General features: G+C 65.4%; 95 protein-coding genes, 2 rRNA genes and 1 riboswitch (2 of these 98 running past the window's edge). Of the genes, 60 read left to right on the plus strand and 37 right to left on the minus strand.

The genetic code is table 11. From position 1 onward, the window contains the following. Nucleotides 1-2,254 (plus strand): 23S ribosomal RNA (locus CT3_RS02385) (it extends 625 nt beyond the left edge of the window). A gap of 128 nt (nucleotides 2,255-2,382) precedes the next feature. Next, nucleotides 2,383-2,495, plus strand: a 5S ribosomal RNA gene (gene rrf / locus CT3_RS02390). A gap of 285 nt (nucleotides 2,496-2,780) precedes the next feature. Here the strand turns inward: rrf and CT3_RS02395 are convergent. Further along, nucleotides 2,781-3,545: a class II glutamine amidotransferase gene (locus CT3_RS02395; RefSeq protein ID WP_066539881.1), complete on the minus strand. Its 765-nt coding sequence runs from the start codon at nucleotides 3,543-3,545 to the stop codon at nucleotides 2,781-2,783. Between the two features lie 155 nt (nucleotides 3,546-3,700). On the opposite strand from CT3_RS02395, the gene CT3_RS02400 reads away from it, so the two are divergent. From CT3_RS02400 to CT3_RS02445, 10 genes are all read left to right on the plus strand, one after another. Next, nucleotides 3,701-4,126, plus strand: a complete 426-nt coding sequence (locus CT3_RS02400; protein ID WP_066539884.1) for a MerR family transcriptional regulator — start codon at nucleotides 3,701-3,703, stop codon at nucleotides 4,124-4,126. A 45-nt stretch (nucleotides 4,127-4,171) separates the two neighbouring features. Beyond that, nucleotides 4,172-4,618 (plus strand): PaaI family thioesterase, encoded by a 447-nt coding sequence (locus CT3_RS02405; RefSeq protein WP_066539886.1) that lies wholly within the window; start codon nucleotides 4,172-4,174, stop codon nucleotides 4,616-4,618. 55 nt (nucleotides 4,619-4,673) lie between these two features. Then, the gene (locus CT3_RS02410) at nucleotides 4,674-5,855 is read left to right on the plus strand and encodes an isovaleryl-CoA dehydrogenase (RefSeq protein ID WP_066539888.1); all 1,182 of its coding nucleotides are present in this window, start codon (nucleotides 4,674-4,676) and stop codon (nucleotides 5,853-5,855) included. Between the two features lie 46 nt (nucleotides 5,856-5,901). Next, a complete protein-coding gene (gene can / locus CT3_RS02415; protein ID WP_066539892.1) occupies nucleotides 5,902-6,567 on the plus strand; it encodes a carbonate dehydratase in 666 nt (221 codons plus the stop codon). A gap of 86 nt (nucleotides 6,568-6,653) precedes the next feature. Then, complete coding sequence (gene aceK, locus CT3_RS02420) at nucleotides 6,654-8,459, plus strand: bifunctional isocitrate dehydrogenase kinase/phosphatase (protein ID WP_066539894.1); 1,806 nt, start codon at nucleotides 6,654-6,656, stop codon at nucleotides 8,457-8,459. 58 nt (nucleotides 8,460-8,517) lie between these two features. After that, on the plus strand, nucleotides 8,518-9,702 hold the full coding sequence (locus CT3_RS02425) for an acetyl-CoA C-acyltransferase (protein ID WP_066539896.1): 1,185 nt from the start codon (nucleotides 8,518-8,520) through the stop codon (nucleotides 9,700-9,702). A gap of 233 nt (nucleotides 9,703-9,935) precedes the next feature. Next, nucleotides 9,936-11,030: a hypothetical protein gene (locus tag CT3_RS02430; protein WP_066539903.1), complete on the plus strand. Its 1,095-nt coding sequence runs from the start codon at nucleotides 9,936-9,938 to the stop codon at nucleotides 11,028-11,030. 10 nt (nucleotides 11,031-11,040) lie between these two features. Beyond that, complete coding sequence (locus tag CT3_RS02435) at nucleotides 11,041-11,676, plus strand: pyridoxamine 5'-phosphate oxidase family protein (RefSeq protein ID WP_066539916.1); 636 nt, start codon at nucleotides 11,041-11,043, stop codon at nucleotides 11,674-11,676. 69 nt (nucleotides 11,677-11,745) lie between these two features. Then, nucleotides 11,746-12,408, plus strand: coding sequence for an SDR family oxidoreductase (locus CT3_RS02440; RefSeq protein ID WP_066539919.1), 663 nt, complete (start codon nucleotides 11,746-11,748; stop codon nucleotides 12,406-12,408). A gap of 90 nt (nucleotides 12,409-12,498) precedes the next feature. After that, nucleotides 12,499-13,629, plus strand: coding sequence for an acyl-CoA dehydrogenase family protein (locus CT3_RS02445; protein ID WP_066539921.1), 1,131 nt, complete (start codon nucleotides 12,499-12,501; stop codon nucleotides 13,627-13,629). Between the two features lie 52 nt (nucleotides 13,630-13,681). On the opposite strand, the gene CT3_RS02450 is transcribed toward CT3_RS02445, so the two are convergent. Beyond that, a complete protein-coding gene (locus CT3_RS02450) occupies nucleotides 13,682-14,692 on the minus strand; it encodes a DMT family transporter (RefSeq protein ID WP_066540778.1) in 1,011 nt (336 codons plus the stop codon). A gap of 315 nt (nucleotides 14,693-15,007) precedes the next feature. Here CT3_RS02450 and CT3_RS02455 point away from each other — a divergent pair, with 315 nt between their 5' ends. Continuing rightward, nucleotides 15,008-15,808 (plus strand): alpha/beta fold hydrolase, encoded by an 801-nt coding sequence (locus CT3_RS02455; protein WP_066539923.1) that lies wholly within the window; start codon nucleotides 15,008-15,010, stop codon nucleotides 15,806-15,808. A 33-nt stretch (nucleotides 15,809-15,841) separates the two neighbouring features. Here the strand turns inward: CT3_RS02455 and CT3_RS02460 are convergent, their stop codons facing one another. Both CT3_RS02460 and CT3_RS02465 read right to left on the minus strand, forming a co-directional pair. Further along, nucleotides 15,842-16,330 (minus strand): DUF421 domain-containing protein, encoded by a 489-nt coding sequence (locus CT3_RS02460; protein ID WP_066539925.1) that lies wholly within the window; start codon nucleotides 16,328-16,330, stop codon nucleotides 15,842-15,844. Nucleotides 16,331-16,402: 72 nt separating this feature from the next. Further along, nucleotides 16,403-16,924 (minus strand): ImmA/IrrE family metallo-endopeptidase, encoded by a 522-nt coding sequence (locus tag CT3_RS02465; protein WP_066539927.1) that lies wholly within the window; start codon nucleotides 16,922-16,924, stop codon nucleotides 16,403-16,405. Between the two features lie 199 nt (nucleotides 16,925-17,123). Here CT3_RS02465 and CT3_RS02470 point away from each other — a divergent pair, with 199 nt between their 5' ends. The 4 genes from CT3_RS02470 (at nucleotide 17,124) to CT3_RS02485 (ending at nucleotide 20,046) form a co-directional block, all read left to right on the plus strand. Then, entirely contained in the window at nucleotides 17,124-17,936 is an 813-nt protein-coding gene (locus CT3_RS02470) for an alpha/beta fold hydrolase (protein WP_066539929.1), read from the plus strand. Nucleotides 17,937-18,145: 209 nt separating this feature from the next. Beyond that, the gene (locus CT3_RS02475; RefSeq protein WP_066539935.1) at nucleotides 18,146-18,850 is read left to right on the plus strand and encodes a DUF4197 domain-containing protein; all 705 of its coding nucleotides are present in this window, start codon (nucleotides 18,146-18,148) and stop codon (nucleotides 18,848-18,850) included. Beyond that, nucleotides 18,847-19,263 (plus strand): YchJ family protein, encoded by a 417-nt coding sequence (locus CT3_RS02480; RefSeq protein ID WP_172591854.1) that lies wholly within the window; start codon nucleotides 18,847-18,849, stop codon nucleotides 19,261-19,263. Before CT3_RS02475 ends, CT3_RS02480 begins: the two co-directional genes overlap by 4 nt. 114 nt (nucleotides 19,264-19,377) lie before the next feature. Beyond that, complete coding sequence (locus CT3_RS02485; protein ID WP_066539939.1) at nucleotides 19,378-20,046, plus strand: HAD family hydrolase; 669 nt, start codon at nucleotides 19,378-19,380, stop codon at nucleotides 20,044-20,046. A 167-nt stretch (nucleotides 20,047-20,213) separates the two neighbouring features. Here the strand turns inward: CT3_RS02485 and CT3_RS02490 are convergent, their stop codons facing one another. Both CT3_RS02490 and CT3_RS02495 read right to left on the minus strand, forming a co-directional pair. Further along, on the minus strand, nucleotides 20,214-23,159 hold the full coding sequence (locus tag CT3_RS02490) for an autotransporter domain-containing protein (protein ID WP_172591855.1): 2,946 nt from the start codon (nucleotides 23,157-23,159) through the stop codon (nucleotides 20,214-20,216). Nucleotides 23,160-23,568: 409 nt separating this feature from the next. Beyond that, nucleotides 23,569-24,624 (minus strand): AraC family transcriptional regulator, encoded by a 1,056-nt coding sequence (locus CT3_RS02495; RefSeq protein WP_066539944.1) that lies wholly within the window; start codon nucleotides 24,622-24,624, stop codon nucleotides 23,569-23,571. A 119-nt stretch (nucleotides 24,625-24,743) separates the two neighbouring features. Here CT3_RS02495 and CT3_RS02500 point away from each other — a divergent pair, with 119 nt between their 5' ends. Continuing rightward, nucleotides 24,744-26,456 (plus strand): AMP-binding protein, encoded by a 1,713-nt coding sequence (locus CT3_RS02500; RefSeq protein WP_066539952.1) that lies wholly within the window; start codon nucleotides 24,744-24,746, stop codon nucleotides 26,454-26,456. A 44-nt stretch (nucleotides 26,457-26,500) separates the two neighbouring features. Here the strand turns inward: CT3_RS02500 and CT3_RS02505 are convergent, their stop codons facing one another. Then, nucleotides 26,501-28,231: a Na+/H+ antiporter gene (locus CT3_RS02505; protein ID WP_066539953.1), complete on the minus strand. Its 1,731-nt coding sequence runs from the start codon at nucleotides 28,229-28,231 to the stop codon at nucleotides 26,501-26,503. Between the two features lie 92 nt (nucleotides 28,232-28,323). Between CT3_RS02505 and CT3_RS02510 the strand changes: the two genes are divergently transcribed. The 12 genes from CT3_RS02510 to CT3_RS02565 all read left to right on the plus strand — a co-directional run bounded on the left by CT3_RS02510 (nucleotide 28,324) and on the right by CT3_RS02565 (nucleotide 41,504). Then, nucleotides 28,324-29,931 carry a carboxyl transferase domain-containing protein gene (locus CT3_RS02510; RefSeq protein WP_066539954.1) on the plus strand — a complete coding sequence of 536 codons (1,608 nt, stop codon included), beginning with the start codon at nucleotides 28,324-28,326 and terminating at the stop codon, nucleotides 29,929-29,931. 13 nt (nucleotides 29,932-29,944) lie between these two features. Next, a complete protein-coding gene (locus CT3_RS02515; RefSeq protein ID WP_066539957.1) occupies nucleotides 29,945-30,730 on the plus strand; it encodes an enoyl-CoA hydratase/isomerase family protein in 786 nt (261 codons plus the stop codon). 31 nt (nucleotides 30,731-30,761) lie between these two features. After that, complete coding sequence (locus CT3_RS02520) at nucleotides 30,762-31,535, plus strand: DUF4126 domain-containing protein (protein ID WP_066539960.1); 774 nt, start codon at nucleotides 30,762-30,764, stop codon at nucleotides 31,533-31,535. A gap of 77 nt (nucleotides 31,536-31,612) precedes the next feature. Further along, nucleotides 31,613-33,655, plus strand: a complete 2,043-nt coding sequence (locus CT3_RS02525; protein WP_066539963.1) for an acetyl-CoA carboxylase biotin carboxylase subunit — start codon at nucleotides 31,613-31,615, stop codon at nucleotides 33,653-33,655. 252 nt (nucleotides 33,656-33,907) lie between these two features. Further along, the gene (locus CT3_RS02530; protein ID WP_066539965.1) at nucleotides 33,908-34,828 is read left to right on the plus strand and encodes a 2-hydroxyacid dehydrogenase; all 921 of its coding nucleotides are present in this window, start codon (nucleotides 33,908-33,910) and stop codon (nucleotides 34,826-34,828) included. 92 nt (nucleotides 34,829-34,920) lie between these two features. Further along, nucleotides 34,921-36,543 (plus strand): sulfatase-like hydrolase/transferase, encoded by a 1,623-nt coding sequence (locus CT3_RS02535; protein ID WP_066539968.1) that lies wholly within the window; start codon nucleotides 34,921-34,923, stop codon nucleotides 36,541-36,543. An 82-nt stretch (nucleotides 36,544-36,625) separates the two neighbouring features. Next, nucleotides 36,626-37,558, plus strand: a complete 933-nt coding sequence (locus CT3_RS02540) for a hydroxymethylglutaryl-CoA lyase (RefSeq protein ID WP_066539970.1) — start codon at nucleotides 36,626-36,628, stop codon at nucleotides 37,556-37,558. Then, nucleotides 37,558-38,070 (plus strand): YbaK/EbsC family protein, encoded by a 513-nt coding sequence (locus CT3_RS02545; RefSeq protein WP_066539972.1) that lies wholly within the window; start codon nucleotides 37,558-37,560, stop codon nucleotides 38,068-38,070. The genes CT3_RS02540 and CT3_RS02545 overlap by 1 nt, the downstream gene beginning before the upstream one ends. Next, nucleotides 38,067-38,330, plus strand: a complete 264-nt coding sequence (locus CT3_RS02550; protein ID WP_083520567.1) for a DUF1289 domain-containing protein — start codon at nucleotides 38,067-38,069, stop codon at nucleotides 38,328-38,330. Before CT3_RS02545 ends, CT3_RS02550 begins: the two co-directional genes overlap by 4 nt. 35 nt (nucleotides 38,331-38,365) lie before the next feature. Then, the gene (locus tag CT3_RS02555; RefSeq protein ID WP_066539979.1) at nucleotides 38,366-39,010 is read left to right on the plus strand and encodes a 2-hydroxychromene-2-carboxylate isomerase; all 645 of its coding nucleotides are present in this window, start codon (nucleotides 38,366-38,368) and stop codon (nucleotides 39,008-39,010) included. 11 nt (nucleotides 39,011-39,021) lie between these two features. Continuing rightward, nucleotides 39,022-40,839 carry a DUF294 nucleotidyltransferase-like domain-containing protein gene (locus tag CT3_RS02560; protein ID WP_066539981.1) on the plus strand — a complete coding sequence of 606 codons (1,818 nt, stop codon included), beginning with the start codon at nucleotides 39,022-39,024 and terminating at the stop codon, nucleotides 40,837-40,839. Continuing rightward, on the plus strand, nucleotides 40,836-41,504 hold the full coding sequence (locus CT3_RS02565) for a 3'-5' exonuclease (RefSeq protein WP_370510807.1): 669 nt from the start codon (nucleotides 40,836-40,838) through the stop codon (nucleotides 41,502-41,504). The genes CT3_RS02560 and CT3_RS02565 overlap by 4 nt, the downstream gene beginning before the upstream one ends. A 132-nt stretch (nucleotides 41,505-41,636) precedes the next feature. Here CT3_RS02565 and CT3_RS02570 read toward each other — a convergent pair whose 3' ends face one another. Next, complete coding sequence (locus CT3_RS02570) at nucleotides 41,637-43,379, minus strand: cation acetate symporter (protein WP_066539984.1); 1,743 nt, start codon at nucleotides 43,377-43,379, stop codon at nucleotides 41,637-41,639. Continuing rightward, the gene (locus tag CT3_RS02575) at nucleotides 43,376-43,690 is read right to left on the minus strand and encodes a DUF485 domain-containing protein (protein WP_066539987.1); all 315 of its coding nucleotides are present in this window, start codon (nucleotides 43,688-43,690) and stop codon (nucleotides 43,376-43,378) included. Before CT3_RS02575 ends, CT3_RS02570 begins: the two co-directional genes overlap by 4 nt. A 311-nt stretch (nucleotides 43,691-44,001) precedes the next feature. Here CT3_RS02575 and CT3_RS02580 point away from each other — a divergent pair, with 311 nt between their 5' ends. From CT3_RS02580 to uvrA, 4 genes are all read left to right on the plus strand, one after another. Next, entirely contained in the window at nucleotides 44,002-45,690 is a 1,689-nt protein-coding gene (locus CT3_RS02580; RefSeq protein ID WP_066539990.1) for an MFS transporter, read from the plus strand. A 265-nt stretch (nucleotides 45,691-45,955) separates the two neighbouring features. Continuing rightward, entirely contained in the window at nucleotides 45,956-46,987 is a 1,032-nt protein-coding gene (locus CT3_RS02585; RefSeq protein ID WP_066539993.1) for a porin, read from the plus strand. A gap of 165 nt (nucleotides 46,988-47,152) precedes the next feature. Next, a complete protein-coding gene (locus CT3_RS02590; protein ID WP_066539996.1) occupies nucleotides 47,153-47,380 on the plus strand; it encodes a hypothetical protein in 228 nt (75 codons plus the stop codon). Nucleotides 47,381-47,606: 226 nt separating this feature from the next. Beyond that, nucleotides 47,607-53,546: an excinuclease ABC subunit UvrA gene (gene uvrA / locus CT3_RS02595; protein ID WP_066539998.1), complete on the plus strand. Its 5,940-nt coding sequence runs from the start codon at nucleotides 47,607-47,609 to the stop codon at nucleotides 53,544-53,546. Nucleotides 53,547-53,750: 204 nt separating this feature from the next. Here uvrA and CT3_RS02600 read toward each other — a convergent pair whose 3' ends face one another. Further along, nucleotides 53,751-54,929 (minus strand): MFS transporter, encoded by a 1,179-nt coding sequence (locus CT3_RS02600; protein ID WP_066540000.1) that lies wholly within the window; start codon nucleotides 54,927-54,929, stop codon nucleotides 53,751-53,753. 130 nt (nucleotides 54,930-55,059) lie between these two features. On the opposite strand from CT3_RS02600, the gene CT3_RS02605 reads away from it, so the two are divergent. Beyond that, nucleotides 55,060-56,031 (plus strand): LysR family transcriptional regulator, encoded by a 972-nt coding sequence (locus CT3_RS02605; protein WP_066540784.1) that lies wholly within the window; start codon nucleotides 55,060-55,062, stop codon nucleotides 56,029-56,031. Between the two features lie 61 nt (nucleotides 56,032-56,092). Continuing rightward, on the plus strand, nucleotides 56,093-56,452 hold the full coding sequence (locus CT3_RS02610; RefSeq protein ID WP_066540008.1) for a hypothetical protein: 360 nt from the start codon (nucleotides 56,093-56,095) through the stop codon (nucleotides 56,450-56,452). 5 nt (nucleotides 56,453-56,457) lie between these two features. Here the strand turns inward: CT3_RS02610 and CT3_RS02615 are convergent, their stop codons facing one another. After that, a complete protein-coding gene (locus CT3_RS02615; RefSeq protein WP_066540011.1) occupies nucleotides 56,458-56,895 on the minus strand; it encodes a polyhydroxyalkanoate granule-associated phasin in 438 nt (145 codons plus the stop codon). Nucleotides 56,896-57,202: 307 nt separating this feature from the next. Here CT3_RS02615 and CT3_RS02620 point away from each other — a divergent pair, with 307 nt between their 5' ends. Then, nucleotides 57,203-58,180 (plus strand): Bug family tripartite tricarboxylate transporter substrate binding protein, encoded by a 978-nt coding sequence (locus tag CT3_RS02620; RefSeq protein ID WP_066540013.1) that lies wholly within the window; start codon nucleotides 57,203-57,205, stop codon nucleotides 58,178-58,180. 162 nt (nucleotides 58,181-58,342) lie between these two features. Here CT3_RS02620 and CT3_RS02625 read toward each other — a convergent pair whose 3' ends face one another. Both CT3_RS02625 and CT3_RS02630 read right to left on the minus strand, forming a co-directional pair. After that, complete coding sequence (locus CT3_RS02625) at nucleotides 58,343-59,137, minus strand: HAD-IIB family hydrolase (RefSeq protein WP_066540016.1); 795 nt, start codon at nucleotides 59,135-59,137, stop codon at nucleotides 58,343-58,345. A gap of 70 nt (nucleotides 59,138-59,207) precedes the next feature. After that, entirely contained in the window at nucleotides 59,208-60,836 is a 1,629-nt protein-coding gene (locus CT3_RS02630) for a peptide chain release factor 3 (RefSeq protein ID WP_066540786.1), read from the minus strand. A gap of 213 nt (nucleotides 60,837-61,049) precedes the next feature. Between CT3_RS02630 and CT3_RS02635 the strand changes: the two genes are divergently transcribed. From CT3_RS02635 to CT3_RS02690, 12 genes are all read left to right on the plus strand, one after another. Then, nucleotides 61,050-61,409 carry a DUF1304 domain-containing protein gene (locus CT3_RS02635; protein WP_066540788.1) on the plus strand — a complete coding sequence of 120 codons (360 nt, stop codon included), beginning with the start codon at nucleotides 61,050-61,052 and terminating at the stop codon, nucleotides 61,407-61,409. A 146-nt stretch (nucleotides 61,410-61,555) separates the two neighbouring features. After that, a complete protein-coding gene (kdpF, locus tag CT3_RS02640; protein ID WP_066540019.1) occupies nucleotides 61,556-61,651 on the plus strand; it encodes a K(+)-transporting ATPase subunit F in 96 nt (31 codons plus the stop codon). 114 nt (nucleotides 61,652-61,765) lie between these two features. Continuing rightward, complete coding sequence (gene kdpA, locus CT3_RS02645; RefSeq protein ID WP_066540022.1) at nucleotides 61,766-63,472, plus strand: potassium-transporting ATPase subunit KdpA; 1,707 nt, start codon at nucleotides 61,766-61,768, stop codon at nucleotides 63,470-63,472. A 56-nt stretch (nucleotides 63,473-63,528) separates the two neighbouring features. After that, nucleotides 63,529-64,242, plus strand: a complete 714-nt coding sequence (kdpC, locus tag CT3_RS02650) for a K(+)-transporting ATPase subunit C (protein WP_066540025.1) — start codon at nucleotides 63,529-63,531, stop codon at nucleotides 64,240-64,242. A 3-nt stretch (nucleotides 64,243-64,245) separates the two neighbouring features. Continuing rightward, nucleotides 64,246-66,336: a potassium-transporting ATPase subunit KdpB gene (gene kdpB, locus CT3_RS02655; RefSeq protein WP_066540029.1), complete on the plus strand. Its 2,091-nt coding sequence runs from the start codon at nucleotides 64,246-64,248 to the stop codon at nucleotides 66,334-66,336. A gap of 28 nt (nucleotides 66,337-66,364) precedes the next feature. Next, nucleotides 66,365-69,061 carry a sensor histidine kinase gene (locus CT3_RS02660; RefSeq protein ID WP_066540032.1) on the plus strand — a complete coding sequence of 899 codons (2,697 nt, stop codon included), beginning with the start codon at nucleotides 66,365-66,367 and terminating at the stop codon, nucleotides 69,059-69,061. Between the two features lie 35 nt (nucleotides 69,062-69,096). Continuing rightward, a complete protein-coding gene (locus tag CT3_RS02665) occupies nucleotides 69,097-69,804 on the plus strand; it encodes a response regulator (protein ID WP_066540035.1) in 708 nt (235 codons plus the stop codon). Between the two features lie 26 nt (nucleotides 69,805-69,830). Continuing rightward, nucleotides 69,831-69,929: riboswitch (S-adenosyl-L-homocysteine riboswitch) on the plus strand. Between the two features lie 74 nt (nucleotides 69,930-70,003). After that, nucleotides 70,004-71,434: an adenosylhomocysteinase gene (gene ahcY, locus CT3_RS02670; protein ID WP_066540037.1), complete on the plus strand. Its 1,431-nt coding sequence runs from the start codon at nucleotides 70,004-70,006 to the stop codon at nucleotides 71,432-71,434. Nucleotides 71,435-71,589: 155 nt separating this feature from the next. Beyond that, nucleotides 71,590-73,572 carry a methyl-accepting chemotaxis protein gene (locus CT3_RS21125; RefSeq protein WP_282597779.1) on the plus strand — a complete coding sequence of 661 codons (1,983 nt, stop codon included), beginning with the start codon at nucleotides 71,590-71,592 and terminating at the stop codon, nucleotides 73,570-73,572. A 179-nt stretch (nucleotides 73,573-73,751) separates the two neighbouring features. Continuing rightward, complete coding sequence (locus tag CT3_RS02680; RefSeq protein WP_066540790.1) at nucleotides 73,752-74,747, plus strand: TlyA family RNA methyltransferase; 996 nt, start codon at nucleotides 73,752-73,754, stop codon at nucleotides 74,745-74,747. An 11-nt stretch (nucleotides 74,748-74,758) separates the two neighbouring features. Next, nucleotides 74,759-75,598, plus strand: coding sequence for a methylenetetrahydrofolate reductase [NAD(P)H] (gene metF / locus CT3_RS02685; RefSeq protein WP_066540041.1), 840 nt, complete (start codon nucleotides 74,759-74,761; stop codon nucleotides 75,596-75,598). A gap of 72 nt (nucleotides 75,599-75,670) precedes the next feature. After that, nucleotides 75,671-76,438 carry a septal ring lytic transglycosylase RlpA family protein gene (locus CT3_RS02690; RefSeq protein WP_098066048.1) on the plus strand — a complete coding sequence of 256 codons (768 nt, stop codon included), beginning with the start codon at nucleotides 75,671-75,673 and terminating at the stop codon, nucleotides 76,436-76,438. 119 nt (nucleotides 76,439-76,557) lie between these two features. Here the strand turns inward: CT3_RS02690 and CT3_RS02695 are convergent, their stop codons facing one another. After that, entirely contained in the window at nucleotides 76,558-77,460 is a 903-nt protein-coding gene (locus tag CT3_RS02695; RefSeq protein ID WP_066540047.1) for a 23S rRNA (adenine(2030)-N(6))-methyltransferase RlmJ, read from the minus strand. A 307-nt stretch (nucleotides 77,461-77,767) separates the two neighbouring features. Here CT3_RS02695 and rplM point away from each other — a divergent pair, with 307 nt between their 5' ends. The 4 genes from rplM to mdtD all read left to right on the plus strand — a co-directional run bounded on the left by rplM (nucleotide 77,768) and on the right by mdtD (nucleotide 80,766). Then, nucleotides 77,768-78,196 carry a 50S ribosomal protein L13 gene (gene rplM / locus CT3_RS02700; RefSeq protein WP_066540049.1) on the plus strand — a complete coding sequence of 143 codons (429 nt, stop codon included), beginning with the start codon at nucleotides 77,768-77,770 and terminating at the stop codon, nucleotides 78,194-78,196. Between the two features lie 10 nt (nucleotides 78,197-78,206). Continuing rightward, nucleotides 78,207-78,599 (plus strand): 30S ribosomal protein S9, encoded by a 393-nt coding sequence (gene rpsI / locus CT3_RS02705; protein ID WP_066540051.1) that lies wholly within the window; start codon nucleotides 78,207-78,209, stop codon nucleotides 78,597-78,599. Between the two features lie 265 nt (nucleotides 78,600-78,864). Next, nucleotides 78,865-79,230, plus strand: a complete 366-nt coding sequence (erpA, locus tag CT3_RS02710) for an iron-sulfur cluster insertion protein ErpA (protein WP_066540053.1) — start codon at nucleotides 78,865-78,867, stop codon at nucleotides 79,228-79,230. Between the two features lie 129 nt (nucleotides 79,231-79,359). After that, the gene (mdtD, locus tag CT3_RS02715) at nucleotides 79,360-80,766 is read left to right on the plus strand and encodes a multidrug transporter subunit MdtD (RefSeq protein ID WP_066540056.1); all 1,407 of its coding nucleotides are present in this window, start codon (nucleotides 79,360-79,362) and stop codon (nucleotides 80,764-80,766) included. A 105-nt stretch (nucleotides 80,767-80,871) separates the two neighbouring features. Here the strand turns inward: mdtD and CT3_RS02720 are convergent, their stop codons facing one another. Together CT3_RS02720 and CT3_RS02725 are read right to left on the minus strand one after the other, a co-directional pair. Then, complete coding sequence (locus CT3_RS02720) at nucleotides 80,872-82,008, minus strand: anhydro-N-acetylmuramic acid kinase (RefSeq protein WP_066540058.1); 1,137 nt, start codon at nucleotides 82,006-82,008, stop codon at nucleotides 80,872-80,874. Nucleotides 82,009-82,104: 96 nt separating this feature from the next. Further along, a complete protein-coding gene (locus CT3_RS02725) occupies nucleotides 82,105-83,475 on the minus strand; it encodes a M23 family metallopeptidase (RefSeq protein ID WP_066540060.1) in 1,371 nt (456 codons plus the stop codon). A gap of 185 nt (nucleotides 83,476-83,660) precedes the next feature. Between CT3_RS02725 and tyrS the strand changes: the two genes are divergently transcribed. After that, nucleotides 83,661-84,893, plus strand: coding sequence for a tyrosine--tRNA ligase (tyrS, locus tag CT3_RS02730; RefSeq protein WP_066540065.1), 1,233 nt, complete (start codon nucleotides 83,661-83,663; stop codon nucleotides 84,891-84,893). Between the two features lie 191 nt (nucleotides 84,894-85,084). On the opposite strand, the gene CT3_RS02735 is transcribed toward tyrS, so the two are convergent. Next, complete coding sequence (locus CT3_RS02735) at nucleotides 85,085-86,152, minus strand: GGDEF domain-containing protein (RefSeq protein ID WP_066540068.1); 1,068 nt, start codon at nucleotides 86,150-86,152, stop codon at nucleotides 85,085-85,087. Between the two features lie 111 nt (nucleotides 86,153-86,263). Continuing rightward, a complete protein-coding gene (locus tag CT3_RS02740) occupies nucleotides 86,264-87,250 on the minus strand; it encodes a LysR substrate-binding domain-containing protein (protein ID WP_066540792.1) in 987 nt (328 codons plus the stop codon). A gap of 243 nt (nucleotides 87,251-87,493) precedes the next feature. Here CT3_RS02740 and glmU point away from each other — a divergent pair, with 243 nt between their 5' ends. Together glmU and CT3_RS02750 are read left to right on the plus strand one after the other, a co-directional pair. After that, on the plus strand, nucleotides 87,494-88,924 hold the full coding sequence (gene glmU, locus CT3_RS02745) for a bifunctional UDP-N-acetylglucosamine diphosphorylase/glucosamine-1-phosphate N-acetyltransferase GlmU (protein WP_066540071.1): 1,431 nt from the start codon (nucleotides 87,494-87,496) through the stop codon (nucleotides 88,922-88,924). A 3-nt stretch (nucleotides 88,925-88,927) separates the two neighbouring features. Beyond that, nucleotides 88,928-89,722, plus strand: a complete 795-nt coding sequence (locus CT3_RS02750) for a sensor histidine kinase (protein WP_066540073.1) — start codon at nucleotides 88,928-88,930, stop codon at nucleotides 89,720-89,722. A gap of 100 nt (nucleotides 89,723-89,822) precedes the next feature. On the opposite strand, the gene CT3_RS02755 is transcribed toward CT3_RS02750, so the two are convergent. Continuing rightward, the gene (locus CT3_RS02755) at nucleotides 89,823-90,359 is read right to left on the minus strand and encodes an Lrp/AsnC family transcriptional regulator (protein WP_066540076.1); all 537 of its coding nucleotides are present in this window, start codon (nucleotides 90,357-90,359) and stop codon (nucleotides 89,823-89,825) included. A 137-nt stretch (nucleotides 90,360-90,496) separates the two neighbouring features. Here CT3_RS02755 and glmS point away from each other — a divergent pair, with 137 nt between their 5' ends. Both glmS and CT3_RS02765 read left to right on the plus strand, forming a co-directional pair. Then, nucleotides 90,497-92,395, plus strand: coding sequence for a glutamine--fructose-6-phosphate transaminase (isomerizing) (gene glmS, locus CT3_RS02760; protein ID WP_066540078.1), 1,899 nt, complete (start codon nucleotides 90,497-90,499; stop codon nucleotides 92,393-92,395). A gap of 373 nt (nucleotides 92,396-92,768) precedes the next feature. Beyond that, nucleotides 92,769-92,939 (plus strand): ATP-binding protein, encoded by a 171-nt coding sequence (locus CT3_RS02765; protein WP_428042424.1) that lies wholly within the window; start codon nucleotides 92,769-92,771, stop codon nucleotides 92,937-92,939. 195 nt (nucleotides 92,940-93,134) lie between these two features. Here CT3_RS02765 and CT3_RS02770 read toward each other — a convergent pair whose 3' ends face one another. Next, entirely contained in the window at nucleotides 93,135-94,112 is a 978-nt protein-coding gene (locus CT3_RS02770; RefSeq protein ID WP_066540082.1) for a bile acid:sodium symporter family protein, read from the minus strand. A 112-nt stretch (nucleotides 94,113-94,224) separates the two neighbouring features. Here CT3_RS02770 and CT3_RS02775 point away from each other — a divergent pair, with 112 nt between their 5' ends. Both CT3_RS02775 and CT3_RS02780 read left to right on the plus strand, forming a co-directional pair. Next, nucleotides 94,225-95,034 carry an AraC family transcriptional regulator gene (locus tag CT3_RS02775; protein ID WP_066540085.1) on the plus strand — a complete coding sequence of 270 codons (810 nt, stop codon included), beginning with the start codon at nucleotides 94,225-94,227 and terminating at the stop codon, nucleotides 95,032-95,034. A 283-nt stretch (nucleotides 95,035-95,317) separates the two neighbouring features. Then, entirely contained in the window at nucleotides 95,318-96,316 is a 999-nt protein-coding gene (locus CT3_RS02780) for a Bug family tripartite tricarboxylate transporter substrate binding protein (RefSeq protein WP_127446180.1), read from the plus strand. Nucleotides 96,317-96,534: 218 nt separating this feature from the next. Here the strand turns inward: CT3_RS02780 and CT3_RS02785 are convergent, their stop codons facing one another. From CT3_RS02785 to CT3_RS02865, 17 genes are all read right to left on the minus strand, one after another. Then, nucleotides 96,535-98,163, minus strand: coding sequence for an ABC transporter ATP-binding protein (locus tag CT3_RS02785; protein ID WP_066540090.1), 1,629 nt, complete (start codon nucleotides 98,161-98,163; stop codon nucleotides 96,535-96,537). A 58-nt stretch (nucleotides 98,164-98,221) separates the two neighbouring features. After that, on the minus strand, nucleotides 98,222-98,986 hold the full coding sequence (locus tag CT3_RS02790; RefSeq protein ID WP_066540093.1) for an SDR family oxidoreductase: 765 nt from the start codon (nucleotides 98,984-98,986) through the stop codon (nucleotides 98,222-98,224). Then, nucleotides 98,983-100,521: a class I adenylate-forming enzyme family protein gene (locus tag CT3_RS02795; RefSeq protein WP_066540095.1), complete on the minus strand. Its 1,539-nt coding sequence runs from the start codon at nucleotides 100,519-100,521 to the stop codon at nucleotides 98,983-98,985. Before CT3_RS02795 ends, CT3_RS02790 begins: the two co-directional genes overlap by 4 nt. 29 nt (nucleotides 100,522-100,550) lie before the next feature. Beyond that, nucleotides 100,551-101,456 carry an ABC transporter permease gene (locus CT3_RS02800; RefSeq protein WP_083520570.1) on the minus strand — a complete coding sequence of 302 codons (906 nt, stop codon included), beginning with the start codon at nucleotides 101,454-101,456 and terminating at the stop codon, nucleotides 100,551-100,553. Between the two features lies 1 nt (nucleotide 101,457). After that, nucleotides 101,458-102,429: an ABC transporter permease gene (locus CT3_RS02805; protein WP_066540098.1), complete on the minus strand. Its 972-nt coding sequence runs from the start codon at nucleotides 102,427-102,429 to the stop codon at nucleotides 101,458-101,460. 9 nt (nucleotides 102,430-102,438) lie between these two features. Further along, nucleotides 102,439-104,061: an ABC transporter substrate-binding protein gene (locus tag CT3_RS02810; protein WP_066540101.1), complete on the minus strand. Its 1,623-nt coding sequence runs from the start codon at nucleotides 104,059-104,061 to the stop codon at nucleotides 102,439-102,441. A gap of 23 nt (nucleotides 104,062-104,084) precedes the next feature. Continuing rightward, nucleotides 104,085-104,546, minus strand: coding sequence for a PaaI family thioesterase (locus CT3_RS02815; protein ID WP_066540102.1), 462 nt, complete (start codon nucleotides 104,544-104,546; stop codon nucleotides 104,085-104,087). Beyond that, a complete protein-coding gene (locus CT3_RS02820) occupies nucleotides 104,543-105,556 on the minus strand; it encodes a quinone oxidoreductase family protein (protein ID WP_066540104.1) in 1,014 nt (337 codons plus the stop codon). Before CT3_RS02820 ends, CT3_RS02815 begins: the two co-directional genes overlap by 4 nt. A 26-nt stretch (nucleotides 105,557-105,582) precedes the next feature. Beyond that, nucleotides 105,583-106,692 carry a M14 family metallopeptidase gene (locus CT3_RS02825; protein WP_066540106.1) on the minus strand — a complete coding sequence of 370 codons (1,110 nt, stop codon included), beginning with the start codon at nucleotides 106,690-106,692 and terminating at the stop codon, nucleotides 105,583-105,585. Further along, nucleotides 106,689-107,552 (minus strand): VOC family protein, encoded by an 864-nt coding sequence (locus tag CT3_RS02830; protein WP_066540108.1) that lies wholly within the window; start codon nucleotides 107,550-107,552, stop codon nucleotides 106,689-106,691. Before CT3_RS02830 ends, CT3_RS02825 begins: the two co-directional genes overlap by 4 nt. Nucleotides 107,553-108,099: 547 nt before the next feature. Next, on the minus strand, nucleotides 108,100-109,011 hold the full coding sequence (locus CT3_RS02835; protein WP_066540110.1) for a type II secretion system F family protein: 912 nt from the start codon (nucleotides 109,009-109,011) through the stop codon (nucleotides 108,100-108,102). Between the two features lie 26 nt (nucleotides 109,012-109,037). Then, the gene (locus CT3_RS02840; protein ID WP_066540113.1) at nucleotides 109,038-110,027 is read right to left on the minus strand and encodes a type II secretion system F family protein; all 990 of its coding nucleotides are present in this window, start codon (nucleotides 110,025-110,027) and stop codon (nucleotides 109,038-109,040) included. A gap of 21 nt (nucleotides 110,028-110,048) precedes the next feature. Beyond that, nucleotides 110,049-111,467, minus strand: a complete 1,419-nt coding sequence (locus CT3_RS02845) for a TadA family conjugal transfer-associated ATPase (protein WP_083520593.1) — start codon at nucleotides 111,465-111,467, stop codon at nucleotides 110,049-110,051. A gap of 28 nt (nucleotides 111,468-111,495) precedes the next feature. Beyond that, nucleotides 111,496-112,656 (minus strand): CpaE/TadZ family protein, encoded by a 1,161-nt coding sequence (locus CT3_RS02850; protein WP_066540116.1) that lies wholly within the window; start codon nucleotides 112,654-112,656, stop codon nucleotides 111,496-111,498. Nucleotides 112,657-112,674: 18 nt separating this feature from the next. After that, the gene (locus CT3_RS02855) at nucleotides 112,675-113,124 is read right to left on the minus strand and encodes a TadE/TadG family type IV pilus assembly protein (protein WP_066540119.1); all 450 of its coding nucleotides are present in this window, start codon (nucleotides 113,122-113,124) and stop codon (nucleotides 112,675-112,677) included. Next, on the minus strand, nucleotides 113,121-113,564 hold the full coding sequence (locus tag CT3_RS02860) for a TadE/TadG family type IV pilus assembly protein (RefSeq protein WP_066540121.1): 444 nt from the start codon (nucleotides 113,562-113,564) through the stop codon (nucleotides 113,121-113,123). Before CT3_RS02860 ends, CT3_RS02855 begins: the two co-directional genes overlap by 4 nt. A 4-nt stretch (nucleotides 113,565-113,568) precedes the next feature. Beyond that, a protein-coding gene (locus tag CT3_RS02865) for a pilus assembly protein TadG-related protein (RefSeq protein WP_066540122.1) crosses the window boundary here: on the minus strand, nucleotides 113,569-114,417 show its 3' portion. 408 nt of this gene lie beyond the right edge of the window; the window shows 849 of its 1,257 coding nt (coding positions 409-1,257); its start codon lies beyond the right edge, outside the window; the stop codon is at nucleotides 113,569-113,571.

The raw sequence follows: 114,417 nt of genomic DNA on the forward strand, positions 1-114,417 counted from the left end.
AAATCGAGTCCGAATAGGGCGTCCAGTCGCTGGGTGTAGACCCGAAACCAAGTGATCTATCCATGGCCAGGATGAAGGTGCCGTAACAGGTACTGGAGGTCCGAACCGACTGATGTTGCAAAATCAGCGGATGAGCTGTGGATAGGGGTGAAAGGCTAAACAAACTTGGAAATAGCTGGTTCTCTCCGAAAACTATTTAGGTAGTGCCTCAAGTATTACCTGCGGGGGTAGAGCACTGTTTAGGCTAGGGGGTCATGGCGACTTACCAAACCTATGCAAACTCCGAATACCGCAGAGTACAGCTTGGGAGACAGAGCACCGGGTGCTAACGTCCGGACTCAAGAGGGAAACAACCCAGACCGCCAGCTAAGGTCCCTAAAATTGGCTAAGTGGGAAACGAAGTGGGAAGGCTAAAACAGTCAGGATGTTGGCTTAGAAGCAGCCATCATTTAAAGAAAGCGTAATAGCTCACTGATCGAGTCGTCCTGCGCGGAAGATGTAACGGGGCTAAGCCAGTTACCGAAGCTGCGGATGTGCAATTTATTGCACGTGGTAGGAGAGCGTTCTGTAAGCCTGTGAAGGTGCCTGGTAACGGGTGCTGGAGGTATCAGAAGTGCGAATGCTGACATGAGTAGCGTTAAAGCGGGTGAAAAGCCCGCTCGCCGTAAGCGCAAGGTTTCCTACGCAACGTTCATCGGCGTAGGGTGAGTCGGCCCCTAAGGCGAGGCAGAGATGCGTAGCTGATGGGAAACAGGTCAATATTCCTGTACCGATCAATAGTGCGATGTGGGGACGGAGAAGGTTAGCTCAGCCAACTGTTGGATATGTTGGTTCAAGCCTGTAGTCGTGGTCCTTAGGCAAATCCGGGGATCTTAGATGAGGGGTGATAACGAGTGTGCTTGCACACGAAGTGAGTGATACCCTGCTTCCAGGAAAAGCCACTAAGCTTCAGCTATTGACGACCGTACCGCAAACCGACACTGGTGCGCGAGATGAGTATTCTAAGGCGCTTGAGAGAACTCAGGAGAAGGAACTCGGCAAATTGATACCGTAACTTCGGGAGAAGGTATGCCCCTAGTAAGTGAAGTTGTACAAATGGAGCTAAACGGGGTTGCAAAAATCGGTGGCTGCGACTGTTTAATAAAAACACAGCACTCTGCAAACACGAAAGTGGACGTATAGGGTGTGACGCCTGCCCGGTGCTGGAAGATTAAATGATGGGGTGCAAGCTCTTGATTGAAGTCCCAGTAAACGGCGGCCGTAACTATAACGGTCCTAAGGTAGCGAAATTCCTTGTCGGGTAAGTTCCGACCTGCACGAATGGCGTAACGATGGCCACACTGTCTCCTCCTGAGACTCAGCGAAGTTGAAATGTTTGTGATGATGCAATCTCCCCGCGGAAAGACGGAAAGACCCCATGAACCTTTACTGTAGCTTTGTATTGGACTTTGAACGGATCTGTGTAGGATAGGTGGGAGGCTTTGAAGTGTGGTCGCTAGATCACATGGAGCCAACGTTGAAATACCACCCTGGTGCGTTTGAGGTTCTAACCTAGGTCCATTATCTGGATCGGGGACAGTGCATGGTAGGCAGTTTGACTGGGGCGGTCTCCTCCCAAAGCGTAACGGAGGAGTTCGAAGGTACGCTAGTTACGGTCGGACATCGTGACGATAGTGCAATGGCATAAGCGTGCTTAACTGCGAGACTGACAAGTCGAGCAGATGCGAAAGCAGGACATAGTGATCCGGTGGTTCTGTATGGAAGGGCCATCGCTCAACGGATAAAAGGTACTCTGGGGATAACAGGCTGATACCGCCCAAGAGTTCATATCGACGGCGGTGTTTGGCACCTCGATGTCGGCTCATCTCATCCTGGGGCTGTAGTCGGTCCCAAGGGTATGGCTGTTCGCCATTTAAAGAGGTACGTGAGCTGGGTTTAAAACGTCGTGAGACAGTTTGGTCCCTATCTTCCGTGGGCGTTGCAGATTTGAGGAAGCCTGCTCCTAGTACGAGAGGACCGGAGTGGACACACCTCTGGTGTATCGGTTGTCACGCCAGTGGCATTGCCGAGTAGCTACGTGTGGAAGAGATAACCGCTGAAAGCATCTAAGCGGGAAACTCGTTTCAAGATGAGATCTGCCGGGGCCTTGAGCCCCCTGAAGGGTCGTTGTAGACCACGACGTTGATAGGCTGGGTGTGGAAGCGCAGTAATGCGTTAAGCTAACCAGTACTAATTGCCCGAGCGGCTTGACCCTATAACTTTGACTGCCAATAGGTAGTACAAGACTGTTATGCCAAAGTAGGCGCAATCGAAATACAAGCTGATTTACAGACTCTATGAATTGACTGGGTAGTGCATAGCACTGCCTAGTGACAAGTTATGCCTGATGACCATAGCGATTTGGTACCACTCCTTCCCATCCCGAACAGGACAGTGAAACGAATTTGCGCCGATGATAGTGCGGGTTCCCGTGTGAAAGTAGGTCATCGTCAGGCTCTTACAGCGCAACACCCCCAGCTCTCGCAAGAGGCTGGGGGTTTTGTTTTTAGCGGTGCAGAAATGCATGTGGCCCAGCCAAGGCCTCTCCATTATTCAATCCACCGTCTTTTATCTGCAGACAGACAACCCCATAAAAAAGAGCACGCTGCGCGTGCTCTTTTTTATTGATGGGGCTGAGGAATGGCTGGAGGCTCCGATGGAGAGTGCAGTGGCCACCTCTTGGGCAACGTGGGTGGCCGCAGGCATCCTGGCCCGGGTGCCGGCCAGGGACGGCGCGGGCATCACATGCGGCGCTGGCCGTCCACAAACACCATCAACTCGCCTTTTTCAAAGGTGTTCCACTGCTCGTTCTTGGTGAGCGGGCTGGTGACGATGATGGCCACCCGGTCGCTGGGCGTGGTTTCGCTGGCAAAGTCCACGCTCAGGTCTTCGTCGGCCAGGTGGGCCTGGGCGAAGGGGTGGCGGCGCTCGGTGTAGCACAGGTGGGTGGTGGCATGGGCCCACAGCGCCTCCCCGCTGGAGAGCAGGAAGTTGAAGGTGCCGTGCGGCGCGATGCGGGCGGCCAGTTCACGCAGGGTGAGCGTGAGCTCTTCGATGCTGGGCACGCCGGCGTGCGATTTCCACAGTTCCTGCATGATCCAGCAGAAGGCCAGTTCGCTGTCGGTGCTGCCCACGGGGTGGAAGTGGGCGTGCAGCTTGGGGGCAAAGCCCTTGAGATCGCCGTTGTGGGCAAACACCCAGTTGCGCCCCCACAGCTCCCGCACAAAAGGGTGGCAGTTCTGCAGGCTGACCACGCCCTGGGTGGCCTTGCGGATGTGGGCGATGACGTTCTGGCTTTTGATGGGGTACTGGCGGATGAGCTGGGCCACCGGCGAGTCGATGGCGCGTTCATGGTCCACAAAATGGCGCAGGCCCTTGTCTTCGAAGAAGGCGATGCCCCAGCCGTCGGTGTGATCGCCGGTGTTGCCGGCACGCTGTGCAAAGCCGCTGAAGCTAAAGCGCACGTCCGTCGGGGTGTTGCAATTCATTCCAAGCAGCTGGCACATGGTGCGGTTCCGGCAATCCAAATACAAAGAGGCATAGCCTAACCTGCAAAGCGGCCATTGGCGCGCAATGCTGCAGCAAAGCGGGCGGGTGCTGACCCGCTACCGGCGGGCACGGGTGACAGGCACAATCGGGCGTTTCGCGTACTGTTGAGCCCATGCATACCGAGTCTTCCCCTTCCGCGTCTGTGAGTTACAGCATCAGCGATCTGGCCAAAGAGTTCGATCTGACCACCCGTGCCATGCGCTTCTATGAGGACATGGGGCTGCTGCAGCCCGAGCGCACCGGCCCCGGCGGGCGCAACCGCGTCTACAGCCCGCGGGACCGTACCCGGCTGCGCCTGACGCTGCGGGCCAAGCGGCTGGGGCTGTCGCTGTCGGAAGCCAAGGAAATCATCGACATGTACGACAGCCCGCGGGACACGGGCATGCAGCTGAAAAAATTTCTGCAGGTGCTGGGCGCGCACCGCCTGCAGCTGGAAGAACGCCTGGCCGATCTGCAGGCCAACCTGGAAGAAGTCATGGAGCATGAGGCGGAAGCGCGTCAACTACTTGACAAGCTGGGGGGCAATGAGGTCTCATAACAAACTTGACGTTAACGTCAACGTAAAGAATGAACAGGAGACACCATGGCCGCAGACGAGGCCGCCCTGGACCGGGTGCGCGAGAGCTTTGCGCAGCAAGGGGCCATGGGCACGCTGGGGGCGCAACTCACGCACCTGGCTCCGGGCGAAGTGGACATCAGCTTTGACTGGGCGCCCGGCCTGACGCAGCAGCACGGCTTCATTCATGCCGGCATGCTGTCGGCGGCCCTGGACTCGGCCTGCGGCTATGCCGGTTTCAGCCTGATGCAGGAAGACGCCGGGGTGCTGACTATCGAATTCAAGACCAATCTGCTGGCCCCCGCCAAAGGCCAGCGCTTCCGTTGTGAAGGCCGGGTGCTCAAGCCGGGGCGCACCATCGTGGTGGCCGAAGGCCGGGCCTATGCCATTGACAACGGAGCGGAAAAACTGGCCGCCACCATGCACTGCACCTTGATGGCCGTGCAGGGGCGTTCCGGCATCGCCGGCAAATAAGGCTGCACAGAACAGCCGCCGGCCTCTCGCCATACCTATCACCAGGAGACAAAGAATGAGCAATCTGCCAGGCCTGAACTTCCAGCTGGGCGAAGACATTGATGCGCTGCGCGATGCGGTGCGTGAATTTGCACAGCGCGAAATTGCCCCCCGTGCCGCCGACATCGACCGTACCGACCAGTTCCCCATGGACCTGTGGCGCAAGTTCGGCGATCTCGGTGTGCTGGGCATCACCGTGTCCGAACAGTATGGCGGTGCTGACATGGGCTATCTGGCCCATATGGTGGCCATGGAAGAGATTTCGCGCGCCAGTGCGTCGGTGGGGTTGTCCTATGGCGCCCACAGCAATCTGTGCGTGAACCAGATCAACCGCAACGGCAACGCAGCGCAAAAGGCCAAATACCTGCCCAAGCTGATCAGCGGCGAGCATGTGGGGGCTCTGGCCATGAGCGAGCCCGGCGCCGGCTCCGACGTGATCAGCATGAAGCTCAAGGCCGAGGACAAGGGCGGCTATTACCTGCTCAACGGCAGCAAGATGTGGATCACCAACGGTCCCGATGCCGACACCCTGGTGGTCTACGCCAAGAGCGAGCCCGAGCTGGGCGCGCGCGGCGTGACGGCCTTCCTGATCGAAAAGGGCATGAAAGGCTTTTCGATTGCGCAGAAGCTGGACAAGCTGGGCATGCGCGGCAGCCACACCGGCGAGCTGGTGTTCCAGAACGTGGAAGTGCCCAGCGAGAACGTGCTGGGCCAGGTCAATGGCGGTGCCAAGGTGCTGATGAGCGGCCTGGACTATGAACGTGCCGTGCTGACCGGGGGCCCGCTGGGCATCATGCAGAGCGTGATGGACAACGTGGTGCCCTATATCCACGACCGCAAGCAGTTCGGTCAGAGCATTGGGGAGTTCCAGCTCATCCAGGGCAAGGTGGCCGATATGTACACCGTGCTGCAGGCCGGCCGTTCGTTCGCCTACACCGTGGCCAAGAACCTGGACATGCTCGGCACCGACCATGTGCGCCAGGTACGCAAGGACTGCGCCAGCGTCATCCTGTGGTGTGCGGAAAAAGCCACCTGGATGGCCGGCGAGGGCGTGCAAATCTATGGCGGCAATGGGTATATCAACGAGTACCCGCTCGGTCGTTTGTGGCGAGATGCGAAACTCTATGAGATTGGCGCCGGCACCAGCGAAATTCGTCGCATGCTGATTGGCCGCGAATTGTTTGCCGAAACCTGCTGAGCAGGGGTGGGCGGCGCCGTTTCCCAGAACCACAAAGGAACGCCACATGACGACCAGTACCTCCATCGATGACCTGTTTGTGCACAACAAGGAATGGGCTGCCCAGATGGAGCGCGACCGCCCCGGTTTCTTCACCGGGCTGATGGCGCAGCAAAAACCCAAGTACATGTGGATCGGCTGTTCCGACAGCCGGGTGCCCGCCAACCAGATCACCGGCCTGGAGCCGGGCGAAGTCTTTGTGCACCGCAACGTGGCCAACGTGGTGGTGCCCAGCGACCTGAACGCGCTGACCACCATCCAGTACGCCGTGGACCACCTGAAGGTGGAACACCTGATGGTCGTGGGCCACTATGGCTGCGGCGGTGTGCTGGCGGCGCTGGAAGGCGTGCGCCTGGGCCTGGCCGACAACTGGACCCGCCATGTGCGCGATGTGCGCGACAAACACTACGACCTGATCAAGGCCACGGCCGTGCAGCACCGCCATGATGTGCTGTGCGAGCTCAACGCCATCGAACAGGTGATGAATGTGGCCCAGAGCACGGTGCTGCAGGACGCCTGGGCCCGCGGCCAGAAGGTGGCGCTGCACGGCTGGTGCTACAGCCTGAAGAACGGCCACATCACCAACCTGCACATGACCGTGCCGGGTGAAGGCGGCCTGCACGAAGTGCACCAGAAGGCGGTCGAGATGGTGGCTTCCCGCCAGCGCGACTGATCCCGTGGCGCCCCTTGGCGGGCGCCGGCGCCTGAGGCATGGGCCTGGGCTTTTTGCAGAGCACCCCTGAACCGCGAGCTATCTGTATGTTCCCGCAGCGACTGGATGCCCCCCAGGCCTATGACATCGCCCAGGCGATGATGGACGGTTTCAACCGCCACTACCAGCTGTTCCGCGCGGAATCCGCCCGGGCCAAGCGCCGTTTCGAGCAAGCCGACTGGAACGGCCAGCAATGCGCCCAGCGCGAGCGCATTGCCTTCTATGACCTGCGGGTCACCGAATGCGTGCAGCGCCTGGAGGCGGAGTTCCACGCCGGGCTGCTGCCCATGCCGGTGTGGCAGCAGGTCAAGCTGCATTACATCGGGCTGATGGTGGACCACCTGCAGCCCGAGCTGGCGGAGACCTTCTTCAACTCCGTCACCACCAAGATCCTGCACCGCACGCATTTCCACAACAACTTCATCTTTGTGCGACCGGCCGTCAGCACCGAGTACCTGGAAAGCCGCGACCCCGGAGATGCCCCGGCCTACCGCGCCTACTACCCGGCGTCGCTGCAGGCCCTGCCCGAGACCCTGCAGCAGCTGATTGCCCACCTGGCACTGCAGTGCCCGTATGAAGACCTGGAGCGTGACATCGCCGCGCTGACGGCGCGGGTGCAGCAGCGCCTGGAGGGGCTGATGCTGCGGGCCAACTTCCAGATCCAGGTGCTCTCCAGCCTGTTCTACCGCAACAAGGGCGCCTATCTGGTGGGCAAGATCATCACCGGCTACACCGAGCTGCCGCTGGCCATCCCCATTCTGCACAGCAACGAAGGCAAGCTGGTGCTGCATGCGGCGCTGTTCGGCGAGGACGATCTGCACGGCCTGTTCAGCTTTGCGCGGGCCTATTTCATGGTCGACATGGCCGTGCCCAGCGCCTATGTGGGCTTTCTGCGCAGCCTGATGCCGCGCAAGCCCCGCGCCGAGATCTACAACGCCCTGGGTCTGGCCAAGCAAGGCAAGACGCTGTTCTACCGCGACTTTCTGCACCACCTGCGCCATTCCAGCGACCAGTTCCGCATTGCGCCCGGCATCAAGGGCATGGTGATGCTGGTGTTCGACCTGCCCAGCTTTCCCTATGTGTTCAAGCTGATCAAGGACAAGTTTCCGCCCCCGAAGGAAACCACGCGCGAGCTGGTGCAGAGCAAATACCGCCTGGTCAAGCAGCACGACCGGGTGGGCCGCATGGCCGATACGCTGGAGTACAGCCTGGTGGCCTTTCCGCGCGAGCGCTTTTCCGACGCGCTGATTGCCGAGATCCAGGAATTCGCCCCCAGCCAGCTGGAGATCAGCGACCGCGATGGCGACGGCCAGCAGGAGGTGATCCTCAGCCATGTCTACATCGAGCGGCGCCTGGTGCCGCTGAACATGTACCTGCAGGAATGCTTCGATGCCGGGCTGGACAACCCGCGTGCCAAGGCGAACATGGAGCGCTCGGTCATCGAATACGGCAATGCCATCAAGGAGCTGGTGGCGGCCAACATCTTTCCCGGCGACATGCTGTGGAAGAACTTTGGCGTCACGCGCGGCGGCAAGGTGGTGTTCTACGACTACGACGAGATCGAATACCTGACCGACTGCCAGTTCCGCGCCGTGCCAGCGCCTCGCAACGAAGAGGACGAGATGTCCGGCGAAATCTGGTGGCATGTCGGACCGCGCGATGTGTTTCCCGAGACCTTCGGCCCCTTTCTGCTGGGCCATCCCGCCGTACGCGAGGTCTTCATGCGCCACCACGCCGATCTGCTTGAGCCGTCTTTCTGGCAAGGCCACAAGGAACGCATCCAGCAGGGCCACATGCACGACGTCTTCCCCTACGACAGAACCCGCCGTCTGACCGCCGATGCCGCCGGCTGAGGCCGTCTGCACCGGTTCGGCTTCCCCTGCCTATCCATAACAACCCAAGGAGATCACCATGCACCAAGACCCCGTCGTCATCGTCAGCGCCGCCCGCACCCCCATGGGTGCCTTCCAGGGCGATTTTTCCGATCTGGCCGCCCATGACCTGGGCGGTGCCGCGATTGCAGCGGCCGTGCAGCGCGCCGGCATCCGGCCCGAACAGGTCGAGGAAGTGCTGTTCGGCAACTGCCTGATGGCAGGCCAGGGCCAGGCACCGGCCCGCCAGGCCGGCTTCAAGGGCGGTCTGCCGCAGAGCACCGGCGCGGTGACCCTGTCCAAGATGTGCGGCGCCGGCATGGAGGCCACCATCCTGGCCCACGACCAGCTGATCGCCGGCAGCCGCGAGGTGATGGTGGCAGGCGGCATGGAAAGCATGACCAATGCGCCCTATCTGCTGAAAAAAGGCCGTGGCGGCTACCGCATGGGCCACGACAAGGTCTACGACCACATGATGCTCGACGGCCTGGAAGACGCCTATGAAGCCGGCCGCTCCATGGGGACCTTCGGTGAAGACTGCGCCGCCAAGTACCAGTTCACCCGCGAGGCACAGGACGCCTTCGCCATCGCCAGCGTGCAGCGCGCGCAGCACGCCACCCAGAGCGGGGCGTTTGCCGCCGAAATCACCCCCGTCACCCTCAAGACCCGCAAGGGTGATGTGACCGTGAGCGTGGACGAAGGCCCGGCCAAGGCCAAGCTGGACAAGATCACTGCCCTCAAGCCGGCGTTCAAGAAGGACGGCACCATCACCGCCGCATCCAGCTCCAGCATCAACGACGGCGCCGCCGCCATGGTGCTGATGCGCGAGTCCACGGCCAAGCAGCTGGGCTGCAAGCCGCTGGCACGCATCGTGGCCCACGCCAGCCACGCCCAGGCGCCCGAATGGTTCACCACGGCCCCGGTCGGCGCCACCGAGAAAGCGCTGAAGAAGGCCGGCTGGAAGGTGGACGATGTGGACCTGTGGGAAGTGAACGAGGCTTTTGCCGTGGTGCCCATGGCGCTGATGGCCGAGCTCAAGGTCCCCCACGACAAGGTCAATGTGCACGGCGGCGCCTGCGCCCTGGGCCACCCTATCGGGGCCAGTGGTGCGCGCATTCTGGTCACGCTGATCCACGCGCTGCAAACCCATGGCAAGAAAAAGGGTCTGGCCACGCTGTGTATCGGCGGCGGTGAAGGCACGGCCATGGCCATCGAGCTGGTGTGAGCGCAGCCCCCCGCCACCCCGGGCGCGCATGGCCGCGCCGGGAGGGCGGGGACTGCCGCGCCCATGGGGGCAGAAGGGGTGGACGAGGTGGCGGGTGCTGCGCCCCGGCGTCGCTTCCGACATGGCTTCCTGGCGCGGGGCACAGGGCAGCTTGCTTTACAGTCGTCCCATGTGCCACCGGCCGCATGCGCAGCTTTCCTTGCCTGCGGCCTTTTTCCCCCTTGGATTTCCGTATGCAAGCAGAACTGCCCGAAGACGACCACCATGCTGCCGCGCCCTTGAGCGCTCCACAGATTGCCGCCTTCTGGACTGAATTTTCCGGCCAGCTGGCCGCGTGGGTAGCGCTGGATGGCCGCGCCTTCGTCGAAGAGGCCAATGCGCTGCTGAAGCGCCAGGCGCCCGGCCTGTCGCTGGAGCTGGAAGGGGCACCGGCCCAGGACGGTGCCCGCCTGGTGGTCACGGCCCACGGCAATATCGAACAGTTTGAAAACGCCCAGGCCCTGGTGCGCCAGGCCCCGCGCCTGGAGGGCTACACCGTGCAGGCGTTCCGCAGCCGCACGGCCAGCGGCAACTTTGCCATGGGGATGCAGGACTTCGAGCTGTCCTGCGACGATGTGCTGGTGGCGCCCTATGACGCGGGCGGCATCATCGGCCTGGATCTGGCGTTCGCCAAGGCCGTGCCGGACGCCATGCAGGAGCATGCCCGCCACATGGCCTTCATCCTGCTGGACCATGTGCTGGGCGAGTGGGATTTTTCCGTGCGTGTGGGACCGGTCGACTTTGTGGAAGCCGCCGCCGAGGCCTCGCCGCTGTCGCAGTTTCCCGCCGTGTTCGATGCCTTCCAGCGCGAGGTGCTGGGTCGCACCTACCGCTTCCCGCAGGAGGAGAACGACCGCTGGATCTCTCTGGAAGTGCGCTCCCGCGATGCCGACGAGGACGATGCCCCGGATCTGCTGACCTTCCACGACAGCGCCCATGCGCTGGCCACCCGCGCCGATCTGTCCTATTTCCTGACCTTGCGCTTCCCGATCGACAGCCAGGAAAGCCTGGACAGTGCCCGCGACGCCCAGGATGCGCTGGACGCCGAGCTGCTGCGGCAGCAGCGCGGTATTCTGGCGTTCACCCGCATGGAAGGCATGGACTTCCGGGTGGCGGCTTTCTATGTGGACGACCCGGATGCCGCCGCGCAACTGGCCCGCCAGCTGGCCGCCGAGCATGCGCCCGGTCTGGAAGCGGCGCTGGCGCTGGAATACGACCCGTCCTGGCGCGAATACCTGGGCATGTACGGCGCCATCCACCGCCAGGACCGTCAGGCCGACCAGGCCTAGGAGAAGCACCATGATCACCAGTGAAGAGCAGCTGCGGCAGCTGTACGCCATGCCGGCCGAGCGGGCCCTGCTCAAGCAGCAGGTCGATCTGGACCGGCATTGCCTGCGCTTCATTGCGCTGTCGCCTTTCTGTGTGATCGCCACCGGGGGCAACGCCGGCAGCCTGATGGATGCCTCGCCGCGGGGCGGGGCTCCCGGGTTTGTGAAGGCGCCCGACCCCCGCACGCTGATGATTCCCGACGCCGGCGGCAACAACCGGCTGGACAGCCTGAGCAATCTGCTGCGCGATCCGCGCGTCGGCCTGCTGTTCATGGTGCCCGGCATCAACGAGACGCTGCGCGTCAACGGGACGGCCAAGCTGCGTGACGAAGGGCATTACACGGCGCTGTTTGCCGGCCCGCACTTCCACCCCAAGCTGGTGATCGAGGTGCAGGTGCAGGAGGCCTATCTGCACTGTGCCAAGGCGCTGATGCGTTCCCGGCTGTGGCAGGCCGAGGCCCAGGTGGCGCGCAATGTGCTGCCGACGATGAACCAGATGATCCATGCCCAGATCGGCATGGCCGCCCCCACCGAAACGCAAGAGCAGATGGAGCACCGCTACCGGGTGCAGATCGCTGCCGAGCAACCCGGGGGCAGCATTGGCTGAAGCCCGCCCGCACAGGGCGCCGGCGCCGATGCGCCCACCGCATTTCCTTTCCCGCTTATAGGAGCTTCCATGGCCTTGGTATTGATCATTGGCGCATCGCGCGGCATCGGCTTGGGGCTGGTGCAAGCCTATGTGGCACAAGGCCACCGGGTGATTGCCACCGTGCGCAATCCCGCCGACAAAACCCGCCTGCAGGGCGAAGGCGCCGAAGTGCTGGTGGTGGATGTGGCCGATCCGGCCAGCGTCAGCGGCCTGGCCTGGCAGCTGGACGGTGAGGCAGTGGACCTGGCGTTGTACGTGGCTGGCGTCTGGAGCGATCTGCCCGCCGACGTTCCCCCCAGCCAGCCCGAGTTCGACCGCGTCATGCACACCAATGTGCTGGGCGCCATGCAGGCACTGCCCCAGGTGGCACCGCTGGTCGAGGCCGCGGGTGGCGTGTTCGGCCTGGTCAGCAGCAGCATGTCGCGCCTGACCGAGGCGGAGCCGGATGCCTGGCTGTACCGCGCCAGCAAGGCCGCACTGAACATGGTGGTGGCCAGCAGCCAGCCGCAGTGGCCGCGTGCCCGCATTGTGGCGCTGGACCCCGGCTGGGTGCAGACCGAGATGGGCGGGCCTGGTGCCACCATCACCGTCGAGCAAAGCGTGCAGGCCCTGGTGCAGACGCTGGCGCAGGTCTCGGCAGAGGACGGCGGCCATCTGCTGCACCGCAACGGACACCGGCTGGATGGCTAGCCACTGAAAACCATGGCGGCTTGTGTGCATGGCCGGAGCACAAGCCGCTGGCTCTGACGACCTACTACAACACCGGCTGGAGACAAGAACATGCTGCTGACCCCTGACCAGGAAATGATCCGCGATGCCGTGCGCGACTTTGTGCGCGAGCAAATCACCCCCCATGCGGCGCGCTGGGACAAGGAACACCACTTTCCCAAGGATGTGCACCAGGGCCTGGCGGCCCTGGGCGCCTACGGCATCTGCGTGCCGGAAGAGCTGGGTGGTGCGGGCCTGGACTACATCAGCCTGGCCCTGGTGCTGGAAGAGATTGCGGCCGGCGACGGGGGCACCAGCACCGTCATCAGCGTGACCAACTGCCCGGTCAACGCCATCCTGATGAAGTACGGCAATGCCCAGCAAAAGGAAGAATGGCTGCGTCCGCTGGCGCAGGGCGCCATGCTGGGCGCGTTCTGCCTGACCGAGCCACATGTGGGCTCCGACGCATCGGCGCTGCGCACCACAGCCACCCGGGACGGGGACGACTATGTGATCAACGGCGTCAAGCAGTTCATCACCAGCGGCCAGAACGGCGATGTGGCCATTGTGATTGCCGTCACCGACAAGGCCGCCGGCAAGAAGGGAATGAGCGCCTTTCTGGTTCCCACCCGCAATCCCGGCTACCAGGTGGCGCGGCTGGAAGACAAGCTGGGCCAGCATTCCAGCGACACGGCGCAGATCAATTTCGATCAGTGCCGCATTCCGGCATCGCACCGGGTAGGGGCCGAAGGCGAGGGCTACAAGATCGCCCTGTCCGCCCTGGAAGGCGGGCGCATCGGCATTGCCGCGCAGAGCGTGGGCATGGCGCGTGCGGCATTCGAGGCCGCGCTGGCCTACAGCAAGGAGCGCGAGAGTTTTGGCCAGCCCATTTTCAACCACCAAGCCGTGGGTTTCCGGCTGGCGGACTGTGCGACGCAGATCGAAGCGGCCCGGCAGTTGATCTGGCACGCCGCCAGCCTGCGCGATGCCGGCCTGCCCTGCCTGAAGGAAGCCGCCATGGCCAAGCTGTTCGCCAGCGAAATGGCCGAACGTGTCTGCAGCATGGCCATCCAGACCCTCGGAGGCTATGGCGTGGTCAGCGATTTCCCGGTGGAACGCATTTACCGCGATGTGCGGGTGTGCCAGATCTACGAAGGCACCAGCGACGTGCAGAAAATCATCATCCAGCGGGCGCTGGCCTGAACGGGATAAGCCACCGGCGGTGCTTGCATTGCGGCCGCCGGCGCTGGCCGCTTCAGTGCGGAGGGTGGGTGGCCGTGTGTTGCGGGGTGCGTACTGCTGGCGCTGCGGGCGCTGCCTGGGGGGACTGTGTTCCCCGGCTGTGCAGGGCCCACAGCACGCCGGCGACCAGCAGGGCAATGCCCGCCACGGTTTCGGTCGGAGGGAACTGCTGGCGCAGCGCAAAGCCGTAGGCCAGGGCGGACAGGGTTTCGCAGACGATCAACTGGCCCGACATGGTGGTGGGCAGGTGCTGGCAGGCCGCATTCCAGCACAGCGCGCCCAGCCAGGAGCCCACCAGGCCGGCCGCGAACATGCCGCAGACAAATTCCCAGGGACGGGGCCCCAGTGGGGTGGTGAAGCCCAGCCCGTCCTGCTGCAGCCACAGCCAGGAAATCGCAAAACCCACCAGAGCCATGGGCAGCGTCACCAGTCCCTGGGCCGTCGCCCAGGTGCGGGATGAAACGCCAGGGTGGGCGCGCAGCCAGTCGGCGTTGCGGATGGGGTACCAGGTCCAGCACAGCATGGCGACCAGGGCCAGCCCTATGCCCAGACCATAGTCCTGCAACTGGCTGGCACTGCTGTGCTGCAGGGCCTGCAGTTCATGGTGGTTGACCAGGGCAATGCCGCCCAGGATCAATCCCAGCGATGGAAACAGCTGCCCCCACGGCAGGGCGGCGCGACCTGCGCGCAGGTTGGAGGCCACCGCAATCGCCACCGGCAGCGCGCCACTGGCGATCAGGGTGGGCAGGGGCACCCCTGCCAGCTGGATGGCGCTGGTCAAGAGCAGGTAGAAGGTGATGCTGCCGATGGCGGCCAGGCGCAGGGCCTGCAGCCAGTCGGCACGGTGCAGTTGGGCCAGGGCCGTGCGGTCCCACCAGGCCAGGGGCATGGCGATCAGGCCGAATGCCAGGTAGCGGCCAAATGCCAGCAGCGGCGCGGGATAGTCTGGCAGCAGCAGTGGCACCACAAACACAAGGCCCCACAACGCCCCTGCCGCCACGCCGCACAGGGTGCCCCATCGCATGCCGGCGTTCATGGCGTGGGATGCCGCGCTGCAGTGCAAAGAACGAGATGGGACACTGGGCGCAGCAGCGCCACAGGCAGCGGGCAGGGAAAGGGGCACATGGTCGGCGGGATTGTGCGCCGCAGCATCCAGGGCTGCTGCGCGAAGGCCCCAGGCTGATGCCGGCAGTACGGGATTGGCGGCGCTGCCAGCGCCGCTGCAGCGCGCGTGCTACGCCTGTCCTGCCGGTGACGCGGCCCCGGGGTTGGCACGGTGGCGGCCCGCAGTGGCTTGGGGCCAGCATGCAGCTTTGGACCCATGCCCAGGAGAAGTTGGATGCCTTTTGCCGCCGTCAACGGTCAGCGCCTGTTCTACGAAGATACCGGAGGCAGCGCCCCGGTGCTGGTGTTCTCTCACGGTCTGCTGATGGACCACCGCATGTTTGCCCCGCAGGTGGCCGCGTTCCGCCATGGCTGGCGCTGCATCAGCTGGGACGAGCGCGGCCACGGCGCCACGGCCACGCCGGGGCAGTGTGCGCCGTTCAGCTATTACGATTCGGCGAACGATCTGGTGGCGCTGCTGGACCACCTGGGTGTGGAGCGTGCCGTGCTGGTGGGCATGTCCCAGGGCGGCTATCTGTCGCTGCGCGCGGCGCTGACCCACCCGCAGCGTGTACGGGCCCTGGTACTGATCGACACCCAGGCGCTGAAGGAGGACCCCGCCAAGATGCCGGCCCACCAGGCGGTGGTGGCGCGCTGGTCGCAACAAGGGCTGGATGCGGACATGGCCGCCGGCCTGGAGCGCACCATCCTGGGCGACGGCTGGGAGGGCGCAGCCGCATGGAAGCGCATCTGGCAGGGGGTGGATGCGGTCAATCTGCAGCAATGCTTTGCCACGCTGGATGCGCGCGACGATATCTCGGCCCGCATGGGCGAGATCCGTGCGCCGGCGCTGGTGATCCACGGCGCGCAGGACCGTGCCATCACCCTGGAACGGGCCCGTGCCATGGCCGATGCGCTGCCGCGCGCCCGGTGGGTGGAGATCGAGGGGGCTGGCCACGCCCCCAATCTGACCCACCCGGAGCTGGTCAACGCCGCCATGCAGGCTTTTCTGGGCACGTTGGCGCCGCAGGGGTGAACATGGTGCGGACGGCGTCCTGGGTGCTGCGCTTCAGATCCCGTCCAGGTCCGGGATGCGGCGGCGCAGCACCACGGTGATCTGGCCATTGGTCTCGATGGTGGCACGCTCCACCGCATGGGCGTTCAGGCAGCCGTTGGCGCGCAGTGCGGCGGACAGGTCGTCGGCGGTGATCTGCTCCTGCAGCAGCAGGTCCTGCTGCACCACGCCCTCTCGGATCAGCACCTTGGGACGGCCATCGATGACGTGGCGCAGGCGTGGGTAGCGAAAGCTCAGCCGGGCCAGCAACACATGGCAGCCGATCAAGGTGGCGGCGCTGACAAGGCCGCCCACCAGCGAGTTGTCGCCCGCATTCATGGAGTTCTGCACGGCGTTCGACAGGATCAGCAGCAGCACCAGATCGAATGGTGCGTACTGCCCCGTCTGGCGCCGCCCGGTCAGGCGCAGAAAGACCAGCAAGAACAGGTACACGATCACCCCGCGCACGACCAATTCCCACCAGGGGACTGCCAACTGCCACATCGCATGCTCCTTGAGCCCAGGATGAAGCCACGATAACGCGGAATGCCGGCAGTGCGTGCGGCAGGGCAGCAATCAGTCCCAGGCCACGCTGGGGTCCAGGCGCTGTGCCAGGGTCTTGGGGATGGGCAGGTCCAGATCGGCCAGGCGCTGCTTGACCAGAATCTCCGGCACCTCGAACAGATGCGCCAGCTCCTGCAGCGTGCGGGCATGGCCGCCTTCCACGGTGAAGCGCAGCACGGATTCGGGCATCAGCAGCTGCAGCGCGAAGTCGTTGGCCTCGCTGTCCTGGCGCTGGCTGTGGTCGGCGTGGTAGCTGCCGCTGATGCAGATGGCGCGCTGCATGCCGGGGCGCAGGTGGTGCAGTGCCAGGTGGGCGATGGCATGGGCCACGCCATAGCGCTGCAAGGTGATGGGGTGCTGGCGGCCGATGGTGACGCAGGCCTTGCGCTGCGGCGAGATGTCCAGCACGGCACAGGCTTCGCCCGTGTCGCCCAGGGCCACCACCAGCCGCATGGCCTTGGCCATGCGCGCCAGATTGACCGGAACCGACTGGTCCCAGTGCGTCTTCAGAATACCTTCCGCGAGCAGTGCCATGGGACCATTATCCGATGGTCCGCACGCGGGTGGCGCAGCGCACCATTGCGGTGCCCGGACGGTGTACCGCAATGGGTGTTTGCCCGCTACAGTACGGGCAAGGGTATGACATGCCATCCAGCAAAGGCGGGTGCTGGTTGCTATAAAAATTGGCGTATTGAATGTTGCGCTGCAACACAGACCGTCTGCGGAGAACCGCATGCCCATCACCAACCTGCGCGGACAGCGCATCCATTACGAAGACACCTGCGGCGCCAAGCCGGTCCTGGTGTTTGCCCACAGCTTTCTCATGGACGGCAGCATGTTCCATGGGCTGGCGCAACGCTTCTGTTCGCAGTGGCGCTGCATCAGCTGGGATGCGCGCGGCCATGGCCGCAGCGAAGGCCCGCCGCAGGACTTCAGCTACGACGATCTGGCCGACGACCTGGACGCGCTGCTGGCGCATCTGGACATCCGCAAGGCCGTGGTGGTGGGGGTGTCGCAAGGCGGGCAGGTGGCGCTGCGTTGTGCGCTGCGCCACTCTGCGCGGGTGCGCGCCCTGGTGCTGATGGGCACCCAGGCCAGCACCGAAGATCCGCAGAAGCTGCCCGGCCATACCTCGCTGGTGCAGGAGTGGGCGGCCGGGGGGCTGTCCGACCCCATGGCCAAAGGCGTGGCCCACCGGCTGGTCGATGCCGGCTGGCATGGCATCACCGAATGGCAGGCCAAGTGGGCGCGCTGGCAACCTGCCCAGCTGCTGCGCTGCTTTGCCGCCTTTGCCGGGCGCGATGACCTGACCGGCCGGGTGGCTGCGCTGGAGCAACCGGCGCTGGTGATCCACGGCGGGCGCGATGTCTGTGTCAGCATCCCCCGCGCCCAGGCCATGGCGCAGGAGTTGCCGAATGCCCGCTGGCTGCAGATTCCCGGTGCAGGCCACGCGCCCCATCTGACCCACCCGGCCGAGGTGGAAGCGGCCATGGCCCGTTTTCTGGCCCATGTGGGTGAGTCGGACATGCACCTGGTGGCGGCCTGATCCGCGCCGCACTGCTGAGCCGCTGCATTCCCCGGTGCCGTCCATCGTGGGCAGTTCCAGCGGAGGGCTGGGGAGCGGTGCGGTGGGCATGGTGCAGTGCGCAACGCGGCCATGGCGCCGTGCCCCGGCTGGGGTTGCAGCGGTCTGCAACAATCCCGGGCTGGGCGCGCACCTTCGGCCGCGCCACCGCATTCAGGAGTCCTCCGTCCATGCAGCGACGCGATTTTCACCATGCCGCCACCGGCTTTGCCGGTACCCTGTTGCTGGGCGCATGGTCCCAGGCCCAGGCGCTGGACCTGTCCCAGCTGACCAATGCCGAAGCCAGCAGCGGCGTCAAGGCCGCGCTCACCCAGGGGGCGGAAGCTGCCGTGGCCCTGCTGGGCAAGCCCAATGGCTTTCTGTCGAATCCCCAGGTGCGCATTCCGCTGCCGGGCCAGCTGGCCGATGCCGCCAAGCTGCTCAAGCGCTTTGGCATGGGCCAGCGGGTGGAGGAGCTGGAGACCACGCTCAACCGAGCCGCCGAAGCAGCGGTGCCCGAAGGCAAGGCGGTGCTGCTGCAGGCCGTGCAGAGCATGACGGTGGCGGATGCCAAAAGCATTCTGGGCGGCGGTGACACCTCGGTCACCCAGTTCTTTGCCAGCAAGACGCGTGCGCCGCTGGCCGAACGCTTCCTGCCCATCGTCACCCGCGAAACGGACAAGCTCGGCCTGGTGGCGCAGTACAACCAGCTGGCGGGCAAGGCAGCGGGCTTCGGCCTGCTGAAAGCCGAAGAGGCTAATCTGGCCCAGTATGTGACCGGCAAGACGCTGGACGGCCTGTTCACCACCATTGGCGAGCAGGAGCGTGCCCTGCGTCGCGACCCCGTGGGAGCTGGCAGCGCGCTGCTGCAAAAAGTGTTCGGGGCGCTGAAGTGAGTTCCGCTGGGATCGCCGTTTCAGCCGCCTGCCCTTGCGGGCGTGAAGCCAAGGGGAAACCGGTGGCCTACAGCGCCTGCTGCGGCCGCTTCATCGACCACTGGGAGGCCGCACCGGCACCGGATGCGGAGCACCTGATGCGCTCGCGCTATACCGCCTTTGTGTGCGAGAACGCGCCCTATCTGCTGGCCACCTGGCACCGCAACGAGCGTCCGCCGGAGCTGACGTTCGAGCCCGGGGCCAAATGGCTGGGTCTGCAGGTCAAGGACTTTGTGGCCACCGGCGCGGACACTGCCGAGGTGGAGTTTGTGGCCCGCTTTCGCGTGGCTGGCCGCCCCGTGCGCCTGCATGAGCGCAGCCGCTTTGTGCAGGAAGCGGGGCGCTGGTATTACGTCGACGGTGCGCAGTTCTGAGCCGGCCGTCCTGGTCGGCCATGACCGTTTCACCCCTGTGCGGCATGCAGCGGGAAACGTTTGATTTTTTGATGCAACGGAGTGACAGCGCGCTGGGCGCGCACACAGACAGCTATGCAATTTGAAGCCATTTTGTTCGACTGTGACGGCGTGCTCGTCGACAGCGAAACCATCACCAACCGCGTGCTGCACGGCATGCTCAATGCATCCGGCTGGGCGCTGGGCGAAGACGAGTGCATGCGCATCTTTGTCGGCCACACCGTGCGCAGCAAGGCGCCGCTGATCGAAGCCGAAACCGGCCAACCGCTGACGGATGCCTGGATGGCCGAGTTCTACGAGCGCCGCAACCAGCGCCTGCGCGCCGAGCTGGAGCCGATCGACGGGGCAGTGCCTGCCGTGGCCCAGCTGTTCACCCGCCTGGCCGGCAAGATGGCCGTGGCCAGCGGTGCCGACAAACCCAAGGTGGTGATGCAACTGGAGAAAGTGGGACTGTCCCCCTTCTTTGGCGAACATGTCTTCAGCGGCCACGACCTGCCGCGCACCAAGCCCTGGCCCGATGTGTACCTGGCCGCCGCCGCCGCCGTGCAGGCCGATCCGGCCCGCTGCCTGGTGATCGAAGACTCGGTTCCCGGCCTGACCGCCGGCGTGCGTGCCGGTGCCACCGTCTGGGGCTTCTGCCCCAAGGTGGGCGCGCATTCCACACCCGCGCAGCTGCTGGAAGCTGGTGCCACCCAGGTGTTTGACGATATGGCGGACCTGCCGCGCCTGCTGGGCATCCTGTGATGCGGTGATGCGGCGGGTGCCACCGGAGGGCTGGCGCAGAACGTCCGAATCGCCTGCCGGGGCGAGCCCCTGGCCTCCGGAGAGCTGCTGCCTCTTTTCTGCCCTGTCCATGAAAAAACCCCCGCCGGTTTGCACCGGCAGGGGCTGGTACGCAATGCGCTCCGCGCTTAGAACGCCCAGCGCAGCTTGGCGTTGACAGAGTGGTCGCGCTGGCCGCTGCCCATCTCGCCCTGGTAGCCCAGCACCAGCGCAGCGCTGCGCGACAGGACCACATCGGCTTCCAGGCCCAGCACGGCAGTGTTGCGCGCCAGCGGCGTGCCGGCCACGGTGAAGTTCTGACCGCCTTCAAACGCCATGGTCTTCTTGGCCGTCACATCACCAAAGGCATGGCGCCAGCCCACGGTGGCGCGCAGGCGGCCTTCCTTGCCGGCCAGCTGGAAGTCGCTGTGCACACGCAGACCCAAGGTGGTGCTGGCCAGATCGTCGGTGCTGCTGCGGCCCTGCAGCGCGGCAAAACCGCCGCGTTCCTGGAAGCTGCCGGTGCGCTGCTGGCCCAGGCTTACGCCCGCGAAGGGCTCAAACCCCACCTTGTCGTACTGGCCGATGGCATAACCCACCTCGGCAAACAGCTGCGCCGTGTGGGCGCTGTAGTCGGCCTTCAGGGTCTGGCCCAGGCTGGTCACACGGCGTGTGGTCTCGATGTCGTGCCAGGTATAGGCCAGACCACCCAGCACATTGATGCGCGGGCCCGTGCCGGTGCCAAAGCTCTTGCCGCCGTAGACGGCCGCGCTGTAACTGTTCACGTCCGACTCGGAGGAACGGTCTGCCACCTTGCCGCTGGCATTGGTGTACCCCAGCGAACCGCCCAGGCGCCAGCCGCTGGTGCCCACTTCCTCGTCCATGCCCAGGAACAGGCCGGTGGTGCGCTGCTTCAGTTGCGCGGCATTGCCATCACCGTCATAACGCTGCCAGTGACCCACCACCTCGGCCCAGGCGGGCAGGGCCTTGGAAGACGGCCAGGCCGATACGGGCAGCGGGCCGTCGCTTTGCGCCACCGGGGCGCCGGCACGCAAGCCCGCCGTCATGTTGTTGCGCAGATGCTGGCCGCTGACGCTGGGGGCATAAGCGCCCAGGCCCACCAGGCTGCTGCCCACGCTGGCTTGCACATCACCGGACAGGCTGGCCAGCACCGCAGCAGGGGTGCCTGTTGGCAGCTTCTCCACAAACTGGTAGAGCGCGCTGCTGCTGGACAGGCTGCTGATGGCGTTGGCCACGGAGGACTGGTTGCGCGTTTCGGCCAGCTCCGCGAATTCCATCTGCCCGCCGCCACTGGATTTGCGCTGCAGTTGCAGCGTCACTTCGTGGCTGGTGTAGCCCAGGGTAGCGTCCAGGTAGGCGTAGTTCGAGGTTGCGGAATCAAACGTGCCGACAATATGGCTGGCTTCCAGGATGGTGTAGGTCTTGCCCACCTGGTAGTCGGTGGCGGCATCGGATTGGACGCCCACATGCACCGCACTGCCTGCCAGCGTGGCCTGGCCAGCCACCTTGATCAGGCTGCTGGCGTCGGAGTTGGGGTCGGTCTGGACCAGATAGGTGGAGCCGGACTGCATCACCAGGTCCCCCAGCACGCGCAGCGTGCCGTAAGGCGTGCTGGCTGCCGCCATCAGACCGGTGGTGATGGTGCCGCCGCTTGCGATGGTGGTCACGCTGCCTGTGCCGCCCAGGCTGCCGGTACCGGCCAGGGTGGCGCCGCTGGCCACGGTCAGATTGCCGCCCAGTTTGCCGGTGCTGCCCAGCAGCAAGGTGCCCGCTGCAACCAGGGTGCTGCCGCTGTAGCTGCTGCTGTTGCCGCTCAGGACCAGGATGCCGGCACCATCTTTCTGCAGGGTGCCGGTACCGGAGATTGCGCCGCTGTAGACGGCGGCGTCGCTGCGGTTGAAGACCAGGGCACCGTCGTTGACGACATTGCCTACCAGCGTGCCGCTGGTACCGCCAGTACCAACGGACACGGTGCCCGTGGCATTGTTTTTCAGGGTGCCTGCATTGCTGATCGTGCCTTCCGTGGTCAGCGTGCCGTTGTTGTGCAGCCAGCTGCCGCTGTCGATGTTCAACTGACCACTGGCGCTGTTGAGCAGGGTGCCGCTGTTGACCAGCCCGCTATAGCCTTGCATAGCATTCGACAGGTGCAAGGTGCCGCCGTTGGTGAGCAGGCCGTGGTTGGTCAGTATGTCGTTGATGGTCAGCGTGCCGGTGTTGTCCAGCGCGGCGTAATTGACCAGCGAGCCGTTGTTGGTCAAGGTGCCCTCATTGCGCAGCACGCTGCTGGCATTGCCCGTGGTTCCGTTGTAGAGCACGCCGTTATTGATCAGCGTGCCGGTATTGAACAGTCCGCTGCCAGGGGAGGCTTGCAGATCATTGGCGTTGCTCAGCGAGCCGTTGTTGGTCAGGGTCCCGCTGTTGTTCAGCGTGTGGTAATTGCTCAGCATACCGCCCGTGTTCATCAGCGTGGCACCGGTGTGGTTGTTCAGTGTGCCGTAGTTGTTCAGTTGCTGGCCGGCGTTGTTGTTCAGCGTACCGTTGTTGTCCAGTGTGCTGAACGCGTCATTGACCAGCTGACCATCGCTGTTGGTGAGCGTGCCGTCGTTGGTGAGCGTGCCCTTGTTGCGGAGCTCGTCGCCGCCCTCATTGGTCAGCTGGCTGCCGATGTGGTTGTTGAACGTTCCGTTGTTGGTCAGGGCGCTGGTGTTGCGCAGTACGCCATGGTTGTCCAACGTTCCTGAACTCTGCAGTGTGGCGTTGCTGTCCACCACGAATTCGCCAGTGGCAGCAATGAATCCGCCCAAGAAATCGGTTGAAAAGTAGTCGTTCAGAACGGTTTGCGTTGCTCCTGCAGGAACGTTAATGGTTTCGCTGCTGACCGCACTTGCGTGCATGCTTGCCAGTCCCATCGCCAGCGCGGCAGCCAGGGGTTTCCAGGCCGGCAGGTGGGCCGGTGGCGAAGACAGTGCCAGACGGGTACGGCGGCGGCTGGTACTGCCTGTGCGTGCGGTTTCGGGGGCTGCCACCCAAGTACCCAAGGTGGCGTTCCAGATGCTGTGGTAAATGCGGTTCATGAAGGGGAGTTCCAGTGTTTCCGGGGGGCTGGTCGGTTCGCAGCCCCCGCTGTCGCATGCGCTGCGCAGCGACGAACGGTAGCGCACTGTAAGGCAAAAATTACAAAATTTAACAATTAAGTAAGATTGCCGGGTGGCGTTTCTGGGAGGCCCCGCTTGGCCGAGGCAATGGCACGGTCGCCTTGTGGTGCCACGTTCTCCGATGGCGTGGCAAAGGCACCGCTGCGGGGGCATGGCAGTCCATGGGGGTGGCATGAGCGCCGTTGAAACCCCAAGGAGAGGTGCTGCCATGGGTCTTGCCGGGGCAGAGGAGGCCGCGCGCGATGGAAATCAGCCGGGCGCTGTCCAGGTGCCTTGCGACGGCGTGTCGCCGGTGTGCATGGCCGCAGCGCCGGCCTGCAAGCCGCTGCTAGTCCGCCACCCGGTGCAGCGCCCGGTATTCCGCCGGGCTGTGGCCGGTCCAGGCCTTGAAGGCGCGCAGAAAGCTTTTGTCGCTGGCAAAGCCGCAGGCCTGGGCGATGCGCTTGAGCGGGCGGTCGCTGCGCAGCAGCAAGGTGGTGGCACGGTCGAGGCGCACGCTGTCTTTCAGGGCCTGCAGGGTCTGGCCTTCGGTTTGCAGCTGGCGGTGCAGGCTGCGCGGTGACACCAGCAGGGCGCGGGCCAGGGTGTCGGCGGTGTGCAGCAGCTGGGTGTCGGCCACCAGCAGCTGGCGCACGCGGGCGCTCCACTGCTTTTCACGGCGGTAGGGCAGTACCTGGATGGGCAGGGCGCGTTGCAGCATCTGCTGTAGCGCGGTTTCGTCACGGGCCAGCGGCAGGTCCAGCAGGCGGGCTTCAAAGCGCAGGCTGGCCCAGGGGGCATCGAAAGTGACCGTGCCTGGGAACATCAGCGGGTAGGCATCGGCATGGGGTGGGGCCGCAAATGGGAAGCTGGCTTCCAGCAGCGGCAGGCGCGCGTCGATCAGCCAGCTGGCCACGCCGTGGGCGTTGCGCAGCAGCGAGACGGTGCAGAACTCCCGTACCGGGCCCAGATCGCGCCGCTCCTGCAGGCGCAGCTCGGCCAGTTCGCCGTGGCGCACCAGCTCCAGCGTGACATCGTCATTGAGCAGCCCGTGGTGGCGGCACCAGCGTGCCATGGCCAGGCCCAGCGTGGGGCTGCTGATGCTGGCGCGCGCCAGCATGCCGTAGCTGCCCCAGGGCAGTCGGCGGCCGAACCAGCCCAGGGCTTCGTCGTCCAGCTCGCGCATGGCGTGGGCACAGAGCAGCTCCATCTGCAGTGCGGTGATGCGGGCACGGGTCTTGGCCACCTGTTCTGGCGCAATTTGTGCCGCTTGCAGTGCGGCGATCGGGTCCAGGTCGCGTTTGGCATAGGCCCAGACCACGGCCTGCACAAAGGCCATGGGCGTGAGTGCAGGGGAGGCGTGCAGGGCGGAGGCGGTCTCGGGGACCAGGCTGGGCGTGTACATGGTGTGGCAATTATTGCAACCTTGCTGACGCCATCTGGGCGGGAGAGACCCGTATCCTGAACCCACCTATCGACATGGCAGCGCCACGCAGCGCCGCCGGCAGCAGGAGACACATTCCCATGGACGCCACCCTTTTGTCCACCAGCCATGCACGCGGTGCGACCGACCAGCCGCTGATCGAGCAGACCATTGGCGATTTCTTTGCGCAGATGGCTGCGCGCCAGCCCGGGCGCGAGGCCCTGGTCAGCCGCCACCAGGGCCTGCGCTATACCTATGCCGAGCTGCACCGCAGCGCCCGCCAGCTGGCCAGCGCGCTGCTGGGCCTGGGGCTGGCGCCGGGCGACCGCGTGGGAATCTGGAGCCACAACAACGCCGAATGGGTGCTGATGCAGCTGGCCACGGCGCAGGTAGGCATCATCCTGGTCAACATCAACCCGGCCTACCGCACGGCCGAGGTGGAATACGCGCTGAACAAGGTGGGCTGCAAGGCACTGGTGGCCATGCCGCAGTTCAAGACCAGCAATTACCTGGGCATGCTGCGCGAGCTGGCGCCCGAGCTGTCCGACCACACGCCCGGCCAGCTGGAGGCGGTGCGCCTGCCCACGCTGCGCACCGTGGTGTGGATCGATGTGGCGGACGAGGGCGATGACCAGCCCGGCATGGTGCGTTTTTCGGATCTGCTGGCCGAAGGCCATGCCGAGGATGCGCGCATCGACCAGATCGCGGCCACGCTGCAGAACACCGACCCCATCAACATCCAGTTCACCAGCGGCACCACGGGCTTCCCCAAGGGTGCGACGCTGACGCACCGCAACATCCTGAACAACGGTTTCTTCATAGGCGAATGCATGCGGCTCACGCCCGAAGATCGCCTCTGCATCCCCGTGCCGCTGTACCACTGCTTTGGCATGGTGCTGGGCAACCTGGCCTGCTTCACCCACGGCAGCTGCATCGTCTACCCGAACGACGGTTTTGATGCGCTGAGCGTGCTGGAGGCGGTGCAGGCCGAGCGCTGCACCGGCCTGCACGGCGTGCCCACGATGTTCATTGCCGAGCTGCAGCACCCGCAGTTTCAGACGTTCGACCTGTCCACGCTGCGCACCGGCATCATGGCCGGCTCGCCCTGTCCCATCGAGGTGATGAAGCGTGTGGTGCGCGACATGCATCTGTCCGAAATCACCATCGCCTACGGCATGACGGAAACCAGCCCGGTCAGCTGCCAGAGCGATGCCGGCACGCCGCTGGAAAAGCGCGTGGCCACGGTGGGCAAGGTGCAGCCGCACCTGGAAGTGAAGGTGATCGACCCCGACACCGGTGCCACGGTGGCGCCCGGCACATCGGGCGAGCTGTGCACCAAGGGGTATTCAGTGATGCACGGCTACTGGGGGGACGAGGCCAAGACGCGCGAAGCCATCGATGCCGAGGGCTGGATGCACACCGGCGACCTGGCCACCATGGACGCCGAGGGGTATGTGAACATCGTCGGCCGCATCAAGGACATGGTGATCCGCGGCGGCGAGAACATCTACCCGCGCGAGATCGAGGAATTCCTCTACCGCCATCCGAAAATTCAGGATGTGCAGGTGGTGGGCCTGCCCGACAGCCGCTACGGTGAGGAGCTGTGCGCCTGGATCATCGCCAAGCCCGGTGAAAGCCTGGACGAGGACGGGGTGCGCAGTTTCTGCCAGGGCCAGATCGCCCACTACAAGGTGCCGCGCTACATCCGCTTTGTGGACGCTTTCCCGATGACGGTGACCGGCAAGATCCAGAAGTTCCGCATCCGCGAAGAGATGGTGGAACAGCTGCAGCTGACCACGGATCGCACGGCATGAACTGCATGGCCCGTCGCACTCTTCCCGCCTGCGCGCCGTGGCGCTCAGTGCGCGCCGCCGGCGTGGGGCAGGGGCGGCAGGCCGGCGGCGCGGCGGGCCACCACCAGGCGTTTGCGCAGCGCCACTTCGGACATGTCCAGTTCGCTGACCATGGCACGCAGGGTTTCGTCGTTGATGCGGTGGGCCTGGCGTTCGGCGTACAGGGTGTCGCGCTCCACGTGAATGCAGTGCAGGCGCAGTTCCATCTCGCGCAGATAGCGCAGGCGGCGTTCATGGACCATTTCGGGGGTGTCGCGCTGGGCTTCGGTGGAAGTCGCCACGCCGCTGTCGTCCAGCAGGTGGATGCGGTTGCGGTATTCCTGGGTGATGCGCCCCACCACTTCCTGGTACTGGGCGATCCAGGCCTCGTCGTGCTTTTGCGCTTCTTCCTCGGTCATGGTCAGGCTGGCGATGGCCGCCTTGCAGGCGGCGGCGCGGGCACTGCGCTCCTCGTGCTGGGTCTCGGTGTCTTCGTGCGCGGGCATGCGGCGCAGCAGCAGCGGCAGGGCGATGCTGCCCAGGATCAGCGTGAACAGAATCACCCCGGTGGCCAGAAAGATCAGCAGATCGCGCGAGGGGAAGGGCAGGCCGCTGCGCATGTGGACCGGAATGGACAGGGCGGCTGCCAGCGTGACCGCACCACGGATGCCGGCCATGGTGGTGGCCAGATTCAACAGGTGGGAGGGCTTTTCCAGCATCTTGCCCTCCTGGTGGGCGCGGCGCAGTGCGCCGTGCACGCCCAGCGTGATCCACACCCAGCGCATCAGCAGCAGGGCAAAGGAAATCACCACCACATAGGCAACCAGCTGCCACCAGTCGTCACCGGCGTCCAGCAAGGTCACGCCGATGATGGACGGCAGCTGCAGGCCCAGCAGCAGGAAGATGGCACCGTTGAAGGCCGACTCCACCATGCTCCAGGTGCCCTCGGTCTGCAGGCGCTCGGAGATGAAGTTGCCACGGTCCAGGTCGGCAAAATTGGTGGCAATACCGGCAGCCACGGCAGCCAGAATGCCCGAGACCCCGATCTTTTCGCCCGCGAGGTAGGCCGCAAAGGGCAGCAGCACCAGCAGCAACACCATCTGCGTGGCGGCCAGATCGCCCACGCGGCGGGTGATGGCATCGCGCGCGGTGCTGAAACCCCAGCCCATCAGCGCGCCAATGCCCAGGCCACCAACAGCCATCCAGGTGAAGTCCTTGGCCACGGCGCCCCAGGAGAAGGCGCCGGTCAGCGTGGCGGCCACGGCGAATTTGACGGCCACCAGGCCGGACGCGTCGTTCAGCAGCGATTCGCCTTCGAGCATGTGCATGGTCTTGTGCGGCATGCCCAGGTTGCGCGTGATGGCCGACACGGCCACGGCGTCCGTGGGCGAGACCACGGCCGCCAGGGCAAAGGCCACGGTCAGCGGGATGGACGGAATCATCCAGTGGATGAAGTAGCCCAGGCCCAGCACCGTGAAGCACACCAGACCGAAGGCCAGCAGCAGGATGGGACGGGCCAGGGCAAAGAATTCGCGCTTGGGAATGCGCCAGCCGTCGGCAAACAGCAGCGGCGGAATGAACAGCAGCAGAAACAGTTCAGGATTGAAGCTGATGTGCAGCCCCTTCTGGGGCCAGGCAATCACGGCGCCCAGGGCAATCTGGATCAGAGGCAGCGGAATGGCGCGCATATAGCGTGCGGCAATGCCGGTGACGGCACCGAGCATCAGCACGAGCAAGACGGTTTCAACGGTGTGCATGGGGGCATTTTCTGTGAGAGCACCCGGCGCGCGCGTATCGGACAGAAGCAAAAACCATGGGAAAAGCTAGGGTAAACCCGTAAAGGCAGACGATGAACATTCTGGGGACACAACTTAACCCGCGTTCCGCGGATTTCCTGGCCAATGCCGCTGCGATGCAGACGGTGGTGGATGACCTGCGTGCGCGCTGCGAACAGGTGGCGCTGGGGGGCGGCGAGGCTGCCCGTGCCAAGCATGTGGCGCGCGGCAAGCTGCTGCCGCGCGAACGCGTGCAGCGCCTGCTGGATCCGGGAACGCCGTTTCTGGAGCTGGCGCCGCTGGCCGCCTTGAACATGTATGGCAACGATGCGCCGGGTGCCGGGCTGATTGCCGGCATCGGCCGCGTCAGCGGCGTGGACTGCATGGTGGTGTGCAACGATGCCACGGTCAAAGGCGGCACCTACTACCCCATCACGGTCAAGAAGCACCTGCGCGCCCAGGAAATCGCCGCGCAGAACCATCTGCCGTGCATTTACCTGGTCGACTCCGGTGGTGCCAACCTGCCGAATCAGGACGATGTGTTTCCGGACCGCGAACACTTCGGCCGCATCTTCTTCAACCAGGCCAATATGAGCGCCCAGGGCATTTCCCAGATCGCGGTGGTCATGGGCAGCTGCACGGCCGGCGGCGCCTATGTGCCGGCCATGAGCGATGAGTCCATCATCGTCAAGAACCAGGGCACGATCTTTCTGGGCGGCCCGCCCCTGGTGAAGGCGGCCACCGGCGAGGTGGTCAGCGCCGAAGACCTGGGCGGCGGCGATGTGCATACGCGCCTGTCCGGCGTGGCCGACCATCTGGCGCAGAACGATATGCATGCGCTGGCGCTGGCCCGCCAGGCGGTGGCGAATCTGAACAAGAACAAGGCGCCAGCGCAGGGAGACAGCACGCCGGCGGCGCCGCTGTTTGATGCCCGGGAGCTGTATGGTGTGATTCCGGTGGATACGCGCAAGCCATTCGATGTGCGCGAAATCATTGCCCGCATCGTGGACGGCAGCCAGTTCGACGAGTTCAAGGCCCGCTTCGGCAGCACGCTGGTCTGTGGTTTTGCCCGCATCGAAGGCATGCAGGTGGGCATCATTGCCAACAACGGCATTCTGTTCAGCGAGTCGGCCGTCAAGGGGGCGCACTTCATCGAGCTGTGCTGCCAGCGCAAGATTCCGCTGGTGTTTCTGCAGAACATCACCGGCTTCATGGTGGGCCGCAAGTACGAGAACGAAGGCATTGCCCGCCACGGTGCCAAGCTGGTCACGGCCGTGGCCACGGCCGCGGTGCCCAAGTTCACCATCATCATTGGCGGCAGCTTTGGCGCCGGCAACTACGGCATGTGCGGCCGCGCCTTCAGCCCGCGTTTCCTGTGGATGTGGCCCAACGCCCGCATCTCGGTGATGGGCGGCGAGCAGGCGGCCAGCGTGCTGGCCACCGTCAAGCGCGACGGCATCGAAGCCAAGGGCGGCAGCTGGAGCGCGCAGGAGGAAGAGGCCTTCAAGTCCCCAATCCGCCAGCAGTACGAAGACCAGGGCCACCCCTACTACGCCACGGCCCGCCTGTGGGACGATGGCGTGATCGATCCGGCGGATACCCGGCGCGTGCTGGCGCTGGGCCTGTCGGCCAGCCGCAATGCACCGATCGAGGACACGCAGTTCGGCGTGTTCCGCATGTGAAAGGGAGGATGCCATGACCCACCGTTATCTGACCCTGACCGTCAACGCCGGCGTGGCCACCGTCACGCTGACACAGCCGGAAATCCGCAACGCCTTCAGTGACGAGGTGATTCTGGAAATCACCGAAGCCTTCCGCGTGGCGGGCGAGCGCCCGGATGTGCGCGCCATCGTGCTGGCGGCGGAAGGCACGGCGTTCTGTGCCGGCGCCAACCTGAACTGGATGCGCCGCATGGCTGACTACGACCGTGCCGAGAACCTGCAGGATGCGGGCGCTCTGGCCGAGATGCTGCGCACCATCTACCACTGCCCCAAGCCCACCATTGCCCGCGTGCAGGGCGATGTCTATGCCGGCGGCATGGGCCTGGTGGCGGCCTGCGACATGGCGGTGGCGGCAGAGAACGCCGGCTTCTGCCTGAGCGAGGTGAAGATCGGCCTGGTGCCCGGCACCATCGCCCCCTATGTGCTGCGTGCCATGGGCGCGCGTGCCGGCCACCGCTACTTTCTGACCGGCGAGCGCTTTGATGCGGCCGAAGCCCTGCGCATCGGCTTTGTGCACCAGGTGGTGGCGGCCGAACAGCTGGACGACGCCGTGGACAGCCTGCTCAAGGCGTTGCTGGTGGCCGGGCCGGACGCGGTGCGTACCTGCAAGAAACTGGTGCTGGATGTGGCCGAGCGGGAAATCAACGCCCAACTGATCGCTTCCACCGTCGAGGTGATTGCCGATATCCGCGCCAGCGAGGAAGGCAAGGAAGGCGTGCAGGCCTTCCTCAGCAAGCGCAAGCCGTCCTGGCTATCGTGAGAGGTCTCTGACTTCCTGAAAGCGTACGGCCATGACCGAGTACTGGAACGCCTTCCTCCAATGGCTGCACCGCGTGGGCCTGCACCCCGACCGCGAGGCGGTGGAGCAGGCGGCACGGCAGGCCGGCGATGCCATGGCATCGGCCGGCGGCGCGGTGGCGGACACGGCGGGCAAGGCCTTGAGCGGCATGGACATGGCCAGCCTGCTGGCCCTGGCCGCCGCACTGGGCTGGGCCAGCGGTTTCAGGCTCTACATCGTGGTGTTCCTGGTGGGGCTGCTGGGCGCCACCGGCCTGGTGGTGCTGCCCGGCGGCCTGCATGTGCTGGAACACCCGGCCCTGCTGTTTGCCAGTGGCAGCATGCTGTGTGTGGAGTTTCTGGCCGACAAGATTCCCGGCGTGGATTCGCTGTGGGACTTGCTGCAAAGCGTGCTGCGCGTGCCCGCCGGGGCGGCCCTGGCTGCCGGCGTGTTCGGTGCCGACAACGCCACCATGGCCACGGTGGCCGCACTGATGGGCGGCACGCTGGCGGCCACCAGCCAGGCTGCGAAGACCAGCACCCGTGCGCTGATCAACACCAGCCCGGAGCCGTTTTCGAATGTGGGTGCCAGCCTGGTGGAGGACACCACGGCCGTCGGCGCCATCTGGCTGGCGCTGGCCCATCCGCTGGTGTTCGGCGTGGCGCTGGTGGTGGTGGTGATTGCCATGTGGGTGGTGACCTGGATGCTGTGGCGCTTTGTGCGCGGTGCGGTCCGCCGCCTGCGTGGCTGGTTCGGTGCCGAGGCGGACGCACTGCCAAAGACCTAGAGATCTAAAGACTGGGCGGCTTGTGCACTTGCAACGGACACAAGCGCCTGAGAAGACCCAAAAATCCTGGAGACAATATGTTCACAAAGATCCTGATTGCCAACCGCGGTGAAATTGCCTGCCGCGTGGCGGCCACTGCCCGCCGCATGGGCGTGCGCACCGTGGCCGTGTACTCGGATGCGGACGCGAACGCCAAGCATGTGGCGGCCTGTGACGAGGCCGTGCACATCGGCGGCAGTGCGCCCAAGGACAGCTATCTGCGCTGGGAGCGCATTCTGGAGGCGGCCAGGCAGACAGGGGCTGAGGCCATCCACCCCGGCTACGGCTTTCTCTCGGAGAACGAAGACTTTGCCAATGCCTGCGCGGCCGCGGGCCTGGTCTTCATTGGCCCACCCGCCAGTGCCATCCGTGCCATGGGCCTGAAGGCCGAGTCCAAGCAGCTGATGGAAAAGGCCCAGGTGCCGCTGGTGCCTGGCTACCACGGCGCCGGGCAAGATCCCTCCATGCTGCACCAGGAAGCGGACCGTATCGGCTACCCGGTGCTGATCAAGGCCAGCGCCGGCGGCGGCGGCAAGGGCATGCGCCTGGTGGAAAAAAGCCAGGACTTTGCCGCTGCGCTGGAGTCGTGCAAGCGCGAGGCCATCAACAGCTTTGGCAACGATGCTGTGCTGATCGAGAAATACGTGCTGCGCCCCCGCCATATCGAGATCCAGGTGTTTGGCGACACGCACGGCAACTGCGTCTACCTGTTCGAGCGCGATTGCTCTGTGCAGCGCCGCCACCAGAAGGTGCTGGAAGAAGCACCCGCCCCCGGCATGACCGAGGCGCTGCGCAAGAAGATGGGCGAAGCCGCCGTGGCCGCCGCCAAGGCCGTGAACTATGTGGGTGCGGGCACAGTCGAGTTCATCGTCGAACAGCCCGGCGGCTATGACCAGCCCGACGCCATGCAGTTCTACTTCATGGAAATGAACACCCGCCTGCAGGTGGAGCATCCGGTGACGGAGGCCATCACGGGCGAAGACCTGGTGGCCTGGCAGTTGCTGGTGGCGGCAGGGCAGCCGCTGCCCAAGCCGCAAAGCGCGCTGAAGATCATCGGCCATGCCATCGAGGCGCGGATCTGTGCCGAAAACCCCGAGAACAACTTCCTGCCCGCCACCGGCAGCCTGAACGTCTACCGCAAGCCGGATTGCACCAGTTTTGCCATCGGCGATGTGCGCGTGGACGACGGCGTGCGAGAAGGCGATGCCATCAGCCCCTTCTACGACAGCATGATCGCCAAGCTGATCGTGCATGGCGACGACCGTGCCCAGGCGCTGGCACGGCTGGATGCGGCCTTGCAGCAAACGCATATCGTGGGCCTGGCCACCAATGTGCAGTTCCTGCGGCAGGTGGTGAAGAGCAAGGCCTTTGCCACGGCCAAGCTGGATACGGCGCTGATCGAGCGGGAGCGTGCCGTGCTGTTCGGCCAGGATGCCGTGGGCCGCCAGCTGGCGATTGCCGCTGCCGTGGCCGCCACGCTGGAGCAGGAGAAAACCACCCAGACGGCCGACCCCTTCAGCCAGCGCGACGGCTGGAGCATGTATGGCCGCTCGCAGCGCTACTTCCAGTTTGCCTACCAGGGCGTGGAGCTGGCAGCCACACTGGCCTACGCCCAAGGCGGTGCCCCGGCGCAGCTGAGCGTGACCGAAGTGGGCGCGCAGGCCGCTGGCGAAGCCCAGACACTGCAATGGCGCGCTCTGGGTGCTGGTGGGCTGGATCTGCAGCTGGGTGCGCAGCGCTGCAGCGTGCAGGTCTATGTGCAGGGCGAAGCGGTGACCGTGTTCACCCCGGCCGGCAGCGCCCAGCTGACCGAAGTCGATCTGCTGGCCCATGCCGGTGACAGCGGCACCGAAGGAGGCCGCCTGACGGCGCCCATGCCCGGCAAGGTGGTGTCGTTTGCGGTGCAGGCCGGCGACAGCGTGACCAAGGGCCAGCCGCTGGCGGTGATGGAGGCCATGAAGATGGAGCACACCATTGCGGCACCGGCCGATGGCGTGGTGCAGGAGCTGCTGTACGCACCGGGCGACCAGGTGGCGGAAGGGGCGGAGCTGATCCGCATCACCAGCGCCGTGGCGGCCTGAATGGCGGAGGGCGCGGCTTTGCGGGCGGTTCCCGGCGCCACCGGGGGCGGTGTGCAGGGGCGCGCCAGGGGCCACATGGCAAGCGGTGATGGCCGCCATCGAAAAGTGCGCGCCCTGTGCTGAGAATCGAAGGATGCGGCCAGGATCTGTTGGCGGCCCAGTCTTCATGGGCCCATGCAGCTCCTTTTTTTGCCAAGGGATTGCGCTGCCGATGACAGCGTCCCCCCACCAACCCGGTTACGCTTGCGCGCCATGAGAGTCACTTTTTGTTGTACGGGCACCAAGGCCGAACCTTGGCTGGAGGGCTTGCGCGCCGCGCTGCCGGATGCAGACATCAGCGTGTGGGCGCCGGGTGCCCCCCAGGCGGACTACGCCGTGGTGTGGGCGCCGCCCCAGCAGTTCATGGACGAGCAGCCGGGATTGAAGGCGCTGTTCAATATTGGCGCCGGTGTGGATGCGCTGATGAAGCTGAGGCTGCCGGCCAATGCCCAGGTAGTGCGACTGGACGATGCCGGCATGTCGGTGCAGATGGCCGAATATGTGACGCAGGCGGTGATCCGCCATTTCCGCGAGCTGGATGGCTATGAGGCCGATATGCGCGCCGGGAAATGGGCTTTCCGCAAGCCGCGCACGCGCGAGGACTTCACCGTGGGCGTCATGGGCCTGGGCGTGCTGGGTGAGCGCGTGGCCAAGGCGCTGACGGTGTTCGAGTTCCCGGTGCTGGGCTGGAGCCGTTCGCCCAAGGCGGTGGACGGTGTGCGCACGCTGCATGGCAGCGATGGCTTTACGGAGTTTCTGTCGCAGACCAGGGTGCTGATCAATCTGCTGCCGCTGACGCCCGAGACCGAGAACATTCTGAACCGCGAGAATCTGGGCCGGTTGCAAGCCGGCGCCTATGTGATCAACGTGGCGCGTGGCGGGCACCTGGTGGAGGACGATCTGCTGGCGCTGCTGGCCGAAGGCCAGATCGCCGGGGCCACGCTGGATGTGTTCCGCCAGGAGCCTCTGCCCGCCGGCCATCCGTTCTGGTCCGAGCCGCGCATCACCATGACGCCCCACACCTCTGCCCGTACGCTGCGCGATGAAAGCATTGCCCAGATCGTCGGCAAGGTGGTGGACCTGAGCCAGGGCAAACCCGTCAAGGGCATGGTCGATCCGCAGCGCGGGTATTGACCCGATGACCCGATGAGGGGGATGGAGGGCGGGATCGCAGAGCGGGCCCAAGTGGGCAACAATGCGGCCCGTTGTGAAGCTGGAATCCTGGAATGAACATGCGTCCCCATGCCACTTTGGCTCCCCTGAATGCCCGCCACTCCGCCTCCCGAGGGGGCGGCTGGGTGACGGCGCTGGCCTGGCTGTGGCTGTTCCTGCCGCTGGTGTGGATGTGGCCCTCCTCGCGCACCCTGGGGGATGTGGCGCTGTCGGCCCTGCTGTGGTGCGGCTGCCTGCTGTGGCGCCCCTTGACCCGCGTTGCGGCATGGGTGCTGGTGCTGGTGGGGGCCTGCTATCTGGGCTATTTCTACGCCGTGCGTTCAGCGCCGGACGAGTTCTTCTGGTATTCGGTGCTGGGTGCCTCCACCACGGAGGCCTGGGAGTACGCCAGCTCCTACCGGCTGCAGGATCTGGCGAGTCTGCTGTGCTGGTTGCTTCCTGCCGTGGCCGCGGCCGTGCACCTGTGGCGCCGCGCGCCGCTGCTGACGGGGCGGTTGCTGCGGGGTGTGGGCTGGGCGAGCTGGCTGGTGTGGGGCGTGCTGGCAACCACCGGGGTGGCCAAGGGCTATGGCCTGGAGGGCACGCTGCGCCGTGTGGACCGGGTGTACCCCATGACCCTGGGCGAATCGTACGCGCGGTACGCCCACGCCGCGGAATCGATCTACCGCATTCCGCCCATGGCCCCTCCCGCCGCTGCGCCCATGGCCGATGTGGTGGTGATGGTGATTGGCGAAAGCGCTAGCGCCCAGCGCTGGTCCCTGCTGGGCTACCAGGGCAACGATACCAATGCAGCGCTGCGCCCCTGGCGTGACGGGCTGGTGACCTTGCCGGTGACGGCCAATGGCAACAACACCGGCAAGACGGTGCCGGTCTTGTTGACCGGGCAGCGCATGGCCGAGATGCCGGAGTCCGGGGTGGTGACCGTGCTGGACCAAGGTCGGTCTGCCGGCTTCCGCGTGGAGACGCTGAGCAACCAGAGTGCTTCGGGCATGTCGCTGAGTTTTGCGCACGCGGCATTCCGCCAGCGTTCCGACCGGTTTGTGAACCTGCAGGATGGCCTGCAGGACGGGGCGTTGACGGAGCTGCTGGCCAGCAGCCTGCAGCAACAGGCGGCGGGGCAACCTGCGCTGATCACGCTGCACATGTATGGCAGCCACCCGCGGGTCAACAAGCGCTACCCTCCGGAATTTGCGAAGTGGGAAGACCCCTACGACAACAGCATTGCCTATTCCAGCAGCCTGCTGGCCGACTGGATTTCCCGGCTGGACGCCCTTCCCGGGGTGCGCGCCGCGCTGGTGTATGTGTCGGACCATGGGCAGAATTTCCCGCAATGCGGCGGTTCCTACACCCATGGCAGCACCCGCAGCGCGTATGAAGTCCCGTTGCTGGTCTGGGGGAATGCCGCCCTGCGTCAGCAGCAGCCGCAGTGGTGGGGACAATTGCAGAAGGTGGCCGCCCATGCCGTGGCCCCTGACGGCAGTCTGCGCCAGACCAATCTGCTCTACACGGGCGTGGTCCAGGATCTGCTGGGCTACCAGGTGCATGCGGTGGACAAGGGAACGGCCAGCCACGTCAGCCCGGCGGGTGACGGCCCCTACCCACCCACGGCAGCGCACAACGGCTGCGACGACTGGTTTGCCCAGGTGGCGCAGCAGCATCCCGCTGCCACGCCCTAGCCGCTGCAGCGGATACCGCCACGATGACGCCCCCACCCGCTTGCGCATCGCCCGACGATGTGAATCTGAACAGGAGACAGCCATGACAAGTTATCCCCAACGCGTGAAATTGGTCGACGTCGGCCCCCGCGACGGTCTGCAGAACGAGAAGCAGCCTGTGCCGGCCGCCGTCAAGGTGGAGCTGGTGCACCGTTTGCAGAATGCGGGTCTGACCGAGATCGAGGTCACCAGCTTTGTATCGCCCAAATGGGTGCCGCAGATGGCGGACAACGCCGAGGTGATGGCCGCCATCGCGCGCAAGCCCGGGGTGCGCTATTCGGTGCTGACGCCCAACCTGAAAGGCTACGAGGCGGCCGTGTTGTCCAGGCCCGACGAGATCGTGGTGTTTGGTGCGGCCAGCGAGGCGTTCAGCCAGAAGAACATCAACTGCTCCATTGCCGAGAGCATCGAGCGCTTTGCGCCCGTGGTGGAAGCGGCCCGTGCCGCCGGCATCTACGTGCGCGGTGCGATGAGTTGCACCGTGGGCTGCCCCTATGAGGGCGAGGTGGCGCCGGAGCGCGTGGCCTATCTGGCCGGGCTGATGAGGGGCATCGGCGTGCAGCATATCGGTGTGGCGGACACGATCGGGGTGGGCACGCCGGTCAAGGTGCGCAAGGCCATTGAGGCCACCTTGCAGCATTTCGACATCAACGATGTGTCGGGCCATTTCCACGATACCTACGGCCAGGCGCTGTCCAACACGCTGGCCGCACTGGCCATGGGCGTGTGGCAGTACGACACCTCGGTGGCCGGTCTGGGCGGCTGCCCCTACGCCAAGGGGGCGACGGGCAATGTGGCGACCGAAGACGTGGTCTACATGCTGCATGGCATGGGCATCGACACGGGCATCGATCTGGACCAGCTGATCGATGCCGGTGCGTTCATCAGCGAACACCTGGGTCGCCCCACGCAGTCGCGGGTGGCCAAGGCCGTGCTGGCCAAACGCGCGAGCAGCGCGGTCTGCGAGGCCGTGTGATGTGTGGATCGGAATTGCATAGCCTGCCGGAAGGCGTGCAGCGCGTGGCGCGCTATCTGCAGCAGGCCGGTCATGCCCATGGGCCGCAGATGCTGGATGGTGCGGCCCGGACCTCGCAGGAAGCAGCGGACCAGCTGGAAATTGCCGTGGGACAGGTGGCGAAGAGCGTGGTCTTCAAGCGCAAGGAAGATGGCGTCCATGTGCTGGTGGTGGCGGCCGGTGACCGCCGCGTGGACGAGAAGAAGCTGGCGGCCCTGGTGGGCAAGGTGGGGCGCGCCGATGCCGACTATGTGAAGGCGCGCACCGGCTTTGCCATTGGCGGCGTGAGCCCGGTGGCGCATCTGCAGCCGCCGGTGACCGTGATCGACGCCAGCCTGGCGCGCTTTGAGGTGTTGTGGGCGGCGGCTGGGCATCCGCATGCGGTGTTTCCGCTGGACATGGTGGCGCTGCAGCAACTGACCGGTGCGCCGGTGGTGGATGTGGTGGAGTTGCCGGCCGGGGAGGGTGCATGAGCTGTCCTTTGCCACCCGATGCCTTGCTGGACAAGGCCCGCACCGTGCTGGGCCAGGGCCTGCTGGACGCCCATGCCGTGGAGGCACCGCCTTCGCCCTGCATCTCGGTCTGCCGCATGGATGACGACCGCAGCCACTGCGTCGGCTGCCTGCGCACCTTGGATGAATTGCGCCAGTGGGGCAAGTCCGACGCCGCCACACAGCGCCAGATCTGGGGCGCCGTGCTGCAGCGTTGCGGTATGGCACAGCCCACGTTGTGAGCCGAATAACGCCCTAGCGGCACAGGGAGGCGCAGATGCGCGATATCACGTTCTATCTGGATTTTGTGTCGCCCTATGCCTGGCTGGCGTTCGCCCAGTTGCCTGCGCAGCTGGAGGGCATCAGCTGCCATGTGCGCTACCGCCCGGTGCTGCTGGGCGCCTTGTTGAAGCAGCACGCCAACCCCGGGCCTGCCGGTATTCCTCCGAAGCGGGCATGGACCTACCGCCATGCCGAGTGGCTGGGCCATGCGCAAGGCACGACGCTGCAGATGCCGCAGCGCCACCCTTTCAACCCGCTGCCCCTGCTGCGTCTGGCGCTGGAGTGCAGCGAGGACGGCTGCATCAACCGCTTCACGGCGGACGCGTTGTTCCGCCATGTGTGGGAAGGCGGGGGCGACGCGCTGGGGGCGGAGCGCATCGCCGCCTTGCGTGAGCGTCTGGCGGCGCAGCTGCGCACCGATGCGCAGGCCGCAGAGCGCGCCAAGGGCTTGCTGCGCACCAATACCGAGGAGGCCGCAGCCGCGGGCGTGTTCGGCGTTCCCACAGTGAGCGTGGACGGCCACACCTTCTTCGGGGTGGATGGCCTGCCCATGCTGCGGGACTATCTGCAGGGCGGAGACTGGTTCACCCAAGGCCGCTGGGAGGCGGCTGCAAGCGTGGAGCAAGGCTTGCAGGCTTGAATGCCTGCGCTATGCCCAATGCCTTCAATTTCGCCGTTTCCCCGTTCGATTGTCTGACGCCTGACGAGCAGGCCCTGGTCTGCAGCGGTGTCGACATCGCCTACTTTCCGGAAGGGGCCGTGGTGCTGGACCGGGGCATGGCGCCGACCCACCTGTTTGTCATCATCAAGGGCCATGTGGAGCAGACCGAGGGCGAGCAGTTGCTGGCCTCCTACGGGCCCGAAGACTGCTTCGATGGCCGGGCCCTCGTGGCGGGGCGTGCCAGCAGCCGTTTTGTGGTGGTCGAAGAGCTGGTGGCCTACCAGCTGGCGCACGAGACCGTCAACGAGCTGATTGCGCGCAACACGGCGTTCGGTGCGCTGCTGTTTGCCGATCTAGGCCACAAGCTGGGGACCCTGGCCCAGCGCGCCGACCAGCATGAGCGGCAGTCCCTGACCCTGATGCGGGTGGAGCAGGCCTTTGTGCGCCCCGCCCATGTGGTGGATGCGGCCACCGACATCGTCAGCGTGACCCGGCTGTTCCAGGAACAGCGCACCACCAGCGTGCTGGTGTCCGGGCTGCCGCAGGGCATCGGCATTTTTTCCAACACCACCTTGCAGCGCGCCATCCTCGACGGGCGCCCCCTGGCGCAGCTGGCGGTGGGCGAGTTCGCCAGCAGTCCGGTGATCAGCGTACGGGCCAGCGACCAGCTGGGGGATGCCATGGCACTGCTGCTGCGCGCCCGCGTGCACCGGCTGGCGGTGCTGGACGGGGACGGCCAGGTGTGCGGGATGCTGGAGGCGCTGGACCTGTTCAGCTTTCTGGCCAACCATTCCCACCTGATCCTGGTGCAGATCGAGCAGGCGGGCGACCTGCAGGCGCTGGAGCACCCGGCCGCACAGATCACCCAACTGCTGTCGGCACTGCACCGCGGCGGCACACGCATCGCGCTGATGGCCCAACTGGTGCAGCAGCTCAATGCCCGGCTGTTCGAGCGCGCCTGGCAGATGCTGGCACCGGCCGATCTGGTGGCCAACAGCTGCCTGTTCGTGATGGGCAGTGAAGGGCGCGGCGAGCAGTTGCTCAAGACCGACCAGGACAACGGGCTATTGCTGCGCGATGGATACACGCCACCGGCCGATCTGGACGCCATCTGCCATGCCTTTTCGGCGGTGCTGCAGCGTTTCGGCTACCCGGAATGCCCCGGGCACATCATGCTGAATAACCCGGAATGGCGCGGCAGCGTCAGCGACTTTGGCCAGCGTGCCAGGGAATGGCTGCTGATGCCCAGTGCCGACAGCCTGATGCGGCTGGCCATTTTTCTGGACGCCCATGCCGTGGCCGGTGATGCCGCGCTGCTGGCCGGGGTGCGCCAGCAGCTGCAGAGTCTGGCCACGGACAACGATGCCCTGATTGCCCGCTTTGCGTCGGTGATCGACAGCTTTGGCGAATCCGGCGGCTGGTGGAACCGCTTGCTGGGCCGCAGCGATGCATTCAGCAGCGTGCATCTGAAGAAAGCAGGCATCTTTCCGCTGGTCCATGGCGTGCGCAGTCTGGCGCTGGCGCGGCATGTGGACACCACCAGCACGGTGGACCGCATCGAAGCACTGGTCGCCGATGGCACCCTGGATGCCCCGCTGGGGCGAGAGATGCGGGAGTCCTTGCACCTGCTGATGGGCTTGCGGCTGCAGGCAGGTCTGTCCGAGATCGAGCGCCACCGGCCGGTGACGGGGGAGGTGGACCCTTCCACCCTCAGCAGCCTGGAGCGGGATCTGCTCAAGGATGCCCTGGCGGTGGTGCGGCGTTTCCGCACGCTGCTGCAACAGCGTTTGCGTCTGGATGCGCTGTGAGTACGCGTCCGTACCCGTGGCACCCGCTGCGCCACTGGCTGGAGGGCTGGCGCCGCCAGCGGCTGCTGCGCCAGCTGGCCGATCCGGCCCTGGCCTTTGTGCTGGACCCGGCGCCGCCGGACGAGTGGGTGTCGCTGGACTGCGAGACCACCGGGCTGGATGTGCGCCGGGACCACATTGTGTCCATCGGCGCCGTGCGCATCCAGGGGCAGCGCATTCTGACCAGCCAGCGGCTGGAGCTGCTGGTGCGCCCGCCCCATGGTGTCAGTGCCGACAGCGTGCGCATCCACCAGCTGCGTGAGCGGGATCTGGCCCAGGGCCTGCCCGTTCAGGATGCGGTGTTGCAGCTGCTGCATTTCATCGGCAGCCGGCCCTTGGTGGGCTACTACCTGGAGTTCGATCTGGCGATGATCAACCGGGTGCTGCGGCCCTTGCTGGGTATTGCGCTGCCGCAGCCACGGAACGAAGTTTCCGCGCTCTACTACGACCACAAATTCCGGCAACTGCCACCCCACCGGCAGCAGTCGCCGGAGATTGATCTGCGCTTTGACACGCTGATGCGAGACCTCGGCCTGCCGCAAAGCCGCGCGCACGATGCCGTGAACGATGCGGTGATGGCCGCACTGGCCTTCATCAAACTGCGCCAGCTGCAGGGCGCGCGGTGAGAGCGGTGCGGTGACAAGCGCCGCGGAACACAAGGGCACGCGGGGCCACAGGCCATGGGCATGAAAAAAGCCGGGTTCTCGAACCCGGCTTTTGCATGGCGCCAGCGCGGCAGCCGCCGCGCTGCGAGGGGCTTAGTGGCCCGATGCGCCCGATGCGCCGAACCCGGTTTCCGAACGCACTTGCTGGGCTTCGAAAGCCGCACGTTCCTTGTCCGCTTGGCCGCTCTTGTCGAGCACCGAGAACAGCCATACGCCCACGAAACCGATGGTCATCGAGAACAGGGCGGGCGACGTGTAGGGGAACCAGGCCGAGCCGGGAGGGTTGCCGAACGTGGCTTCCCAGACCGAGGGCGACACGATGGTCAGGCCCACGGAGGAGACCAGACCCAGGAAGCCGCCAATGACGGCGCCCTTGGTGGTACAGCCCTTCCACAGCACCGACAGCAGCAGCACGGGGAAGTTGGCCGATGCCGCAATCGCGAAGGCCAGGGCCACCATGAAGGCGACGTTCTGCTTCTCGAACACAATGCCCAGCAGCACCGCGATGACGCCCAGTGTCAGCGTCGTCAGGCGGGAAACGCGCAGTTCCGACGCGCTGTCGGCCTTGCCGTTCTTGAACACGGTGGCGTACAGGTCGTGCGACACGGCAGAGGCGCCCGACAGCGTCAGACCCGCCACCACGGCCAGGATGGTGGCAAAGGCCACGGCAGAGATGAAGCCGTAGAACACATCGCCGCCCACGCTCTTGGCCACCAGCACGGCCGCCATATTGGCCGTGCCAGCGCCGCCCTTGATGACGCCCTTGACGGTGTCGGCCATCTCGGGGTTGGTCAGCACCATGGTGATGGCGCCAAAGCCGATGATGAAGATCAGGATGTAGAAGTAGCCGATCCACACCGTGGCCCAGCCCACGGACTTGCGTGCTTCCTTGGCGTCCGGCACCGTGAAGAAGCGCATCAGGATGTGGGGCAGGCCGAGCGTGCCGAACATCAGCGCCATGCCGAAGCTGATGGCCGAGATGGGGTCCTTGATGAAGCCGCCGGGGCCCATGATGGACAGGCCCAGCTTGGCCGCCACATCGGGCTCCTTGCCGCCGGCTTCTGCAATCGCGGTCTTCACCTTCACGCCTTCGGCGAACAGCGTTTCAAAGCTGAAGCCGTACTTGGACATGATCATGAAGCCCATGAAGGTCACGCCGGCCAGCAGCATGCAGGCCTTGATGATCTGCACCCAGGTGGTGGCGGTCATGCCGCCGAACAGCACATAGACCATCATCAGCACACCCACCAGCACCACGGCGATCCAGTAGTCCAGGCCGAACAGCAGCTTGATCAGCTGGCCCGCACCCACCATCTGGGCGATCAGGTAGAAAGCCACCACCACCAGGGTGCCGCTGGCGGCGAACATGCGGAAAGGACCTTGGGCAAAACGGTAGCCGGCCACGTCGGCAAAGGTGAACTTGCCCAGGTTGCGCAGGCGTTCGGCCAGCAGGAAGGTCAGAATGGGCCAGCCCACCAGGAAACCGATGGAGTAGATCAGGCCGTCGTAGCCGCTGATCATGACCTGGGCGGAAATGCCCAGGAACGATGCGGCAGACATGTAGTCCCCCGCAATCGCCAGGCCGTTCTGAAAGCCGGTGATGCCGCCGCCAGCGGTGTAGAAATCGGCGGCAGAGCGGGTCTTGGAGGCGGCCCACTTGGTGATCCACAGGGTGCCGGCCACAAAGGCCACAAAAAGAACGATGGCGGTCCAGTTGGTGGCTTGCTTGGCGGTGTCGCCAATGTCGCCACCGGCGGCCAGGGCAGAGCCCGTCGCCGAGAGCATGAGAGAGGTCGCCAGCGTGGTTGCCAGCGTGCGTTGCAGGGAGCTCTTCATTTTGACTGGGCGTCCTTCAGGATTTGCTGGGTCAGCTGGTCGAACTCGTTGTTCGCGCGGCGGATATAGAACAGCGTGATGGCCACGGTGAACACGATCACAAACAGGGCAATGGGAATGCCCAGGGTGGTCACGCCGGAGCTGCTCAGTGGCTGGGCCAGAAATTCCTTGTCGAATGCAATCAGCGCCACATAGCCGTAATAGACGAGCAGCATCAGCACAGTCAGCACCAACCCCAGGCGATTGCGCTTGCTGCGCAACTCCAGATATTTCGGGTTGCGCTGGATTTTGGTGACCACGGTATCGGTCATGAGTTATGTCTCCTGCGGTTTGTTTCTGCGCCGCAATAGGCATAAATGCTCACTGCGACACCGCAGACGATTCTGGGTAGTACTACTGACCTTGCACTTACGGCAGTGCAACATAAACCGCAGGGTTTGCCCTTGGATTTTCACATCAAGAAAACAAGCCCTAGGGTTGTCACCAAAGCTGTAAGAACCGGTTCAGTTCGGCGTCAATCTCTGTAAGAATCACGTCAGAGCGGTGTCAATCTGCTGATGGATAGTGAATTTACGTGCCTGTCGCCAAGGCTCGTTACATATTCATACATCAGGAGACAAACATGGCCATTAACGCAGCAAAGGGCGTCGGCGCGCAGGGGGCGGGCACAGCCCGGCCCATGACGCCCGAAGAGCGCAAAGTGATTTTCGCGTCGTCACTCGGAACCGTTTTCGAGTGGTACGACTTCTACCTGTACGGTTCGCTGGCAGCCATCATTGCCAAGCAGTTCTTCAGCGGGCTGGATGCCGGATCGGCCTTCATCTTTGCGCTGCTGGCCTTTGCTGCCGGCTTCATCGTGCGCCCCTTCGGCGCGCTGGTGTTCGGCCGCCTGGGCGACATGATCGGTCGCAAGTACACCTTCCTGGTGACCATCCTGATCATGGGTGTGTCCACCTTCATCGTGGGTATCCTGCCCAACTACGCAGCCATCGGCGTGGCGGCACCGGTCATCCTGATCGTGCTGCGCATGCTGCAAGGTCTGGCACTGGGCGGTGAGTACGGCGGTGCTGCCACCTATGTGGCCGAGCATGCACCGCACGGCAAGCGCGGCGCCTATACCGCCTGGATCCAGACCACGGCCACGATCGGTCTGTTCCTGTCGCTGATCGTGATCCTGGGGGTGCGTACCACCGTGGGTGAAGAAGCCTTCCAAGACTGGGGCTGGCGCATTCCGTTCCTGGTGTCGCTGGTGCTGCTGGGCATTTCGGTGTGGATCCGTATGCAGCTGTCCGAGTCGCCCGCCTTCCAGAAGATGAAGGCCGAAGGCAAGGTCTCCAAGGCCCCCCTGTCCGAAGCCTTTGGCCAGTGGAAGAACCTGAAGGTCGTGATCCTGGCCCTGGTGGGCCTGACCGCCGGCCAGGCCGTGGTGTGGTACACCGGCCAGTTCTATGCCCTGTTCTTCCTGACGCAGCAGCTGAAGGTCGATGCCGTGACGGCCAACCTGATGATCGCTGCCGCGCTGCTGCTGGGCACGCCTTTCTTCGTGGTCTTCGGCACGCTGTCGGACAAGATCGGCCGCAAGCCCATCATCATGATGGGTTGCGTGCTGGCCGTAGTGACCTACTTCCCGGCCTTCAAGATGCTCACCGAAGCCGCCAACCCGGCGCTGGCCGCCGCACAGGCCGCCAACAAGGTGGTGATCGTGGCAGACCCGGCCGAGTGCTCGTTCCAGTTCAACCCCACCGGCACGACCAAGTTCACCAGCTCCTGCGACGTGGCCAAGCAAGCGCTGTCCAACCGTTCGGTGAGCTATGAAAGCGAAGTCGCTCCGGCAGGTACGCCGGCCGTGATCAAGATCGGCAGCCACACCATCCCCAGCTACTCGCTCAAGGGCCTGAGCCCCGATGAACTGAAGGCCAAGGGCGCCGAGTTCAACAAGGCCGTGAGCGAAACACTGAAGAACGACGGCTACCCCGAGAAGGCTGACCCCGCCAAGATGAACAAGGTCATGATGATCGTGATCCTGTTCTATCTGGTGCTGCTGGTGACCATGGTCTATGGCCCCATCGCTGCCATCCTGGTGGAGATGTTCCCCACCCGCATCCGCTACACCTCGATGAGCCTGCCCTACCACATCGGCAATGGCTGGTTCGGCGGCCTGCTGCCCACCATGTCTTTCGCCATCGTGGCGCAGACCGGCAATATGTACAACGGCCTGTGGTACCCCATCATCATCGCCGGTGCGACGGCCGTGATCGGTACCCTGTTCCTGCGTGAAACCAAGGACGTGGACATCTACGCCGAAGACTGAAAACGCACCATTTGGGCGCAAGCCTGAATGAATCTGCACCCCGATGGCGCAAGCCGTCGGGGTTTGATTTTTGTGGCTGGTGCATGCTGGTGCGCGGTGTTGTTGCAAAACATCAGATGCCGCTTTTGCGCCCAGCTGGCAAGGGTTTTGGGCGACATGCCACCTACAATTTGTCTACCTAGCAGCCGTCAGAAGCAAGGCATAGCGCCTCAAGCCTTCGGCCCCGCTGGCACCAACGAACTGAAACCATCCACAAGGAAATCCAATGAAGATCCAACGTCTGATGCTGGCCGTTCTGGCCGTGTGCGGTACCTCGGCTGCTCTGGCTCAAAGCAGTGTGTCCATCTATGGTCGTTTGAACACCTCGATCGAACGCCAGAAGATCGGTGATCAAAGCACCACCGGCATGTTCAACAACGCTTCGCGTATCGGTTTCAAGGGCGTGGAAGATCTGGGCGGCGGCCTGAAGGCTGGTTTCCAGCTGGAAGCCGGTTTTGGCTCGGATGATGGCTCCGGCCCCCTGAACTTCAAGCGCCAAAGCGAACTGAACCTGTCGGGCAACTTCGGTATGCTGCGCCTGGGTCGCTGGACTGCAGAGTCCAACTACGCGGTGGCTGACTACGGTGTGCTGGACGAGCCCAACCACGACACCGGCTTCTTCTCGGACCAGCTGTACAGCTACCTGATGCGTGATGACAACAAGATTGCATACCGCACACCAGTGCTGGGTGGCTTCACCCTGGAAGGTGCAATGTCCTTCCACGAAAAGGCTGATGGCATCAATGCCACCGGCCCCTACGCCAACAAGAACGCTTATGACGTTGCTGCCAATTGGGAAAGCGGTCCGCTGGCTTTGGGTGCTGGCTACACCAAGCTGGGCGATGCCAAGCAGTATGGTCTGCGTGCCCACTACACGATCGGCGACTTCCAAATCGGCGGCTACTACCAGCGCTCGGACAATGTCGGCTTTGACAGCGGCATCACTGGCACTGGCGGCTTTGGTGCACTCGGCGATTTCGGCAAGCGCAATCTGTTCCGCCTGACCGGTGGCTACACCTTCGGTGCTTCGCAAATTGCCGTGGGCTACGGCCACGCCGGCAACATCGGCGGTCGTGATGACACCGGTGCCAGCCAATTCATCCTGGGCTACAACTACAACCTGAGCAAGCGCACCAAGGTGTACGCTGCCTACACCAAGATCAACAACAAGGACAACGCCACCTACGGTGGTGTGGGCACGGCTGGGGCTGGCAAAAATGCCTCCAGCTTCGGCGTCGGCGTCCGCCACAACTTCTAATCACCGGGCAGCGTAAGCTGCTTGCAATCCAAGGCTGTTTCAATCGGCCTTGGTCTGCTTCAAGGTGCAGGCCCTGCGTTGGCAACAACGCAGGGCCTTTTTCTTGGTCCAGAGCCCGCCGGCCATTGCGCCATTGTTGGTACACAAGATGATTGGAGACAAAGCATGTGGAAGATTGTTGTGGGTTTTGTGGTGTTTGCCGCAGTGAGCCTGTTCGTGATCATGAAGGCCGGTGACAAGGTGGATATGAGCGGCGAAAAGCACGGTGCCGATGCCGTGCATGTGCCAGAGCCTGCCCCTGCAGCGCCTGCCGCACCGGCCGCAGAAGCGCCTGCCGCCGCACCGGCTGCCGAGGCACCGGCGGCGCCCGCAGCACCGGCCGAAGCCAAGTAAGGCCCACACAGCCGATGAGGGCGTCGCATGCGCCTGCTGCCAAGCCCCTGTCGCAACGCAGGGGCTTTTTTGTTGCTTGGGGCCGGAGGAGGGGATGCCTCATCGCGATTTGTGCAGCATGCAAGCGCAGAGGCTGCTCCTGTTTGAAGAGCGACGACCCGGAATGCGGGAGGGATGCGGTACAGGTGCCTAGAATGTTCGGCCTCCTTCCGAAAAGTACACCGCAATGACCCAGGGCCAGATCCGCATCCGTGGCGCACGCCAGCACAACCTGCAAAACGTTGACCTCGACATCCGCACCGGTGAATTGACGGTGGTGACCGGCCCCAGCGGCTCGGGCAAGTCCAGCCTGGTGTTCGACACGCTGTTTGCCGAAGGGCAGCGCCGCTACGTCGAGACCTTCAGTGCCTATGCGCGCCAGTTTCTGGACCGCATGGACAAGCCCGCCGTGGACCGGGTGGAAGGCGTGCCGCCCGCGATTGCCATCGATCAGACCAATCCGGTGCGCAACTCGCGCTCCACGGTGGGCACGATGACGGAGCTGAATGACCACCTGAAGCTGCTGTTCGCCCGCGCTGCGCATTTGTTCGACCGCGCCACCGGCCTGCCGGTGCAGCACGACACGGCAGAGACGATCTACGCCGCGTTGCAGCAGCGCTGCGAGGCCGCAGGCGACCCGCGCATTGCGCTGACTTTCCCGGTGGAACTGCCGGCCAATACCTCGGCCGAAGAAGTGGAGCAGTGGCTGTCTGCCAGCGGCTTCACCAAGGTGCAGGCCGAGCGCGAGGTGGAGCGCGCACACGCTGCAGCGGACGTGCCGGCCAAGGGCAAGAAGGCCAAGGCCGTGGCCCCCGAAAAAATCAAGGTGCTGGACGTGGTGGCCGACCGCTTTCGCACCAGCCGTGTGGAACGTGCCCGGGCCATGGAGGCCATCGAGGTGGCGCTCAAGCGCGGCAGCGGGCGCCTGACGGTGTATGTGATGCCGGAAGAGGGCGAGCATTACCTGTGGAAGTTCTCCGAAGGCCTGCATTGCCCGGAAAGCAATCTGAGCTACACGGCACCCATGCCTTCGCTGTTTTCGTTCAACTCGGCCGTGGGCGCGTGCGACAGCTGCCGCGGCTTTGGACGGGTGATCGGCGTGGACTGGGGACTGGTGATTCCCAATGACAAGCTCACGTTGCGCACCGGTGCCATCAAGGCCATCCAGACGCCGGCCTGGAAAGAGATCCAGGACGATCTGATGCGCCATGCCGAGGCCGAAGGCATTCCGCGCGATATCGCCTGGAGCAAGCTCACGGCTGAGCAGAAGCACTGGGTGATCGACGGCTCGCCCCAGTGGAACGGCAAGTGGAACCAGACCTGGTACGGCATACGCCGTTTCTTCGAGTACCTGGAAACCAAGGCCTACAAGATGCACATCCGCGTGCTGCTGTCCAAGTACCGCAGCTACACGGAATGCCCGGCCTGCCAGGGCGCGCGGCTCAAGACCGAAAGCCTGCTGTGGCGCATCGGCGGCAAGCCGCAGGCCGATGCGGTGCTGCCGGCCGAACAGCGTTTCATGCCGGTGGGCGTGGACTGGTCGCCCGCACAGCTGCAGGCCCTGCCGGGATTGAACCTGCACGACCTGATGCGCCTGCCCATCACCCGGCTGAGCCAGTTCTTTGACAGCCTGAAACTCACGGACCAGATGGGCCTGGCCGAAGGCGAGCTGCAGGCGCTGAAGCTGCTGAACGAGGAAATCGGCACCCGCCTGCGCTACCTGGTGGATGTGGGCATCGGCTATCTCACCTTGGACCGCCAGAGCCGCACGCTCAGCGGCGGCGAGGTGCAGCGCATCAACCTGACCACGGCCCTGGGCACTTCGCTGGTGAACACGCTGTTTGTGCTGGACGAGCCCAGCATCGGTCTGCATCCGCGCGACATGGAGCGCATCACCCAGGCCATGCACCGCCTGCGCGATGCCGGCAACACGCTGGTGGTGGTGGAGCACGACCCGGCGGTGATGTTCGCCGCCGACCGCGTGATCGACATGGGTCCCGGCCCCGGTGCCAAGGGAGGCCACATCGTGTTCGACGGCACGCCCGAAGAACTGAAGCGGGCCGACACCCTGACCGGTGCCTACCTGGGCGGCCGCAAGCAGGTGGGTTTCGGCATCAAGCGCATGGTGACCGAATCCACGCCGCGCCTGATTCTGGAAGGCGCACGCGAACACAATCTGCAGAACCTGAACGTGGACTTCCCGCTGCAGCGCCTGGTGACGGTGACCGGTGTGTCCGGATCCGGCAAGTCCACGCTGATCCAGGACATTCTGGCGCCTGCGCTGATGCGCCACTTCGGCAAGCCCACCGACAGCCCGGGCGCGCACGACCGCCTGCTGGGGGCTGATCACCTGGCCGATGTGGTGTTCGTGGACCAGTCCCCCATCGGCAAGACGGCCCGCTCCAATCCGGTGAGCTATGTCGGTGCCTGGGACAGCATCCGCGAGCTGTTCGCGCTGACGCCGCTGTCGCAGCAACGCAGCTACAACGCGGCCAAGTTCAGCTTCAACAGTGGCGACGGGCGTTGCCCCACCTGCGGCGGATCGGGCTTCGAGCATGTGGAGATGCAGTTCCTGTCGGACGTGTACCTGCGCTGCCCGGACTGCAACGGCAGCCGCTACCGGTCCGAGATTCTGGAAATCACGCTGGAGCGCGGTGGCCGCTCTCTGAGCGTGGCCGATGTGCTGGAGCTGACCGTGGCCGAGGCGGCCTTGCTGTTCAGCCAGGATGCGGACGTGATCCGCGCGCTGCAGCCCATCGTCGATGTGGGCCTGGAATACGTGAAGCTGGGCCAGCCCGTACCCACGCTGTCCGGGGGCGAGGCGCAGCGCCTGAAACTGGCGGGCTTCCTGGCCGAAGCCGCGCGGACGGCATCCAAGTCCAAACAGAAGCTGGCACGCAAGGGCACACTGTTCCTGTTCGACGAGCCCACCACCGGGCTGCACTTCGAGGACATTGCCAAGCTGATGCGCGCGCTGCGCAAGCTGCTGGAAGCCGGCAACAGCCTGATCGTCATCGAACACAATCTGGACGTGATCCGGGCCAGCGACTGGCTGATCGACCTGGGGCCGGAAGGCGGCGATGGCGGTGGCCAGATCGTGGCCCAGGGCACGCCCGAAGAGGTGCGCCAGGTCAAGACCTCGCACACCGCCCAGGCGCTGCGCGAGTACGACCAGGCCATGGGGGTGGGCGGCCAGCGCGTGGAAGAAGTGGCGCCCATGCTCACCAAGACCGAGCGCTCCAAGCGGGCCGCAACGGCTTCGGCCTCCGTAGCCAAGAATGCCATCGAGATCGTCAATGCCAAGGAACACAACCTGAAGAACCTGAGCGTGGATATTCCGCGCGGCAAGTTCAATGTGGTGACCGGGGTGTCGGGTTCGGGCAAGTCCACGCTGGCGTTCGACATCCTGTTCAACGAAGGCCAGCGCCGCTACCTGGAGTCGCTGAACGCCTATGCACGCTCCATCGTGCAGCCGGCGGGCCGGCCCGAGGTGGATGCGGTCTGGGGCATTCCGCCCACCGTGGCCATCGAGCAGCGCCTGTCGCGCGGCGGGCGCAAGTCCACCGTGGGGACGACCACCGAGGTCTGGCATTTCCTGCGCCTGCTCTACGTGAAGCTGGGCACCCAGCACTGCGTGCACGATGGCGCTGCGGTGGAGCCGCAAACGCCCGAACGCATCGCTGCACAGCTGCTGGGCCATTTCAAGGGCCAGCACATCGGCCTGCTGGCGCCGCTGGTGATTGCGCGCAAGGGCGTGTACACCGAGCTGGCCGACTGGGCGCGCCCCAAGGGCTATACGCACCTGCGGGTGGATGGCGCGTTTCTGCCGACCACCGGCTTTCCGCGCCTGGACCGCTTCAAGGAGCACACCATCGAGCTGCCGGTGGCCAGCGTCAAGGTCACGGCCGCCAACGAGGCGGCGCTGCGCACGCAGCTGGCCAAAACGCTGGAGATCGGCAAGGGCGTGGTGCATGTGCTGTCGGGCATCGACAACCTGGAAACGGCGATTGCCGCCGCCGACCAGGGCAAGGGCGTTGGCACACTGCAGGTGTTCTCCACCCAGCGTGCCTGCCCGATCTGCGCCACCAGCTATGCCGAGCTGGATCCGCGTCTGTTCAGCTACAACAGCAAGCACGGCTGGTGCCCGGACTGTGTGGGTACGGGGGTCAAGCTGACCAAGGAACAGCGCAAGGTCTACGACGACAGCACCTTGGCCGAAGACAACCGCGGCCGCGAACTGACGTTTGATGGCCAGGAGGTGGAAGACCTGCAGGAAACCACCTGCCCTACCTGCAAGGGCACGCGCCTGAACCCCACGGCCCGGGCCGTGCTGTTCCACGGGCTGTCGGTAACGGCGCTGGGCCAGATGTCGGTGACCAGTCTGCGCGAGTGGTTCCAGGCGCTGCAGCCCACGGGCCGCGAGGCCGATATCGCCCGCGATCTGCTGCCCGAAATCCTGGGCCGCCTCGAATTCCTGGAAGAGGTGGGGCTGGGCTATCTGACGCTGGACCGCGGCGCCCCCACGCTGAGCGGTGGCGAGGCGCAGCGCATCCGCCTGGCCGCCCAGCTGGGCAGCAATCTGCAAGGCGTGTGCTATGTGCTGGACGAACCCACCATCGGCCTGCATGCCCGCGACAACCACATCCTGCTGAACGCCCTGCACAAGCTGGGCGACAAGGGCAACACCCTGGTGGTGGTGGAGCACGATGAAGACACCATCCGCCGCGCCGACCATGTGATCGATATCGGCCCCAGCGCCGGCAAGCGCGGTGGCGAACTGGTGGCCCAGGGCACACCGGCCGACATCATGGCGGCCGCCAATTCGCAGACGGGCCGCTATCTGCTGCACGCCATGCGCCACCCCTGCCAGGCCCGCCGGCCGGTGTTGGGCATGGTGGATGCCGCCACGCTCTACACCGGGGCCGCTGCTGCGCCCGCTGACGGCGCGAAGCCCAAGAAGCGGACCAAGAAGCAGATCGCAGCCGATGCGGCCGCGGCGCTGCAGGCCGCCAGTGCCGAGGCCAATGCCCAGCTGGGGCAGCCGGTGTCCACGACCGGCCCGCTGCACTGGCTGACGGTGGCGGGTGCCCAGCTGCACAATCTGCAAGAGGTGGAGGCCAGCGTGCCGCTGAAGCGCCTGGTGGCAGTGACAGGGGTGTCCGGATCCGGCAAGTCCACGCTGGCGCGCGATGTGCTGCTGGCCAATGTGGCCACGCTGGTGGCACAGAATTCCACCCGGGCCGGCCGCGAAGAGATGGAGGCGGGCAAACGCATCAAGCTGGTGGGCGCCAAAACCGTGACCGGTACCGAGGTCATCGACCGCGTGCTGGAAGTGGACCAGACGCCCATCGGCAAGACGCCACGTTCCTGCCCGGCCACCTACATCGGCTTCTGGGACACCATCCGCAAGCTGTTTGCCGACACGTTGGAAGCCAAGGCGCGCGGCTATGGGGCCGGGCGCTTCAGCTTCAACACCGGCGAAGGCCGCTGCCCGGCGTGCGAGGGCCAGGGCATGCGCACCATCGAGATGAGCTTTCTGCCGGATGTGAAAGTGCCGTGCGAAACCTGCCACGGCGCGCGTTTCAACGTCGAGACACTGGCCGTGACTTGGCGTGGCAAGAGCATTGGCGACGTGCTGCAGATGGAAGTGGATGAGGCCGTGGCCTTCTTTGCCTCCATGCCCAACATCGCCCATCCGCTGCAACTGCTCAAGGATGTGGGCCTGGGCTATCTGACGCTGGGCCAGCCTTCCCCCACGCTCTCTGGGGGCGAAGCCCAGCGCATCAAGCTGGTGACCGAGCTGACCAAGGTGCGCGACGACGTCACCAAGCGTGGCAACAAGGCGCCGCACACGCTGTATGTGCTGGACGAACCTACGGTGGGCCTGCACATGGCCGACGTGGACAAGCTGATCCGGGTGCTGCACCGCCTGGTGGATGCCGGCCACAGCGTGGTGGTGATCGAGCACGACCTGGATGTGATTGCCGAAGCCGACTGGATCATCGACCTGGGCCCCGAAGGCGGCACCGGCGGCGGCCAGATCGTGGCCGCGGGCACGCCGGAAGACCTGGTCAAGGCCGGAACCCACACCGGCAAGGCCTTGGCGCCGGTGCTGGCGCGGACCTGAGAAAAGCCCAATGGCCTGCCGACCCTACAGGACGCGGCAGGCCAAGGGGGCTCCTTCCGGCAAGGGTTACGCGATGGTGTGCCGGTGGGCACCCTGGCGTGTGGCGGTGTGGGGCGCCAGACCAGGCCTTATGCCAGGGGGCTTCCCACTGTGGCCGGTCATGCCCAGGAACGGTGCACGACCGGCGATTCCCTGGGGGCGATGTCAGTGGCCCACCACGGCCACGGGCATGGCGCCGGCCGTGGATGGCAGACGCTGGCTCCAGCCCACCAGGAGCAGTCCCACCACGGTGAGCGCGGCCGCAGACCAGCCCAGGGACAGCAGGCCGATGCCCGACAGCACCAGGCCGCCCACCCAGGCGCCCAGGGCATTGCCCAGGTTGAAGGCGGCAATGTTTAGGCTGGACGCCAGGTTGGCACCTTGCGCGCCGGCCTGCTGCAGCACGCGCATCTGCATGGGGGCCACGGTGGCAAAGGCCACCGTACCCAGCAGCACCACATAAACCATGGCCACGGCGCTGTGGCCAAAGGCCCAGCGGCCGGCGGCCAGCACCACGGCCAGCGTGGCAATGCTCAGCACCAGGGCGCGCATCACGCCGCGGTCGGCCAGCTTGCCGCCCAGCAGGTTGCCGGCGGCCAGACCGGCTCCAAACAGCAGCAGCGTCAGTGCCACCAGGCTGCCGTCCATGTGGGTGATCTGCGTGAGCAGCGGCTCGATATAGGTGTAGAGCGCAAACACACCGGCAAAGCCGAACACGGTGATGCCCAGACCCAGCCAGACCTGGGGATTGCGCAGCACGGCCAGTTCCTGTTGCAGCGGTGGCACGACAGGGCGGCCTTGGTCACGCGGCACGAACGCCACCAGAATGGCGAAAGCCACCACGCCAATTGCGGCCACGGCGGCGAAGGCCATGCGCCAGCCAAAGTGCTGGCCGATCCAGGCGCCGGCAGGCACCCCCAGCAGGGTAGCCAATGTCAGGCCCGAGAACATCAGCGCAATGGCCGAGGCCTTTTTTTCCGCTGGCACCAGGCCGGTGGCCACCACGGCGCCCACGCCAAAGAAGGTGCCATGGGTCAGCGAGGTCAGCACGCGCGCAGCCATCAGCGACAGGTAGTTGGGGGCGATGACGGCGGCCAGGTTGCCGGCGATGAAGATCAGCATCAGCCCCAGCAGCAGGCGTTTGCGCGGCCAGTGGCGGGTCAGCAGGGTGAGCACCGGGGCGCCCACCGCCACGCCCACGGCGTAGCCCGAGATCAGGGTGCCGGCCCTGGGGATGCTGATGCCCAGGTCGCTGCTGACCTGGGTGAGCAGACCCATGATGATGAATTCCGTGGTGCCAATGCCAAAGGCACCGGCGGCCAGGGCCAGAAGAGAGAGCGGCATGGAAATTGTCCTGTGAAACATGGAAAACGGTAGGGGGGTGACTGTGCGCGTTGTCGCTTCCTTTGTGTAGGTGGAATAATGGAAATGCATTTGTGCCTGTGTGGAATAAATAACCCCGCGATTGCCTGCCATGCCTGATACCGCCCGTTTGTCGCCGCTGGTTGCTCCTGGCAGCGAGGTCAACCGTTCCGGCGAGCTGGAAGTGCTGGTGCTGGTGGCCGAGCAGGGCAGCCTGTCGGCCGCGGCGCGCTTGCTGGGGGTGTCGCCTTCGGCGGTCAGCAAGACCATGTCGCGGCTGGAGGCCCGGCTGGGGGTGCAGCTGCTGCAGCGCAGTACCCGGCGTGTCCAGCTGACGGCGGAGGGGGCGCAACTGGTGGAGCGCGGCAAGCGCCTGCTGGCCGATCTGAACGAGCTGGAAGCCGCCGTGGCCGCCCGCAGTGCCCCCCAGGGGGTGGTGCGCATCAGCGCCAGCTCCGCAACCGGCCAGCGCCTGCTGGTGCCGCTGGTGGCGCCGTTGCTGGAGGCGCACCCCGGCATTCGCCTGGAACTGCTCTTCACCGACCAGGTGGTGGACCTGGTGGAAGACAGCATCGACATTGCGATCCGCTGGGGCCAGCTGCCTCCTTCCGACATGGTGGCGCGGCGTCTGGGCGCCACGCTGCAGGTAATTGTCGGGGCGCCGGACTATCTGGCACGCCATGGCGTGCCGCTCCACCCGGATGAACTGTCTGCCCACCGGCGACTGGGCTGGACCTACCAGCGTGCCGTTCCGCACTGGCCGTTCCTGGTGGACGGCCGGCGGGTGGCGGTGGAGATCGGGGATGTGCTGCGGGTGAACGACGGCGATGTGCTGCGCAGCCTGGCGGTGCAAGGCGCCGGGCTGGCACGGCTGTCCCTGTTCCATGCCTGGGAGGATCTGCAGGCCGGCCACCTGCAGGTGGTGCTGGAAGACTTCAACACCGGCGATCTGGAACCCATCCATGCGGTCTACCCTGGCAAGCCGGACCGCCTGCCGCCGCGCACGCGAGCGGTGCTGGATTTTCTGCAGGCCCGGGTGGAGCTGCGCCACGCGGCGCAGCTGCCGCCGCCCTGGCGGGCGTAAACCGTTTTGCAGCACCTGCGGCGCATGCACGCGGGCTGTCCAGGCGACAATCCCGCCCACCATGACCGCCCCTGAACAGCGCACCATCTACCTGCAGCCTGCCGCACCGCCCAAGCCGGCCATGGGTGCAGCGTGCAATGGCTGTGGATTGTGCTGTCTGGCCGAGCCCTGTCCGCTGGGCATCTGGGTGTCACGCCGCCGCACCGGGGCCTGCAAGGCCCTGCAGTGGGACGAAGCGGGGCAGCACTACCGCTGCGGCATGGTGAGCGATCCGGGCGCGGTGCTGGGCTGGCAGCAGCCCTGGGCCGTGCGCCTGGTGGCCCGGCTGGCGCAGCGCTGGATTGCGGCGGGCGCGGGCTGTGACGCCGATTGGGAAGCGCAGAAGGCACAGGAGACGCAAGAGGCGCCGCCGCGCCGGTAACGTGCTCAGCTGCGCTTGCGCGGCTTGCCCACCAGGGGCGTGCGAGCCAGTCGCCGGGCGTTGCTGCTGGCTTTGCGTTCAATGGGCGTCAGCGCGGCATTCACCACCTTGGCAACCGGTGCGCTGCTGCGCTCGGTCAGCTTCCACATCGCCCAGGGCGAGCCACCCAGCATGCCCCCGGACAGCGCTGTCTGCCAGGTGGACCAGGCCATGCTCCACGGGCCTTGCAGCATGGCATTCCAGGCGGCCCACCATGACTGGGCAAACGCCATCTGCTTCTCCAGCACCATGCCGGCAAACTCTTTCTGGTCCCGCGCACTGGGCACCGGCCCGGCCAGGGCCATGCGCGCCAGGCGGTGCGCCACCACCTGGGGAGCAGCAATGCCCAGATCGAGGACTTTTTGTTGCGCCTGGACGGTGGCGCGGCGAGAAGCGGATGCCATGGGAATCACCTCCTGAAACTAGCCTAGCACGCAGCGGCGGAGCTGCCGTGCATGGCCGTGGGGAATGTCGGGAATGGGGGCTGCACGGGAATGCGCAGGCACAGAGAGAACAGCGAGCACCCTGCCCACCATAAAGCGGGCGCCGCCGCCGCGGGTTGACGCCTAGGCGACGCCTTCTAGGGGATTGCCCGCAATGGCGGCACACTGGCGCAGTTCTACATTTGAAATGTCATTTCTTAATAAGAAAAATGACATTGCCGCCATCCGCAGGGACAGCGGCCGGCCACCCGATACGAGAGACAGAGACATGGCATTCACTTTCCGCACGCTCACCTTGGGCGCAATCGCTGCCGCAGCCGCCTGCAGCACCGGCTTGGCACTGGCGCAAGACCCGGCCCAGTGGCCCACCAAGCCCATCAAGCTGACCGTGCCCTACACACCGGGTGGATCGACCGACATCGTCAGCCGCACGGTGTTCGATGCCGTCAGCAAGAAACTGGGCCAGCCCGTGATCGTGGAAAACCGCCCAGGTGCCAACAGCACCATCGGGGTGACGCAGCTGGCCCGCGCCCCCGCAGACGGCTACAGTTTTGTGAGCGTGCTGGCCGCTTACACGGTGAACATGTCGCTGTACAAAAAGCTGCCTTACAAGCCCACAGACTTCGTCGCCGTGAGCCACATGGCCGATCTGCCGATGTTCCTGTTTGCCGCCAACAAGCTGCCGGTGAAGAGCGCCAAGGAGCTGGCCGAGTATGGCAAGACCCACCCGCTGAACTACGCCTCCAGCGGCACCGGCGCCAGCGCCCACATGATCGGCGCGCGCTTCACCCAGGAAAACGGCCTGAACGCCCAGCATGTGCCCTACAACGGCAGCGCCCCGATTCTGTCCGACCTGATTAGCGGTCAGGTGGATGTGCTGTTTGACCCTGCGCTGGTGCCCATGCCGCATGCCAAGAGCGGCAAGATCAAGGTGCTGGCCGTGGCGTCCAAGCAGCGCTGGCCCGGTGAGCCGAATGTGCCCACGATGGAGGAGTCGGGCTTTCCCGGCTTTGTGATGAATTCCTGGGTGGGCCTGCTGGCCCCCAAGGGCACGCCCCAGCCCATCGTCGACAAGCTGTCCAGGACCATCGCCGATGCCGTGCAGTCGCCCGAGGTGAAGAACAAGCTGGAGCAACTGGGCTTTGGCGCCGTCGGCAGCACGCCCGCGCAGTTCCAGGCCCTGATCGACAAGGATACGGCCATGTACAAGAAGGTGATCGAGACCGCCAAGGTCAGCATCGATTGACGCTGGAAGCACAGCACTGAACCGGGGCATCCTCCGGACGGTACAAGGCCGGAGCGCCGCAACAAAAAAGCCCGCAGACCTGGTGCCGCGGGCTTTTCTGTTGGAAGTCACTGAGACGGCGCCGGAGGGCTGTGCCGGCCGCTCTTCCCGCACCAGCGCTGTCTATGCCGCCAGGATGTGGTCGGCCAGCTGCACAAAACCGTCGCCGCGCTCGGCAGCGGTCACATAGCGCGGCAGGTGGTGCAGCTGCGGCACGAAGCGCGCGATATTGGCCACGCCCACGGACAGCGGAACGTTCTGGAACATCAGCTGGTCGTTGGTGGAGTCGCCGATGTAGATCCACTGGCCCAGCGTGGCGTCCAGATCGATGTCGAACAGCTCGCGCACGATCCAGCGCGCACCTTCCAGCTTGTTGTGTGCGCCGAACCAGCCATTGATGTGGATGGAGCTGACGGTGGCGTTCATGCCGGCCGCCTTCATGATCTGCACGCACTGGTCGATCTGCGCCTGCGGCATATGGGTGAACTCGCTGTGGTCCACGGCGATATCGCATTCACGGCCCATGGAATCGGTGGCACGGCTGGCACCGGGCACCGTGGACTCGATCTGGCTCAGCACTTCCTGCATGCGCGCAAAGTTGTGGGCCCGGCTGTCTTCGTCCTGCTGGTAGAGCTTGTCCAGCCCGCCCTGGCCGTTGCGGCGCAGCGCCACGGCACCGTTCTCGGCCACGATGGCATCCACCGGCCAGGCCGATGCAAATGGCACGCTCCAGCCCACGGGGCGGCCGGTGATGGGCACCACCTTCAGGCCGGCAGCCTTGAGGCGGGCGATGGCCGCCACCACATGGGCAGGCACCACGCCCTCGGTGGTCAGGGTGTCATCGATATCGGTCAGCACGCCCAGCACGTTCGCGGGAACCGGCAGTGCAGACAAGGGTTGCAGAAATTCTTGGCTCACAGTTCTATCCAAATAAGCCAGCCCGCATCTGCCTGGCAGATGCGGGCTGTGTAGCGCATACCAGCGGCGGTCAGTGCGCGGATCCCAGGGCCAGGCCCGCATGCTCGCGCAAGGGGTGGAAGTGGATCTTGGGGAAGCGCTCCTGCGCCAGGCGCACGTCATACGGGCTGGTGCACAGATAGGCCAACGTGTCGGCGGCATCGTGCGCCAGGCGCAGGGGGTAGGCGTTTTCAAACTCGCGCAGCTCGGCAGGGGAGTCGGCCGTGATCCAGCGGGCGCCGGTGTACTGGCAGCCTTCCAGGCGCACGTCGCAGTCGTATTCGGTCTTCAGACGGTGCTGCACCACTTCAAACTGCAGCTGACCCACCGCGCCCAGCAGCATGTTGCCGCCCACATCGGGCTTGAACACCTGGATGGCGCCTTCTTCGCCCAGCTGCATCAGACCTTGCTGCAGCTGCTTGGTGCGCAGCGGGTTCTTCAGCACCACGGTCATGAACATTTCCGGCGCGAAGAACGGCAGGCCGGTGAACTGCAGGCTGGGGCCGTCGGTGATCGAGTCGCCCAGCTGCACGCCGCCGTGGATGGTGAAGCCGATGATGTCGCCGGCATAGGCCTCATCCACCGCCTCGCGGCGTTGGGACATGAAGGTGACCACGGAGGTGGGGCGCAGTTCCTTGCCGGTGCGCTGCACCTTCATCTTCATGCCGGGGGTGTACTTGCCGGACGCCACGCGCACGAATGCAATGCGGTCGCGGTGGTTGCTGTCCATATTGGCCTGCACCTTGAACACCACGCCCGAGAAGCCGCTGTCTTCGGGCTTGACCACGCGCTCTTCGCGGGTGCGGTTCAGCTCGGTGAAGGCAATGCGCTGGCCGGGCGGGGGCGACATGTCAACCACGGCGTCCAGCACTTCCATCACACCGAAGTTGTTCACGCCGGAACCGAAGAACACGGGGGTCAGCTTGCCTGCCAGGAAGGCCTCATGGTCCCATTCGGCCGATGCGCCCACGGCCAGTTCCATGGATTCCAGGGCATCGTCGAAAGCCTTGCCGAAGCGCGCGCGCAGCTTGTCGCCATCGCTCAGCGGAATGACTTCGAAGTCCTTGGGGCCCCGGTCGCTGCCGGGCGTGAACACCGTCATGCTCTGCGTGCGCAGATTGATGATGCCGCCAAAGGACTTGCCCTGGCCCACGGGCCAGGTGATGGGGCAGCAGGGCATGCCCAGTTCGCGCTCGACTTCGTCCATGATGTCCAGCGGATCGCGCACTTCCCGGTCAAACTTGTTGACGAAGGTGATGATGGGCGTGTGGCGCTGGCGGCAGACTTCGATCAGGCGGCGGGTCTGCGACTCCACGCCGTTGGCCGCATCGATCACCATCAGTGCCGAGTCCACGGCGGTCAGCACCCGGTAGGTGTCTTCCGAGAAGTCCTTGTGGCCGGGGGTGTCGAGCAGGTTGATCACATGGTCGCGGTAGCTCATCTGCATCACCGACGATGCCACCGAGATGCCGCGCTGCTTTTCGATCTCCATCCAGTCGGAGGTGGCGTGGCGCGAGGCCTTGCGCCCCTTGACGGCACCGGCAATCTGGATCGCACCCGAGAACAGCAGCAGCTTTTCGGTCAGCGTGGTCTTGCCCGCGTCCGGGTGGGAGATGATGGCGAACGTACGACGGCGCCGGGTTTCTGAGGCGTATGACACGGTATTGAGTGCGCGTGAAGGCAGGGCGGGCCGGCCAGGATAGAAGGGCGGCCATTGGTCTGCCAGCACGGCAGAGGGCCTGAAGCCCGCCATTTTAACTTTGGCCGCAAAGCGCTGCAGGCATGGGGGCAGGCCCTGCCGTGCAGAGAAGATGCGCCTGGGCGGCACTTATCCTCCATACTGCAGGCCCGATTGCCCTTGCTGGAGATTTCCATGGCCCTGGCCGCGACTGTCGTGACTGCCTTGATTGCGCTGCTGCACCTGTACATCCTGGTGCTGGAGATGTTTCTGTGGGACAAGCCTGTGGGCCGGCGCGCGTTCGGCATGTCGCTCGAGCAGGCCCAGGCGACCAAGACGCTGGCCGCCAACCAGGGGCTGTACAACGGCTTTCTGGCCGCAGGGCTGCTGTGGGGTCTGTGGTGGGGCGGCGCCGAAGGCCTGGCGGTGCAGCGTTTCTTTCTGGGCTGTGTGCTGGTGGCAGGCCTGTATGGTGCTGCCACTGCCAACCGCAAGATCCTGTGGATACAGGCAGTCCCCGCCGCGCTGGCCTTGCTGCTGGGCGGGTGGCGCTGACCCGGCTGCGAAGACGGCCGCTGCCTGACGGTCTTGATGCCATCTTGATACCGCAGATGGCAATCTCTACCCGTTCTTGACGGGGACATTTCTACATTTTCTCCATCGCAACCAGGCTGATTGAACAGCTTGCGGGAGGAAATGAAATGACCATGCACTGGATTGAAGCCCTGGCCGCCGCGGTGGCGTTGGGGCTGTTTGCCTATTTGGGCTATGCGCTGCTGCGCCCCGAGAAATTCTGAGGGGCTGCCATGCACGTGCTGCAAGACCTGATTTTTGTGAGCCTGACGGTGGTCTGCTTTGTCGGACTGCTGGGGGCAGTGCGCGCTTTGGCGCGCCTCTGAAAGGGGGACACCATGTGGTTACCCTGGATGGAATTTGCTGCCGTGCTGACGGTGGCGACCTTGCTGACCATACCCATGGGCAAGTGGCTGGCACGCTGCTTTACCAGTGAACACCATGGGTGGCTGGAGCGGCTGAGCTACCGCGCCATGGGCGTGAATCCGCAGGAGCGCATGGGCTGGCAGCGCTATGGCGCAGCCCTGGTGCTGAGCAATGCCGTGATGATGCTGCTGGGCTATCTGCTGCTGCGGCTGCAGGCGGGCCTGCCGCTGAACCCGCTGGCGATCGCGGCGCAGTCCCCGGATCTGGCCTTCAACACCGCCGCCTCCTTTATCACCAATACCAACTGGCAGGCGTACGCGGGCGAGAACAGCCTGAGCAATGCCACGCAGATGGTGGTCATCACCTTTCTGATGTTCGCCGGAGCGACCACGGGGGTGGCGGCCGGCGCGGGCTTTGTACGCGGTCTGGCACGTTCGAGTGCCCAGGACATCGGCAACTTCTGGGTGGACTTCGTGCGCGTGTTCTGGCGCGTGCTGCTGCCGCTGTCCTTCCTGCTGGCGCTGGTCTATGTGTGGCAGGGCATTCCGCAGACGCTGCACACCGAAGCCGTGGCGACCACGCTGGAAGGCGCCAGACAGCAGCTGCTGGTGGGGCCGGTGGCCAGCCTGGAAAGCATCAAGCACCTGGGCACGAATGGCGGCGGCTTCTTCAGCATGAATGCCGCCCACCCGTTCGAGAACCCGACGCCGCTGACCAATCTGCTGCACATTCTGGCGATGCTGCTGATCCCGGCAGGCATGACCTATGCCTTTGGCGCCATGCTGCTGCGCCGCAAGCAGGGCTGGGTGCTGTTTGCGGCCTGCATGGTGATGTTCATCGGCTTTCTGAGCCTGGTGTTCGTGGCCGAGCAACAGGGCAGCCAGCTGCTGGCACGTGCAGGCGCCGATCAGCAGTGGAGCCCGACCCAGTCCGGCGGCAACATGGAAGGCAAGGAGCTGCGTTTCGGCATTGCCGACACGGCCTTGTTTGTCACCGTCACCACGGCCGCCACCACGGGGTCGGTCAACGCCATGCACGACTCGCTGACCCCGCTGGGCAGCATCACGCCGCTGGCGCAGATGATGCTCAACTGTGTGTTCGGCGGAGACGGTGTGGGCCTGATCAATCTGATCCAGTACGCCATTCTCACGGTGTTTCTGGCCGGCATGATGATTGGGCGGACCCCCGAATTCCTGGGCAAGAAGATCGAGGTGCGCGAGATCAAGCTGGTCATGCTCGCGGTGCTGGTGCCCCCGGCCTGCATTCTGGGCTTCACGGCGCTGGCCGTGCTCTGGCCCGATGCGGCTGCCAGCCTCAACAACCGCGGCCCGCATGGCTTCTCGGAGATTCTCTACGCCTATGCCTCGGGCACGGCCAACAACGGCTCGGCCTTTGCCGGACTGAATGCCAACACGCCGTTCTTCAACACCACCATCGGCCTGGCCATGCTGGCGGGGCGCTTTCTGACGCTGCTGCCCATGCTGGCCGTCGCCGGCAGCCTGGCCGCCAAGGCCACCGTACCCGCCGGCCCCGGCACGTTCCCGACGGCCACGCCGCTGTTCATGGGGCTGCTGGTGTTTGTCGTGCTGGTGGTGGGGGGGCTCACCTTTCTGCCGGCGCTGGCGCTGGGCCCGGTGATCGAGCATCTGCAGATGCTGGTCGGCCACCTGTACGCATAACGCCCATCCTGCCAACGGTCTGCCGCCCTGTGTGGCGGCAGACCCCGGAGCAAACCATGAAAACATTGAATCAAACGCTTTCCGCTGCCCTGGTCCCCCACCACGCCGCAGCACAGCCGCAGGCGCCATCCGCCTCCTGGCCCCGGTTACTGGGTAGCAGCGTCCGCGCTGCCGTGCTGGTGATGGTGGTCTCGGGCATTGCCTACCCCTTGCTGACCACGGGGGTGGCGCAGGCGCTGTTCCCCCAGGCGGCCAATGGCAGCCTGGTGGAGCGGCAGGGGCAGATCGTGGGCTCCGCCCTGATCGGCCAGCAGTTCACCGGGGCGCAGTACTTCCATGGCCGCCCCAGCGTCACCATGGCCCCGGATCCGCAGCAGGACGGGGCCAGCATTCCCGCCCCCTACAACGCCGGCCTCTCGGGTGCCAGCAACCAGGGGGTGACACACCAGGATCTGTCAGCGGCCGTGGCGCAGCGCGTGGCGCAGTACCGCGCCGACAACGGCCTGGCGGCCGATGCTGCGGTGCCGGTGGATGCGGTCACTGCCTCGGCCTCGGGGCTGGATCCACACATCTCGCTGGCCAATGCCTTGCTGCAGCTGCCGCGCGTGGCGCAGGCACGCCAGTTGCCTCCGGAACGGGTGCAGGTCCTGATGGAACAGGCCACCGCGCCGCGCAGCCTGGGTGTGCTGGGCGAGCCGCGGGTGCATGTGCTGCAACTCAATCTGGCACTGGATGCCCTGCAGTCCAGCCACCAACCGGGGAAGGAGTAAGCCATGCGTGCTCAGAAAATGGGGGCAGGCCACAGCCTGCTGGATGCCCAGCTGGTGAAGTTGGCGCTGTGGGATGCGGTGCGCAAGCTCTCGCCCCGGACGCAGTGGGCCAACCCGGTGATGTTTGTGGTGTACCTGGGGGCGGTGCTGACCAGTCTGCTGTGGGGACAGAGCCTGCTGGCACCGGATGGCCAGAGCGATGGATTTGTGCTGGCGATTGCGCTGTGGCTGTGGTTCACCGTGCTGTTTGCCAACTTCGCCGAGGCCTTGGCCGAGGGCCGCAGCCGCGCCCAGGCGGCCAGCCTGCGTGGCATGAAGCGGGACACCGTGGCCAAGGTACTGCAGCAACCGCAGGTGGGCAGTGCATGGATTCCGATACGGGCCAGCGAGCTGCGCAAGGGGGTGGTGATCTATGTGGAGGCGGGTGACACCATCGCCCTCGATGGCACGGTGATCGATGGCGTGGCGTCGGTGGACGAAAGCGCGATCACCGGCGAGTCGGCCCCCGTGATCCGCGAGGCCGGCGGCGACTTCTCGTCCGTGACCGGCGGCACGCGGGTGCTGTCGGACTGGCTGGTGGTGGAGGTCACGGTCAATCCTGGCGAGTCGTTTCTGGACCGCATGATCTCCATGGTCGAGTCGGCCAAGCGCCAGAAGACGCCGAATGAAATGGCGCTGACGATCCTGCTCGTGGGGCTGACGCTGGTGTTTCTGCTGGTCATTGTCACGTTGTGGCCGTTCTCGGCTTTCGCGGTGGCGCAGGCCGGCACCGGGTCGGTGGTCGGCATGGCGGTGCTGATTGCGCTGCTGGTCTGCCTGATTCCGACCACGATCGGCGGCCTGCTGTCGGCCATTGGCGTGGCGGGCATGAGCCGCATGATGCAGGCCAATGTCATCGCCACCTCGGGCAGGGCGGTGGAGGCGGCTGGCGACGTGGATGTGCTGCTGCTGGACAAGACCGGCACCATCACGTTGGGCAACCGCCAGGCCAGCGAATTCCTGCCTGCCCCGGGCGTGAGCGCCGCGCAGCTGGCCGAAGCGGCCCAGCTGGCCTCGCTGGCCGATGAAACCCCGGAAGGCCGCAGCGTGGTGGCCCTGGCCAGGGAGCGCCATGCCCTGCCGGAGCGCCGCAGTGCGGATTTTCCGGGCGTGTTCGTACCCTTCACGGCCCAGACGCTCATGAGCGGGGTGGACCTGCAGGGCCCGCAAGGGGAGCGCAGCCTGCGCAAAGGGGCCGCGGATGCCGTGCGCCGGCATGTCGAGGCGCTGGGCGGCAGCTTTCCCGCTCCGGTGCAGCTGTCGGTGGACAACGTCTCGCGCAAGGGCAGCACGCCGCTGGTGGTGGCCGATGGCGCCAGGGTGCTGGGCGTGATCGAGCTCAAGGATGTGGTCAAGCCCGGCATGCGCGAGCGCTTTGCCGAGCTGCGCCGCATGGGCATACAGACGGTGATGGTGACCGGTGACAACCCGCTGACGGCTGCCGCGATTGCCGCCGAAGCCGGGGTGGACGACTACCTGGCCGAAGCCCGACCCGAAGACAAGCTGCAGCTGATCCGCTCGCACCAGGCGGCAGGCCGGCTGGTGGCCATGACCGGGGACGGCACCAATGACGCACCGGCCCTGGCCCAGGCCGATGTGGCCGTGGCCATGAACAGCGGCACCCAGGCGGCGAAAGAGGCCGGGAACATGGTGGACCTGGACAGCAACCCGACCAAGCTGATCGAGGTGGTGGAAACCGGCAAACAGATGCTGATGACGCGGGGGGCGCTGACCACCTTCAGCATTGCCAACGATGTGGCCAAGTACTTCGCCATCATTCCGGCGGCCTTTGTGGGCACCTACCCGCAGCTGGCCTCGCTCAATGTGATGCAGCTGCACAGCGCGGATTCCGCCATCCTGAGCGCGGTGATCTTCAACGCGCTGATCATCATCGCCCTGGTGCCGCTGGCCTTGCGGGGGGTGCAGTACCGCGCCGTGGGCGCCGCCATCCTGCTGCGCCGCAACCTGCTGATCTACGGTCTGGGCGGGCTGGTTGTGCCATTTGTCGGCATCAAGCTCATCGATCTGTTGCTGACCGCGCTGGGGCTGGTATGACACGGAAATCTTCGACAATGACTGTACAATGCCATTGACACCCAGCACCAGCTCCGCGCCTGCGCGCCCGGATCCCGATGTCCTCGTGGCCCAGCTGCAGGCCCAGCAGGCCCAGGCCGGGCGGGGCAAGCTGCGCATCTACTTCGGCTCCAACGCCGGAGTGGGCAAGACCTACGCCATGCTGGCGGCCGCGCAGCGTGAGCGGCTGGCCGGGCGCCGCGTGCTGGTGGGGCTGGTGGAAACACATGGCCGCGCCGAGACCGAGCAGCAGCTGCATGACCTGGAGCTGCTGCCGCGGCGCCCGCTCAACTACCTGGGCAAGCAGTTGGCGGAGTTCGATCTGGATGCCGCATTGGCACGCCACCCGGATGTGCTGCTGCTGGACGAGTTGGCGCACAGCAATGTTGCCGGCTCGCGCCACCCCAAGCGCTGGCAGGATGTGCAGGAGCTGCTGGAGGCGGGAGTCGAGGTGTGGACCACGCTCAACGTCCAGCACCTGGAGAGTCTGAACGATGTGGTGAGCGGCATCGTCGGCATCAAGGTCCATGAGACCGTGCCCGACCATCTGTTTGACGATGCCGACGAGGTCATCGTGGTCGACATTCCCCCGGAAGAGCTGCTCAAGCGCCTGAAGGCGGGCAAGGTCTACCCGCTGGAGCAGGCCGAGCGGGCCTCGCGCAACTTCTTCCGGCAGGGCAATCTGCTGGCGCTGCGGGAGCTGGCGTTGCGCCGCACGGCCGACCGGGTCGATGAAGACATGCGCGACTACCGGCGCGAACGCGCCATCGGCGATGTCTGGCCTACGCGGGAGCGCCTGCTGGTGGGCGTGGGCGGCCGCGCCGGTGACGATGCCCTGGTGCGCCAGGTGGCACGCCTGGCACGGCGGCTGGAAGCCGACTGGGTGGTGGTCTATGTGGATGCACCGCAGCGCCAGCACCGCCCCCGGGCGGCGCAGGAGGCCGTGCTCAAGACCCTGGCGCTGGCCGCGCGCCTGGGGGCGGAAACGGCCACCATTCCGGGAGCCCAGGTGGCGCAGGCCTTGGTGGACTTCGCACGCGAACGCAACGCCAGCCATCTGGTGCTGGCCAGGGTGGACCAGCCTTGGAACCGCTGGCTGCCTTGGCGTCCGGCCAGCCTGTCGGAGCAGATCGCCTTGCTGGACCCCGGTCTGGATGTGCTGCTGCTGTCCGTCAAAAAGGTCAAGCCTGACAGCAGCGTGCGCTTTCCCGTGGTGCGCGAGCAGGCGATTCCCTGGAAGGGCTATGGGGGCGTGACACTGGCCTGCCTGGCCGCGACCGCGCTGGCCGAGCTGCTGCTGCAGGTGTTCGACCCGGCCAATGTGGTCATGCTGTTCCTGCTGGTGGTGGTGCTGTCGGCCGTGCGCTGGGGGCGCGGCCCCGGGGCCTGGGCGGCCCTGTTGTCGGTACTGCTGTTCGACTTCTACTTTGTGCCGCCGCGCAATTCTTTCAGCGTCAACGACACACAGTACCTGTTCACCTTCTGCCTGATGCTGGGGGTGGCCCTGGTCTGCGGCCAGCTGACGGCGCGATTGCGCCATGAGGCGCGGGTGGCCGCCGAGCGCGAGCGGCGTGCCGGCGCACTGGCCAGGCTGGCGCGGGATCTGTCGGGTGCACTGACGCAGCAGCAGGTCACGCAGATTGCGCTGACCACGATTTCCGGCGTCTTTGGGGCACAGACTGGCTTGCTGCTGCCCGATGCCGATGAGCAGTTGCAGCTGGCGCAGGGCAGCGCAGGCGCGATCGATGCCAGCGTGGGGCGCTGGAGCATGGAGCATGGCCAGATGGCGGGTCAGGGAACGGACACCCTGGCCGCCGCGCCCGCGCTGTATGTGCCGCTGATGGCCCCGGTGCGCTCCCGCGGCGTGCTGGTGCTGCAGCTGAGCGCACCGCAGAAGCTGCGGGTGCCCGAAGAGCGCCGTCTGCTCGATGCCTGTGCCAGTCAGATTGCACTGGCGCTGGAGCGGGTGCATTTTGTGGACGTGGCGCAGCAGACCCAGATTGCCATGGAAGGCGAGCGCATGCGCAACACCTTGCTCTCCGCCGTGTCGCACGACCTGCGCACACCGCTGACCGGCATTCTGGGGGCGGCCCAAGCCGCACTGCCCCATGCGCCGCAGGGCCCGGTGCACAGCATGCTGGTGCAGATCCGCAACCAGGCACAGGCCCTGCAGCAGCTGGTGGACAACCTGCTGGCCATGGCGCGCCTGCAGCAAGGTGGCGTGCACCTGAAGCGCGAGTGGCTACCGGTGGATGAACTGGTGGGCAGCGCCCTGGCGCAGATGCGCGAGCGCCTGGCTGGGCATGTGCTGCACACGGCGCTGCCGACCGGTCTGCCCTTGCTGGAGCTCGACGCCGTGCTGATGGAGCGCGTGCTGGTCAATCTGCTGGACAACGCCATCAAGTACACCCCCGCAGGTACGGCGATCACCGTGGCGGCGGGTGTGGAGGGCGGAGACTGTGTGCTCAGCGTGCAGGACGCAGGCCCGGGCCTGCCCGCCCACCTGTCGGCGCAGCAACTGTTCGAGCCCTTTACCCGCGGGCAGTCGGAGAGCGCTGTGTTTGGCATGGGGCTGGGGCTGGCTTTGGCGTTGCGCATTGTGCAAGCCCATGGCGGCCGTCTGGAGGTGGAAGCGGCGGAGCCCGGGCCGGGAGCGGTCTTCCGCGTGCGCCTGCCTGTGCCCGAGCAGCCATCCATGGACGATTGAGCCGACAATCCCGTGCACCACCCGCAAACCCGAACATGACGACCGTCGCTCCCCGCATTCTGCTGATCGAAGACGATGCCAGCATCCGCCGCTTTGTGCGTCTGGCGCTGGAGGACGAAGGCTGGCAGGTCTTCGAAGCCGAGACCGCCAAGCGCGGCCTGATCGAGGCTGCCAGCCGCCAGCCCGATGCAGTGGTGCTGGACCTGGGGCTGCCCGATGCCGATGGCAAGACCGTGATTGCCGAGCTGCGCGGCTGGAGTCTGTTGCCGATTCTGGTGCTGTCCGCCCGCGAGCGGGAAGAGGAGAAGGTGGCGGCACTGGATGCCGGTGCGGATGACTACCTGACCAAGCCTTTTGGCGTGCCCGAGCTGCTGGCGCGCCTGCGTGCGATGCTGCGGCGCCGCCAGCAGGCGTCGGCCACCGACAAGCCCGGCACCAGTGCACGCTTTGGCAGCGTGACCGTGGACCTGGCAGCGCACGATGTGGTGCGCGACGGGGTGCCGGTGCACCTGACCCCCATCGAGTTCCGCCTGCTGGCGGCCCTGGTTGCCGGCCATGGCAAAGTGCTGACGCACCGGCAGTTGCTGCTGCAGGTCTGGGGAGCGGAATACCTGGACAGGCCCCACTATCTGCGCGTGCACATGGCCAATCTGCGGCAGAAGCTGGAGCAGGACCCTGCGCAGCCCGCTCACCTGGTGACCGAGCTGCAAGTCGGGTATCGGCTGGTCGGTCTGGCGGCTTGACCGGTCAGTGCCCGTATAATCCCAGCTCATCCGAGGAGCGTTGCAGCGTTCCCCAGTCCCGCCACCCGCGGGGCGTCAGCGGGGCGTGAGGCTCGGATTTCATCCCGCAACGACGCTCACCCACGCTTTCTGTGCGGTGAGACGGTATTTCCCCTTCTGCTTCAGAACGTGGTTTTTCATTCAATTTTTGGAGAAAACCATGAACGCTGCTGTTCGCTTCAACCCTGCCGATTCGGCCATCACCGACATTTCCCTGGCCGCCTGGGGCCGCAAGGAAATCAAGATTGCCGAAACCGAGATGCCCGGCCTGATGGCCGTGCGCGAGGAATTCGCTGCAGCCCAGCCGCTGAAGGGTGCGCGCATCACCGGTTCGCTGCACATGACGATCCAGACGGCCGTGCTGATCGAGACCTTGACCGCTCTGGGCGCACAGGTGCGCTGGGCGTCGTGCAACATCTTCTCGACCCAGGACCATGCAGCGGCGGCCATCGCTGAAACCGGCGTGCCGGTGTTCGCCATCAAGGGCGAATCGCTGAAGGACTACTGGGATTACACCCACAGCATCTTCGAGTTCGGCGCTGCCGGCACCGACAACGAAGGCCCCAACATGATCCTGGACGATGGCGGCGATGCCACCATGCTGATGCACCTGGGCAAGAAGGCCGAGAAGGACCTGTCCGTGCTGGCCAACCCCGGTTCGGAAGAAGAGAAGATCGTCTTCGCCGCCATCAAGGCCAAACTGGCCGTGGATCCCACTTGGTACAGCCGCAAGTCGGCCCAGATCCTGGGTGTGACCGAAGAAACCACCACCGGCGTGCACCGCCTGAACGAAATGTCGGCCAACGGCAGCCTGCTGTTCCGTGCCATCAACGTGAACGACTCGGTCACCAAGTCCAAGTTCGACAACCTGTACGGCTGCCGCGAGTCGCTGGTGGACGGTATCAAGCGCGCCACCGACGTGATGATCGCCGGCAAGGTGGCCGTGGTGGCCGGCTACGGCGACGTGGGCAAGGGCTGCGCCCAGGCCCTGTCCGCGCTGCGCGCCCAGGTGTGGGTGACCGAGATCGACCCGATCAACGCCCTGCAGGCCTCGATGGAAGGCTACAAGGTCGTGACCATGGAATATGCCGCCGACAAGTGCGACATCTTCGTGACCACCACCGGCAACAAGGACATCATCCGCCACGAGCACATGCTGGCGATGAAGGATGAGGCCATCGTCTGCAACATCGGTCACTTCGACAACGAAATCGACGTCGCGTCGATCGAGAAGTACGAGTGGGAAGAAATCAAGCCCCAGGTCGACCACATCACCTTCCCGGACGGCAAGAAGATCATCCTGCTGGCCAAGGGCCGTCTGGTGAACCTGGGCTGCGCCACCGGCCACCCCAGCTTCGTGATGTCCAACTCCTTCGCCAACCAGACCCTGGCCCAGATCGAGCTGTTCACCCGCCCCGACGCCTACGAAGTCGGCAAGGTCTATGTGCTGCCCAAGGTGCTGGACGAGAAGGTGGCACGCCTGCACCTGAAGAAGGTCGGTGCCCAGCTGACCGAGCTGACCGAAGCCCAGGCCGCCTACATCGGCGTGAAGAAGGAAGGCCCTTACAAGCCTGAAACCTACCGTTATTGATGGGCGGAGGCCGTGGCAGCCGTTGGCTGCCACGGTGCATGACCTGCGGGCTTGACTTCAGCTTGCCATGTGAATGCCGAAATCATGGGTGCAAGGCCCCGTACACAGGAGGCCGATTCATTTTCGGATCGCATACAACAAGGAGAAGCCAGGTCATGAGAGGTTTGTTTCAGCCCGCTGTGGCATTGATGTCGCGTTTGCGACTGGGTCCCAAATTCCTGTTGGCGGGCATTCCGCTGCTGCTGATGCTGGGGCTGGTGGGTGCCATGGCGGTGCAGCGCTACCAGGCGCGGGTGCAGGCACTGGAGGCCAAGCGTGCCGCGGTGGCGCTGATGGCCGATCTGGTGGAGTGGAACCAGGTGCTGATCGAAAGCCGCCGGGTGGCCATCACCGGCCAGGCCGGCGATGCGGCGCTGATGCAGTCCTTCCAGCGCCAGGCGGCGGTGGTGGACAAAACCCTGGCCAAGATCGAAGCCCGCGTCGCGGCGCAACAGCGCTATTACGACATGCGCAAGGAAACCGAAGGCCTGCAGCAAGGCTGGAAGGAGTTGCAAGGCAAGATTGCCGCGCTGCCGGCCGATGCCGACTTCGCGCAAAAAGCCTTTGCCGCCCATGCGCCCGAATACGCGCGCCTTTACGCCTTCATGCGCGATCTGGGCAACCGTTCCGGTCTGGCGCAGGATCCGGATGCCGATATCTTCTACCTGGGCTACCCGCTGGCCAACCACACGCCGTCCACGGCCGGCATTGCCGTGCGCATTGCTGCCTACGCGCTGCTCAATGTGAGCCGTGGCGTGGTGGATACCAAGGACAAGGTGTTCTACGAAGTGACCGAGGCGCGCCTGAACGACACGTTCTCGGGCGTGGAAACCCAGTTGTCGCAGTCCATGCAGGCCAATGCCGCGGTGCAGCAGGCGCTGGGCGCGCGCTTTGACGCGCTCAAGGCCACGTCCAAGGAGCTGCTGGGCTATGTGCGCAAGCACTTCACGCTGGTGGACCAGGTGGCGGTGTCGCAGCAGGAGGTGCAGACTGCTGCCCAGCCGACTATCGATGCGGCCTGGGCACTGGTGTCGCAAAACGGCGCAGTGCTGGACCAGCTGCTGGCCGAGCGCGGCGCCGAGGCGGCCACCCAGCGCAACCTGCTGGTGCTGCTGCTGGCGCTGGGCATTGGCGCTTCGGTCTATCTGTATGTGGGCGTGTACCTGAGCATGGCGGCCAGTCTGGCCCAGGCTTCGCAGGCGGCCAAGGCGATTGCGGCCGGCGATCTGGGCACGGTGCAGGCACCGGTGTCCAAGGATGAATTTGCACGCCTGCTGGAAGACCTGCGCAGCGCCGACCGGGCGCTGGCCCAGGTGATTGCCGGGGTCAAGGAATCGTCGGAATCGATTGCCACGGCGACCAGCGAGATTGCCTCCGGCACACAGTCGCTGAGCAGCCGCACCGAGCTGACCGCCAGCAGCCTGCAGCAGACGGCAGGCTCCATGGCCCAGCTGACGGATGCGCTGTCGCACAGCCGGGGTTCGGCCGATTCGGCGCGCCAGCTGTCGGTGTCGGCCGGGGATGTGGCGCGGCGCGGGGGCACGGTGGTGCAGCAGGTGGTGCAGACCATGGATGCCATCAACCAGAGCAGCCGCAAGATTGCCGACATCATCGGGGTGATCGACGGTATCGCCTTCCAGACCAATATCCTGGCGTTGAACGCGGCGGTGGAAGCCGCCCGCGCCGGTGAGCAGGGCCGGGGCTTTGCCGTGGTGGCCAGCGAGGTGCGTGCCCTGGCCGGGCGCAGTGCCGAGGCGGCCAAGCAGATCAAGGACCTGATCGGCAGCAGTGTGGGCAAGGTGGACGAAGGCGCCCGCCTGGTCAGCGAAGCCGGGGCCACGATGCACGAGATCGTGGATTCGGTGGTGCGGGTGGACGCAGTGATCGGGGAGATCTCGGTTGCTGCGGGTGAGCAGAGCCAGGGCATTGCGGAAATCAATACCGCCGTGGGCCAGCTGGACGACATGACACAGCAAAATGCGGCCCTGGTCGAACAAAGTGCGGCAGCTGCCGAAAGCCTGCGTGAGCAGGCCCGGCTTCTGGCCGAGGTGGTGGGCAACTTCCGCATCCATGGCGGTGGGGAGCGCCGCCTGACATAAGGAGAAGGTGTGGTGCATGCGCCCGCCTTCATAGCACAAGCTGATAGTGGCTTGTGTCCATTCATAGAGAGTTGGGCTGTGCTGGGGCACCGGGATCGGTGGTTGCAAGCACAACCCGCTTGGAAAACAGGCGCAGGCCGCACACAGCGGCCTGCCCGGTGAAGCTGAAGGAGAGCGCGATGCGCGCAGACGTTTTTTTGGTGGAGGCAGGCCATGCCGCCACCCGATCGCAGGCCCAGCGCCTGATTGCAGCCGGTGTGCAGTGGCGCACCATGCCCCTGGCCCCGTGGACCCAGGTGGCCAAGAACGGTGACGACATTCCCGCAGGTGCGCAAGTGCAGCTGCTGGACGCGTCCGAGGCCAAGTACATCTCGCGCGGCGGCCTCAAGCTCGAAGGCGCGCTGGCTGCGGCGGGCCTGCAGGTGAGCGGCCTGCGCTGCCTGGACGTGGGGCAGAGCACTGGCGGCTTCACCGACTGCCTGCTGCAGGCCGGGGCTGCCCAGGTGATCGGTGTGGACGTGGGCCATGACCAGTTGCATGAACGCCTGAAGAGCGATCCGCGCGTGGTGGGCGTGGAAGGGCTGAACGCCCGCGCCATGACTGCCGAATCGCTGGTGCAGGGCTGCGAGGATGCGCTGTCCGAAGTCATCGAAGAGCAAGAAGACAACGACACCCAGCCCCAGGCCCCCTATGCCTGGATGCGCAATGGCGGCATGGTCGATGAAGACTATGACGACAGCGAAGACGCCAAGGAGCAGGACATCGAGTCCTTCAAGGCCGAGCGCGCCGCCAAGGACAAGGCCCGCGCAGACGGTACGGCGCCGGTGGAGCGCCGCCGCAAGCCGGGGACCGAGGACATCGACATCACGCCGGTGTTCGACTTTGTCACCGGGGATGTGTCCTTCATCTCGCTGACCCTGATCCTGCCCCAGCTGGTGCCGCTGATGGGCCCGGGCGCGCCGCTGCTGATGCTGGTCAAGCCCCAGTTCGAGCTGCAGCCCGGCCAGATCGGCAAGGGCGGTATCGTGCGCGACCCGGCGCTGTATGCCGAGGTGGAGCAGCGTATCCGTGCCTGCTGCAAGGAAGTGGGCCTGAAGGTGGTGGGCTGGTACGACAGCGCCATCGAAGGCGGCGACGGCAACCGTGAATTTTTTGTGCACGCCACCAAAGCGTGAGGAAGACCCCGATGGCGCAGAACGATTCGACCGCATTCCCGGTCAGCTTTGAATTCTTTCCCACCAAGACCGCCGAAGGCGCAGCCAAGCACGTGAACGTGCGCCAGGAGCTGTACGCCCGCAAGCCGGAATTCTGCTCGGTGACCTATGGCGCCGGCGGCTCCACCCAGGAAGGCACGTTCCGCATGGTGCAAGCCATCCAGGACGAAGGCGTGGCCGCAGCGTCGCACTTTTCCTGTGTGGGCGCCACCCATGCCAAGGTGCGCGAGGAACTGGCACAGCTCCAGACCATGGGCGTCAAGCGCATCGTGGCGCTGCGCGGCGACCTGCCCAGCGGCTACGGTCTGGGCGGTGAATTCCAGTACGCCAGCGACCTGGTGGCGTTCATCCGCAAGGAGTTCGGGGACTGGTTCCACATCGAGGTGGCGGCCTACCCCGAGACCCATCCGCAGGCCAAAAGTCCGGATGCCGACCTGCAGGCGTTTGCGACAAAAGTGAAGGCGGGAGCCGATTCGGCTATCACACAATACTTCTTCAACGCCTACTACCGCTTTGTGGAGGGAATTCAAGCACTTGGCATCCAGATCCCGGTCGTCCCGGGTATCATGCCGATCACTAACTCTTCCCAACTCATGCGCTTTTCCGATGCGACTGGCGCTGAGATTCCCCGCTGGATCCGCCTGCGACTGCAGGCTTTCGGGGACGACGTGGCTTCCATCCGTGCCTTCGGGCTGGACGTGGTCACGCACCTGTGCGAGCAGCTGCGCAGCCAAGGCGCGCCGGGCCTGCACTTCTACACCATGAACCAGAGCACAGCGACCTTGGAGCTGTGCCGTCGCCTCGGGCTCTAAGGGCTGCGGTTTGTTCCGCTGATTCCGCCTGCGGTGGTGGCACCACCGTCTGTGCGTGACAGAGGACATTGCATGCCATCCATCTGCCAAACTGCGGGAATCGTCTCCCGGGCGGCACGCCATCGCTGGGCAGCGGCCTGGACGGTGACGTTATTCATCAGCGGCTGCGCCCCGCTGCCCACCACGCCGGAAGGCACCGCCACAGCCACGCCCACCCAGGCGGGTGCGCCCATTCCCGAAGGCACCAACGCCCGCCCCAGCCGCTGGGGCTGGTGGAGCCACGACCGCAAGGGGGCCGAGGCCCTGGCCAAGGCCGCTCCCAAGCCGCCCAAGCTCAGCGACAAGCTCGATCCGGCGGCGCAAACCGCGCCGGATGCCCGGGACAGCGACCAAAAGGGGTTGGCCTCCTGGTACGGCCCCGGTTTTCACGGCAAGCTGACCGCCAATGGCGAGCGTTTCAACAGCGGCGAGCTGACCGCTGCCCACCGCTCGCTGGCCTTTGGCACGCGGGTGTGCGTGCGCAGCTCGGTCACCGGCAAGACGGTGGTGGTGCGCATCAACGACCGGGGGCCGTTTGCCAAGAACCGGGTGATCGACCTGAGCCAGGGTGCGGCCGAGCAGCTGGGCATGGTGGGCCTGGGGATCAAGCCGGTGGAGCTGTGGGCCCTGGCTGACGACGAATCCCAATGCCCGGGTGAGGACGATGATCTGGACGGCCAGCTCGAAGCGCGCCTGTCCGACCTGAGCCCCGACGCCCGCCGCGCGGTGGAGGCACACCGCCAGGCCCATGGCGAATCCACCAGCACGGTGGCCAAGCAGGTCAGCAAAAAGAAGAAGTGAGCGCCCGGGGTGCATGTGAAAATGGGTTCAAGGCGACACTTCCTTGAACCCTCTGTGCATTTTGGGGGAGGCCCCTCCGCTCCGCTTGGCGCAGCGGCGGGCCGCAGCCCTTTCTGGCTTTATTGGCCGGATTCCAGCGTGAACGCGGCGTGCTTGTCCTGGCCGAGCAGCTTGACCATCTGCGGCAGGGCGGTCTTGAGCTTGTCCTTGACGGTGTAGGGCGGGTTGATCAGGAACATGCCGCTGGCCGGCAGGCCGGGGCGCTTGCTGGGTTCGTCCTCGGTGGCGGACAGGGCGGCCGACTGCATCTTGCTGGATTTGACGGTCAGCGTGGCGTGCAGCCAGCCCTTGCCGGCCTTGGTGGCCAGGGTCTTGAGGCGGCGCGGCAGATCGTGCGCGTCCTGGCGGGCGATGATGGGGTACCACACGGCATAGGTGCCGGTGGCAAAGCGCGCCAGCGCGTCCTGCACCATGTCGGCCACGCGCAGGTAGTCGGTCTTGATCTCATAGCTGGGGTCGCACAGCACCAGACCGCGGCGCGACGGTGGGGGCAGCAGTTTCTTGACGCCGGTGAAACCGTCTTCCTGCGCAATCAGGATGCGCTTGCCCGGGTCGAGCTGGGCGATGTTGCCGGCCAGCGTGCGCGAATCGGTGGGGTGCAGCTCGAACAGGTGCATCTTGTCCTGGGGGCGCAGCAGGCTGTGGCTGATGAACGGCGAGCCGGGGTAGACGCGCAGCTTGTTGCCCTGGTTGAAGCTGGCCAGCACCTGCAGATAGTCCTGCAGCGCGGGCGCCAGCTGGTCAAACGGGGTGTCCAGCAGGCGCTGCACGCCTTCGGTCGCCTCGCCGCTGGTGTTGGCGTAGTCACCGTCCAGGCGGTACAGGCCGGCGCCGGCATGGGTGTCGATCACGCTCAGCGCCGTGTCCTTCTGCGTCAGGTGTTGCAAGGTGGCGATCAGCACGGTGTGCTTGAGCACATCGGCGTGGTTGCCGGCATGGAAGGCGTGGCGGTAGCTGAACATGGCAGTCGAAGGCGGTGGCCGCGGGGCGGCAGATGGTGTGAGGGTAGGGCGAGCAGGCCTTTCCCGGTGTGGTGTGGTCGCCACCGTGGCACAAAAACGGGTGCACTGGTAGGGGCGTTCCCCCCTATTGGACGCTATTTCGTATAATGGCGGGCTTCGCAGCGATTTTATGGGTCCCGCGGCGAAGGTTGAAACTCCGGTTTGAACATCCCCGCCTAAGAGGCTTCCTTTAAAAGACTTGTCTTTTTCAAGAAGAAGCACCGACCGCGGAAAAGGGCCCGCCAAACCCTCTTGAAAGAGAAAACTCATGTCTACATTCAGCGCAAAGCCCGCTGAGGTGCAACACGAGTGGTTTGTGATTGACGCCACCGATAAGGTGCTCGGACGTGTCGCCAGCGAAGTGGCACTCCGTCTGCGCGGCAAGCACAAGGCCATTTACACACCTCACGTTGACACCGGCGACTTCATCGTCATCATCAACGCCTCCAAGCTCAAGGTCACTGGCACCAAGAACCTGGACAAGGTGTACTACCGTCACTCCGGTTTCCCCGGCGGCATCACTGCCACCAACTTCCGCGATCTGCAAGCCAAGTTCCCTGGCCGTGCTCTGGAAAAGGCCGTCAAGGGCATGCTGCCCAAGGGTCCCCTGGGCTACGCCATGATCAAGAAGCTGAAGGTCTACGGCGGTGCTGAGCATCCTCATACCGCACAGCAGCCTAAGGCTCTGGAAATCTAAGGAGACTTGAATGATTGGTGATTGGAACAATGGTACCGGCCGTCGCAAGTCCAGCGTCGCCCGTGTATTCCTGAAGAAGGGCTCCGGCAAGATCACTGTGAATGGCAAAGACATTCAGCAGTACTTCGGCCGCGAAACCTCCATCATGATCGCAAAGCAGCCCCTGGTGCTGACTGGCAATGTCGAAGCTTTCGACATCCAGATCAACGTCCACGGCGGCGGTGAATCCGGCCAGGCTGGCGCTGCCCGCCACGGTATCACCCGCGCTCTGATCGATTACGACGCTTCCCTGAAGTCCGCACTGAGCCAAGCCGGCTACGTGACCCGTGACGCTCGTGAAGTCGAACGTAAGAAGGTCGGTCTGCGTTCTGCACGCCGCGCCAAGCAGTTCTCGAAGCGTTAATCCGCTTCTGCTGCAGGATGGTCTTCCTCCGGGAAGGCCATCCGCCAAAAAAAGCCGCCAAGCCTTCGGGTTCGGCGGCTTTTTTGTGGTCGCTCCCGCGCCGGCATGGTCCGGTACGGCCGCCCCTCCCTGGTCCGGGCGAAGTCCCCAGCGTCCTCCGGGGGCAAAGCCCCCACTTGCACTGTCGTCAAAGCTGGAAGCGGCAGCAATTCCCGAGCCCTTTGCTGTACCATTCGGGCCAATTCAGAACCATCGGAGTATCCCCATGAGCGCCGTTGCCGAAAACACCATCACCGAAATGCCGGCCCCCATCCTCTTCACCGACAGCGCAGCTGCCAAGGTGGCGGATCTGATTGCCGAAGAAGGCAATCCCGACCTGAAGCTGCGCGTCTTTGTGCAAGGCGGCGGCTGCTCGGGTTTCCAGTACGGTTTCACCTTCGATGAGATCACCAACGACGACGACACTACGATGACCAAGAATGGTGTGTCGCTGCTGATCGACGCCATGAGCTACCAGTACCTGGTCGGCGCAGAGATCGATTACAAGGAAGACCTCCAAGGTGCCCAGTTCGTGATCAAGAACCCCAATGCCAGCACCACCTGCGGCTGCGGTTCCAGCTTCTCGGTGTAAGCGCTTTCTGCCTGTCACGCGGGATGCCGCCGACACTGCGCCATCCCCTCCGATCCAGCCGCTGCACGCCAGCGGCTTTTTTGCGTCTGTTGCACGCATTGCCGTGCGAGTTTTGCTTCCCTGTTTCCCATGAGTGAATCCCTTGCCCCCCACCGTGAACGCCTGCTGTGGCTGGTGGCCATCGCCTTCTTTTTGCAGTCGCTGGATGCCACCATTCTGAACACGGCACTGCCGGCGATGGCGCAGTCGCTGGGCCAGAGCCCGCTGAAGATGCAGTCGGTGATCGTGGCCTATTCGTTGACCACGGCCATGCTGATCCCGGCCTCGGGCTGGGTGGCGGACCGTTTTGGCACCCAGCGGGTCTATGCCACGGCGATCGCGCTGTTTGTGCTGGGCTCGGTGCTGTGCGCGCTCTCGCCCAACCTGGGCTTTCTGGTGGCCGCGCGCGTGGTACAAGGGGTCGGGGGCGCCCTGATGATGCCGGTGGGCCGGCTGGCGGTGCTGCGCAGCCACCCCAAGGGTGAATTCATCCGTGCCATGAGTTTCATTGCCATCCCGGGCCAGGTGGGCGCGCTGCTGGGCCCCACGCTGGGCGGTGCACTGGTGGAAGTGGCCAGCTGGCACTGGATCTTCTGGATCAATGTGCCGGTGGGGCTGTTCGGAATGTGGGCCACACGCCGCTGGATGCCCGTGGGCGCGGAGCAGCCGCGCCGCAGTTTCGACGGCTGGGGCTATGCGCTGCTGTCGTTCGGCATGGTGGCGGTGTCCGTGGCGCTGGACGGCCTGTCCGGCATGGGTCTTGGTACGGCCCTGGTGGCGGTGCTGATGGTGTTTGGTCTGGCCAGTCTGGCGGCCTACTGGATGCACGCGCTGCGGGTGCCCGAGCCGCTGTTTCCGCCCGCGCTGTTCAGCGTGCGTTCGCTGCGGGTGGGCCTGCTGGGCAATCTGTTTGCCCGCTTCGGTAGCGGCGCTGCACCGTTCCTGATTCCGCTGCTGCTTCAGGTGGGCCTGGGCATGTCGCCCTTCCACGCCGGGCTGATGATGCTGGCCACCGTGGTGGGCAGCATGCTGGTCAAGCGCATCGCCGTGCGCACGGTGCAGCGCTATGGCTACCGCCGGGTGCTGCAGGTCAATTCGGTGCTGCTGGGTCTGGTGCTGGCCAGCTTCGGCCTGGTGTCGCCGCAGCAGCCGCTGGGCTTGCTGCTGGCCCAGCTGTTTGTGTTTGGCGGCATCAACTCGATGCAGTTCTCGGCCATGAATTCGGTCACGCTCAAAGACGTGGAAGGCGAGTTCGCCAGCAGTGGCAACAGCCTGCTGTCCATGGTACAGATGCTGTCCATGGGCATGGGGGTGGCGCTGGCCGGCGCACTGCTGGGCGGGTTCTCCGATGTCTGGAGCGCACTGGGCGACCAGTCGCTGCGTGCCATCCATGCCACCTTTGCCACCGTGGGGCTGATGACCTTGGCGTCCACCCTTGTGTTCAGCCAGCTCGATGGCGACGAGCGCGTGCGCCCGGCCCCGGACAGCGGCGACTGAAAAAAACCTGCCAGCCTGCGGGCGGGAGTCTGGCGATGCCCGCCAGATAGCGACAGTCCGGCAGGTGCCTGCCGCGCAGGCCGCGGTGCTGTTGAAAAGCTTTTTTCAGGCCGGGTAGATGGCGCCCAGCACGCGTGGGCCGCGCGCACCGGTCACCGCCGGCAGATTGCCCGGCAGGCCGCGCAGGCACTGGCGCGCGAGCCAGGCGAAGGCGGCGGCTTCCACCTCCAGCGGCGGCAGGCCGCGCGCGGCGGTGCTGCCCACCTGCACGCCTGGCAGCAGGGAGGCGATACGCTGCATCAGGTGGGCATTCAAGGCGCCGCCTCCGCAGACCAGCAGGGCACTGCCGCCCCGGCCCCAGCGGCGCACGGCATCGGCACAGCTGGCGGCGGTCAGCTCGGTCAGTGTGGCCTGGACATCCGCTGCAGCGGCTGCGGCTGCCTCTGGTATGGCGGCCAGGTGTGCAGTCAGCCAGTCGGTGTGGAACAGGTCGCGGCCCGTGCTTTTGGGGGGCTGCTGCGCAAAGAACGGCTCGGCCAGCAGGCGCTGCAGCAGAGGCTGCAGCACACGCCCGCTGGCAGCCCAGCGCCCGCCGTCGTCATAGGGCTGGCCGGTGTGGTGCAGGCACCAGCCGTCCATCAGCGCATTGCCGGGGCCGCAATCAAAACCTTGCACGGCACCGTCCGCACCCAGCACGCTCAGGTTGGCAATGCCGCCGATGTTCAGTACCAGCGTGGTCCGGCCGGCCTGGCCGAAGACGCCCTGGTGGAAGGCCGGCACCAGGGGAGCCCCCTGGCCCCCGGCGGCCACATCGCGGCTGCGCAGATCGGCGACCACGGTGATGCCGCTGCGTTCGGCCAGCAAGGCCGGGGCGTTGAGCTGCAGCGTGTAGCCCGTGCCGTCGAACAGCTGCGGGCGGTGGCGCACGGTCTGGCCGTGGGCGCCGATGGCGGCCACCTGGTCGGTCGCCACGCCGCTGCGTTGCAGCAACTGCTGCACCACCTGGGCGTAGTGGGCCACCAGGGCATTGGCCGCCAGGGCGGCGCGGTGCAGCTCGTCCTGGCCGCCGGGGGTGTTCAAGGCCAGCAGTTCGGCGCGTAGGCCGGGCGTGAAGCCGCAGCTGGCATGCTGCAGCACGCGGGTGCCGTGGCGGAAGTCCACCAGCACCCCGTCCACCCCGTCCAATGAGGTGCCGGACATCAGGCCGATGAAGAGGTCGGAAGCGGGAGTGGCAACGGTCATGGCGGACGGAAACGGTCGGGGCAACAGCAAAGGCGCAGTATGCCCCGGAAACGACAAAGGCCCCGGAGGGGCCTTTGCAAGAGAGGGTGGCGGCGCTTACTGGGCGCTGGCCTGCTGCACGGTCTGGGCCGAATCCAGCTGCATGCGCATCTGGGCAGAGTACTGCTTGAAGGCGGCTTCGTTCCGGCGGTCGATCGGTGCATCGGCCGCGTTCTTGGCCATCACCACCAGCGGATCTTCGTGCTTGCCGTTGACGCGGAACTCGAAGTGCAGGTGCGGGCCGGTGGCCCAGCCGGTGGAGCCCACGGCGCCAATGGTCTGGCCCTGTTCCACGCTCTGGCCCTTGCGCACATCGATGCGGCTCAGGTGGGCGTAGACGGTGACATGGTCGGCATTGGCATGCTTGACGAACACCACGTTGCCGAAGCCGTTCTGCACACCTGCGAATTCCACCACGCCGTCGCCGATGGTGCGGACCTTGGTGCCGGTGGGGGCCGCAAAGTCAGTTCCCAGGTGGGCCTTCCAGGTCTTCTGGATGGGGTGCAGGCGCATGGCAAAGCCGCTGGACACGCGCGAGAATTCCACGGGTGACGTCAGGTAGGCTTGGCGCAGGCTGCGGCCGTCCAGGTCGTAGTAGCTGCCGCGGCTGGCGCCTTCGGGCTGGTACCACATGGCCTGGTGGGTCTTGCCGTTGTTGTGGAATTCGACGCTCAGCAGGCGGCCGGCGCGCAGGGGCTCGCCGTCGGCTTCCAGGCTTTCGTAGACCACGGAGAAACGGTCACCCTTGCGCAGCGAACGGCGGAAGTCGATGCTGCCGGACAGCACATCGGCCATCTGCACGGCCACGCTGTCGGGAATGAACGCGGCATCGGTGGCTGCAAACAGCGAACTGCGGATGGTGCCGCCCGCCAGGCGCGAGCCCACGGTCAGCTCGGCCGTCTCGATGGAGGCCGTGAACTTGCCGTTGGCGTCGCGTTCCACGACCAGGCGCTGGAATTCATCGCTGTCGTCACTGGTGGTCCAGCGGGCGGTGAGCTTTTGCAGCTGGTGGTCGTTGGTGGCTTCGGCAGACACCAGACGGCCAGCGCGGCCCAGCAGGTTCTGGCGCACATTGCTGTCTGCACGCAGGAAGGCGGAAGCCGAGGGATCGGCAATGCCCAGGCGTTGCAGCAGCGCTTCTGCCGTGTCCGTGCCGCGCGTGTAGTCGCTGCGGTACAGGGTGAAGCTGTTCAGATCGGCCAGGTCGGCGAGCGATGTGTCTTCCACGAGGGAAGGCACAGTCTGTGTGATGGTGCGCACCGGCATGTCGGCCACGTCGGGGCCCAGCGATGCCACTGCAAACGCAGCACCGCCTCCGGAGAGCAGCAGGGCTGCCACTCCGCTGGTGACGCGCTTGGGGTGCTTTTGCACCAGAAGGGCCAGCCGTGCTAGCAAAGCACTGCCGGCAGATATCAAGCTGTCTTTCAAAACGATGTCCCTAGGGTCTGGCACACCACTGTCCCCCTGCGCGAGATAGCGTAGGAATGGTGTGTGCAAGGTGTCGGATAGCAGCCATACGGCGGAGTAGATACGGGATGCCTACTAGAATCCGCCACTGCGACCGAGCCCGGAGTATAACGGGCGACCTCTCCATCGCATCCAAGAAAACCCTTATGAATCAAGATAGTGTTAAGACGTTCCCGTTGACGGAAGGTGTAGGACAAGCGCTGGAAGTGACGTTGCGCGGAGTGGATGAACTGCTGCCCAAGGACGAGTGGATCCAGAAACTGGCAAAGTCCGAAGCCACGGGCGTGCCCCTGCGCATCAAGCTGGGCCTGGACCCCACGGCCCCCGACATCCACCTGGGCCACACCGTGGTCCTGAACAAGATGCGCCAGTTGCAGGACCTGGGCCATCAGGTGATTTTCCTGATCGGCGACTTCACCACGCTGATCGGTGACCCGTCGGGCCGCAACAGCACGCGCCCGCCGCTGACTGCCGAGCAGATCAAGGCCAACGCCGAAACCTATTACACCCAGGCTGCCAAGGTGCTGGATCCGGCCAAGACCGAGGTGCGCTACAACAGCGAATGGTGCGACCAACTGGGCGCGCGCGGCATGATCCAGCTGTCGGCCAAGTACACCGTGGCCCGCATGATGGAGCGCAACGACTTCCACACGCGTTTCACCGAAGGCAGCTCCATCAGCCTGCACGAGTTTCTCTATCCTTTGTTGCAGGGTTATGACTCGGTGGCGCTCAAGGCCGACCTGGAGCTGGGCGGCACGGACCAGAAGTTCAACCTGATGATGGGGCGCCATCTGCAGGCAGAGTATGGTCAGGAGCAGCAGTGTGTGCTTACTATGCCGCTGCTGGTGGGCCTGGACGGCGTGCACAAGATGTCCAAGTCCAAGAACAACTACATCGGCATCACCGAAGACGCCAACACCATGTTTGCCAAGGTGCTGTCGATTTCGGACGACCTGATGTGGGACTGGTACACGCTGCTGTCCTTCCAGAGCCTGGAACACATCGCCCAACTGAAGGCGGACATTGCCGCCGGCGGCAACCCCAAGCATGCCAAGGTGGCGCTGGCCAAGGAAATCACTACGCGCTTCCACAGTGCGGCGGCGGCCGATGCGGCCGAGCAGGATTTCACCAACCGCTCCAAGGGCGGCATTCCCGACGATATCCCGGAAGTCAGCCTGTCCGGCGCCCCGCTGGGCATCGGCGCCTTGCTCAAGCAGGCCAATCTGGCCCCGTCGACCAGCGAGGCCAACCGCCTGATCGACGGCGGCGGCGTGCGCATCGACGGCACGGTCATCAGCGACCGCGGCCTGAAACTGGATGCTGGCAGCTTTGTGCTGCAGGTGGGCAAGCGCAAGTTCGCCCGCGTGACGCTGGCCTGAGCGGACGTGCTCGGCCGCCCCGTTCGGGGCTACCGGGCCAGCGAGCCTGAAAACCCAAGCAGCCTGTGCACAGGCGCCCAGCATGTCGGATGGTGTCCCGTCCGATAGGCCGGGTGCTGGTGCACAGGCTGTTCTGTTTCTGGTGGGGCGAGCGGGTCAAGGCCCATGCCACGCCGGGGGGCTGAACGCGGCTACACCTGCAGTTCCGCCACAGGAACGGGGCGTTCCACGGTGCTGTCCTGCACCTGGTTGCGGCCGGCGGCCTTGCCGCGGTACAGCGCTTCGTCGGCCCGGTGCACGGCGGCTTGTAGCGGCTCTCCCGGACCCAGGTGGGTCAGGCCGACGGTGACGGTGATGAACAGCAGTTCGCCGGACAGAAGGCGCACCGAGGTCCGCTCCACGCTGGCGCGCAGGCGGTAGGCGACCATGCGGGCCACGGCCATGTCGGTCTGGGGCAGCAGCACCAGAAATTCCTCGCCGCCCCAGCGGCACACATGGTCGCCGCCGCGCGTACATTCCAGCAACTGGCGGTAGAAGGCCTGCAGCACCTGATCGCCGACTGAATGGCCGTACTGGTCGTTGACCAGCTTGAAATGGTCCAGGTCGCACAGCAGCAGCGCGCTGTGGGTGTCGGCGGCGGGGGGCAGCGTGGCCACCTGGGCCAAGCGGCGGCGGTTCAGCGCACCGGTCAGCGGGTCGGTGAAGGCCTCATGCCGCAGCATCTCGTGTGCCTCCACGATGATGTCGTGGTAGCGCAGGGCGATGGTGATGAAGGCCAGGAACAGGGTGACCAGGCAGCCGTATTCCAGCGCCTGCAGCAGTCCGTCGGACAGCCGGTAGAAGGGAGGGTGCCGGCTGCTCCAGAAACGCAGCCCGATATAGGCCAGCGAAATGCACAGCACGATGCCCATGCGCGCCGCCCGCGGTCGGGTGGCGGACAGCATGCACACCGGCACCATGGGGATCATCAGGTAGTGAAAGCCGCTGCTCCAGCCGATGGCCAGTGTGGCAGCAACGGCGTGCAGCCCGATTTCCAGGGCAATCACATCGGCTGCCAAGCGCACATTGCCCTGGGGCCGGCTTTGCCAGTAGGCGTAGCCATAGGCCAGGACACTCAGCACATTGCCGGCGGCCAGCGCATGCACCCCCGTACCGGCAAAGATGGGAATGAAGGCCAGGTGCACCAGACAGACCACTACTGCGCAAAAGCGGATCAGCAGGCGGTAGCTTTCGTGCAGCGGCTGGGCGGTGGTGGACATAGGCAGATGGGGCTGCTGCCATTATGGAAAGCGCCTCCCGCACGCAGGGCCCCGCCGCAACCGGCTGCGCCCGCTGTGGCGCCGAATGGTGGGTGTCGCCGGGCGGCGTGGCTAAGCCGGATCGTCCACCGGCGCCATGGCCTGGCGGGTGTCATGGGCCTGCTGCTGCAGCCACTGTGCAAACGCCTGCACTTCGGGCCGCTGGCCGCTGCGCGGACCGGTCAGCAGCCAGTAGGCCAGCGGGGAATCCAGCCGCTGGCGCGGGAACACTTCCACCAGCCGGCCGTCGGCCAGGGCCTCGGCCACCAGCGGCAGGCGGGTCAGGGCCAGGCCCTGGCCGGCCAGAGCGGCCTGCACGATCTGGTGGGCATAGCGCAGATAGACCCAGCGGCGTGGCTGCAGGTCGGCGCAGTCCTGGTCACGCAGCCAGCGGTGCCAGCTGAGCCACTGCAGGTGCGGGTGCTGGTCGGCGTCGGTGGCTTCGATCAGGCTCCAGCCCACCAGATCCTGCGGCCGGCGCGGGGCGGTGGCCGATTGCAGCAGCCAGGGGCTGGCGACCACGGCCAGCTGCTCGCCAAACAGCTCGGTCACGCCGCGCAGTGCGGCCGTGGGCCGGCTGTAGCGGATGGCCAGGTCCACGTCGGTGGTCTCCAGATCGACCAGGCTGTCGGTGGTGTCGATGCGGATGTCGATGTCCGGGTGCTGGCGCTGGAAGTCCTCCAGCCGCGGGATCAGCCACATGGCAGCAAAGCTGGCCCAGGTGGTGATGGACACGCTTTTGCGCCCGGCGCTCTGGCGCACGCTGCGCACGGCGGTGTCGATGCGCTCCACCGCCGGCGTCCAGGCGCGCAGCAGCTGGGCACCGGCGCTGGTCAGCTCCACGGCACGGGTGTGGCGCAGAAACAGGGGCAGACCCACCTCGTCTTCCAGCCCCTGGATCTGGCGGCTGACCGCAGATTGCGTCAGCGCCAGTTCTTCGGCAGCGGCACGGAAGTTCAGGTGCCGCGCCACGGCCAGAAAGGCACGCACATGGCCGATGGCGATGGGGCGGGTGCGCAGGGTCAGACCGGATGCGCTGGAACTGGAGGCGGTGGACATGGTGGCGGCTGCAGGGCCGGAAAAAAGGGAGGGATGGCGCTGCACGGTGCGTTCTGCCAAAGCGCCATATTACGCAGGCCCGCGCCGTCCACCAAGCGGCCGGCGGTGTGCCGAACATGCTGCGGGGGACAGCCAGCGCTCACAGCCTGCGCGCAGGGGCGGATAATCGCCCGGTCTTGCAGTCCCGGTGTGCCTGCCATGCAGCGCCCGGTTCTGCCTTCTGTCCACCACACTCCATCCTCTATGACCGCAGCATTGGACCTCATCATCATGGCCGCCGGCAAAGGCACGCGCATGAAAAGCCGCCACCCCAAAGTCTTGCAGAAGCTGGCGGGACGGGCACTGCTGCAGCATGTGCTGCACACGGCGGGCCAGTTGCAGGCGCGTTCGGCGGTGGTGGTGACCGGCCATGGTGCCGCGGACGTCGAAGCGGCCCTGGCCAGCGGCCCGGGCGCCGATGCCGGTTTTGAACTGAAGTTTGTGCGCCAGGAGCCGCAGCTGGGAACCGGCCATGCCGTGCAGCAGGCCGTGCCCGCGCTGGCGGGCGATGGTATGGCCATCGTGCTGTCGGGCGATGTGCCGCTGACGCAGGCCGATACCCTGCAAGGGCTGCTGGATGCGGCGGGCGGCGACAAAATGGCGCTGCTGACGGTGGCCATGCCCGATCCGACGGGCTACGGCCGCATTGTGCGCAACAGTGCGGGCACCGTGCAGCGCATCGTGGAGCAGAAGGACGCCAGCGAGGTCGAGCGCGCCATCACCGAGATCTACAGCGGCATCATGGCCGTGCCGGTCCGGCACCTGACGCAGTGGCTGGCCAAGCTGAACAACAACAACGCCCAGGGCGAGTACTACCTGACCGACATCGTGGCCATGGCCGTGGCCGACGGCGTGCCCGTGGTGGGCCACCGCATCAGCGATGTGCTGCAGGTGGCCGGTGTGAACAGCCCGCTGCAGCTGGCCGAACTGGAGCGGGCCCACCAGTTGCGCGCCGCCAAGGCGCTGATGGAGCAAGGCGTGCGCCTGGCCGATCCGGGACGCTTTGACCTGCGTGATGACGCCCGTGGCACATTGGCCCAGCTGCAGTGCGGCCAGGACGTGGATATCGATGTGGGCTGCATCTTTACCGGCCAGGTGCGCATTGGCGACGGCGCGCAGATCGGTGCCTACTGCCACATCAGCAATGCCACGATTGCGGCGGGCGCGGTGATCCACCCCTTCACCCATATCGACGGCGAAAAGGCCGGTGCCAGCGTGGGTGAGGGTGCGCTGATCGGCCCGTTTGCCCGTCTGCGCCCCGGTGCGCAGCTGGGCCGCGAAGTGCACATCGGCAACTTTGTGGAAGTGAAGAATTCCACGCTGGCCGATGGGGCCAAGGCCAACCACCTGGCCTATCTGGGGGACGCCACCGTGGGCGAGCGCGTGAACTACGGCGCCGGCTCCATCACCGCCAACTACGACGGGGCCAACAAGCACCGCACGGTGATCGAGGCCGATGTGCACATCGGCAGCAACTGCGTGCTGGTGGCGCCCGTGACCATTGGCGCGGGCGGCACCGTGGGCGGCGGCTCCACCATCACCAAGAGCACCGAGCCGGGCGCCCTGAGCGTGGCCCGTGGCAAGCAGATCAGCAAGGCCAACTGGGCGCGCCCGGTCAAGCCCCCCAAGGCCTGAGCCATGGAGCGCGACTGCCTGCCCGATGGCGCTGCCGTCCCGTCGCCCCAGGAAACAGTGCGGGCCGAGCTGGCGGCCTGCCAGCAGCAACTGGCGCAGTTGCAGGACGCGCACGAAGGGCTGCTGCGTGCCGTCTCGCACGATCTGCGTGCGCCGCTGCGGCATCTGACCTCGTTTGCGCCGCTGCTGCGCGAGTCCGTGGAGCAACTGGCCGCGGCTGCACCCGGGGAGGCCGCAGATGAGGCCCAGGAATTTCTGGGCACCATGGAGCAGTCTGCCCACAAGATGGGCCGCATGCTGGATGCGCTGATGCAGCTGTCCCGCGCGGTGCGCCAGCCCTTGGATCCGCAGCCCGTGGATGTGTGTGGCGTGCTGCAGTCCTGCGCCGCCCGCAGCCTGCCACAGGGGGACACCGTGGCCTGGGAGCTGCCGGCCCAGCCTGCGCTGCTGCAGGCCGATCCCACCGCGCTGCACACGGTGCTGGGCGAGCTGCTGGGCAATGCTGCCAAGTTCACCGCCCGGCAGATGCTGCCCCAGGTGCAGGTCAGCCTGTCCATGCCCGTTCCCCGCTTGTGGCGCATTGCCATCCGTGACCAGGGCGTGGGCTTTGAATCGTCCCGCATGGCGGTCAGCTGGCCGCCGTTCCAGCGCATGCACCGCGAGAACGACTTTGCCGGCATGGGCTGTGGCCTGGCCCTGGTGCACGCCCTGGCCCAGCGCCATGGCGCCAGCTTGCAGCTGCACTCCCGTCCCGGCGAAGGCTGCACGGCGGTGCTGGAGTGGCCGGCCGCGGGCTGATTGATGTGACCGCGGTGGTGCCGCGTTCCTGCCGGGCAGTGCTGCATGGCATGGGATGCCTGGACCTTGCTAGCGCCCCGCGCACCCGCGGTGCGGGTGTTCAGCGGGGCAGGGTGTGCTGGTCGCCGCGGTCCGGCTCCGCTGCCAGCAGCGGCAGGTGCGGGCTGAACTTGGCGCGCTTGGTGGCGAAGAACGCCTTCACATTGCGCACATTGGCATGCTGGGCAAACAGGCGCTGTGACAGCGCCAGATAGGCCGGCATGTCCCAGCAATGCAGCACCAGCATGAAGTCTGGTCCGGGCGAGACCCTCCAGCACTGCTGCACCGCATCTTCGGCTACGGCCAGGGCCTCGAAGGCGTCCAGCGCCTCGGCACTCTGGCGGTCCAGCGTGATTTCCACCAGCGCCTGCAGACCGTGGCCCAGCAGGCTGGCCGCCCGCTCGGGTTGCAGCACCGTCACCGAGCGTTCGATCAGACCCAGTGCATGCAGCCGGCGAACGCGGCGCAGGCAGGTGGGGGCCGACAGACCCAGCCGTTCAGCCAGTGTCTGGTTGCTCAGGCTGGCATCGCGCTGCAAGGTATCGAGCAACTGCAGGTCTGTGTAATCGAGTGTTTCGTTTTCTTTATTTTCTTTCATTTGAAATTGATTATAGAAATTTAATTTCAGAATCGATGTGGGGTGAAAGAAGTTTTCAAAAATTGCATTTTAGTTTTTTAAAAATTACTTTTTAAAGCTTCTAGCATTCGCCATCCTTTTGAACCGGAGCTTGTTTTATGTGTGGCATCGTCGGCGCCGTCTCTACCCGCAACATCGTTCCCCTGCTGGTGCAGGGCCTGCAACGCCTGGAATACCGGGGCTATGACTCCTGCGGCGTGGCGGTGCACCGCCTGGTGCAGGGCAGCCCCATCAGCCAGGGCCTGCAGCGCGCCCGCAGCACTTCCCGTGTGGCCGAACTGCTGGAGCAGGTGCGGACCGAAGACCTGCAGGGCCTGACGGGCATTGCCCACACCCGCTGGGCCACCCATGGTGCGCCGGCCGTGCACAACGCCCACCCGCATTTCAGCTATGGCCCGGGCCTGACGGCCGAATCGGGTAAACCGGCCCGCGTGGCTCTGGTGCACAACGGCATCATCGAAAATTACGAACAGCTGCGCGCCAAGCTGCAGGACAAGGGCTATATCTTTGCCAGCCAGACGGACACCGAAGTCATTGCCCACCTGCTGGACAGTCACTACAACGGCGACCTGTTCGACGCCCTGAAAGCCACACGCGCCGAGCTGCACGGCGCCTATGCGCTGGCCGTGATGCACAAGGACGAGCCCCACCGCGTGGTGGGCGCGCGCGCCGGCTCGCCCCTGATCCTGGGGGTGGGCGTGGACAACAGCGAATTCTTCCTGGCCAGCGACGCCATGGCCCTGGCCGGTGTGACGGACCAGATCGTCTATCTGGAAGAAGGCGACCTGGTGGACCTGCAGCCCGGGCGCTACTGGATTGCCGCCAAGGACGGCCATGTGGTGCTGCCCGAGCAGCGCCCCGTCAAGACCGTGCACGCCCACAGCGGCGCAGCCGAGCTGGGTCCGTACCGCCACTACATGCAAAAGGAAATCTTCGAGCAGCCGCGCGCGATCGGTGACACGCTGGAAGGCATCGTCAACATCGCCCCCGAGCTGTTTGACGGTGCCGACGGCACCGCGGCGTGGCGCGTGTTCAAGGAGATCGACCAGGTGCTGATCCTGGCCTGCGGCACCAGCTACTACAGCGGCTGCACCGCCAAGTACTGGCTGGAAGCCATTGCCGGCATTCCCTGCGCGGTGGAAGTGGCCAGCGAATACCGCTACCGCACCAGCGTGCCCAACCCGCGGACCCTGGTGGTCACCATCACCCAGTCCGGTGAAACCGCCGACACCCTGGCCGCACTGCGCCACGCCCAGAGCCTGGGCATGACGCATACGCTGACCATCTGCAACGTGGGCTCCAGCGCCATGGTGCGCGAATGCAAGCTGGCCTACATCACCCGCGCGGGCGTGGAGATCGGCGTGGCGTCCACCAAGGCGTTCACCACCCAGCTGGCGGGGCTGTTCCTGCTGACATTGGCGCTGGCCCAGTCCAAGGGCCGGCTGAGCGAAGAAAAGGAACAGCAGTATCTGACGGCGATGCGCCACCTGCCCGTGGCCCTGCAGGCCGTGCTGGCGCTGGAGCCCCAGGTCATCAGCTGGGCGGAGGACTTCGCCAAGATGCAGAACGCCCTGTTCCTGGGCCGTGGTGCGCACTATCCGATTGCCCTGGAAGGGGCGCTCAAGCTCAAGGAGATCAGCTACATCCACGCCGAAGCCTACCCGGCCGGCGAGCTCAAGCATGGCCCGTTGGCGCTGGTGGACAGTGCCATGCCGGTGGTTACCGTAGCGCCCAATGATGAGCTGCTGGAAAAGCTCAAGAGCAATATGCAGGAAGTGCGCGCGCGCGGCGGTGTGCTGTATGTGCTGGCCGACGCCAAGACCAACATCGAAAGCGAAGAAGGCATGCATGTGATCCGCATGCCCGAGAACTATGGCGCGCTCAGCCCCATCCTGCACGTGGTGCCGCTGCAGCTGCTGGCCTACCACACGGCCGTGGCACGGGGTACCGATGTCGACAAGCCGCGCAATCTGGCCAAGAGCGTGACGGTGGAGTAAGAGCCGCGACACCTCTTTCTGCTGGGACGGGCATCAGGCATCGGCGCTGTGCCCGCCTGGCAGACCACCCGCTGGCACAGCGCTGAGGCGACAGCGATGCCCCTGTGGGATCGGCGGGGCTTGCTGCGCTCTGCCGGGTCGATTCCATCAGCGCTTTTGCACGCCTTCAGCAGTATGCGCGACAGCGCGCTCGATGTAGGTTCTTTGCTGCTCGGGTGAACCCACATCGAGTCCCAGCAATGCATGGGCTTGGGACGGGTCGCAATCATGGACGTGAAGACTCTCACCGTGGTGAAGTCTCTGGGCTGCTCCAGATCGCCAAATTCCATGCGGAGGATTTCTTGAAGAAAAGCATGGAAGTCATTCAGCGCGGGTGCTGGAGCCCTTCTACCGCCTGGAGCATTCGCGCAATGCGGATTCGGGCGGCATGGGTCTCGGCCTGTCCATTGCGCAGACCGTGGCGCATGCGCAGGGTGGCCAGTTGCTGCTGCGCAATGAGCCAGAGGGAGGCTTGGAGGTGACGCTGAAGCTGCCGCAACGGTGATGGCTTGGGGTGGCTGCGGCTGCGGTTTCAGCCTGTAGGCAGCCGGCTATTTTTTTGCCGTCGCTTGGAAGTTGCCGAGCGCGTTACGCCAAGAGCACCCAGGGTCTCACCTCCACGGCCTTCTTGCCCAGCAGGCGCGTCTCCATCCATCCTGCGTTTGGGGGCTGACAGGAGCTCTGAATCCTGTGTGTCGCTTCAGGCTTGCACCTCATCCGTGCGGTCTGCCAGACGCTTGGAGAGCACCGCGCAGACAAACAGCTGAATCTGGTGAAAAAGCATCAGAGGCAGCAGCAGCGTGCCCATGGAGCCGCCTATGAACAGTACCTGGGCCATGGGGACGCCCGTGGCCAGGCTCTTCTTGGAGCCGCAGAACAGGATGGTGATGCGGTCGGGGAGGTCAAAGCCCAGGCGGTGGCCCAGCCACCAGGTCGTGCCCAGCACCAGGGCCAGCAGCACGCAGCAGGCCAGGGCCAGCACCAGAATCTGCTGCAGTGGCAGCTGTGACCACAGGCCCTCGACCACGGCGCTGCTGAAGGCCGTGTAGACCACCAGGTAGATCGAGGTCTGGTCCACATGCTTGAGCACGGCCTTGCGGCGGTCCACCCAGGCGCCGATCCAGCGGCGCGCCAGCTGGCCCAGCACAAAAGGCAGCAGCAGCTGCAGCATGATCTTGAGCACGGCATCGCCAAACGGCAGGCTGTGCGCGCTCTGACCCAGCATCAGCAGCACCAGCAGGGGGGTGATGAAGATGCCCATCAGACTGGATGTTGCGGCCGAGCAGATGGCCGCCGGGATGTTGCCGCGCGCGATCGAGGTGAAGGCGATGGACGACTGCACGGTCGAGGGCAGGGCGCTGAGGTACAGCATGCCGCGGAACAGGTCCTGTCCCAGCAGGGGCAGCAGCACGGGCTTGAGCGCCAGCGTCAGCAGCGGAAAAAGCAGGAAGGTGCAGGCGAACACCAGCGAATGCAGGCGCCAGTGCCCCATGCCCTTGACAATGGCGTTCAGCGACAGCTTGGCTCCGTGCAGGAAGAACAGCAGGGCGATGGCCATGTTGGTCACCGTGCTCGCATAGTCGGCATAGACACCGCGCACGGGCAGCACGCTGGCCAGCACCAGCATGGCCAGCAGGATGAGCATGAAATTGTCGGGGAGAAAACTAGGGCGTCGCATGGCAGAGGCAGAAAGACAAAGCCGCAAGCGGATTGCGGCCAAAAGCGGCACGGGGCCGCGATGGGCCTCACTCTAGTACGCTAGAAACTTTCCTGCTAACGACATCAGGCGTATGAATATCGCTGAAACGACAAAACGCCGGGACCTGGCCTCGCGCCCCGTGCCCGTGCTGGCCCGGCTCCCGCGGACCGTCTACGCCCGCGCCGAGCAGATGCAGCGCAAGGCCGCCACCGTGGCGCATGCCCACGACTGGGTGCAGTTCTCCTATGCCAGCCAGGGCGTGCTGCAGGTACAGACCCACCAGGGCCTGTTCATTGCGCCGCCGCAGTGGGCCATCCTGATTCCGCAGCAACTGGTGCACAGCGTGGTCAATGCGCCGCGCACCGAAATTCGCAGCCTGTACATCGCGACCCCTGCTCTGCAGGACCTGGGAGGGGCGTGCCGGGTGCTGGAAGTGTCGCCGCTGCTGCGCGAGATGATCCGCCACTTTGCCACCTTGCCCGTGGAATATGCCGAGGAAGGGGCCGACGGGCGCCTGGTGCAGGTGCTGCTGGACCAGATCCATGCCGCGCCCCAGGCCGCACTGCGCCTGCCCTGGCCGGAGGACGAACGCCTGCGTGCCTGGTGCCGCCACCTGCTGGACGTGCCCGATGCCCCGCTGCAGCTGGCGCAGTGGAGCCAGGAGCTGGGGGTGTCCGAGCGTACGCTGGGCCGCTGGTTCCAGAGACAGACGCAGATGAGCTTTCGCCAATGGCGCCAACGCGCGCGCCTGCTGGCGGCCTTGCCCCAGTTGCAGGACCTGCAGAGCGTGACCGAGGTGGCCCTGGTCTGCGGCTATGACTCGACCTCGGCCTTCATCGCGGCGTTTCGCCAGCTGTTCGGACGTACGCCGGGACAGTTGTTGCGTGCTGCTGCGGCCTGAATCCGTCGTTTCTGGTGCTCTCCCTGCGTCGGTTCTTTCGCATTCGCAATTCAACGCTGCGTAGACGCGACCGTTCCCCGCCAGGCAGAGCCGCATGCGGTGGTGCCCGTTGACGCCTGCGTCACCTGCCGTGTCACCTGCAGGACGGCGCAAAAGGGTTTGCCCCACGCACACCCGCTCCCGGGACACGCACTAATGCACCGGTGGATAGCAATTCGCACGCCGGCGGCGGCCTATCCGCCACGGGCGCCTGATCGCAAGCTGCTTGTACAAGGAGGTGCACATGGTGAAGTCGTGGAACCAGGCCGGCTGGATGGCATGGACGGTGGCTGTGGCGGCCGGATGGAGTGCCGGGGCCATGGCCGCGGAGACGTTTCCTTCCAAGCCCATCCGCATCGTGGTGGGCAATGCCGTGGGCGGTGTCGACGATATCTGGGCGCGCCGCTATGCACAGCAGATGAGCGAGCGGCTGCAGCAAACGGTGGTGGTGGACAACCGCCCCGGTGCATCAGGCACACTGGCGGCGATGGAGGTGCTCAAGGCCCCCAAGGATGGCTACACGCTGCTGTATGGTGGCATGGCTTCGCTGATCCAGTTTCCGTCGGCCGGTGGAACGGTGCGCTACAAGCCCAAGGAAGACTTCGAACCCGTGGCCATGGCCACGCTGGGCTATCCGGTGCTGACGGCGGGCAGCAACTCCTGGGCCAAGAGCATCCAGGACCTGGTGCACAAAGCCAAGGCCGCGCCAGCCAACGCGGATGCCTATAGCTGCGGCACCAGCGGCCAGGCGGCCACCAGCCACTTTGCCTGCATGATGGTGGCCAAGGCCGTGGGCGCAGAGTTCAAGCCCGTGCCCTACAAAGGGGGCTCGTTGGCGGCCACGGATGCCGCTTCCGGGCATGTGGATTTTGCGGTGGGCTTCTACGGCGAGATCAGCCCGCTTACGCTGGGCAAGCGCCTGACGCCCCTGGTGGTGTTCAGTCCAAAGCGCTTTCCGTTGTACCCCGATACGCCAACGGTGAAAGAGGTGGGGCTGGAAGGACTGGAGATGGTCAGCTTCAGCGCCTTCTTTGCGCCCAAGGGCACGCCGGCCGAGGTGGTGCAGCGGCTCAATACCACCGTAATCCAGTCGTTCCATACGCCGCAGATGGAGCGCTGGTTGAGCGATGCCGGAGCCTTCTACCAGGACATGTCTCCGGCCGAGCTCAAGGCGTTCTACTTCAAGGAAATCGACCTGTGGAAGCAGCGCTCGGTGGAGCACGGTATCCGGGTGGAGCAGTGAGCGAGTGCGCAGCGTGTGGGAGCCTGGGCCGCGGAGGCTTTGAACCTGCTCCATGAGGCTGCCCCTCACTGCGGATTCGGGGGGCCTCGCGTCAGCCCTCTCCCAGTGGGTGTAATCATGAAAAAAGCGCTTCATCGGAGCGCTTTTTCTTGGGCAGGGCGGTGGCAGGGACTGCGGTGTCAGGCAGGGTCCTGGCCATTGGGGCTGAAAAAATGTCTTCAGGCCGCCTTCTGGGCGCAGGCATCGGGAATCCAATGCCTGCCCGGAATCGCCTCCAGCAGTGCCCGTGTGTAAGGGTGCTGGGGCTGGCTGAAGACGCGGGCGGTGTGGCCGGACTCCACAATCTCGCCGGACTTCATGACGATGAGCTGGTCGCATATCTGTGCCGCCACCCGCAGATCGTGGGTGATGAAGACCATCGATAGCCCCATCTGCTCGCGCAGGCGGGTGAGCAGGTCCAGCACCTGTGCCTGCACCGAGACATCCAGAGCGGACACCGGCTCGTCGGCGATCAGTATCTGCGGCCGCATGGCCAGCGCCCGGGCGATGCCGATGCGCTGGCGCTGGCCGCCCGAGAATTCGTGCGGATAGCGGTCCAGCGCGTCGGGGGACAGGCCAGTGAGGGCAAACAGCTCGCGTGCATGGGCCAGGGCCTGGGCGCGGGATTCACCATGCGCGATAGGGCCCTGGGTGACGATGTCGCCCACGCGCTGGCGCGGGTTGAGGGAGCTGTACGGGTCCTGGAACACCATCTGTACGCGGGTGGCGTGCAGCCGGCGCTCGGCAATGTTGCGCAGCTGCACAGTGTCGTTTCCGACACGGAATTCGCCTTCATCTGGCACCAGCAGGCCTATGAGGTTGCGCGCGAGCGTCGACTTGCCCGATCCGCTCTCACCCACCACCCCCAGCGTCGTTCCCGCAGGCAGGCTGAATGAGATGTCCTTGACCGCGTGCGTGGTGCGGCTGGTGCGGCCCAGCCAGTTGCGCTGGTGGTAGGTCTTGGACAGGCGCGCGACCGACAGCGCGGTAGGCGTCTGGCTTGCCACACCGCGCACGGGCGCTTGCAGCGGAGGCACGGCCGCGATCAGGGCCCGGGTGTAGGCATGCTGCGGGCGGCCGAGCACGTCCTGGGCTTTCCCGCTTTCGACCAGCACGCCGTGCTGCATGACGGCCACCCGGTCGGCAATTTCGGCCACCACGCCGAAGTCGTGCGTGATGAAGAGCACGGCCATGCCTTTGCGCCGCTGCAGATCGTGGATGAGGTGCAGAATTTCGGCCTGCGTGGTGACGTCCAGCGCCGTGGTGGGTTCGTCGGCGATCAGCATGGCCGGCTCCAGCGCCAGCGCCATGGCGATCATGGCGCGCTGGCGCTGGCCGCCAGAGAGCTCGTGGGGGTAGGCTTTCAGCGCTTTGTCCGGATCTGGGATCTTCACAGACTCCAGCAACCCCAGGGTGCGCGCACGGATGGTCTTGCGGGGCAGCCGGGTGTGCGTACGGAACACCTCGCCGATCTGGTCGCCGATGGTGCGCAGCGGATTCAGCGCGGTCATCGGCTCCTGGAAGATCATCCCGATCTCGCTGCCGCGCAGCTTGCGCAGGCCCTCGGCACCGAGCTGCAGCAGATCCTGCCCGCGCCACAGAATCTGGCCGCTGCGGACCTGGACGCCTTCGGGCAGCAGGCCCAGTACCGCACTGGTGGTGAGGGATTTGCCGGAGCCGCTTTCGCCCACGACACACACGATCTCACCCGGGTGCAAGTCCAGGCTCACCTGCTGCAGCGCGTGCGGACGATCTCCCCCGGCGGGCAGGTCGATGGTCAGGTTCTGGATGGACAGCAAGGCACTCATAGAAGGTCTTCGGAATTCAAACGGCGGAACATGCAATACAGCACATGCGGTCGGCGCATCAGATGCGCTGGCCGCCACTGGCGTCGATGCGCTGCGCGGTCACCCAGCGGGCGGCATCGCTGGCAAGGAAAGCCACAATGCCCGCGATGTCGTCTGGCTGGCCCACGCGGCCCAATGCCACGCTCTGGGCAATGACGGCCGCCTGCGCGGGGTCTCGGGCCCGGGTGTTCAAGTCGGTGGCGGTCGCACCGGGCAGCACCGCATTCACGGTGATGCCTCGCACGCCCAGTTCGCTGGCCAGCAACAGCGTCAGTGCTTCCAGCCCGGCCTTGGCGGGGGCGTAGACGCTCATCTCCGGATACGCGGCACGCGTGCCCATCGACGAGATGTTGATGATGCGCCCCCCGTCCCTCAGCACGGGCAGCAGGCGCTGGATCAGGAAGAACGGTGTTTTCAGGTTCACCTGCAGCACGTGGTCGAAATCGGCGGGCTGCACATCGGCAATGCGTGCCTTCAGGCCCACCCCGGCGTTGTTCACCAGGATGTCCAGACCGCCAAGGCCAGCGGCCTGCAATTGCCCGGTGAGGGCATCGGCGAGCTGGTCCGCGCCTTGCGGGAGGCTCAGATCGGCGGCCAGCACCGATGCCTGGCCACCGATCTGCGCGATCTCGGCCTCCAGCGACCGGGCGGCATCGGCCGCCTGGTGATAGTGGATGAACACCTGCGCGCCCTGCTGAGCCAGCGCCAGGGCAATGCTGCGCCCGATGCCGCGGCTTGCGCCGGTGACCAGGGCCGTCTTGCCGCTGAGGTCAAAGCCGCTCATGCCAGCACCTCCGTGCCGTGCTGGTGCCAGGCCTGGCGCTTTTCCAGATCGCGGGCCAACTGCACCAGGGCATGCCGGTCGACCTTGTTGGTGCCTGCCCAGGGCAGGTCCTGTACAAAGCAGACGCGGCGTGGGTGCTGGTAGGCCGGGCCGTGTGCCAGTGCATGCTGCTTCAGCGTTTCCGCATCCACCGAAGTGCCTTCGCGCCGGACCACAAAGGCCACGGGCACCTGCGCACGTTCCTCGTCGGGCAGCGGCACCACGCTGCACTGGGCCACGTCAGGGTGCTTTTCCAGCAGCTTCTCCACTTCCACGGGGTAGATGTTCTCGCCCGCGCAGACAAACATGTCATCGGCGCGGCCGATGAAGTAGTAAAAGCCATCGACATCGCGGCGCATGACATCACCGCTGTAGTACCAGCCGTTCTGCAGCACCTGGGCGCTTTTCTCCGGGAGGTTGTGGTAGCCGGACAGCAGGGCCGGATTGCGCATCAGCAGCACCCCTTCGTCGTCGCTGGGGCCGTCCACCAGCCGCACCTGGGCCGGGTCGATGGGATGGCCCAAGGCCAGTCCGGGCGTCGGAATGCCGGCAGGGTGCGGTCCGAACACGGCGGGGCCGGCCTCCGTGGTGCCATAGCCATGCGTCACGCGGGCGTCGGGGAAGGCGTGCTGGATGCGCTGGAGCAGGTCCAGCGTCATGGGGGCCGAGCCCAGCATGACCCGTTTGAGCGCGGAGAAGTCCCGTCCTTGCAGCTTGAGCGGATCCTTGATGATGCGCGCGAACATGGTCGGCACTGCCGTCAGCACCGTGATGCGGTAGCGCTCCAGCGCGTCGATGTAGGCATCCACATCGAACCCGGGCTGGATCACCAGCAGCCCATGCACGGCGAATGCGCGCTTGGACATGAAGAGTCCGTTCATGTGGAACAGCGGTTGTGCCAGCAGGTAGCGCGCCTGCACGGGGCCGGGCACTTCCGTGGTGGCCTGCAGCGCCCAGAGCTGGCCCGCATGCGTGAGCGGAACCCCCTTGGGCTTGCCGGTGGAGCCGGAGGTGTAGAGCATCTGCGCCACATCGTCGTGCGCCGGGCGCACACTGTCCAAGTCGGCAGGCACCATGCGTGCGGTAAACCCATCGGGTCCGGCATCATCGAAATCGATCACCGGCACATGGCTTGCCAGCGCGGCACGGCGTGCGCCGTCGGTGAAGGCCAGCACCACGTCGGCATCCTGCAGCACATATTCCAGAATCTCCGGCGACTGCTTGATGTTGATGGGCACGGCCACATGGCCGGCACGCATGATGCCGAAATAGGTGATGAGGTATTCGGCGCGATTCAGCGAGGCGATCGCCACGCGCGAGCCTGGGGGAAATACCTGTTCCGTCAGCCAGCGGGCCACCCCGCCGGCCAGTGCGCGCACCTCCGCATGGCTGTAATGGCGCGGCAGGGCGGGTTCGCGCAGGTCGATGATGGCGGTGCTTTCCAGCGAAAGCGCGGGATCGTTGAGATCCCCCAGGTTGTAGCGGTGAGAGGTCATGGTTCGAGGGTGGATGGAGCTGCTGCGCCTCAGCGCTTGCGCAGCTTGGGGTTGAGGGCGTCGTTGAGCCCGTCGCCGACCAGATTCAGAGAGAGAACCGCCAGCATGATGGCCACGCCGGGTACGGCGCACAGGTACCAGGAGGTGCGGATCAGGCTGCGCCCTTCGCCCACCAGCCGTCCCCAGCTGGCGACATTGGGGTCGCCGAGGCCGAGAAACGACACCACGGATTCATAGAGGATGGCGCCCGCCGCCACCAGCGACGACATGACGATCACCGGGGGCAGCGCATTGGGTAGGATTTCCTTGAAGATGATGTGTGCCGGATGCAGGCCGACCGAACGGCAGGCCTGGACGAACTCCCGCTCCTTGAAGGACAGGAATTCCGCGCGTGTGAGCCGTGCAATCGGTGGCCAGGAGACCAGGCCGATGGCCAGGGTGATGGCTTCGATGTGGGGGCCGAGAATCGACACCACCGTGAGCACGAAGACCACATTCGGGATGATCTGAAACAGCTCCGTCACCCGCATCAGCACCTCATCGACCCAGCCACCGGCCCAGGCGGATGCCGCGCCAATGCCCACGCCCAGCAGGGTGGCGGTGGTGGCCGCCACCAGGCCGATGAGCAGGGTGGCACGCGCACCGTGGGCGATCATGGCCGCAATGTCCCGGCCCAGCGAATCGGTGCCCAATGGATGGCTCCACTGGCTGAAAGGCCAGATCTCGGGCGTCGCCACGATGCGCAAGGGATCGGTGGGGAACAGCAGGTCCGCCGCCAGGGCCACGGCCGCGATGGTGCACAGGATCACCGCGCCGATCACGGCGCCGCGGTTGCGCGCAAAGCGGCGCAGGAACGGGCCAATGGCGCCCGCAGCCTTGCGGGCTGCTTGTGAGGCGCTGGGCCCCGCAGGAATGGGGGTAGAGATGGAACGCATGTCAGAGCGCCTTGATGCGCGGGTCAAGCCGTGCGTACAGAATGTCCACGGCAATATTGGCCAGAATCACCACGGCTGAGCTCAGGACCAGAATGCCCAGCACGACCGGGTAGTTGCGGCTCATCACGCTGTCGAACAGCACACTGCCGATGCCCGGCCAGCTGAAGACGGCTTCCACCACGATGCTGCCGCCCAGCACGGCACCCAGCTGCAGCCCCAGCAGCGTGACGATGGGAAGCACCGCATTGCGGGCCATGTGCCGCAGCACGATGGCCACGTCCTTCAGGCCCTTGGCCTTGGCCGTGCGCACATAGTCCATGCGGCTGACTTCCAGCATGGAGGCACGCATGACGCGGGCGTAGCTGGCGCTGTAGAACAGCCCCAGGGTGATGGCCGGCAGTGCCAGGTGGTGGAGCACATCCAAGGTCTGTTGCCAGAGTCCGCCATCGAGCCCGATGGTGACCATACCACCCACCGGAAACCAGCCCAGCTTCACCGCGAACAGGACGATGAGCATGATGCCCAGCCAGAAACTGGGCGCCGCAAAGCACAGCGTGGCAAAGAGGGAGACCGCCGTATCCCACCAGGTGTTGACCTTGATGGACGAGACGATGCCCGCAGCCACCCCGACCAGCACCGCAATCGCCAATGCGGACAGCATCAGAACCAGCGTGGCCGGCAGGTGGGCACCGATCACGTCGATGACCTGGGTGTTGTGCCGGTAGGAATAGCCCAGGTCCAGCTGTGCCACCGAAGCGATGTATTTGAGCAGCTGCACGCTGGCAGGCTGGTCCATGCCATAGGTCACGCGCAAGCGCTCGATGAGTGCCGGATCTGTGACCTGGCGCTCCGCCGTCATGACATCCAGAAAGGTGCCGGGCACCATCTGGATGAGCAGGAAGTTGAGCACCACCACCCCCAGCAGGAGCGGAACCGCCTGTCCCAGCCGCCGCAAGATGAGGTTCACCAGCATGTGCTCACCTCAAGCGCCCAGCCATACGTCGTCCAGCGATCCGCCCTGGACATCGGCCACGGAGGTGAAGTTGTGCAGCTTCTTGCTGGCCAGCGTGAAGGCCTGGATTTCCACCAGGGGCACGAGCGGGACTTCGGTGGACGCCAGCTTTGCAAAGGCATGCACCAGTTTCTTGCGTTCCTGGGGTTTGGTTTCCACTGTGATGCGGCCGACCAGTGCATCCATCTCAGGGCTGGAAAACCCGGTCGCGTTGCGGAATGCACCGCCACGGACAATGCCGTCGGTGGTGAAGTACTGCGTGACGGTGGGGACTGGTTCCAGCGGCGCCGTGAAGTTGGAAATGGCGATGTCGTAGTCGTAGTCGCTGTAGATGCGCTTCAATGCGGTTGCGCGGTCCACCGAGTCCAGCTTCACCGCAATCCCCACGTCCTCCAGCGCCTGCTTGAGGTACTGCCCCAGCTTGGCGTTCTCTTCAAACCATGCTGCGGCCAGCAGATTCACGCTGAAGCGCTTGCCGTCCTTGAGCGGCAGGCCTGCTGCATCCAGCAGTGCGCCGGCCTTCTTGGGGTCGAAGGCATAGCGCGGCACATCGTCCGTGAAGAAGATGGGGTTGCTGCTGAAGATCGGCGAAATGGCAGGCTTGCCGCGGCCGTAGTAGATGGTGTCGACAATGAACTGGCGGTTGATGGCGTGCAGGATGGCCTGCCGCACTTCACGGCGCTTGACATGCTCGCGGCGCTGGTTGAATTCCGCGGTGACCGTCCAGGCTGCGTTCTCGTAGCCACGGGTCTCCAGGGTCACCTTGCCGGTCTTCACCAGCCGGTCGATGTCGCGGGCTGGCACGGGGCTGGAGTAAGCCAGCCCCAGCTCGCCGGTCTCCAGGGCGGCGCCGCGGGATGCGGCATCCGCCCACCAGCGCACGATGAGCTTGTCGATATAGGGCTGTCCCTGGCGCCAGTACTGTTCATTGCGCTGGTATTGCACGTGGCTGCCACGCACCCATTGCCCGTACTTCCAGGGGCCGGTGCCGACCGGCGTGTTGTTGGCCGGGTTGGTGATGATGTCCTTGCCTTCGTACAGGTGGCGCGGCAGTACCAGCTGGTACGCTCCGGCCAGGGTGGACTTCAGGAAGAACTCCGGCACCGGGGTCTGGAAGGTCAGCAGCACGGTGTGGCTGTCCACCGCCTTGGCGTCCGTCAGCGCTTTCAGCGCAATGCCGGCGGAAATGGGTTTCCAGTGCTGCAGCGCGTTGAAGACCACATCTTGCGCGGTGAAGTCCTTGCCGTCGTGCCATTTCACGCCCTGGCGCAGCTTGATGGTGTACTGCTTGAAATCGGCGGAGGGTGTCACCGACTCGGCCAGCACGGGCTGGAACTGCAGCTTGTCGTCGATGCGCAGCAGGCGTTCCAGGATCTTGGTGGACGTCTGGTAGGGCGCGGAGCCGCCGCCGCCGGGCACATAGAGCGCCTGTGGCTCCAGTCCCCCCCAGGAGATGACCAGCGTGCCGCCACGCCGGGGGGCGGTAGCCTGGGCCTGGGCGGGCAGGCCCCAGCTGTAGCTGGCAGCGGCGGTCAGGCCTGCAGCGCTGCGAATCAGAACGTCACGGCGTGACAAAGCGGTGGGTTGGGTCATGGTGGTTTCACTTGCTTGCGTGGTCAGCCCAGCGTGGCGTAGCTGGCGCGGCCGATGGCGACCAGGACGCCCTGGTCATTGAATAGATCGACATCGGCCACGCCCACCGTCTTGCCCACGCGGCGGGCCTTGGCGACCGCCTTGAGGTTGGTGTCGATGGCAGGGCGCAGATAGTCCACCCTGAAGTTGATGGTGGGCAGGCCGCGTCCCACCAGCATGCCGACGGCGAAATCGCCCACGGTGTCGATCACGGCGGCCAGCGGGCCGCCATGCCATTGGCCGGTGTTGGCACTGCGGCCCAGTGCATCCTGAAAAGGCGCATGCACCGTCAGCTCACCCGCTTCGTGGTCGACCTCCAGCGCTTGCAGCTGGAGCCAGGCAATGAAGGGGGAGCTGTCAAAGTGCGCTTGGATCTGTTGCAGATCCAGGCATTCCGGGGGGGCAGAAGCCTGCGCCTGCGCAGGCAGGGTGGCGGCTTCGCTCATGCGGCCACCAGCACCTTGCCGAAGACCTTGCGGTCTTCCAGGGAGGCCAGCGCCTTGGCGCCGTCATCCAGCGGCCACTGGCGGTCGATCAGGACCTTGAGCTGCCTGGACTGCACCAGCTCCAGCAGCTCATGCAGGTCCTCGCGCTCCCAACCGTTGGAGCCGCGGATTTGCAGTTCGAACGTCCAGATGAAGCGCAGATCTTCCTTGGGGTCGAAACCTGCCGTGGCCCCGCAGGTCAGAGCCCGGCCGCCCAGGCGCAGGCAGCGCAGCGACTTCACCCAGGTGTCGCCACCGGTGAAGTTCACCACCACATCCACGCCACCGCCGGCCTGGCCGCGCCGGCGCGCAGGCTTGCCATAGCGTGTCTGCACCGCCTTGAGGAAGTCTTCTTCCGTGTAGAGGATGACATCATCGGCGCCCAGCTGGCGCAGCTGTTCGGCCTTCTCTGGGGTGCCTGCACAGGCAATCACCGTGGCGCCGGCCAGTTTGGCAAGCTGCACCGCGCAGACGCCCACACCGCCGCTTGCGCCCAGGATCAGCACCTTTTCGCCGGCCTTGACCTGGCCGATGCGGTTCATCATGCGCAGCGCCGTGCCGTAGGCCACCGGGAGTGCCGCCGCTTCACCGAAGCTGACCTGGTCAGGCAAGCGGATGAGCTGGTGCGCGGGCACCCGGCATAGCTCGGCCAGGCCGCCATGGATGGTTTCGCCGACCAGCCCGCCATCGACACGGTCAATGGGGTCCACCAGCACCCGGTCGCCGGGTTTCCAGTCGGTGACGTTGGTACCCACCTGTTCCACCTCGCCGGCCACGTCGAGGCCGATGATGACGGGAAAGGACAGGCGGATGCCGGGCATGCCGCGGCGGGTGAAGACGTCGTGGTAGTTCAGCGATGAGGCCTTGACGCGGATCACCACGTCATCGGCGCCCGGTGTCGGGTTGGGGAATTGGGGTTCCAGCGTCAACTTTTCGTTGTCGCCATGTTCACGCAGTACGAGAGCTTTCATGGGGATGTATGTCGCTTGGGGTTCAATCAGTTCCACTGGGCCAGGCCATGCAGGGCCTGGTCGGTGATTTCCACGCCGTGCCGGAGCACGGATTGGCGCCAGATGCCGGAATAGGGGACGAAGGTGTCGATCAGGTCGTGCCGTAGCTGGGCGTCTCGGGCCGCATCGGCCTGCTGCGGCGCGCGAAAGCGCAGCCACTGGTCCAGGCGCAGGGATTCGCTGGTGTTGCTGCCGCGGGTGCCGAACTCGATCACGGCACCGGCGACCTTCCTGCCCGGCAAAAAGGCCTCGACACCCCGGAACACCAGCCCCTGGTAGTCGGGGCGTGCCAGTCCATGTGGGCGCTGGCCCAGCACGCGCTCATGGCTCCACCATTGCGCGGCCTGCTGCTGTTCTTCGCTGCCGTCGGCGTTGAAGCACAGGAAGAAGGGCTCGCCGTACTCCCCGATGCCGGTGTGCCAATCGATCAGGGCCACCCGCTCGGTGTGGGGCAGGTGCTCGCCGAGAATGCGCTCCAGCGTGAGGTTGGACCATTCGCGCTGCTGGCCGCCAAAGGCCAGGCCCTGGGCGTGGCGGTACTGGCCGCTGGCCATGGCATTGAAGGTGGCATCGGCCCCATGCGCGTCGCGGAAGGCCTGGATGGCGCTCTGCACACCTTGGCGGCCGGTGGCCGTCCAGCTGTCCGGCACCAGTTGCTCATGCAGCGCGTCGTAGGCGGTGTTGGAGGGCCGGGGGGCGGCGTGGTCGATGAAGTTGCGGTTCAGGTCGACATTGCTTTCGTTGGTGCGGGTGTCGTGCGACCAGCCGAAGGGATTGAGTGCGTGCACCAGCAGCACATTGGTGTCGGGCGGCAAGGACTGCGCGGTCTGGCTGGCCAGCCAGGCATTCTGTACGGCAGAGCCGGCGGCGCCTTCCAGGCCATGCGTGCCGCTGATGAGCAGCAGCGTGCGGGTGGCGTCCGCCGGGCCCAGGCGGGCCACGTCCAGCGTCAGCGGCTGACCGTCCGGCGTGCTCAGAGTGGGGTGTGCGTAGTGCGAGAGCTCTGCACCGGCGCGCTGGGCCTGGGCAATGAAGCGCTGGCGGCCGTCGTTGTAGTCGTTCGCAAAGGCTTCCCAGATTTCCAGAACGGTGCTCATGCGTGGGACTCCTGCACGAACACTTGCAAGGCACCTGCCGCATCGGCGGGGTTCACCACCAGCTCGCCGTAGGCGTTGTCCTGGGCCTGTACGCCGTTGGTGGCAAGGACGTGGCGGGTCTGCACCAGATCGCGCACACCGATGATGGAACCGGCGAACCAGGTCCCATCTGCAGTAGCCGGTTGCGGGATGCCCGGGAACCGGGCCTGGAAGGCCTGGGGTGTGAGAAACAGCAGCCGCAGCGAGCCACGGCGCAGCGTCCAGCCATCCGGGCCGGTGTTGCCGATGGAAATGCGGCCGAAGGCCTGTTCGTAGGCGCTGCGCAGACTCAGCGGATCGGGGTGGACCACGACGAGTGCTTCAATGCGGCGCGCCGTGTTGGGATGGTCCTGCCATTCCGGGCGATAGACCAGGTGGCGTGTCAGATGCCCGCAGGTGAAGAAATCCGGCGCGCCCAAGGTACCGGTGGGAAAGCGCGTGTTCAGCCAGGCCGCATCCTCGGAGCCATCCTGCAGATGCACCGGGCGGCCGCCGCCTTCGGGCGCTTCGGCGTGGATGCCGACCTGTGCCAGTTCACGGTGCACGGCTGCACTGTCGGTGGTCTGCAGTGCGACTGCCACCGGCCCTTGATACGACTCAGGGTAATGCGCGAAGCGGGAGGTGGATTGCAGCGCAGGGGGGAAGTACAGCAGTTCCAGGTAGTTGGCATCCAGAATCAGCGTCTGGTTACGGGTGCCCTGGTGGTGCACGCCCTGTGGTGCCAGCGCGAATCCCAGCTTGCGGTACTGCACAGTGGCAGCGTTCAGGTCGTTGACCCGGATGATGTAGTGGTCCAACCCTGTGACCGATGGCAAAGACATATGTTTTCCTCGCTTGGCAGCTAAGGCAGCGAGGTTCCCACCGGGTGGGCATTTCGGAAAAGAATGCTTGTGCGTATCGATATGCGGAACCGTTCATTGACATGCCGGGGTGCGGTTTGTAAGCAATGTGTAGGGTTGCCTGGGATTTCGGTGCGGATGGCAGCCTGCCCAGAGGGCAGAAAGCCACTGGGTGGCGCGGTGTCGGGCCTTGCTCCGGCGTGCGGATGGCAGGTCCATGGCGGGTGAGGGGCTGGACCCATCCGGCGCTTCCGCCCGCTGTGTGGGCGGCATGTCCCGGAGGCTGAAAGGGTGTTTGCGGCGCAGGAGGCCGCGCTGGGCAGTTCCAGGGGGGAGGAACTGCGAAGGTCCTGGGGGTGGCCCGGCGGTATTGGGCAGGTGCGCACCAGGCCGGGCAGGACTGCCCGTTCCCAGCACTGCGGCGGGCCCTGCAAGGGATGCGTGACCCGGGCCGCAGAACCAGAGCGGCGCCCTCGGCAGGCGCGTCACGAGCCGCGGGGAACGCGGGCCGTGGCGCAGGCCGCCGGTATCACGCCGTACCGGCTACCATGGGCAGGGCCATGCGGATGATGCGGATCACTGCAGGCCCCAGGACGACCATCACAATCGCCGGGAAGATGCAGGTCACCAGGGGCAGCAGCATCTTGGTGGGGATCTTGGAGGCCAGTTCTTCGGCGCGCATCTGGCGTTTGTGGCGCAGGTCTTCCGAGAACACGCGCAGCGACTCGCCAATGCTGGTGCCAAACCGGTCGGCCTGCGTCAGCATGGCGGCAAAGGTGTGGATCTCGTCCACGCCGGTGCGTGCGGCCAGGTTGCGCAGTGCTTTTTCACGGGCACTGCCGGCCCGCATCTCCAGGTTGGTCCAGTGCAGTTCCTCGGCCAGGGCGTCACTCTGAAGGCGGATTTCCTCTGCCACCTTGGTCAGGGCCGCATCCAGACCCAGCCCGGCCTCGACGCACACCAGCATCAGATCGGCTGCGTCCGGAAAGTTTTCGAAGATTTCGCGTTTGCGGCGCGAGGCCATCCAGCGCAGGACCAGGTTGGGCAGGTAGCAGGCCACCAGGGCCGCCACCAGCGGGTAGAACATGCGTTCGTTGCTGCTGGCCTTGCTGACGGTCAGCATAAAGGAGTAGACGGCCAGGGCGGCGCCCACGGGCAGCAGCGTCTTGATGCCGAAGTACAGCATGGGGGCGCTGTGGTGGCGGATGCCGGCATTCAGAAAGCGCAGGCGCAAAGGCGTGGCATCGATGCCCGCAGTCGGCGATGACAGGTGGGCGAAAGGACCGATCAGCCTGACGGCCGTCTCGGTCCAGTTGCTATGGCCGGCCGTTGGCGCCAGTGCTTGCAGGCGTTGCGCCGCGGCGGTGGGGGTGAGCCAGAAAAACAGAGCCCCCGCAGTGAGCATGACCGCGGCAAAGGTGAGCAGGGCGAAGATCAGCATGGTGACTCCTTGCATTCAAGACAGGCTCAGACCCGGATACGGATGATGCGGCGCAGCATCAGCATGCCGATCACCATCATGACGGCCAGCCACTTCAGGATGGTGATCCCGATGGGGTCCTTCCACATGGCAGACATGAATTCCGGATTCATCAGGTTGAGCAGGGCAGCCAGGGCAAACGGCATCAGCCCCAGGATCCAGGCAGACATCCGGCCTTCGGAGGAGAGCACCCGCACCTTGGCGTAGAGCTTGTGCCGCTCCCGGATCAGGTGGCTCAGGTTGGACAGGATCTCGGTGAGGTTGCCCCCCGATTCGCGCTGGACCAGCACCGCCACAATGAAGTAGCGCAGGTCCGTGATCGGCACCCGCTCCCCCAGGTTGTTCAGTGCCTGCTGCAAGGAGGTGCCGTAGTTGATCTCGTCGTGCACCAGCCGGAACTCACCGGCAATGGGGTCGGGCAGCTCGTCGCCGGCCATCTGCAGGCCTGCCGAGAAGGCATGGCCGGCACGCAGCGCGCGCCCGATCAGGTCCAGTGCCTCGGGGAGCTGGCGCTCCATCAGCACTAGGCGCTGGTGCCGTTTGCGCTGCAGATAGAGCCAGGGCAGCGCGGCCAGCGCGGCGCCGGCGGCCACCGCCAGTTCCAGGGGCTGGCGGAGCATGCTCAGGGTCAGCGCTCCTGCGGCCCACAGCACGGCGCTGGTGAGCAGCAGCCCCGACACCGTCCACTCCAGGCCCGATTGCACGATCAGCCGGTCCAGCTGGTGTGCATGCGGCATGCGCTGCAGCGTGCGTTGCAGCCCCGGCATGTCGCTGAGCACCCTTTCCTTGACCAGCTTGGACGGGGTGCTGCGGTCATCGGCTGCCGAGAGGGCGCGCAAACGGCGTTCCAGCTGCTTGGCTTCCGGACTTTTGTACTGTCGCCACAGCACCTGGCAGGCTTCCAGCAGCAGCAGCAGGGCCACAAACACCAGGGCGACGATCACCAGTGCCGAATGGGTGGAAAAAAAGGATGACATGGCGGCTCCTTTTCGGGGTGTTCACTGGTAGTGGCGTGTCGGGTCGAAGACGGTGTCCGGCAGCGCGATGCCGAAGCCTTTGAGCCGCTCGGCGAACTTGGGGCGCACGCCCGTGGCATGGAAGTACCCCTGCACGTCGCCGCCCGAGCCGATGCCGGTCTGGGTGAAGGCAAAGATTTCCTGCATGGTGACCACATCGCCTTCCATGCCGGTGATCTCCTGGATGCTGGTGATCTTGCGCTTGCCGTCGGTGAGGCGCAGCGCCTGCACGATCACGGTGATGGCAGAGGCGATCTGCTGGCGGGCCGCCTGGTGCGGCAGGTTCAGGCCGGCCATGCCGATCATGTTCTCCAGCCGGGACAGCGAGTCGCGCGGGGTGTTGGCGTGGATGGTTGTCAGCGATCCCTCGTGGCCCGTGTTCATGGCCTGGAGCATGTCCACGGCCTCGGCGCCGCGCACTTCGCCAATGATGATGCGGTCCGGCCGCATGCGCAGTGCATTGCGCACCAAGGAGCGCTGCGTGATTTCGCCCCGGCCTTCGATGTTGGGCGGGCGTGTTTCCATGCGCACCACATGGGGCTGCTGCAGTTGCAGTTCGGCGGCATCTTCGATGGTGACCACCCGTTCTGCTTCGGGGATGTAGCCCGAGAGGATGTTGAGCAGGGTGGTCTTGCCGGCACCGGTGCCGCCCGAGATGATCATGTTCACCTTGGCCTTGGCCAGGGCTTCCAGCACCAGGGCCATGTTTGGTGTCAGGCTCTTGAGGTCCTGGATCAGGTTCTCCATGCGCAGCGGGGTGTGGGCAAAGCGCCGGATGGACATCATCGGCCCATCCAGTGCGACGGGGGAGATGACCGCATTCACACGCGAACCATCGGGCAGCCGGGCATCCACCATGGGGCTGGATTCGTCGATGCGTCGCCCGATGCGCGAGACAATCTTGTCGATGATGCGCAGCAGGTGCTTTTCATCGGTGAAGACCACCGGCGTCAGTTCCAGGCGCCCCAGGCGCTCCACATAGATCTGGTCGTGCCGGTTGACCAGGATGTCCGATACCGCCGGGTCTGCCATCAGCAGCTCCAGGGGGCCAAAGCCCAGCATCTCGTGCTGGATGTCGCGGATCAGCAGCTTGCGTTCCAGATCGTTGACCGCCGCCGAGTCTTCTGACAGCAGCCGCTCGGTCATGCCGGCGATTTCCTGGAGCAGTGTGGGCTTGGGAAGGGTTTCCAGTGCCGCTAGGTCGAAGCGCTCCACCATCTTGGCGTGGATCCGGCCCCGAAGCGTCAGGTAGGCCGCAGACTGTCCGTAGAGCGGTGGTGCAGGAGGCTGGACGGCCTCTGCCGCCGGTGCATCCGGCGTGTCCGCATTGTCGGCCACGAGCTGAAGCGACGGCTTGGGGTTCCGGGCGGCGGAGGTGGCAAGAAAGTCTCGTAGCGACATGGCGGTCTCCTGGTAGGCGGTGGGGTGTTCATGCACGGCGGAAGAGGCGGTTGAGCAGGCCGCTGTGGCCTTCATGCAGCGTGGGTGACAGCGTCTCTGCCCAAGCCCCCAGCTCCCGCACCACCGCGCAGTTGCGGCTGGAATCGGCCAGTGCGACACCGGCGTTGATGGCGGCCTGGACTTCCTGGGGGGCATCGGAGATGGTCTGCCACTGCAGCGTCTGGCCCAGGGTTCGCCGGACTTCGTTCAGGCCGATGTCGCTGCGCTTGTCCACCCGGTTCAGCACCGGGTGCAGCCGGTCTTCTGCATAGCCCAGTTCCTGGAGCATGTGCAGCAGCTTCTGCGCATTGCGTACCGCAGGCACATTGGGCAGCAGCACTGGCGCAATGGTCTGCGCCCGGTCGAGCACGCGCAAGGCCAGGGGGTCCAGCACACGGCCCATGTCCAGCAGCACGAAGTCATAGTGGGCGGTGGCCAGCGCCACGATGGCGTCCACATGTTCGGGCGTGACGCCCATGGCCTGGATGGCGTTGTCCGGTGCCGCCAGCACATGCAGGTTGGGGTTCACCTTGACGGCGCAGGCGGTGAGGAACGAGGCATCGAGACGGTGGATGTCGGTCGCGATGTCGCCCAATGTCAGGCTGGGCCTGCCTTCGTGCAGATAGGACAGCGCATCGCCGTATTGCAGATTCAGGTCGATCAGCAGCACGGAATGCCTGCGTGCCAGCGCCCACCCCAGGTTGGTGGCCAGAAAAGTGGCTCCGGCACCGCCCTTGCAAGGCAGGAGCGCCACGGTCCGGCCCTGGGCCACGTGGGGCGTGGCATCCTGCAGCTTGGCTGCAATGCGTTGCACGGCATCCAACAAGGTCTGGGGCGCCGCGGTGGAGGGCAGGACTTCGCGCACCCCGGCACGCATGGATTGCAGCAGGAACTCGGGCGACTGCTGGGCGCACAGCAGCAGCACGGCAGTGCGTGGGTAGCGCGTGGTCACCTGCTCCACCGGCGCCAGGTCGGCTGGGTCGCAGCACATGCCGTCCACCATCATCAGGTCGGGGCGCTCGTGTTCGGCAATCGCCGGCATGCGGGTCTTGCCGCCCTCGAAGACATGCACCTGGTGAGAGTGGGTCTGCAGCACCTGCACCATCTCTTGCAGATGGGCAGGGCGGGGGGAGATGATGACGATCTTCATGGTGTGGGGACTCGCGGTTTAGTTGGTGCAAGCGGTGTTGCTGTTGGGGTCCTGCCGCATGATTTCCCGTGGGAGCGCAGTGGCAAAGCTGGGGGTCGGAATCGCAGCCTGCATGCCGGAGCCCACGATGGGCGAAATCCACTGAAACTGCAGGCCGGTGACCGCCACGGTGACGCTCTGGCAGGTGGCTGCCGTGCAGCCGGTCGGAGTCCAGCTGGTGCTGATGCTCTGGATCTGGGGCAGCAGCGCCTGCATGCGGGCCAGCACCTGGGCCTGTTTGGTGGTGTCGTCGCAGACCGCGGCATAGCGTGCACCGGCACGCGCCGTCTCGTTGGCGGCCACCCAGGTGAAGAGCATGCGGCTGAAGTCCAGGATGCCCAGCAGGAACATCAGGAAGACCAGCAGAGCCAGGGCGAATTCGATGATGGTGGCGCCGCGCTCTGTACGGCGGTGGTGTGAGGCTCTCATGTCTGGGTCCTCATGGTGGCGGCGATGTTGCTGAGGGTCAGTCCGTCGTTGGCATCGCCGAGCTTCAGGCCGAAGACACTGGCCGTCATGAACTGGAAGCGGTAGCTGTTGACGGTGACAGTGACGGTATTGATCAGCGGATAGGTCCCTGCGGTCTGCCAGGAGCAGGTCACTGAACCGGTGGTCAGGCCGCGTGCCAGCGGCGTGGTGCCGGCGGTGGTCTTGCCATACACCACCAGGTTCTGGGCCTGGGCGCAGTTGGTGTTGGGCAACTGGACCGACAGGTAGCGCACCGCGTCACGGACAGACTTGGCGACGGTGTTGTATTCGTAGAGCGCGCGGCCGAACTCCACAACCAGCATGCTCAACAGAATCAGGAAGGGCAGGATCAGCGCGAGCTCTACCAGCTCCACGCCTTGTTGACGGTGGTGGGCGCGCATGACATCACCTCACGAGGACAGGGACCAGGGGGCCGGCCGATCCGCCAGCGAGTCCGCTGGTGGTGCAGGGACTGCCGACCGCCCCCGCATTGCCCAGGAATTCCAGCTGCACGTCATTGACGGGGATGGTCATGGGCTGGAGCATCAGCATGCAGGCAAAGTCGATCAACCTGCGGCTGGAGTTGACGATGGGCACGGTCACGATGCGGCGGTCTGCCCCGTAGGCCTGGTGCTCGGCGGAGGTGGCAATTTTGGAGAAGCCACCGCCCTGCATGCCGCACTGCGAAGCGTTGTTGCCGCAGCGCGTGAAAGCCAGGCGCTGGGCAAGAAAGTTGGGCGTGCTGCCGGAGGTGCCGCTGTAGGCGTTGCGCCCTGCCGACCAGCTGGCCGAGGTGTAGATGAAGCCGGTGTAGTCGGGCCGGTTGACGGCGGGGTCGCTGTTGTTCTTGTAGATGCCGAAGCGGTAGTTCCAGATTTCCACCACGGAGGCCTGCACGCCGGGCGTACCCAGGGTGTCGCCAATCTTGCTGCCGCAGTGGCCGTTGAGCTCATTCGCCGTCTCCGACGCACTGTTGGAGCCATCCAGATTGGCCCAGCCGAAGGTGCTGCCGCCATTGGACTTGGACAGCAGGGTCAGCCAGTCGCCCACGGTGTAGCCATAGTTCGGGCTGGTGGCGCCGGGCGTTTTCGGCTGCAGTGCGACGGGAATGGGGCAGGCGCTCTGTGCGCTGGCGCGGGTGGCCACGGCCGTGGTGCGCACGCTGCGGGTGGATGGAAAGTCGGCGGTGTTGCCGGAGAAGGCGCCCATGGCCTGCAGCAGCCACAGGCGGATGTTGGGCTGGGTGTGGGTGCA

It is taken from the genome of Comamonas terrigena NBRC 13299 (genome assembly GCF_006740045.1).
Taxonomy (GTDB): Bacteria; Pseudomonadota; Gammaproteobacteria; order Burkholderiales; family Burkholderiaceae_C; genus Comamonas; species Comamonas terrigena.

Excerpts from the sequence above, each read along its gene's own strand:
- CT3_RS02395 (WP_066539881.1), bottom strand. The coding sequence starts at position 3,545 with ATGTGCCAGCTGCTTGGAATGAATTGCAACACCCCGACGGACGTGCGC.
- CT3_RS02400 (WP_066539884.1), top strand. The coding sequence starts at position 3,701 with ATGCATACCGAGTCTTCCCCTTCCGCGTCTGTGAGTTACAGCATCAGC.
- CT3_RS02405 (WP_066539886.1), top strand. The coding sequence starts at position 4,172 with ATGGCCGCAGACGAGGCCGCCCTGGACCGGGTGCGCGAGAGCTTTGCG.
- CT3_RS02410 (WP_066539888.1), top strand. The coding sequence starts at position 4,674 with ATGAGCAATCTGCCAGGCCTGAACTTCCAGCTGGGCGAAGACATTGAT.
- can (WP_066539892.1), top strand. The coding sequence starts at position 5,902 with ATGACGACCAGTACCTCCATCGATGACCTGTTTGTGCACAACAAGGAA.
- aceK (WP_066539894.1), top strand. The coding sequence starts at position 6,654 with ATGTTCCCGCAGCGACTGGATGCCCCCCAGGCCTATGACATCGCCCAG.
- CT3_RS02425 (WP_066539896.1), top strand. The coding sequence starts at position 8,518 with ATGCACCAAGACCCCGTCGTCATCGTCAGCGCCGCCCGCACCCCCATG.
- CT3_RS02430 (WP_066539903.1), top strand. The coding sequence starts at position 9,936 with ATGCAAGCAGAACTGCCCGAAGACGACCACCATGCTGCCGCGCCCTTG.
- CT3_RS02435 (WP_066539916.1), top strand. The coding sequence starts at position 11,041 with ATGATCACCAGTGAAGAGCAGCTGCGGCAGCTGTACGCCATGCCGGCC.
- CT3_RS02440 (WP_066539919.1), top strand. The coding sequence starts at position 11,746 with ATGGCCTTGGTATTGATCATTGGCGCATCGCGCGGCATCGGCTTGGGG.
- CT3_RS02445 (WP_066539921.1), top strand. The coding sequence starts at position 12,499 with ATGCTGCTGACCCCTGACCAGGAAATGATCCGCGATGCCGTGCGCGAC.
- CT3_RS02450 (WP_066540778.1), bottom strand. The coding sequence starts at position 14,692 with ATGCGATGGGGCACCCTGTGCGGCGTGGCGGCAGGGGCGTTGTGGGGC.
- CT3_RS02455 (WP_066539923.1), top strand. The coding sequence starts at position 15,008 with ATGCCTTTTGCCGCCGTCAACGGTCAGCGCCTGTTCTACGAAGATACC.
- CT3_RS02460 (WP_066539925.1), bottom strand. The coding sequence starts at position 16,330 with ATGTGGCAGTTGGCAGTCCCCTGGTGGGAATTGGTCGTGCGCGGGGTG.
- CT3_RS02465 (WP_066539927.1), bottom strand. The coding sequence starts at position 16,924 with ATGGCACTGCTCGCGGAAGGTATTCTGAAGACGCACTGGGACCAGTCG.
- CT3_RS02470 (WP_066539929.1), top strand. The coding sequence starts at position 17,124 with ATGCCCATCACCAACCTGCGCGGACAGCGCATCCATTACGAAGACACC.
- CT3_RS02475 (WP_066539935.1), top strand. The coding sequence starts at position 18,146 with ATGCAGCGACGCGATTTTCACCATGCCGCCACCGGCTTTGCCGGTACC.
- CT3_RS02485 (WP_066539939.1), top strand. The coding sequence starts at position 19,378 with ATGCAATTTGAAGCCATTTTGTTCGACTGTGACGGCGTGCTCGTCGAC.
- CT3_RS02490 (WP_172591855.1), bottom strand. The coding sequence starts at position 23,159 with ATGAACCGCATTTACCACAGCATCTGGAACGCCACCTTGGGTACTTGG.
- CT3_RS02495 (WP_066539944.1), bottom strand. The coding sequence starts at position 24,624 with ATGTACACGCCCAGCCTGGTCCCCGAGACCGCCTCCGCCCTGCACGCC.
- CT3_RS02500 (WP_066539952.1), top strand. The coding sequence starts at position 24,744 with ATGGACGCCACCCTTTTGTCCACCAGCCATGCACGCGGTGCGACCGAC.
- CT3_RS02505 (WP_066539953.1), bottom strand. The coding sequence starts at position 28,231 with ATGCACACCGTTGAAACCGTCTTGCTCGTGCTGATGCTCGGTGCCGTC.
- CT3_RS02510 (WP_066539954.1), top strand. The coding sequence starts at position 28,324 with ATGAACATTCTGGGGACACAACTTAACCCGCGTTCCGCGGATTTCCTG.
- CT3_RS02515 (WP_066539957.1), top strand. The coding sequence starts at position 29,945 with ATGACCCACCGTTATCTGACCCTGACCGTCAACGCCGGCGTGGCCACC.
- CT3_RS02520 (WP_066539960.1), top strand. The coding sequence starts at position 30,762 with ATGACCGAGTACTGGAACGCCTTCCTCCAATGGCTGCACCGCGTGGGC.
- CT3_RS02525 (WP_066539963.1), top strand. The coding sequence starts at position 31,613 with ATGTTCACAAAGATCCTGATTGCCAACCGCGGTGAAATTGCCTGCCGC.
- CT3_RS02530 (WP_066539965.1), top strand. The coding sequence starts at position 33,908 with ATGAGAGTCACTTTTTGTTGTACGGGCACCAAGGCCGAACCTTGGCTG.
- CT3_RS02535 (WP_066539968.1), top strand. The coding sequence starts at position 34,921 with ATGAACATGCGTCCCCATGCCACTTTGGCTCCCCTGAATGCCCGCCAC.
- CT3_RS02540 (WP_066539970.1), top strand. The coding sequence starts at position 36,626 with ATGACAAGTTATCCCCAACGCGTGAAATTGGTCGACGTCGGCCCCCGC.
- CT3_RS02545 (WP_066539972.1), top strand. The coding sequence starts at position 37,558 with ATGTGTGGATCGGAATTGCATAGCCTGCCGGAAGGCGTGCAGCGCGTG.
- CT3_RS02550 (WP_083520567.1), top strand. The coding sequence starts at position 38,067 with ATGAGCTGTCCTTTGCCACCCGATGCCTTGCTGGACAAGGCCCGCACC.
- CT3_RS02555 (WP_066539979.1), top strand. The coding sequence starts at position 38,366 with ATGCGCGATATCACGTTCTATCTGGATTTTGTGTCGCCCTATGCCTGG.
- CT3_RS02560 (WP_066539981.1), top strand. The coding sequence starts at position 39,022 with ATGCCCAATGCCTTCAATTTCGCCGTTTCCCCGTTCGATTGTCTGACG.
- CT3_RS02570 (WP_066539984.1), bottom strand. The coding sequence starts at position 43,379 with ATGAAGAGCTCCCTGCAACGCACGCTGGCAACCACGCTGGCGACCTCT.
- CT3_RS02575 (WP_066539987.1), bottom strand. The coding sequence starts at position 43,690 with ATGACCGATACCGTGGTCACCAAAATCCAGCGCAACCCGAAATATCTG.
- CT3_RS02580 (WP_066539990.1), top strand. The coding sequence starts at position 44,002 with ATGGCCATTAACGCAGCAAAGGGCGTCGGCGCGCAGGGGGCGGGCACA.
- CT3_RS02585 (WP_066539993.1), top strand. The coding sequence starts at position 45,956 with ATGAAGATCCAACGTCTGATGCTGGCCGTTCTGGCCGTGTGCGGTACC.
- CT3_RS02590 (WP_066539996.1), top strand. The coding sequence starts at position 47,153 with ATGTGGAAGATTGTTGTGGGTTTTGTGGTGTTTGCCGCAGTGAGCCTG.
- uvrA (WP_066539998.1), top strand. The coding sequence starts at position 47,607 with ATGACCCAGGGCCAGATCCGCATCCGTGGCGCACGCCAGCACAACCTG.
- CT3_RS02600 (WP_066540000.1), bottom strand. The coding sequence starts at position 54,929 with ATGCCGCTCTCTCTTCTGGCCCTGGCCGCCGGTGCCTTTGGCATTGGC.
- CT3_RS02605 (WP_066540784.1), top strand. The coding sequence starts at position 55,060 with ATGCCTGATACCGCCCGTTTGTCGCCGCTGGTTGCTCCTGGCAGCGAG.
- CT3_RS02610 (WP_066540008.1), top strand. The coding sequence starts at position 56,093 with ATGACCGCCCCTGAACAGCGCACCATCTACCTGCAGCCTGCCGCACCG.
- CT3_RS02615 (WP_066540011.1), bottom strand. The coding sequence starts at position 56,895 with ATGGCATCCGCTTCTCGCCGCGCCACCGTCCAGGCGCAACAAAAAGTC.
- CT3_RS02620 (WP_066540013.1), top strand. The coding sequence starts at position 57,203 with ATGGCATTCACTTTCCGCACGCTCACCTTGGGCGCAATCGCTGCCGCA.
- CT3_RS02635 (WP_066540788.1), top strand. The coding sequence starts at position 61,050 with ATGGCCCTGGCCGCGACTGTCGTGACTGCCTTGATTGCGCTGCTGCAC.
- kdpF (WP_066540019.1), top strand. The coding sequence starts at position 61,556 with ATGACCATGCACTGGATTGAAGCCCTGGCCGCCGCGGTGGCGTTGGGG.
- kdpA (WP_066540022.1), top strand. The coding sequence starts at position 61,766 with ATGTGGTTACCCTGGATGGAATTTGCTGCCGTGCTGACGGTGGCGACC.
- kdpC (WP_066540025.1), top strand. The coding sequence starts at position 63,529 with ATGAAAACATTGAATCAAACGCTTTCCGCTGCCCTGGTCCCCCACCAC.
- kdpB (WP_066540029.1), top strand. The coding sequence starts at position 64,246 with ATGCGTGCTCAGAAAATGGGGGCAGGCCACAGCCTGCTGGATGCCCAG.
- CT3_RS02660 (WP_066540032.1), top strand. The coding sequence starts at position 66,365 with ATGCCATTGACACCCAGCACCAGCTCCGCGCCTGCGCGCCCGGATCCC.
- CT3_RS02665 (WP_066540035.1), top strand. The coding sequence starts at position 69,097 with ATGACGACCGTCGCTCCCCGCATTCTGCTGATCGAAGACGATGCCAGC.
- ahcY (WP_066540037.1), top strand. The coding sequence starts at position 70,004 with ATGAACGCTGCTGTTCGCTTCAACCCTGCCGATTCGGCCATCACCGAC.
- CT3_RS21125 (WP_282597779.1), top strand. The coding sequence starts at position 71,590 with ATGAGAGGTTTGTTTCAGCCCGCTGTGGCATTGATGTCGCGTTTGCGA.
- CT3_RS02680 (WP_066540790.1), top strand. The coding sequence starts at position 73,752 with ATGCGCGCAGACGTTTTTTTGGTGGAGGCAGGCCATGCCGCCACCCGA.
- metF (WP_066540041.1), top strand. The coding sequence starts at position 74,759 with ATGGCGCAGAACGATTCGACCGCATTCCCGGTCAGCTTTGAATTCTTT.
- CT3_RS02690 (WP_098066048.1), top strand. The coding sequence starts at position 75,671 with ATGCCATCCATCTGCCAAACTGCGGGAATCGTCTCCCGGGCGGCACGC.
- CT3_RS02695 (WP_066540047.1), bottom strand. The coding sequence starts at position 77,460 with ATGTTCAGCTACCGCCACGCCTTCCATGCCGGCAACCACGCCGATGTG.
- rplM (WP_066540049.1), top strand. The coding sequence starts at position 77,768 with ATGTCTACATTCAGCGCAAAGCCCGCTGAGGTGCAACACGAGTGGTTT.
- rpsI (WP_066540051.1), top strand. The coding sequence starts at position 78,207 with ATGATTGGTGATTGGAACAATGGTACCGGCCGTCGCAAGTCCAGCGTC.
- erpA (WP_066540053.1), top strand. The coding sequence starts at position 78,865 with ATGAGCGCCGTTGCCGAAAACACCATCACCGAAATGCCGGCCCCCATC.
- mdtD (WP_066540056.1), top strand. The coding sequence starts at position 79,360 with ATGAGTGAATCCCTTGCCCCCCACCGTGAACGCCTGCTGTGGCTGGTG.
- CT3_RS02720 (WP_066540058.1), bottom strand. The coding sequence starts at position 82,008 with ATGACCGTTGCCACTCCCGCTTCCGACCTCTTCATCGGCCTGATGTCC.
- tyrS (WP_066540065.1), top strand. The coding sequence starts at position 83,661 with ATGAATCAAGATAGTGTTAAGACGTTCCCGTTGACGGAAGGTGTAGGA.
- CT3_RS02735 (WP_066540068.1), bottom strand. The coding sequence starts at position 86,152 with ATGTCCACCACCGCCCAGCCGCTGCACGAAAGCTACCGCCTGCTGATC.
- CT3_RS02740 (WP_066540792.1), bottom strand. The coding sequence starts at position 87,250 with ATGTCCACCGCCTCCAGTTCCAGCGCATCCGGTCTGACCCTGCGCACC.
- glmU (WP_066540071.1), top strand. The coding sequence starts at position 87,494 with ATGACCGCAGCATTGGACCTCATCATCATGGCCGCCGGCAAAGGCACG.
- CT3_RS02750 (WP_066540073.1), top strand. The coding sequence starts at position 88,928 with ATGGAGCGCGACTGCCTGCCCGATGGCGCTGCCGTCCCGTCGCCCCAG.
- CT3_RS02755 (WP_066540076.1), bottom strand. The coding sequence starts at position 90,359 with ATGAAAGAAAATAAAGAAAACGAAACACTCGATTACACAGACCTGCAG.
- glmS (WP_066540078.1), top strand. The coding sequence starts at position 90,497 with ATGTGTGGCATCGTCGGCGCCGTCTCTACCCGCAACATCGTTCCCCTG.
- CT3_RS02770 (WP_066540082.1), bottom strand. The coding sequence starts at position 94,112 with ATGCGACGCCCTAGTTTTCTCCCCGACAATTTCATGCTCATCCTGCTG.
- CT3_RS02775 (WP_066540085.1), top strand. The coding sequence starts at position 94,225 with ATGAATATCGCTGAAACGACAAAACGCCGGGACCTGGCCTCGCGCCCC.
- CT3_RS02780 (WP_127446180.1), top strand. The coding sequence starts at position 95,318 with ATGGTGAAGTCGTGGAACCAGGCCGGCTGGATGGCATGGACGGTGGCT.
- CT3_RS02785 (WP_066540090.1), bottom strand. The coding sequence starts at position 98,163 with ATGAGTGCCTTGCTGTCCATCCAGAACCTGACCATCGACCTGCCCGCC.
- CT3_RS02790 (WP_066540093.1), bottom strand. The coding sequence starts at position 98,986 with ATGAGCGGCTTTGACCTCAGCGGCAAGACGGCCCTGGTCACCGGCGCA.
- CT3_RS02795 (WP_066540095.1), bottom strand. The coding sequence starts at position 100,521 with ATGACCTCTCACCGCTACAACCTGGGGGATCTCAACGATCCCGCGCTT.
- CT3_RS02800 (WP_083520570.1), bottom strand. The coding sequence starts at position 101,456 with ATGCGTTCCATCTCTACCCCCATTCCTGCGGGGCCCAGCGCCTCACAA.
- CT3_RS02805 (WP_066540098.1), bottom strand. The coding sequence starts at position 102,429 with ATGCTGGTGAACCTCATCTTGCGGCGGCTGGGACAGGCGGTTCCGCTC.
- CT3_RS02810 (WP_066540101.1), bottom strand. The coding sequence starts at position 104,061 with ATGACCCAACCCACCGCTTTGTCACGCCGTGACGTTCTGATTCGCAGC.
- CT3_RS02815 (WP_066540102.1), bottom strand. The coding sequence starts at position 104,546 with ATGAGCGAAGCCGCCACCCTGCCTGCGCAGGCGCAGGCTTCTGCCCCC.
- CT3_RS02820 (WP_066540104.1), bottom strand. The coding sequence starts at position 105,556 with ATGAAAGCTCTCGTACTGCGTGAACATGGCGACAACGAAAAGTTGACG.
- CT3_RS02825 (WP_066540106.1), bottom strand. The coding sequence starts at position 106,692 with ATGAGCACCGTTCTGGAAATCTGGGAAGCCTTTGCGAACGACTACAAC.
- CT3_RS02830 (WP_066540108.1), bottom strand. The coding sequence starts at position 107,552 with ATGTCTTTGCCATCGGTCACAGGGTTGGACCACTACATCATCCGGGTC.
- CT3_RS02835 (WP_066540110.1), bottom strand. The coding sequence starts at position 109,011 with ATGCTGATCTTCGCCCTGCTCACCTTTGCCGCGGTCATGCTCACTGCG.
- CT3_RS02840 (WP_066540113.1), bottom strand. The coding sequence starts at position 110,027 with ATGTCATCCTTTTTTTCCACCCATTCGGCACTGGTGATCGTCGCCCTG.
- CT3_RS02845 (WP_083520593.1), bottom strand. The coding sequence starts at position 111,467 with ATGTCGCTACGAGACTTTCTTGCCACCTCCGCCGCCCGGAACCCCAAG.
- CT3_RS02850 (WP_066540116.1), bottom strand. The coding sequence starts at position 112,656 with ATGAAGATCGTCATCATCTCCCCCCGCCCTGCCCATCTGCAAGAGATG.
- CT3_RS02855 (WP_066540119.1), bottom strand. The coding sequence starts at position 113,124 with ATGAGAGCCTCACACCACCGCCGTACAGAGCGCGGCGCCACCATCATC.
- CT3_RS02860 (WP_066540121.1), bottom strand. The coding sequence starts at position 113,564 with ATGCGCGCCCACCACCGTCAACAAGGCGTGGAGCTGGTAGAGCTCGCG.